The following is an 85584-nucleotide window of genomic DNA, read 5'->3' on the forward strand; positions in this document are numbered from 1 at the left end:
CAGCCGGAACCTGTCGCCCATGTCGGCCAGGCCCACCACGATGCCGGGCCCCGGCTCGGCGTCGAACACGAGCCGGACCGGGTCCTCCCTGCCGCCGATGCCCAGCGGGTGGATCTCGCACGACGGCGTGCCGGAGGCGATCGAGGGGCAGACCTCGAGCATGTGCGCGCCGAGGATGAGCTCCTGGCCGGGCGTCAGGTCGTAGGTGTAGTCCTCCATGAACGACGTGCCGCCCGGCGTCATGGCCTTCAGGGTGCGCAGGAGGACCGAGGTCTTCCAGTCGCCCTCGCCGCCGAAGCCGTACCCGTCGGCCATGAGCCGCTGCACGGCCAGGCCGGGGAGCTGGCGCAGGCCGCCGAGGTCCTCGAAGTTCGTGGTGAACGCCCTGAAGCCGCCCGCCTCGAGGAAGCCGCGCAGGCCCAGCTCGATCCTGGCCGCGTAACGCAGCGACTCGTTGCGCTCGCCGAGCAGCTCGGGCGCGACGGTGTACTGCTCCGCGTACTCCTTGACCAGCGCCGTCACGTCCGCGTCGGACGCCGCGTCCACGGCCTCGACCAGGTCGTTCACGCCGTACGTGTTCACCGAGACGCCGAAGCGCAGCTGCGCCTCGACCTTGTCGCCCTCGGTGACCGCCACGTCGCGCATGTTGTCGCCGAAGCGGGCCAGCTTCAGCGTGCGGACCTCGGCCAGGCCCTTGGCCGCGCGCACCCAGGCCTGGATGCGCTCGCCCACCGACGGGTCGCTGACGTGCCCGGCCACGGTCTTGCGCGGCACGCCCAGGCGGGTCTGCACGAACCCGAACTCGCGGTCGCCGTGCGCGGCCTGGTTGAGGTTCATGAAGTCCATGTCGATGGTGCTCCACGGGAGCTCCACGTTGGCCTGCGTGTGCAGGTGCAGCAGCGGCTTGCGCAGCGCGTCGAGCCCCGCGATCCACATCTTGGCCGGGGAGAACGTGTGCATCCACGCGATCACGCCGGCGCACTCGTCGTCGGCGTTGGCCTCCAGCATGACCCGCCTGATCGCCGCGGCGTCGGTGAGGACGGGCTTCCAGTCCACGGGCACGGGAAGCTGCTCGGCGATCCGCTGGGACTGCTCGGCCACCTGGCGCAACGTGTCCTCGCCGTACAGCCCCTGGCTGCCGGTCAGAAACCAGATCTTCAACGCGGGCTCCTCTGTCCGTAGACGTTCTGATAGCGGTCGTACAGGCGGTCGATGTCGTCCTGCGGGATGGGCAGCGGCTCGCCGAGCTGTCTGGCAACGTGGACGGTACGGGCCACGTCCTCGCACATCACGGCGGCCTTCACCGCGGCCTTCGCGTCCTTGCCGATGCTGAACACGCCGTGGTTCTGCATGAGGACGGCCTTGGACCGGTGGCCCTTGAGCGTCTCGACGATGCCCTGGCCGATCGAGTCGTCGCCGATCAGCGCGAACGGGCCGACCGGGATCTCGCCGCCGAACTCGTCGGCCATCGCGGTCAGCACGCAGGGGATGGCCTCACCGCGGGCGGCCCAGGCAGAGGCGTAGGTGGAGTGGGTGTGCACGACACCGCCGACGTCGGGCATGTTGCGGTAGACGTACGCGTGCGCGGCGGTGTCGCTGGACGGCGCGTGCTCGCCCTCCACGAGGTTGCCGTCGAGGTCGCACACGACCATGTTCTCCGGCGTCAGCTCGTCGTAGGAGACCCCGGACGGCTTGATCACGAACAGGTCCTCACCGGGGATCCGGCCCGAGACGTTGCCGGCCGTCCAGACCACCAGGTTGTAGCGCACGAGCTCGGCGTGCAGATCGGCGACGATCTTCCTGATGGTCATGCCTGGGCCTCGTTCCTGATCGCGCGGAGGGCGTGCAGCATCTTTCCGTCTCCGAAGAAGTCGTGGAGCCTGCGGTACTCGGCGTAGAGCCGGTCGTAGGCGTCGGCCCTGGCCTCGTCGGGCACGTACGCGGCCTCGGTGCGCTTGCCCATGGCCGCGGCGGCCTCCTCGATGCCGGGGTAGGCGCCGGCGGCGACGGCCGCGTGGATGGCCGAGCCGAGCGCGGGCCCCTGGTCGGAGCCGATGACCGACAGCGGGCGGCGCAGCACGTCGGCGTAGACCTGCATGAGGAAGCGGTTCTTCAGCAGGCCGCCGGCGACCACGAACTCCTCGACCGGCACGCCCGACTTCTCGAACGTCTCCACGATCATGCGGGCGCCGAACGCCGTGGACTCGATGAGCGCCCGGTAGACGTCCTCGGGCTTGGTGGCCAGGGTCTGGCCGATGATCACCCCGGAGAGGTTGTGGTCCACGAGCACCGAGCGGTTGCCGCCGAACCAGTCGAGCGCGACCAGGCCGTGCTCGCCGACGGCCTGCTTCTCGGCCAGCGCGGTGAGGCGTTCGTGGTCCAGGTCGCCGCCGAAGTTGTCCACGAACCAGGCGAAGATGTCGCCGACCGCCGACTGGCCGGCCTCATAGCCCCACAGGCCCGGGACGATGCCGTCGCGTACGACGCCGCACATGCCGGGCACCTCGGCGAGCCGGTCGCTGGGCATGATGTGGCAGGTGGAGGTGCCCATGATGGCCACCATCTGGCCGGGCCTGACGGCGTCGGCGGCGGCCGCGGTGACGTGGGCGTCCACGTTGCCGACCGCCACGGCGGCGCCCTCGGGGATGCCGGTCCACTCGGCCGCCTGCGCGGTCAGGCGTCCGGCGAGGCCGCCGAGCGGGGCCAGCGTGGTGCCGTTGACCTGCTCGCCGACCTGTCCGGTGGCGAGCTTACGCACGAAGCCGGCGAAGCCGGGGTTGAGCTCGCCGAGGTACTCCTCGGACGGGTAGCCGCCGTCCTGAAATATCCCCTTGTAGCCGACAGTGCAGATGTTGCGGCTCTCCACGCCGGTGAGCTGCCAGATGATCCAGTCGGCGGCCTCGATCCAGCGCTCGGCCCTGGCGTACACCTCGGGGGCCTCCTCCAGGACCTGCAGGCCCTTGGCGAACTCCCACTCCGAGGAGATCTTGCCGCCGTAGCGCGGCAGCCAGCTCTCGCCCCGGCGCGCGGCCAGCTCGTTGATCCGGTCGGCGTGCGGCTGCGCGGCGTGGTGCTTCCACAGCTTCGGCCAGGCGTGCGGCTCGTCCGGGGTCTCGAAGCACAGCGGCGTGCCGTCGGCCGTGGTGGGCAGCACGGTGCAGGCGGTGAAGTCGGTGCCGACGCCGATGACCTCTTCGGGTGCGACACCGGCGGCGGCGATCGCCTGGGGCACGGCGATCTTCAGCACGTCGATCCAGTCCTGCGGCGACTGCAGCGCCCAGTCCGGCCCCAGCCTCTTGCCGGAGCCAGGCAGGCTGTGCTCGATCACGCGGTGGGTGTACTCGTGGACGGCGCTGCCCAGCTCGGCGCCGTCGCTGACGCGGACGACGACGGCACGCCCTGAGAGCGTGCCGAAGTCCACTCCGACCACGTAACTGTTAGCGTTCACATTTTACTCCCGGGGGTTATTTCCATGCCAATCATCGCCTACCGAACCGGCGCCGTGCTCGACCGTACGACGAAGCTGGGCGGCACGACCAGGCGCTCGAACGCGGTCGGCCCCACGTCGATCTGCCGCAGCAGCACCTCGATGCAGTGCCGGCCCACCACGTCGAAGTCCTGCCTGACCGTGGTGAGCGGCGGCGAGAAGAACTCCGACTCTGGGATGTCGTCGAAGCCCACCACGCTGATCTGGCCGGGGACCCGCACGCCCGCCTCGCTGAGCGCCCGCAGCACGCCGAGCGCCATCTGGTCGTTGCCCGCGAACACGGCCGTGACGCCCTCCATCGCGGCCAGGCTCTTGCCCGCCTCGTAGCCGGCGCGGGGGCTCCAGTCGCCGGCCAGCGGCTCGGGCGCCGGCCGGCCCGCCTCTCTCAGGGCGGCGCGCCAGCCCTCCATCCGGCCCTCGGTCTCCAGCCAGTCTGGCGGGCCGCTGACGTGCCACACGGTCTCGTGGCCCAGCTCCAGCAGGTGGCGGGTGGCGAGCCTGGCGCCCTGGACCTGGTCGATGCAGACCACCGACACGTCGGCGGCGTGCGTGCCCTCGACCGCCACCGCCGGCATGCCGGGCGGCAGGTTCTCCAGGGCCCGCCCGGCCGAGCGCTGCGGCGCGACCACCACGACCCCGTCCACGCCCTGCTCGGCGAGGTAGTCGATGGCGTCGCGCACGCTCGCCGCGTCGATCGACTTCAGGCTGACGATGCTGACGAAATAGCCCGCCGTCCTGGCCGCCTGCTCGATGCCGTAGATCGTGCTGGCCGGGCCGTACAGGGTGGTGTCGAAGCTCACCACGCCGAGCGTCCGCGACCGCTTGGTGACCAGGGCGCGGGCGACCAGGTTACGTCGGTAGCCCAGCCGGGTGATCGCCTCCTCCACCCGGGCCCGGGTGTCGGGCCGGACGTTCGGGTGGTCGTTGAGCACCCGGGAGACCGTCTGGTGCGACACGCCCGCCTCCTTGGCCACGTCGGCCATGACCGGCAGGCGGCGCTTGGGGGTCGTCACGGTCTCTCCTTTCGCTGGGCTCAGGGGATCTTACTAACGCGAGGCACCCGCCCTACGCTTGGTCCACACATCGAACGCGACGGCCGCCAGGAGGACGGCGCCCTTGACGAGCATGACCCGCTCGCTGGGGGAGCCGATCAGGGACATGCCGTTGTTGATGACCGCCATGATCAGGCCGCCGGTGATCGCGCCGACCACCTTGCCGACGCCGCCCTGCACGGCCGCGCCGCCGATGAAGGCCGCCGCGATGGCGTCCAGCTCGAAGCTGTTGCCCGCGGTGGGACCCGCCTGGTTGAGTCGGCCGGCGAAGATGATTCCGGCGATGGCCGACAGCACGCCCATGTTGACGAAGATCCAGAAGACCACCGACTTGACCTTCACGCCGGACATGACCGCCGCCTGCAGGTTGCCGCCGATGGCGTAGATCTGCCGGCCGAAGACCGTGCGGTTGGCCATCAGCGAGTACCCCAGCACGAGCACCGCCAGCAGCACCAGAACCCACGGGAGGTTCTTGAAGCGGGCGAGCTGCACGACCAGGAAGAGGATCAGCGCGGCCCCGGCCGCCAGCTTCAGCACGAACAGCGCCATCGGCTCCACCGCCTGGCCGTAGCCGCGGCGGGCGTTGCGGGTGCGCCACTGGCTGGCCGCCATGCCGGCGATGGCGACGACGCCGATCAGCAGGCTGAACAGGTCGGCGCCGCCGAGCGGGCCGAGGCCGATGTTGCCGAGGTAGCCGTTGGTGAAGCCGTTGGCCAGCGTGCGGACCTGGTCGGGGAACGGGCCGATGCCCTGGTTGCCCAGCACGGTCAGGGTCAGCGCCCTGAACAGCAACATGCCCGCGAGCGTCACGATGAACGCCGGGATGCCGAAGTACGCGATCCAGTACCCCTGCCAGGCCCCGATGAGCGCCCCGGCCACCAGCGTGACCAGCAGGGCCAGCGGCCACGGCCAGCCCATGTTCACCATGAGCACGGCGGCCAAGGCTCCCGTGACCGCCACCACCGAGCCGACCGACAGGTCGATGTGCCCGGCGATGATGATCAGGATCATGCCGATCGCGAGGATCAGGACGTAGGAGTTCTGGACGATGATGTTGGAGATGTTCTGCGGCTGGAGCATCGCGCCGTCGGTCAGCACCGAGAACAGCACGACGATCAGCGCGAAGGCGATGTAGATGCCGCTGGATCGCAGGTTGAGCGACACTCCGCCGAGCGACACCCTGCCCGGCTGCCGTGGCGCTCCTCCGTCGCCCTTGGCGCCGACCTCCACGTCGGTGGGCGTGATGCTACTCATTTTTCCTGTCCCTTGGTCATCAAGTACATGAGGTGTTCCTGGGTGGCCTCCTGGCGCGGCACCTCGCCGGTGATGCGGCCCTCGGAGAGGGTGTAGATGCGGTCGCACAGGCCCAGCAGCTCGGGCAGCTCGGACGAGATCACGAGCACGGCCTTGCCCTGGTCGGCCAGGCGGTTGATGATCGTGTAGATCTCGTACTTGGCGCCGACGTCGATGCCCCTGGTGGGCTCGTCGAGGATGAGCACGTCAGGCTCGGTCAGGATCCACTTGGAGAGCACGACCTTCTGCTGGTTGCCGCCGCTCAGCTTGCCGACGACGCTGTTGACGCTGGGCGCCTTGATGTTCATGCTCTTGTGGAACTGCTCGGCGACCCGGTATTCCTCGTTCTCGTTGACCCAGCCGCGCTTGGACAGCCCGGTGAGCCCGGCCGCCGAGACGTTGCGCTTGATGTCCTCGATGAGGTTGAGGCCGTACCTCTTGCGGTCCTCGGTGGCGTAGGCGATGCCGTGGCCGATCGCGTCCTGCACGTTGCGGATCTCGATCGGCTTGCCGTCCTTGAAGATCTTGCCCGAGATGTGCACGCCGTACGTGCGCCCGAAGACGCTCATCGCGAGTTCGGTGCGCCCGGCGCCCATCAGCCCCGCGAGGCCGACGATCTCGCCCCGGCGCAGCGTCAGCGCGGCGCCGTCGACGACCTTCCTGCCGGGCTGGCTGGGACTGTAGACCGTCCAGTCCTCGATGCGCAGCACCTCCTCGCCGATCGTCGGCTCGTGCGGCGGGAAGCGGTTGTCGAGCGCGCGGCCGACCATGCCCGAGATGATGCGGTCCTCGGTGACGTGACCGGAGGCCATGTCCAGCGTCTCGATCGTCTGCCCGTCGCGGATGATCGTGACGGCGTCGGCGATGGAGATGACCTCGTTCAGCTTGTGGGAGATGATCACGCAGGTGATGCCCTCGTCCCGCAGGCCGCGAAGGAGGTCGAGCAGGTGGGCCGAGTCGTCGTCGTTGAGCGCGGCGGTCGGCTCGTCGAGGATGAGCAGCCTCACCTCCTTCGAGAGCGCCTTGGCGATCTCGACGAGCTGCTGCTTGCCCACGCCGATGTCGGAGATCGGGGTCGTCGGGTTCTCACGCAGGCCGACCCGCTTCATCAGCTCGCCGGCCTCGTAGTTGGTGCGGTTCCAGTCGATGAAGCCGCGCTTGGCTCGCTCGTTGCCGAGGAAGATGTTCTCCGCGATCGACAGCTGCGGACTGAGGGCCAGCTCCTGGTGGATGATGACGATTCCGGCGTGCTCGCTGTCGCGGATGCCGCCGAACTCGACCGTCTTCCCCTCGAAAGTGATCTCGCCCTCGTACTCGCCGTGCGGGTAGACCCCGGAGAGCACCTTCATCAACGTCGACTTGCCTGCGCCGTTCTCGCCACAGATGGCGTGGATCTCGCCCCGCCGGACGGAGAGGTTGACGTTCTGCAGCGCCTTGACGCCGGGGAACGTCTTGGTGATCCCGCTCATCCGCAAGATGTGCTCGGTCATGATGCCCCTCGCTCAGGGAAAGCCCGGGGACCTCGCGGTCCCCGGGCTCAGGCCCTTACTTGAGCTGGTCCTCGGTGTAGTAGTTGCCGCCGATGATGATTTCCTTGTAGTTGCTCTTGTCCACGATCACCGGGTCGAGCAGGTACGACGGGACGACCTTGTTGCCGTTGTCGTAGTCCTTCTCGTTGTTCACCTCGGGCTTCTGGCCCTTGAGCACGGCGTCGGCCATCTTCACGGTCTGCTCGGCGAGCTTGCGGGTGTCCTTGAAGATGGTGGAGTACTGCTCATCGGCGATGATCGACTTGACCGACTGGAGCTCGGCGTCCTGGCCGGTCACGATCGGGTACGGCTTGCTGTAGCCGGAGCTCTTCAGCGCCGACAGGATGCCGATGGACAGGCCGTCGTACGGGGAGAGCACGCCGTCGACCTTCTTGCCGCCGGTGTAGGTCTTGGTGAGGATGTCCTCCATGCGCTTCTGCGCCGTGGCCGGGTCCCACCGCAGGATGGCGGCCTGCTTGAAGTCGGTCTGGCCGCTCGCGACCTTCAGGGTGCCGTCGTCGATCTTCGGCTTGAGCACCGACATGGCGCCGTTCCAGAAGAACGTGGCGTTGTTGTCGTCGGGCGAGCCGCCGAACAGCTCGACGTTGAACGGGCCCTTCTTGCCGTCCTCGACGCCGAGGCCCTTGAGCAGCGAGGTCGCCTGCTGCACGCCGACCTTGAAGTTGTCGAACGTGGCGTAGTAGTCGACGTTCGGGCTGTTGCGGATGAGGCGGTCATAGGCGATGACCGGGATCTTGTTGTCGGCGGCCTGCTGCAGCTGCGAGGTGATCGCGGTGCCGTCGATCGAGGCGATGATCAGGAGCTTGGCGCCCTTGGTGATCTGGTTCTCGATCTGGTTGGCCTGAGTGGGGATGTCGTTCTCGGCGTACTGGAGGTCGACCTTGTAGCCCAGCTTCTCCAGCTGCTGCTTGACGTTGTCGCCGTCGTGGATCCAGCGCTCCGACGACTTCGTCGGCATCGTGACGCCGATCAGGGCGCCGGCGTTACCGGCGGCGGCCGAGGCGGAGGCCTGGGTGTCCACGGTCTTCGTGCTCGAGCCGCAGGCCGTCATCGTCGCGGCGAGCGCGATGACGGACACCACGCCCCCGATTCGTCCCAGTCTCATGTCATCTCCTTGCGATGGGGGTCGCGGCAGCGCTGGATGCGGCAGCTGCCGATAGAGCGAGAGATTCGATCACAGAGCGTGACGAATCAGAACAACATTCTCATTCGCTTTCCGCCGATTGTTATCGCTAACAACGGCGATGTCAACGGCCGGGCATAACCTACCGGAAACTTTCGGGTAACTTTCCCGCAGGTCAGCGGCGGGATCGGGCTGAGAACAGGCGCTGCAGCAAGATGAAGACGAAGAGCAACATTCCAATGAAGATCTTCGTCCACCAGGACGACAGGGTGCCCTCGAAACTGATGATTGTCTGGATCAGGCCCAGCACGAGCACGCCCAGCACGGCGCCGAACAGGAAACCGCTACCGCCGGTGAGCAGCGTACCGCCGATGACCACCGCCGCGATCGCGTCCAGCTCCATGCCCACGGCGTGCAGCCCGTATCCGGAGAGCATGTAGAACGACAGCAGCACGCCGCCGAGGGCCGAGCAGAACCCGCTGATCGTGTAGACCGCGATCTTCGTCCGTCCCACGGGCAGCCCCATCAGCAGCGCCGACTGCTCGCTTCCGCCCGTGGCGTACACCGCGCGGCCGAGCCGGGTGTAGTGCAGCACGTACGCGGCCACCAGCACGACCACCACGGCGACGATCACGCTCGGTGAGATCCACATGTCGGCGAACAGGTCGATCCTCGCCTGCGCGAACGCCGTGAACGTGGGATCCTCGATCGGGATCGAGTCCGTGCCGATCGTGTAGCAGAGCCCTCTGGCCAGAAACATGCCCGCCAGCGTCACGATGAACGGCTGGATGTCGAAGGCGTGCACGATGTAGCCCATCACCAGCCCCAGCCCCGCCCCGATGACCAGCACCAGCGGGATCACCAGGTACGGCGGCCACCCCGGCCCCTGCATGAGGCTGGCCGAGATCATCGTGGACAGCGCCACCACGGACCCCACCGACAGGTCGATGCCCCCGGTCAGGATCACGAACGTCATCCCGACCGCCACCACCAGCAGGAAGGCGTTGTCGATGAAGACGTTGAGTATCACCTGGCCGCTGGCGAAGCCCTCGTAGCGGATCCCCCCGGCCACGAACATGGCCAGGAACAGAAACCCGGTCACCAGGACCGGCAGGTACTTGGCGGGCACGCTCGCCCGGCCGACGGTCAACGTCGTCACGCGGTCACCCGCACTTTCTCCTTGGCCGCCGGGTTGTGCGGCGTCGTCCGGCCGCGTCTGCGGAACGCCTTCTCGCGGAAGGACGGGGACTGGATGAGGCAGACCGCCGTCACGACCAGCGCCTTGAACAGCAGCGTGGTCTCCGGCGGAACGCCGATCGAGTAGATCGTGGTGGTCAGGGTCTGGATGATCAGCGCGCCCAGCACGGTGCCGCCGAGCGAGAACCGGCCGCCGGACAACGACGTGCCGCCGATCACGACGGCCAGGATGGCGTCCAGCTCGATCCACAGGCCGGCGTTGTTGCCGTCGGCGCTGGAGACGTTCGAGCTGATCATCAGCCCGGCCACGCCCGCGCACAGGGCGGCGAAGGCGTACACCATGATGATGATCCCGCGCGCCCTGATGCCCGCGAGCCTGCTGGCCTCGGCGTTGCCGCCGACCGACTCGATCAGCATGCCCAGCGCCAGCCGCCGGGTGAGGAACGCGGTGATCGCCAGCACACCGATCACAATGAGGATGCCGAACGGCACGGTCAGCCAGTAGCCGCCGCCGATCACCTTGTACGCCGGACTGTTGACGGTGATGATCTGGCCGTCGGTGATGAGCTGGGCCAGGCCGCGCCCGGCCACCATGAGGATCAACGTGGCGATGATCGGCTGGATGCCGACGCCCGCGACCAGGAACCCGTTCCAGGCCCCGAGCACCAGGCAGAGCCCGAGGGCCACCGCCACGGCGGTGAACACGCTCGCGTCCTGGCTGATCTGCAGGCAGGCCAGCGCTCCCGAGATCGCCACCACCGAGCCGACCGACAGGTCGATCCCGCCGGTGGCGATGACCAGCGTCATCCCCAGCGACACCAGGATCAGCGGCGCGCCGAAGCGCAGGATGTCGATCAGGCTGCCGTACAGGTGGCCCTCTCTGAGCTGGATCGAGAAGAAGGTCGGCGTGAAGAGCACGTTCAGCACCAGCAGCAGTACGAGGACCACCACCGGCCACAGCAGCCGCCTCATGAGGTCCGGCCTCCGCTCGCGATCGTTTCCATGAGCACGTCCGTCGTCAGCTCGTCGTCGTTGGGCAGCTCGGCCACCAGCCGCCGGTCGCGCAGCACCTCGACCTTGTGGCTGAGCCGCAGCACCTCCTCCAGCTCGGCCGAGATGAACAGGACCGCCATGCCGCCGCCGGACAGCTCCGCGACCAGGCGCTGGATCTCGGTCTTCGCGCCGACGTCGATGCCCCGGGTGGGCTCGTCCAGGATGAGCAGACGGGGCTCGAGGATGAGCCACCTGGCCAGCAGGACCTTCTGCTGGTTGCCGCCGCTGAGGTTCCGTACGAGGTGCTCGGGGTTGGGCGGGCTGATCTTCAGCGCCTTGATGTACCTCCCGACCAGCTCGTCCTGCTGCTCGCGTGGCACCGGCCTGGTCCATCCCCTGGTGGCCTGGAGGGCGAGGATGATGTTCTCGCGCACGGTGAGGTCGGGGATGAGCCCGTCGGTCTTGCGGTTCTCGGAGCAGAACGCGATCTTGTGGCTCATGGCCGCGCGCGGTGTACGCAACGACGCCGGCGACCCGCCGATCGCGATCTCGCCCGTGCCCGCGTGGTCCGCGCCGAACAGCAGCCTCGCGATCTCCGTACGGCCGGAGCCGAGCAGCCCCGCCAGGCCCACGACCTCGCCCTCGTGGATCGTGAGCGTGAACGGCTCGATGGCGCCCGGCCTGCCCAGCTCGCGCGCCTCGACCAGCGGCCGGTCGAAGACCTTGGCCTCGCCGTGCAGCCGCTCCAGCGCGGCCAGCTCCTGGCCGATCATCTTGGCGACCAGCTCGACCTGCGGGAGCTGCCTGGTGAGGTACTCGCCGACGAGCCGTCCGTTCCTGAGGATCGTCATGCGGTCCGATATCTCGTAGATCTGGTCGAGGAAGTGGGAGACGAAGAGGATGGCGATGCCCTCCTCCTTCAGCCTCCTCATCACCCTGAAGAGCTGCTCGACCTCGTCCGCGTCCAGGCTGGACGTGGGCTCGTCCAGGATCAGCACCCTCGCCTCGATGTCGATCGCCCGCGCGATGGCCACCATCTGCTGGATGGCCAGCGAGTACGTCGACAGCGGCGCCGACACGTCCAGGCTCAGCTCCAGCCGGGCCAGCAGCTCGCCGGCCCTGGCCCGCATCCGCTTCCAGTCGATGCGGCCTCTGCGGCGGGGCTCGCGGCCGATGAAGATGTTCTCGGCCACCGACAGGTTCGTGCAGAGGTTGACCTCCTGGTAGACCGTGCTGATGCCGGCCTGCTGCGCCTCCAGCGGGCTGCCGAACGCCACGGGGGCGCCGCCCAGCTCGATGGTGCCCGCGTCGGCGGGGTGGACGCCGGTGAGCACCTTGATCAGGGTGGACTTGCCCGCGCCGTTCTCTCCCATGAGCGCGTGCACCTCCCCGGGCAGCAGTCTCAGGTCGACGCCGTCCAGGGCCTTCACGCCAGGGAACTGCTTGCCGATCCCGCTCATCGTCAGGACCGGCGCGGGTGCGGCCATTTCGCGCCTTTCTCTGTTGGGTGGGTTCCGTGCCCCGCACTCCGGCCGGTGAGGGCATCGCCCTTCGAGCGGCCCCGGCCGAAGTGCGGGGGTGACGACCCGGCCGGCGGATCAGTACTGACGGGAGGACAGGACCTGCTTGGCCTGCTCCTGCGTGAACGTGGTCTCCTCGGTCACCACGCGGGCAGGCACCTGCTCACCCTTGACGACCTTCTTGGCGAGGTCCATGAGCTGCGGGCCGAGCAGCGGCGAGCACTCGACGATGAAGCTGATCTTCCCGTCGGCCAGCGCCTGCATGCCGTCCTTGACCGCGTCCACGGTGACGATCTTGATGTCCTTGCCGGGCACCTTGCCCGCACCCTCGATGGCCTCGATCGCGCCCAGCCCCATGTCGTCATTGTGCGCGTAGAGCACGTCGATGTCCGGGTTGGACTTCAGGAAGGCCTCCATGACCTCCTTGCCCTTGGCCCTGGTGAAGTCGCCGGTCTGGGAGGCGATGATCTTGAACTTCGGATCGGCCCCGATGACCTCCTGGAACCCGGACTTGCGGTCGTTGGCCGGCGCCGAGCCCGTCGTGCCCTGCAGCTCGACGATGTTCACCGGGTCCTTGCCGTCCTTGTACTCGTTGACCAGCCACTGGCCGGCCTTCTTGCCCTCCTCCACGAAGTCGGAGCCGAGGAAGGTCTTGTACAGGGAGGTGTCCTTGGAGTCGACGGCGCGGTCGGTCAGGATGACCGGGATCTTCGCGTTCTTGGCCTCCTTGAGCACGGTGTCCCAGCCCGACTCCACGACCGGCGAGAAGGCGATGACGTCCACCTTCTGCTGGATGTAGGAGCGGATGGCCTTGATCTGGTTCTCCTGCTTCTGCTGGGCGTCGGAGAACTTGAGCGTGATGCCCGCGCTCTTGGCCGAGTCCTGCACCGACTTGGTGTTCGCGGTCCGCCACCCGCTCTCCGCACCCACTTGGGAGAAGCCCATGGTGATCGAGCTGCCGCCACCGCCACCGCCACTGCTGCCGCCACTGCTGCCGCCGCACGCGCTCACCGACATCGCCGTAAGCCCGGCGAGCACCAGCGCCGAGATCCTCTTCAACACGTTGGGGGATTCCCTTCTCATGTGAGCGCTAACATCACAAGAGCTACGCCAGCGCTCCTTAGCCTTCCTGTATTGCTTTCCGTACGGCATGCGCCCCCGACCGCGCCGTGCCGATCGCTGCGAGCCCCCGCGTAACGGGGTCGCTCTGCCGACTGTGAACGCTAACAACGTGCCGCGTCAAGAGGCCTCGAGATTACGGTCGGGTTACACGGACCCATGCCGACGGGGCGGGCCCAGGCCGGCGGCCCGCCCCGCTTCCTCACTGGACGACGCGGTAGTGGGTGGTCACCCGGCCCTCGTCGTCGAGGACGTGGAACGCGACCGACGGCGGAAGGTCGAAGTCCACGCAGTTGTCGAACGACGTGCCGCCCTCCCACGGCAGCTTCAGCGTGGACACGACGCCCGGGGCGGCCAGCAGCGGACGCCCGGCGAAGGTGGTGGCGGCGGGCGTGTGGGCGTGGCCGACCAGCACGGCGGGCACGTTCGGGTGCCGCCCGAGCAGCTCGGCCAGCGGCTCGGGCGCGTGCAGCCGGATCGAGTCCGCGGGCGGGCTGTGCAGGACGGCGGGCGGGTGGTGGAAGGCCACGAACACCGGCAGGTCCGCGCCGCCGAGCACATCCTCCAGCCAGGCGAGCGTCTTGTCGTCCAGGTGGCCCGCGTCCTCGCCGGGGATGGAGGAGTCGCACATGGCGTAAACGGCCCCGGAGGTGCGGAGCACCTGGTTGATCGGCCCGTCGTCGTCCGGCCGCTGCTCGCCGAGCAGGACGCGGCGGAACTGCTCCCGTACGTCGTGGTTGCCGGGGCCGACCAGGACCGGGTGGCGTGAGGCGAGCAGCTTGCGCGCCTCCTCGTACTCCTCGGCGAGCCCGTGGTCGGCGATGTCGCCGGTGACCAGCACGGCGTCGAGATCGTAAGGGAGCGCGTCGAGGTAGCGCATGACGGAGGTGGCGCGCCCGACGCTCTGGGGTGTCGCGCCGATGTGGATGTCGCTCAGGTGAGCGATCACGATCATGTGATGTGGTCCTTTCCTGTTCGGCCAGCTCACCCACCGTAGGCCGGGATACCGGACCATACGTAAGATCCGGTCCTGTGCCGAAAAGTTGGGCCGGTTCCGGGGTGGACCTGCATCTGGAGGTCTCCGCCGCGGGCGGGCGGCGGCGCGGGCTGGAGGAGGCGCTGCGGCAGGCGGTCAGGGACGGGCGGCTGCCGCGCGGCACGCGGCTGCCCTCGACGCGAGCGCTGGCGGCCGAACTGGGGCTCTCGCGCGGCACGGTGAGCGCGGCGTACGACCAGCTCGTCGCCGAGGGTTACCTGACCACCCGACCGGGCTCCGCCACCGAGGTCGCCGACGTGACGCGGAGAGCAGCGTCGCTTCCGCAGTCGTCCGGGCCCGCCCCGGCGCCGCCGCACGATCTGCGGCCCGGGCAGCCCGACGTGTCGGCCTTCCCCGCGCGCGCCTGGTTGCGGGCCACCCGGCACGTGCTCTCCACCGCGCCCGCCGAGGTCTTCGGCCCGTGCGACCCGCGCGGCCGGATCGAGCTGCGGGCGGCCCTGGCCGGCTATCTGGGCAGGACGCGCGGCGTGATCACCACGCCGGACCTGATCGTCGTCACGACGGGGTTCGTCCAGGCGCTCAACCTGCTCGCCCGCGTGATCGACGGGCCTTTCGCCATGGAGGAGCCGGGGCACGACTTCTACCGCGAGGTGGTGCGCCGGGCCGGGCGCGAGGCCGTACCGCTGCCCGTGGACGAGCTCGGCGCGCAGGTGGACACGCTCACCCCGGACACCGCGGCCGCGATCGTCACGCCCGCGCACCAGTACCCCATGGGCGTGCCCCTGCACCCGGCCCGCCGCCGGGCGCTGCGTGAGTGGGGCGGGGTGGTCGTCGAGGACGACTACGACGGGGAGTTCCGCTACGACCGGCAGCCGGTGGGCGCCTTCCAGGGCACCGCGCCCGAGCACGTCGTGTACGTCGGCACCACCTCCGAGTCCCTCTCCCCCGCACTCCGCCTGGCCTGGATGGCGGTGCCGTCCTCGCTGATCGGCCCGGTGACCGAGGCCAAGCTGTACGCCGACGCCCACACCGAGGTGCTCGGCCAGCTCGTCCTGGCCAGGATGATCGAGACCCACGACTACGACCGCCACATCCGCGCCGCCCGCCTCCGCTACCGCCGCCGCCGCGAGCTCCTGCGCGCCCGGCTCGGCCCCGGCCCGGACCAGCCACTCCCCGGTGTCACCCTGCCCGGCGTGGCCGCGGGGCTGCATGCCCTCCTCCTGCTCCCCGAGGGCGGGCCCACGGAGGAGGAGCTCCTCGCCGCGTGCGAACAGCGCGGCATCGCGCTGCGCGGCGCCTCCCCTCTCTGGCGGGGCGCAGGCCGCGAGGGCCTGCTCATCGGGTACGCCGCCCCGCCGGAACGCGCCTATCCCCACGCCCTCGAAGCCCTGGCGCAGGCGCTCGCCGGAACTGGAAGGCCGCGCCGGCCGTTGTCAAGGTGAGAGAAGGAGGGACATGGGCTGGCAGTACCGAAAGACCATCAAAGTCGGACCGTTCCGGATCAACCTGTCGCGACACGGCGTCAGTCACAGTTTCGGCAACCGGCGCTTCCACGTCACCACCACTCCCGACGGCCGCCGTCACGTCTCCGTACGCCTGCCCGGCGGCTTCCACGTCGGCAAGTCGTTCGGCGGCCGGCACTACCCGAGGCATTAGGCCGGTCACTGACCGTCTGACATAGCGCGGGCCGGACTGCGAAAGCCCCCGGCCCGTGCCCTTCCCTAGTCGCGGTAGCGCTCGACGAGCTCGGACCCGATCCTGGCCAGCTGGGACCGCACCTCATCCGGCTCCACGACCTCCACCCGCGAGCCCCACCCGGCCAGCTGCTCGGCGATCGTCAACGCCATCGGCGCCGCCACCCGCACCCTGACCCGCCCGTCCTGCTCGGCCGCCACGACCTCGCAGTGGCGGCCGAAGTGCGAGCGCAGCACCGGCAGGAACCGCTCGGCGATGAGCACGGTCGCGGTGAGCAACGAGCGCCGCCGCTCCATCTCGTCCACGACCTGCCCCCACGCCTGCGACAGTTCGAACCCTTCCGGCCGTTCGAAGGTGAGCTCCGTCACGGCGGCCCCGGCGATCCGGTCCACCCGGAACGTGCGCTGCCCGGCCTCCGTGCCGGCCACCAGGTACCAGACGTCGTCCTTGTCCACCAGGCCCCAGGGATCGACCAGGCGGTGGGTGCGTTCGCGGGAGCGGCCCTCGTACACGAGCCTGACCTTGCGGCGCCGTACGGTGGCGCTCTGCAGGACCTCCACCAGCTTGGGGCGGTCACGATCGCGCTCGCCCCAGGGGGCGGGGTCGACCACCACGGCGTCCGCGGCGGCCTCGGCGTCGGCCCTGAACGTCTGGGGCAGGGCACGCAGCAGCTTGCGCAGCGCGGACTTGACCTCGGGCGCGGCGGACGCGGCCGGCCCCGCCAGGAGGAACAGCGTCTGGGCCTCGTTCGCGGTGAGCCCGCTGAGGTCGGTCCTGGCGCCGCCCAGCAGCGACCAGCCGCCCCCGCGCCCGGCCTGCGGATATACCGGGATGCCGGCGGCGGACAGCGCTTCGAGGTCGCGGCGCGCGGTGGCCACGGACACTTCCAGCTCCGTGGCCAGCTCGGCCGCGGTCACCCGGCCACGGGCCTGCATGAGCAGCAGGGCGGCGACAAGTCGATCGGCTCGCATGGTCCGAAATTCTCCCCGGAAAAGTGCTCATTTGATGAGCACTTTGGCAGGAAGAATCAACGACATCACCGGCAAGAAAGGACCAGACAGATGATCCGCGGATTCGCCACCCTCAACTTCTACGCAGCCGACCTCGAGGCGGCCAAGGCCTGGTACACCGAGCTGCTCGGGCTCGAGCCGTACTACCAGGTCCCGGGCGGCTACATCGAGTGGCGCGTCGGCGACTACCAGCACGAGCTGGGCATCATCGACAGCCGCTACGCCCCGGCGGGCGCCACGGAGCGGCCCGGAGGCGCGATCATGCACTGGCACGTGGACGACATCGAGGCCGCTTTCGAGCGCCTGCTCGCCATGGGCGCCAAGGAGTACGAGCCGATCACGAAGCGGGGCGAGGGGTTCGTCACCGCGTCCGTGCTCGATCCGTTCGGCAACGTCCTCGGCATCATGTACAACCAGCACTACCTGGACGTGCTCGGCAAGTGACACTCTGCGATCCTGGACCTGTGTCCCGGCCGCATATCCTGCTCACCGCCCCGCCCCGCGCGGGCAAGACCACCGTCATCCGCCGCCTCGCCGCGCTGCTCGGGGCGGCGGGGGTGCCGGTGCGCGGGTTCCTCAGCGACGAGATACGCGAGCACGGGCGCCGGGTGGGGTTCATGGTGGCGGAGTTCGGCGGGGACAAGGCGGTGATGGCGCACGTCTCGTGGGCGTCGGGGCCGAGGATCGGGCGGTACGGCGTGAACGTGGCCGAGTTCGAACGCGTCGCGCTGCCGGCCCTGGACCGGGCGTTGGCCACGCGCGGCGCGGTCGCACTCGTCGACGAGATCGGCCCCATGGAGCTGCTGTCGCCCGCGTTCCTGCCGCGCTGCGCGGCGCTGTTCAAGGCCGACCTCCCGCTCGTGGCCACGGTCCACCAGCGCACCCGGCCCTCGCTGAAGGCCTGCATCGAGGCCGACCTGATCACCGTGACGCCGGAGAACCGCGACTCACTCCCGGAAACCCTCAGCCGCCTGCTGGCTCAGGGGTTGTGAACCCTCGTCCCGAAGGCGGACAGCCCCTGCTCGTGGTGCTCGATCAGGCCCATCCGCCGGTAGAAGGCGTGGTTGGCGGGCCCTTCAGGGGTGGATTCGTGGTCGGTGGTCAGCACGAAGTACCGGCAGTGCGCATACCGCTCGATCAGGTGCTCCATGAGCCGCCGCCCGATCCCCTGGCCGTGGTGCTCCTTGTCGACCAGCACCTCCTGCACGTAGCAGACGATCTCGTCATCGGACACCGTGCGCGCCAGGCCGAGCAGCTGCCCTGCCTCGTCCCTGGCGGCGATGACGAGGTGCGAGTTCGCCAGGCTCCGGCGCACCTTGGCGATGTCCTGCGTCCAGGGCTTCCAGCCCACCGAGTCGTACAGCCGGTAAAGCTCGGCCTCGTCGAACGTGGTCTCCTGAGAGATGATCACCAATTATGGGACTCCTCAGCATAGGTTGCTGCAATTGAGCTTATTGGGCCACGGGATTCGGGGGCGGACATGGGTGCGGGACGGTTGATCCTGCTGTGCGGCCTGCCCGGCTCGGGCAAGACGACGCACGCCAAGCGCCTTGCCGCCGAGATCCCGGCTGTCCGGCTGTGCCCCGACGAGTGGCTCGCGGGCCTCGGCGTCGACCCCTATGACGAGGGGGCACGCGCCCGGCTGGAGCGACTGCTCTGGGAGCACGCGCGGGAGCTGCTGAGGCTCGGCCAGACCGTCATCCTGGAGTACGGCTTCTGGTCGCGCGCCGAACGCGACGAGCTGCGACTGGCCGCCCGCGCCCTGGGCGCGGCCGTCGAGCTGCGCTATCTCGGTGCCCCGCTGGAGGAGCTGCATCGCCGGCTGGAAGCACGCAACGCGAGCGGCGGCTGGGGCACGGTGCCGGTGAGCCGGGCCATGCTCGAGGAGTGGGCCACCCTCTTCGAGCCGCCCGATCGCGCCGAGACAGCTCTGTACGACTCCGAGCGCTGACCCGAAACAGAAAGCCCGGGCATCAGGCCCGGGCGTTCATGTGGGGTGGAGCTATGGGGATTCGAACCCCAGACCTCCTCCATGCCATGGAGGCGCGCTACCAACTGCGCTATAGCCCCTTGCGATCACCAAGTGTATCGGAGTTCCGGAGCCCTCGTGTCACGCCGAGGCGCTGTGGTACGTCTATGGGACGCGCGGAGGCGGATCGCCGAGTGGTTCGTCAACGCCGCCGCCGGCGGCGACGTCGACGGGCTGATCGAGCTGTTCGCGAGCGAGGTCACGATGGTCAGCGACGGCGGCGGCAAGGCCAGCGCCGCGCTCCGGGCCATCACCGGCGTGGACAACGTCAGCCGGTGGCTGGTGTCGGTCCGCTCTCCTGCCAACATGGCGAGCTTCATGGCCTCGAGAAGATCTCCCACCTGCAGCCCGTCTGAGGCGTGTGAGGATGCGGGTCAGGCGGTGCGCCGGGCAGGCATGCGGGCTTCGCGCACCAGCGCGGAGAGATCCACCCCCGCGTCCCTGAGGATCGCGGCGGCGCCGTTCGTGTGGTCGGCGAGCAGGCCCCACAGCAGGCACTGCCCCGTGACGGGCCCGGGCCGCCACATGGCCACCTCGATCACCTTCCTGGCGTGCATGGCCAGCGGGAGCTCGCCCAGCGGCCCGTACAGGGTCACCCGCAACGGCCGCACCCGTGACCGCCGCAGGGTCCACAACCCGGGCGCGTCCAGACCCGCCCTGGTGCGGCGGTGCACGGCGTCGAGGTCGATCCCGAGCGTGGCCAGCAGCGAACGCGCGTCGCCCACGTCCACCCGCGCCCGCACGTCGGCGGCGGAGACGGTGAAGGACCGCAGCGAGAACGGCCGCATTTCGGCCACCCCCAGCAGCATCAGATCGGCGTCGAGCGCGGAGCGCCCCGCGTCGAGCGCGAGTATCCCCGCCTTGACCACGGCCCTGCGGGCATCCTCGGTGAACCTGGCGAACACGCGGCTACCTCCCCGTCCTGCGAGCATGCTTGCGATGAGCCGACTGCCGCCGGACCCCCAGCGCGTCGGCGATCTGCTCCCAGGACCACCCCTGGGCGCGGGCGTTCGACACGTGCGTCGCCTCCAGCTCCTCCAGCAAGGTTCTGAGCGCGGCCACGGCCGCCAGCCCCACCCCTGGATCGCGATCGGCGGCCGCCTCGGCCAGCTCGGTGACTTCCATGACGTCAGCATGCGCTGACAAGGATCCACTTGTCAACATATGCTGACAGAAATGATCAGATCCGCCGGTCCTGCGGGCCGCAGGTGGTGCGCATGGTCAGGGTCGCCTCTTCCAGCATGAGCGCGACCTCGACCCGGCCCAGCTCGGCCGTGCTCGCGACATGGGTGCCGCCGCACGCCATGGACGCCTCGCCGTCCGGCAGCGAGCAGTGCCACGTACGGCGATCCGTCAGCTCCGGCCCCGGAATGTCCAGCCAGACCGGCGCATCGGCGGCCACCCACGCCGCGAGCTGCTCGTTCGCCTGCCGGGCCACCTTCTCGAAGTCCACCCCGTCGGCGGAGAAGCCCTTCTTGCGCAGGGACTTGCCCAGGCGATAGACGTCCACGCTCCCGTGCGGGACGATCCGCGACGAGACGATCGCCGCGTGATCGAAGTCGGGGCGGCCGAGCGGGTCCGGCGCCGTCTCCTTGCGCCAACGGTCGGCCAGGGCGGAGTTCAGGGCGAGGGCGGCCAGGTGGCAGACGGTGTGACCGGCCGAGACCGCCGCCCGGAAGTCGGCGTCCACCTCGAGCTCCACTTCCGCCCCCACGGGCAGCGGCTCCTCGGTGACGTGGACCACCAGCCACTGCCAGCCCTCGGTGCCGCGCCGCACCGGGATGGACTCGCCGGCGAGGATCTCGCCGGTGCTCGACTGGGCCCCTGTCACACAGTCGACCACCGGCAGGCCCCCGATCGTGCCCCGGTCGGCGGGCTGGTCGGGCCAGGCGTGGTTGAGGGGGTGGAACGGCGTCTCGGCGACGACGAGACCGTGCCGGTCCCCCACCGGCACGGCCCCGACGATCTGGGAACGGCCTCTGGTCCGGCCGTCGGGGAAGGTGACGAGCGTTGTTTTCACCCGTGCGTCCTCGCAGGGGTGACGCGCTCGTCCTCCAGGTAGCGGTTGCGGCCCGCGTACAGGCCGGTGAGGAGCTGGGCGAGCAGCACCACGAAGAGCAGCGCGAACGGCAGCGCCCACCCGCCGGTCACGTCGTGCAGCACGCCGACGAGGAGCGGACCGGCGCCGGCGATCAGGTAGCCCGCGCTCTGCCCGAACGCCGACAGCGCGGCCGTGGCCTCGGGCGTACGGGTGCGCAGGGCCAGCATCACCAGCGCCAGCGGGAACGACCCCATGCCCACGGCGATGAGCACCACCCAGGCCAGCGCCAGGTCGGCGGGCCCGAGCCACAGCCCGAGGAACCCGGCCGCGTAGAACGCGACCAGCCCGGCCACGACCGGGCGCTGGTCGCCGAAGCGGGAGGCGATCATGGGGACGACGATCGAGACGGGGATGTTCAGCGCGGTGAACACGCCGAGGATCACCCCGGCCTGCGAGGTGCTGAACCCGCTGTCGGTGAGGATGGTGGCGAGCCAGCCGAACATGACGTACGCGATCAGCGACTGCGTGCCGAAGTAGATCGCGACCATCCACGCCAGCCTGCTCCTGAGGAGGCTGCGGATGCCCGCGTCCCGGCCGCCCGTGTCCCGCTCCGGCTCACTGCGCAGCAGCGCAAGCCACGGAATGGCGGCGACGGCGGCCAGGGCCGCCCACACGCCGAGCGCGATGTGCCAGTCGCCTGACGCGCGCTCGATGGGCACGGTCGCGGCGGCGGCCAGCATGGTGCCCGCCGCCAGGGCCGTGGTGTAGACGGTGGTCATGATCCCGGTACGGGCCGGGAAGTGGCGCTTGATCAGCGTGGGGATGAGCACGTTTCCGACCGCGCCACCGGAGAGCGCGACGGCGCTGCTCACCAGGAACACCGGGGCCGAGCCCACCAGCGACCTGACCAGCATGCCGGCGCCCAGAGTGACGAGGGCGAGCAGCAGCAGGCGGTGCTCGCCGACGCGCCTGGCCAGGGTGGGCGTGATCGCGCCGACGCTGGCGAAGGCGAGCACGGGGAGGGTGGTGAGCAGGCCGGTGCCGACGCTCGACATGCCCAGCGCGCCCGCCAGCTGGTCGAGGAGGGGTCCCACGCTGGTTACGGCGGTGCGGAGGTTGAGCGCGGCGAGGACGATCCCCAGCACGAGGAGCCAGGCGAGAGGTCCGGTGTTGCTGCGGCGAGCCTCCTGGGCGAGCACGCTCATGTGGGGCCGATCCTCCACTCATCAAGTCATAGGACGAATTGCCATGTTAACAGGACCGTAATAGCCGTTTATTCCTGGCCGTCCGGTCTGTTGGGGATTGATGTCCTATGGCGTGACGGAGGGGGAAGTGGCGCGGCCGGGGTGGCGGGGAACCGTCCCGGCCGGCCGTCGGGTCAGGTCACAGGACCGGGCCGGAGCCCTCCGGAGGCTCGGCGCGGGGCGGGACCGGGCCGGGCGGTGGGAGGGTGCCACCGGGCCGGTGGTTCCCGCCGCCCACGGTGCCGGGCGGCACGTCCTGGCCGCCGCCCGGCCCGCCGGGTGGAGTCGGCTGGGTGGAGTCGTCGTACGTCGAGCCGCGCTGGTGCGGGCCCGGGACGTCGCCGCGCCAGCCGCCGGTCTCGCGGCCGCGTGACTCGATGAACTGCTTGAAGCGTTCCACGTCGTTGACCACGCGCAGGCGGACGAGCTGCAGCCAGTCCCCCGCCGTCTCCACGAAGCCCTCCGGGTCGTACTCCATCTGCAGCGTGACGCGGGTCCTCGAGTCGTCGAGGCGATGGAATGTCACCACGCCCGCGTGATGCGGTTTGTCGAGGGAACGCCAGGCGACCCGCTCGTCCGGGTGCTGCTCCGTGATCTCGGCCTCGAACTCCCGCCTGACCCCGGCGATCTCCGCCACCCAGGCCGTACGCGTGTCCCCGATCTGCTTGACCGACTCCACGCCCTCCATGAATTCGGGGAAGCTCTCGAACTGCGTCCACTGGTTGTAGGCCACCCTGACGGGGACCTCGACGTCCACTGAATGTTCGATCGTACTCATGGCAGGTTCCACTGCCCGAGCACTCCGCGGGCTAACGCCTGCGCCGCAGGACCCAGTAGAGGCCCACTACGGGGAGCACGAGCGGGATGAAGGCGTAGCCCTTGCCGTACGCCGACCAGACCGTCTCGTCGGGGAAGGCGGCCGGGTCGAGCAGGCTCAGCGTGCCGATGACCAGCACGCCCACCAGCTCGATGACCAGCCCCACCAGGGCGAAGAGGCGGGCCCCGCGCCAGAGCGCCACGGTGAGCGCGATGTAGACGGCGGCCGCGAAGGCCGACAGCGAGTACGCCACGGGCGCCTCGTCGAACTTGCTCACGATCTGGACGGCCGCTCGGGACCCGGCGGCCAGCGAGAACAGCCCGTAGACCGCGATCAGGGCACGGCCGGGACCGGTGCTGATGGAGGCGGTCACGCGCCCCCCTGCCAGATCTGCAGCAGCCGGCCCGTCATCACCGCGATCGCGAACCCGGCCACGACCAGGATCGCCGACCCCCACCTGCTCCGCTCGGCCAGCGCCAGGAACACCCCGGCGGGCGGGATCACCACCTGCCCGGCGACATAGCCGAACAGCGTGACCTTCTCATCAGGCCCTTCGCCCCCGGCCACCGCCGCGATAAGGAAGCCCGCCTGGACGAGGATCGCCACCTCGAGCACGGCGAACCCGACCAGCAGGACCATGCCCATCGGCCGGTTGCGGATCGCGACGACCAGGCTCGCCAGCATGAGCAGCAGCGAGGCGACGATGACGATCGTGGAGACGACGGTGTTCATCGGGGCCAAGGCTATCCCCAGGGGGTGGCGGTCTACCTCCCGGGGAGCGCCCGCTCGATGCCGTCGAGGACCCAGTTGAGGCCGCGTCCGGCCGTTCGGCGTCGCGGTGCTCGCCGTGCTGCTGGAGGTGTTCGCGAGGACCGGCGTGGAGCGGCCCTTCGTGTACGCGTTCGGCGTCGCGATCGCGCTGGCGGCCGTCTCGCTGGTGCCGATAGCGCTCATAGGATCGAAAGCATGGAGAGGATCCTCGTCAGTGCCTGCCTGATGGGCCGCCGGGTGCGCTTCGACGGCCGCGCCAAGACCAGCGCGGACGCCCGGCTGGCCACGTGGCGCGAGGAGGGCCGGCTGGTGCCGCACTGCCCGGAGGTGGCGGGCGGGCTGCCGATCCCGCGCCCGGCCGCCGAGATCGAGGGCGGCGCGGGCGGCGCGGCCGTCCTGTCCGGCGCCACCCGCGTGCTGGCGAGCGACGGGTCGGACGTCACGGCCGAGTTCCTGGCGGGCGCCGAGTCGGCGCTCGCGGCGGCGCGGTCGTCCGGCATCCGGCTGGCGGTGCTGAAGGAGGGCAGCCCGTCGTGCGGCGCGCTGTCGGTCTACGACGGCACGTTCACGGGCCGGCGCAGCCCGGGGCAGGGCGTCACGACGGCCCTGCTGGAGCTGAACGGCATCCGCGTCTTCACCGAGGACCACATCGACGAGGCCGCCGACTACCTGCGGACCCTGGAGACGTAGAAGGATCCCGCCAGCCCGCCGGCGAGCACGGCCGCCATCGCGCTGTGATACCAGCTGAGCAGCGCGCTCGCCGGGCCCGCCCCGAGCGCCAGCGCCAGGATCCCCAGCAGCACCCCGGCCAGCGCGGCCGCGTGACTGTAGATCAGCCCGTCCCACGCCCAGGCCCGCCCGGTCAGCACGCCGTACGCCCCGGCGAGCATGGCCCCCGCGCACAGCGTCTCCACGATCGCGGCCGGCACGATCACCGGCTCGGCCACCGGGCCGAACGCGATCCCGGCGTGCATCAGCGCGAAACAGAAGAAGATCAGCGCGTAGAGCAGCGACAGCCAGCCCAGAGCCCTGCGGAGTGCGTCCATGGTGTCCACGTTCGCATCGGGCGGTAGCTGCGTAATCGTCCCCGGGGAGGTGGCGCGGATACCACGTCCGCAGTAGATCACCCTGAATCGGGAAATCCAACCGGTCCCTTTTGGGGAAACTTTCTCGCGTTCTCGCGAGTCGTACAGATGGGGCGCGTTTGAATATACGGGGGATTCACCGAGAAACATTCCCTCGTGCGGCGCGCCAGGGGGCCCGATTTCACATCGAAACGGGGAAAGGGACTCGGCAATGCCTGTCGACCTGAACAACGCACGACCTCTGGCCTGGGATTCGGCCACGCTCGACGCGGACACCAAGGCGATGCTCGACAATCTCCAGCCGAACATCCTGCGCGCACACGTGCGCGAGCACCTGTCCGTGCTGTTCGTCAGGTTCAACGACGTCAAGGAGGGGAGGGCGTTCCTGCGGCACGTCGCGACCACCAAGATGAAGTCGGCGCGCAAGCACCTGGAGGAGGTGCGCGACTTCGGCGTGAAGGGCCGCCGCGGCACGCCGTACGTGGGCATCGGCATCAGCAAGGCCGGATACCGCGACCTCGGCCACTCGGTCGAGGAGGTACGCAAGTTCGGCGACAAAGTCTTCCGCGACGGCATGAAGCGGCGCATCGCGGAGGTCAACGACCCGCCGGTGGAGGAGTGGGAGCGCACGTACCAGCGGGAGATCCACGCCGTCATCCTGATCGGCGACGCGGAGCCGGAGCCGGTGGCGGCGCTGCGCGAGGAGATCCTCGGCGCACTGCCGGAGAGCGCGCGGCTGCTCGGCGAGGAGACCGGGCAGGGCATGCGCAACCCCGCCGGCGACGGCATCGAGCACTTCGGGTACGTGGACGGCCGCAGCCAGCCGCTGTTCGTGAAGGACGAGGTGGACAAGGAGCCGAAGAAGCACTGGAACCCGGCGTTCCCGCTCGGCAACGTCCTCGTGCCCGACCCGTTCGCGCCGAACCCCATCCGGCACCACGGCAGCTATCTGGTGTTCAGGAAGCTGGAGCAGAACGTGCGGGCGTTCAAGGAGGTCGAGCGGGACCTGGCGGGCAGCCTCGGCCTGGCCGACGCCGATCGCGACCGGGCGGGCGCGATGCTCGTCGGCCGGTTCAGGGACGGCACCCCCGTGACCAGCAAGCCGAAGGCGGGCGGCGGGCCGGTCAGCAACGACTTCACCTTCGACGGCGACGACGAGGGCGCCAAGTGCCCGTTCAGCGGGCACATCAGGAAGACCAACCCGCGCTCGTTCGGGCGCGAGGTGCTCATGGCCCGGCGCGGGCAGACGTACGGGGAGCGCACCGACGAGCCGTGGGACGACTCCCCGCCGGAGACCCGGCCGAGCGGTGAGGTGGGGCTGCTGTTCATGGCGTTCAACGGGAGCCTGCTCAGCCAGTTCGAGTTCACCCAGCAGTCGTGGGCGAACAATCCCGACTTCCTCAACCCGGCGACCGGCCACGATCCGGTCATCGGGCAGGGCGAGCGGGACATCAAGGTGACGTTCCCCAAGGTCTGGGGCAAGCCGGAGATGTCCACCCCACAGGCTCAGGTGGTTCAGACGGTGACGATGAAGGGCGGCGAGTACTTCTTCGCGCCGTCCCTGGCGTACCTGCGCAACCTGTGACCTGAGCACGTGAAAGGCCGGGCCCCTTCGTGGCCCGGCCTCTTCGTTGCGTGCCTGCTAGTGCGGGATGACGCGGCGGTGTGCCGCCCGGCTGGCGGGCACCGCGGTCAGGCTGAGCACCACCGTGACGACGCCCACGATCCAGGACGTCCAGGACGCGCCGCGCTCCTGGGTGTAGGTCATGACCCAGGGGGCGGCGAACATGAGCACGCCCCATAGCGTGTTCAGCCACTCGGTCGCGACCAGGCCCGGCCTGGCGAGCGACGCGAGCGAGGTGAGCGCGATGAGGACACCCAGCACGATCAGGGACAGCCCGGCGCCCGAGGCGCTTGGGGTCCAGAACGGGGAGAGTGCCGCGTAGAGGCCGGCGACCAGGGTTACCCAGTCCTGCCAGCGTGACCATGCCTTCATGAGAACCTCCGCCAACGGCGTTTGCGAGGCTGGCCTGTTTGGTCAGTCAATCCCTTCTAACAACCCCAAACCACCTGCAAAGATTCCCGTCGTCCCATGCCGGGGTGCGAAGAAGTGTGTACGCCGGGTTCAGCCCGGCGGAGGAGGCGGGCACCGGCCCGCGGGCAGCATGATCGTGGCATGACGATCGGACTGCTGGCCACCCTCGCCGCCCTGGCGCTCGTCGACAGCACCAGCTTCGGCACTCTCGGCATCCCCATCTACCTGCTGCTGGCCCCCAAGACGGGCACAGAACGAGCGGGGCTGCCGATCTACCTCGCCACCCTGGCGGCGTTCTACTTCCTGGTGGGGGTCGCGCTCATGCTGGGGCTGTCCACGGCGATGGAGCGCTTCGGTGACGTGCTGCGCAGCGGTCCCGCGTACTGGGTGCAGCTCGTGCTCGGGGTCGGGCTGTTCGTGCTGAGCTTCCGGTTCGATCCCAAGCGGCGCGCGAAGCTGGGCAAGCCGGAGCGGCGCTTCGAGCCGCGGGTGGGCGGGCCCCGGGTGATGGTGCTGCTGGGGCTGACCGCCGGGGCGCTGGAAGTGGCCACGATGGTGCCCTACCTCGCCGCCATCGGCATCATGACCACCTCGGAGCTGCCCGCCGGGCAGTGGCTGCCGGTGCTGGCCGCGTACGTGCTCGTCATGATCCTGCCGCCGCTGGTGCTCATGGCGCTGCGCGGCGTCGCGGGAGCCTGGCTGGAGCCGAAGCTGGAGCGCCTGCGAGCCTGGATGAGCAAGCACGCGGCGTCGGCCCTGAGCTGGGGGCTGGCCATCGTCGGGTTCCTGCTTGCCCGGGATGCGGCGTTTTATCTGTTCTTCCGGAGCCCATAGGATCGGATGCCTCCGCTGGGTCTTCGGGGGGAGATCTGAGATGTTGCGGGCGTTCCTGAGGACCGAGGCAGGCAGCACGAGCGTGCTGCTGATCGCCACGGTCCTCGCCCTGCTCTGGGCCAACTCGCCGTGGGGCGGCACCTACGACGCGTTCTGGCACACGCGGATGGGGATCTCCTTCGGGGACGCCGCGTTCTCGCTGGACCTGCGGCACTGGGTCAACGACGGCCTCATGACCGTCTTCTTCTTCCTCATCGGGCTCGAGGTCTCGTACGAGGTGCGGCTCGGGCAGCTCAGGGACCGGCGGCTCATCGCCGTGCCCGCGGTCGCGGCGTTCGGCGGGATGCTGGTCCCGGCCGGCATCTACCTTCTGCTCAACGCCGGCGGCCCCGGCGCGGGCGGGTGGGGCGTGCCGATCGCCACCGACACGGCGTTCGTGCTGGGTGTGCTGGCCGTCGTGGGCGCCCGCTGCCCCGATCCGCTCCGGGCGTTCCTGCTGACGCTGGCCATCGTGGACGACGTGCTGGCGATCATGATCATCGCGATCTTCTACACGGCCAGCATCGCCGTCCCCGCGCTCATCACCGCCGCCCTGCTGCTCGCGGCCATCGTGACCCTGCGGTGGCTGAAGATCTGGCGGGCGCCCGCCTACATCGTGCTGGGGTTCGCGCTCTGGGTGGCCACCCTCGAAAGCGGGATCCACCCGACGCTGGTCGGCATCGCCCTGGGCATCCTGGTCTTCGTCTACGCGCCCACCGACCACAAGCTGCTGCTCGCCGGCGAGGCCGTGCAGGAGTTCACCAGCGAGCCGAGCGCGCAGGCCGCCAGGGAGGCCGCGCGGCGGGTCCAGCGCGCCGTCTCCGTCAACGAGCGGCTCCAGCTGCGGCTGCATCCGTGGAGCAGCTACGTGATCGTGCCGGTCTTCGCCCTGGCCAACGCCGGGGTGCCGCTCGACGGCGAGAGCCTGCGGGCCGCTGTCACCTCACCCGTCTCCATCGGCGTGGCGCTCGGCCTGGTGCTGGGCAAGTTCGCCGGGATCTCCCTCGGCACGTGGATACCGCTGCGGTTCAAGTGGGGGATCCTGCCGGGGAACCTGGTGTGGGGGCAGGTGCTGGGTGGCGCGGCCGTCTCCGGGATCGGGTTCACGGTGGCGCTGTTCATCGTGGACCTGGCCTTCGCCGACGATCCGGTCATCCGCACCCAGGCCAAGATCGGCATTCTGGCGGGCTCGCTGCTGTCCGCCGCGATGGGCTGGGTGATCTTCCGGCTGGCGTGGGACCGGGGCGGGGTGTGCGCGCCGCCCGAGGCCGAGCCCACCGAGGAGCTGCCCGACAGGCTCACCGTGCCGGTCGGGCCCAGGGATCATGTGCGGGGACCCGCGGACGCCGCGGTGACGATCGTGGAGTACGGGGACTTCGAGTGCCCGTACTGCGGGCGGCTCCACCCGATCCTGGAGGAGCTCCGTACGAAGAATCCCGATATGCGGCTGGTTTTCCGGCATTACCCGCTGCCGACGCTGCACCCGCGGGCCACGGCCGCCGCGATCGTGTCCGAGGCGGCCGCAGACCGGGGGAGGTTCTGGGAGATGCACGACATCCTCTTCGACAACCAGCGCTTCCTCACCGACGCCGACCTCGAGCACTACGCCGCCGAGCTGGACGTCAGCCCCTGGGCGGACGTGTCGGACCACACCGCGCGGATCGCCCGCCACCAGGAGTCCGGCAGGGACAGCGGGGTGCGCGGCACCCCCACACTCTTCCTGAACGGCGTGCGCTACCAGGGCCCGCTGGACCTGACTTCGATCAGCAGGGCAGTGGAAGACCTCCGCGAATCCCCGTAACGTCAACGAGTCCGCTTTTCTACCCCCGATCGGAGTTCCTTGATGATCCAGTCCGTGATCGGCGGCATCCTCAACTATGGCGTATGGGCCGTCCTGCTGCTCGCCGGCATCGCCGTGACCGCGATGGGCAGGCGCAATCACGGTTCTGCCGCCTTGATCGGCATGTTCGGGTGCATCCTGCTTCTGGTGGGAGTGGCGTTCAACGCCTTCACGGCCTACGTCCTGTTCCCGTCGATGATCAGTTCCCTCGGAAGCGGCCCGACCCTCTTGATCACGCCCCTGATCTCCCTGGTCCTCCACGCGAGCGGCACGGGCCTGCTGATCTGGGCCGTGGTCGCCCGCCGGAAGCCGAGCCAGCCCGCCCAGCCGCCGCAGGGGCCTCCGGGGCCTCAGGGGCCCGGCTGGCAGCAGCCCCCCGCGAACTGGCAGCAGCAGCCGTACCAGCAGCAGCCCGGCTGGCAGACGCCGCCGCAGCAGCCCTACGGCGGGGCCCAGGGCTGACGAGTCACGGGACGGATCCGCCGGCCAAGTGTGACAATGGCTGGGCAAGCTCCGAACCTCCGCAGCCGTTCCTGAGGAGACCGTCACACGCTCCCCGGCCTGAACTGAAGGCCGGGGCTTGCCCGTCGTAGGCGAGTGAGCCCCCACTTGTGTGACCAGCCCGAGCCATCACCACACAAGGAGGTGCATCCTTGATGGCTACGTTTCACGTAGGTGAGAAGACCCACCGTGCCGTGCTTCCTCAGCGGCACACACTGGAATCAGTGTCCGCAAACACCCCTGGGAGCAGGGACGAAACGGGACGCCGACGCTCTGGCGACGGAGCATCCGGCGTGGAACATGGGCGAGGGGAGACCCGCCGCAGCGCACCACGCGGCGGGCGTCACCCCAAGGCCCCCGCGAGGGCCGAGGGAGGCCGCGGCATTCCCGCCGCACACCACCATCAACCGCGCGTGTTCGTCCTGGACAAACACGGACAACCGCTTCAACCCACCCGGCCCGCGATGGCGCGCAAGCTGCTCGCCTGCGGGCGGGCGGTGATCCACCGGCATACCCCGCTGGTCATCCGGTTGAAGGATCGTGAAGCCACCATCTGCCGGGTGCCCGGCGTAGAGGCAGGGATCGACCCGGGTAGCAAACACACCGGCATCGCGGCCTTCGGCAACGACGACGGCACCCGCATGGGCATGTTCGCCCTCCAACTCGACCACCGAGGCGAGCAGATCCGCGACAGGATGGCAAAGCGCGCGAACTACCGGCGGCGGCGTCGCTCGGCGAATCTGCGCTACCGGGCACCCCGGTTCGCCAACCGGGCCCGGCCGAAAGGCTGGCTGGCCCCCTCGCTCCGGCACCGGGTCGAAATCACCATGTCGTGGGTGGGTCGGCTGGCCCGGTGGGCGCCGCTACGGGCCGTGCACATCGAGCGCGTCGCCTTCGACGTCCACGCCATGAGCGCGGGCCGCCCCTTGAGCGGGGTGGAATATCAGCAGGGCACCCTGGCCGGCTACGAGGTCCGCGAGTACCTGCTGGGCAAGTGGGGCCGCCGTTGCGTCTACTGTGGCGCCACCGGGGTGCCGCTGACCATCGACCACATCCATCCCCGGTCCCGAGGCGGCTCGGATCGGATCAGCAACCTGACGCTGGCGTGCATGCGCTGCAACCAGGACAAGAACAACCTTCCGGTGCAGGAGTTCCTCGTCGGCCGCCCCGCGGTCCTGGCCCGCATCCTCGCCGCCGCGAAGGCGCCCTTGCGTGATACGGCGGCGGTCAACGCCACCCGCTGGGCGCTGTGGCGCGAGCTCACCGCCACAGGCTTGCCCGTCCACACCGCCAGCGAACGCCGGGGTCCACACCGGCCGGGTCGCGGTCCGCGTCACCGGCCGATTCAACATCACCACCGCTCTCGGCACCATCCAGGGCATCGGCCACCGCCACGTCCGACTGCTGCAACGCAGCGACGGCTACGCCTACCGCCGAAGAGAAGAAGGGCAAACCGATGCGCCACGGTAACCGCTTGACGGCGTTCCGCCTGTCCTTGCCCTGCTCCGCAAGGGGTCCGTTTCCTCTCCGGCCTGAAGGCCGGAGTATCCACGGAGGTTCCGATGACTCGAGAGCAGCCTGACCCCCAGGGACAGGATCCCCTGGAGACGATCAGGCACCGCTACCCCCGCCCGACCCAGCCTCCCCGCCCGGGCACCCCGCCGCCTCAACGGCAGGGTCCCGCGCAGAGGCCACAGGAGCCGCCGTCCACGCGGCGGCTCCCGTACACGCCGGACATGCTGCCCGACGTGCCGCTCTACGAGGCCGAGCCGCCAAGGTCCGCCTGGTGGTGGGCGGTCGTGGCCGGCGCGCTCGTGCTGCTGATCGCGGCCGTCGCCGTGGCGTTCCTGTGGGGACGCGCCAGCGCCGACGCCGGCCCGCGCGCGCTCCAGACGGAGATCGGACTCACGCCCGGCTGAAGTCCATCGTCCAGTTCGTCTCCCACGTCTGCCCGCCGTCCGCCGAGAAAGCCTGCTCCCAGCGGGCCGCGTCCGGGCCGTTCACCGTCCAGATGAACCGGCACCGTACCGGCCCGCCCTCATGGGTCTCCTCGCCGTGGAACTCGCCCCGGTTGCCCTCGAACGCCCCCACCATGGGCCTGGTGTCGAGCACGCCCCTCGAACTGCTGGCCCAGTAGATGGACCACTGCCGCGTCTCGTGGTTGAACACGCGTACGGTCAGCCCGCTGAACCCCTTGGTCGGGAACGTGACCTCGTCGAAGCTGGCCGCCCCGTCGAAGTGCCGGCTGGCCACCGAGTAACCGGGGAACTCGTCCCATTCGTCGCTGCCGCTGAGCACCTTCACGAGCTTGCGGTTGGCGACGTTCCAGCTGCCGGCGAAGAAGTCGAAATCGTTCATGCCGCCGAACCTAAGGCGGGGTCACTGACAGGTAGTGTCAGTGAATGTGCGTGCTTCCCGCCTGGTCTCGGTCCTCCTGCTCCTGCAGACGCGCGGCCGGATGACCGCGCAGGAGCTGGCCGACCGGCTGGAGGTCTCCGTACGCACCATCTACCGCGACGTCGAGTCGCTCCACGCCGCCGGCATCCCCCTCTACGGCGACGCGGGCCCGAAGGGCGGCTACCAGCTGCTCGACGGCTACCGCACCAGGCTCACCGGGCTGACCCCCGACGAGGCCGAGTCCCTGTTCCTGGCCGGCCTGCCGGGTCCCGCGGCCGAGCTGGGGCTGGGTGCGGTGGTGACGGCCGCGCAGCTCAAGCTGATGGCCGCGCTGCCCGTCGAGCTCCGCGACCGCGCGGGCCACATCCAGGAGCGCTTCCACCTGGACGCGCCCGCCTGGTACCGCGATCAGGAGCCGGTGACCTACCTGCCCGCCGTGGCCGACGCCGTCTGGAACGAGCGCCGCGTCCAGGTCAGGTACCGCCGCTGGAAGGCGCCCCAGGAGGTGGAGCGGCGGCTCGACCCGTACGGGCTGGTCGTCAAGGCCGGACGGTGGTACCTCGTCGCGCGGGCGGGCGAGGACGTGCGTACCTACCGCGTCTCCCAGATCCTCGACCTGCACCCGCTCCCCGAGCGCTTCACCCGGCCCGGCGGCTTCGACCTCGCGGCCTACTGGCAGGGGTACCTGGCCGAGTTCGAGGCCCGGCTGCGGTGGGGCGAGGCGGTGGTGCGGCTGTCGCCGCGCGGCCTGGAGCGCCTGGCCGACCTTATGACCCGCGGCGTGGTGGCGGCGGCCGGCGAGAGTGCGGAGCCGCCGGACGAGGAGGGGTGGACGCGGGTCACCGTGCCGATCGAGTCGATCGAGCACGCGCTCGCCGAGTTCCTCCGGCTCGGCACGGACGTCGAGGTGCTGGCCCCCGCCGAGCTGCGCAAGCGCATGGCGGCCACCGCCACAGAGCTCGCCGCCCGCTACCGTCCCGCCTGAGCCGCGCCGGCGTGGGCCTGCCAGCAGTGGGTCCAGCGGCCCTCCCCCAGCTCGGTACGCCCGGGCGCCTCCGCCGAGCACACCGGCAGCGCCACCGGGCAGCGCGGATGGAACCGGCACCCGCCCGGCGGGGCGATCAGGCTGGGCGGCTCGCCGTGCCGCGTGGCCTCGGGCGGGGTCACCCGGTCGGGATCCGGCGCCGACTCCAGGAGCAGCTGCGTGTACGGGTGCCGCGCCGACTGCGTGAGCGCCTCGCTCGGCCCGCTCTCGATCAGCCGCCCGGCGTACATGACCGTGATGTCCTGCGCGAAGTACCGGGCACTGGCGATGTCGTGCGTGATGTACAGCAGCGCCAGCCCGCTCTCCTCGGCCAGCCCTTCCAGCAGCCGCAGCACGCCGAGCCTGATCGACACGTCCAGCATCGACACGGGCTCGTCGGCGATCAGCGCGACGGGCCGCACCGCCAGCGCCCGCGCGATGGCCACCCGCTGCCGCTGGCCGCCGGACAACTCGTGCGGCAGCTTGTCCATGAACTGCTCGACCGGCGTGAGGCTGACGCGTTCGAGCAGCTCGGCGACCTGCTCCTGTTCGTGCGCGGCCGAGCGGACGTGTCCGTGGATGCGCAGCGGCCTGGCCAGGTGGTAGCGCACCCGGTGGAAGGGGTTCAGCGAGGCGAACGGGTCCTGGAAGATGAGCTGCACCTGCCGCCGGTAGTCCCTGAACGCCGCCCCGCGATGGGCGCGTACCGGCTCGCCGCGCAGCAGCACCTCGCCCGACGTGGCCGGGTACACCTGCGCGAGCAGCCGCGCCACCGTGCTCTTGCCGCAGCCGCTCTCCCCCACCAGCGCCGACACCGTCCCGGCGCGCAGCGCGATCGACACGTCCTCCACGGCCCGAACCGGCGGCCGCCTGCCGAGGTGGCCGCGGGGGCCGCGGGCGGCGGTGAAGTGCTTGGTGAGGTTACGGCCCGCCAGAACGATCATGATGCATCCTCCAGACCACGGCCGCCGTTCAGCAGGCACGCGACTTCGCCCTCGAACGCGGGCAGGACCGAGGAGCACTCCGCCACGGCCTGCCCGCAACGCGGATGGAACGCGCATCCCGGCGGCAATGACCTAAGGTCGGGCGGGGTGCCGGGGATGCCCAGGAGCTGCTCGCGCGGCCCGTGCAGGCGCGGGAACGAGCGGAGCAGGCCCAGCGTGTACGGGTGGCGCGGCGACTTGTGCATGGCCTTGGCGGTGCCGGTCTCCACGACCCGGCCCGCGTACATGATGGCGATCCTGTCGGAGATCTCCATCAGCAACGACAGGTCGTGCGTGATGAAGAGCACCGCGAAGCCGTACTCCTCCCTGAGCGCCCTGATCTCGTGGAGGATGTCGCGCTGGACCACCACGTCGAGTGCGGTGGTCGGCTCGTCCATGATGATGATCTCGGGGTTGAGCGCGAGCGCGATGGCGATGGCCGCGCGCTGCCGCATGCCGCCGGACAGCTCGTGGGGGTACGAGCGCCGCCTGTCGGCGCTGATGCCGACGCGTTGCAGCAGCTCGACCGCCTTCTCGGTGCGGTCATTGCGGGACAGGCCGGGAGCGTGGATGCGCAGGACGTCGTCGATCTGGGCGCCGACGGTGCTGACCGGGTTGAGCGAGTTCATGGCGCTCTGGAAGACGACGGCCAGCTCCTTCCAGCGGAAGGCCCGCAGCTCCCTTTTGCCGAGGCCGAGCACGTCCACGGACGAGCCGTCCTGGCGGCGGTGGACGACCGAGCCCGAGGTGATCGCGGCGGGCGGCCGCAGTAGCCGGGCGACGGCGTTGGCCAGCGTGGACTTGCCGCTGCCGCTCTCGCCCGCCAGGCCGAGGATCTCGCCGCGCCGCAGGTCGAGCGAGACGCCGGCGACGGCGTGCACGGCGCCGCTGCCGGACAGGTAGTCGACACTCAGGTCGCGGATCTCCAGAACGTTCATGTGCGGGCCTTCACCTTGACCGTTTTGACCGTTCGCAGGCGGGGGTTGGCGATCTCGTCGATGCCGAAGTTCACCAGCGCGAGCCCAGTGCCGATGAGCGCGATGCACAGCCCGGGCGGGATGAACCACCACCATGCCCCGATGAGCAGCGCCTGCCCGTTCTGTGCGAAGTAGAGCATGCTGCCCCAGCTCACGGTGGACAGGTCGGCGAGGCCCAGGAACGACAGCCCGGCCTCGGCCAGGATCGCCGCGACCACGGTGGCCAGGAAGCTGGTGGCGATGACGGGCAGCAGCACGGGCAGGATCTCGAAGAAGATGATCCGGAACGCCCCCTCACCGCTCGCCCGCGCGGCCTGGACGAAGTCGCGGCGCCGTACGGACAGGGTCTGGGCCCGCAGCACCCGCGCGCCCCAGGCCCAGCCGGTGACCGCGATCACCACGGCCACGGACGCGACGCCGCGCTGCGGCAGGTAGCCGGCCAGCACGATGATCAGGGGCAGGGCGGGCAGCACGAGGAAGATGTTGGTGAGCACGGACAGCACCTCGTCCACGGCGCCGCCCAGGTAGCCGCCGACCAGGCCGACCGCGACCGCGAACACGTTGGCGATGACCGCCGACAGCAGGCCGACGCCCATCGAGACGCGGGCGCCGTACACGATCTGGGTGAGGATGTCCTGCCCGGTCTGCGTGGTGCCCAGCCAGTGCGCGGCCGACGGGCCCTGGAGCCCGTCGTCGCTGGTCGCGGCGGGGTCGGCGCCGATGAGCAGCGGGCCGAAGACGGCCATCAGCGTGAAGAAGACGAGGATCCCGGCACCGATCTTGATCTTCATTCGGACTCCTGCCTGGTACGCGGGTCGAGCACCACGTACGCCAGGTCGGCCAGGAAGTTGGCGACGAGCACGGCCAGCGAGATGACGAGGAAGATGCCCTGCATGAGCGGGAAGTCCTCGTTCTCGACCCCTTTGAGGAGCATCGACCCGATTCCCGGGTACGAGAAGACGATCTCGGTCAGGACGGATCCGCCGACGACGAAGCCGAGCGACAGGGCGAAGCTGGTGATGTTGGGCAGGATCGCGTTGCGGGCCGCGTACGCCCACATGACCCTCCTGGAGGTCAGCCCCTTGGCCTCGGCCATCACCACGTAGTCCTCGCCGAGCGTGGTCACCATGACGTTGCGCATGCCGAGGATCCGGTCCGCCATGGACGCGACCACGATCGTCACCGCCGGCAGCGCCGCGTGGTAGAGCACGCTGCCGGCGAACTCGCCGGTGAAGCCGGGCATCACCGCCAGCCCGTACGCCCTGGACACAGGGAACCACTGCAGCGTCACCCCGAACACGAACACGAGCGCCAGCGCCACCCAGAAGTACGGCACCGCGTGCATGAACGTGGCGGCGGGCAGCACCCCGTCGAGCCAGGTGCCCCGCTTCCACGCCATGAGCACGCCCAGCGAGGTGCCCACCAGGTAGCTGATCAGCGTGGCGACGCCGACGAGCCCGACCGTCCACGGCAGGCTGTCGGCGATGACCGTGGACACCTCGGTGGGAAAGAAGGTGATCGAGCGGCCCAGCTCCCCTTGTGCGAGATTGCCCAGATAGTCCAGGTACTGCTGCCACAGGTTGGCGTCGCTGATGCCGAACGCCCGCCGCATCGCGTCGATGGCGGCCGGGTCGACGTTGCCTTTCATGCGGGCCACCAGCAGCTCCACCGGGTCCCCCGGCATGAGCCGGGGGATCAGGAAGTTGAGCGTGACGGCGGCCCAGGCGGTCAGCAGGTAGAAGCCGAGCCGCCGGGCCAGGAACCTCACTTGGTGGCCGGCTTCAGGTGCAGCAGCACCACAGCCGCGTCGGGCGAGGTGTACGGCGACGGCATCGCGTACGGGTCCTGCTCGGACGGCCAGCCGACGTACTTGTCGGTCCGGTACTGCGCCCACGACGGGCTGTAGAACAGCGGCAGCGCGGGCTGCTTCTCGACCATGATCTTGGCGAGCCCCTGCGTGGCCTGCTGCTGCTCGGCCAGGTCCTCGGTGGCGGCGTACGCGTCGATCAGCCGGTCGGTCTCGGCGTCCTTCCACCGCTCGTAGTTGCCGGTCGCGGCCTCACCGACGGGCTTGGCCAGGCCGCCGAAGAGCATCTGGCGCATCTGGAAGAACGGGGTCGGGCCCGAGGGGGTGGCCCTGATCGACAGGTCGTAGTTTCCCTTGCCGACCTTCGACACCCAGTCCTGGAACGCCACGCCCCTGGTCTCGACCGTGATGCCGACCTTGGCCAGGTCCTCCCTGATGAGCTGGGCGGCGTTCACCCAGTCGGTGAACGGCGACGGCACCAGCAGCGTGAACTTCAGCTGGGCCGGATCGACGCCCTTGAGCAGTTCCTTGGCCTTCTCGACGTCCACCTTGAACGCGGCGTCCTTGTACTCCGGCGGCACGTACGCCTCGCCGCCCGGCATCGGCACGCCGGTCGGGTGCGCGACCTTGGTGTAGCCGCGCTCGGCCACCTTGACGATCTTGTCCCGGTCGACGGCGAGGCTGATGGCCTGCCGTACCTCCGGCTTGGCCAGGACGGGGTTGGTCAGGTTGGGCAGCAGCGTCACCACGCCCTCAGGCGGGAAGAAGAACTTGTTCTGCTCCGGCTTGCCCTGCACGAAGATCTTCTGAATGTCGGGCACGAACGCGCCCGCCCAGTCCACCTCGCCCTGCTGGAGCGCCGTCTGCAGGGCATTGGCCGTGTAAGCGGGGAAGCGCAGCAGCGGCACCTCCGGCTTGCCCGGCTGCCAGTAGGACGGGTTCTTCTCCATCTCGTAGAGCTGCGCCGAGAACTTCGACAACTTGTACGGCCCGGTGCCGACCGGCTTGGAGTTGGTGAACGTCACCGGGTCCTGCTGCTTCTCCCACAGGTGCTTGGGCACGATGGGCGAGCCGCCGGCGATGTTGTAGAGCTTGGCGTACGAGGTGCTCTTGAAGTCGACGCGCACCTTGTCCGGAGCCAGCGCCCGCGCCTCCTTGATCTCCAGCGCGGACGTGTTGAGCTGCGCGTGGTCCTTGAGCATCTGGAACGTGAAGGCCACGTCGTCGGCGGTGAACGGCTGCCCGTCGGTCCACTTCACCCCCTGGCGGAGCGTGAACGTGAGCGACTTGCCCTTGTCAGCCCATTCGTACTTCAGAGCCAGCCATGGGGTGATCTCTCCGGGCTTGAGCTTGTTGAAGTACATGAGGGTCTCGTGGATCATCCCGCTCGTGCCGAAGTTCACGCCTTCGAGGTGGTACGGGTTGAAGTCCTCCTGGAAGGTGCCCGCGTCGATGGCGTGGATCACCAGCGGCGGCGCACTCGTGCCGGTCTCGGCGGGAGAGCCGCCGCTCGAACAACCGGCGACAGTCAAGGCGGCGAGTACTGCGAGAATGCGTTTCATCGGGGGGTGGCCTTTCCGAAATACTTCGTCCGGAGGTCGCGCGAGCCCTTCGGGGCGGTGAAGGCCTGGGCACGGCCGAATCCGGCTGGTGCGCCGCGCACGATCGTCAGCGCGCGGTAGTAGTCGACGTACGGGAAGCCGTAGGTCTCGCCCCTGGCGTAGGCGTACCCGGTGATCGCCTGTGACCAGAGCTCGTACGCCTCCTCCGTCAGCTCGACGAACACGTCGGGGACGAACCCCTCCGCGTCCTCCCAGTTGTCGGCGTAGTAGAGCTCGCCCGCCCAGCAGGCGGGCAGCTCGCGTTCGAGCGTCTTGAGCCCGCCGTAGAAGCGGGCGTCCTCGACGATCCGGTGGGTACGGGCGTGATCCTTGTGGATGGACGCGCTCCAATGGGTCAGGATGACGTCCGGCCGCAGCTCCCTGATGAGGTCGCCGACCCGCATCTTGACCTCTTCGCCCTCGGGCAGCTGGCCGTCCTCGTAGTCCAGGAAGCGCACGCCCGCTCCGATCTTGCCGGCGAATATCTCGGCTTCCTCGCGCTTCTGCCTGGCGTAGTCGGCGACCGGCATGCGGGGGTGGCCGCGTTCGCCGAGGGTGAGGTGGAGGAGCGTGGCCTTGTCGCCGCGCAGGACGTGCTGGGCGAGCACCGCGCCCGCCGTCAGGTCGAGGTCGCCCGCGTGGGCGCCGATGGCCAGGACGTGCGTCATGCCGTTCGCCTCATCACGTGGAACCGCCTGGTGACCGCGTAGCCGGCCTTGGTGTAGAGGCGACCGGCCGGGCTGGCCTCGCCGGTCCAGAGGAACCACGACGAGTGGAGCCCTTCGGCTCGCATCATGGTCATGGTGAGATGGAGGAGGATCTTGCCGAGGCCGGTGCCGCGCTGGTCGGGGTCGACGCCGAAGGGGCCGAAGCGCTCGGGGATGCCGCGGTAGGCCGCGTACAGGGCGAACCCCACTATTCGGTCTGTTTTCGCAATGACGATGCGTTTGGGGTCGCGGTGCCGGCGGATCGCCTCACCCCAGTCGGGGTTGAAGGCGTCGGCCGCGAAGCGGATCAGCTCGGGCAGCTCTCCGTCGGCAGGGCTACGGAAGGCGTACCCATCCTGCTCGCGCTTGGCGCGCAGCTCGTGCACCTCGTCGGGGGTCACGTAGCCGACGAGCGTCCTGTCCATGGCGACCGGCGAGTAGAGCGTTCGGAAGCCGAGCCCGGTCAGCAGCCGGTAGCCGTCGGGGTAGAGCTCGGCGTCCGCGCCCGGAAGCACATAGTTCGGCGTGTACGACGAAAAATCCACCTTCGTCCGCCCGTGGCCCTCCAGGAACGCCAGCGCCTCTCCCGCCAGGCGCCTGCCGAGCCCATCGCCGCGCTGCTCGGGGGCGACGAAGAAGAACGGGATCCACCCGGTGTCCGGCTCCAGGTCGGTCCCCGGGGCCAGGGGCGTCAGCCTGCGGACGCCGTACGCGCAGCCGACCACCCGCCCATCGGAGACGGCCACCCGTAAGCCCTCGGGGTCGAAGTTCGGATCGAGCAGCACGCAGTCGCGGAACCAGCCGGGGGTCGTGGGGTCGGCCGGCATGCTGCGGTTCCAGGCCTCGACCAGGGAGGCCTCGTCACCGGACGCGAAGGCGCGGACTGTGACCATGAGGGTCCTTTCACCTTTGGCTCTCCTGCCACAGCTTTCCCATCGTCAACGGCCAAGGTCAAGACGATTCGGGAATTAATTTTCTCCCTAGCCGCATCATCAGAAAATTTCTTTTGCGTGGGGACTAGTCGAAACTTTCATGGATCATCGGCCTGCCATTGCGCTTAACCGCAGGTCATCCACCTCCTGCCAGGGCCATCGACCAGCCACGATTGCGCGGCTGAAAGTTTCGTCTCAAACTCGCAATGTTTCAGGCGAACGAGAGGAACCCGATGAACATCAGAGCTCGGATAGCGGGTGCCCTGATCACCGCCGTGACACTCGTCGTCGCGGGGCTGTTCATGGCGCCACCGGCCGCGTCGGCGCAGCTGACGGAGGTGACCGGTTTCGGTACGAACCCGACCAATCTGCGCATGCACCTGTACGTCCCGGACGGCGTCGGGTCCCGCCCGCCCCTCCTGGTGGCCGTGCACTACTGCACGGGATCGGGCCCGGCCTTCTACTCAGGCACGGAGTTCGCCTCGCTGGCCGACCGGCACAAGTTCATCGTGATCTATCCGTCGGCGACCAGGAGCGGCTCCTGCTTCGACGTCTCCTCGCCGCAGGCGCTGCGGCACGACGGCGGCAGCGACCCGGTGGGCATCGTCTCCATGGTCAGGTACGTGCAGCAGCGCTACTCCACCGACCCCGACCGCACCTTCGTGACCGGGGCCTCGTCAGGCGCCATGATGACGAACGTCCTGCTGGGTGACTATCCCGACGTCTTCAAGGCCGGAGCCGCGTTCGCGGGCGTGCCGTTCGCCTGCTTCGCCACCACGGACGGGTCGATGTGGAACAGCGCCTGCGCCAACGGCCAGGTCGCCAAGACGCCGCAGCAGTGGGGCGACCTGGTACGCGGCGCGTACCCCGGCTACACCGGCGCCCGGCCGCGCATGCAGGTGTGGCACGGCACGGAGGACGCCACGCTGCGTTACCCGAACTTCCAGGAGCAGATCAAGCAGTGGACGAACGTCCACGGCCTGAGCCAGACGCCGAGCAGCACCGACCAGCCGCAGTCCGGCTGGACCAGGACCAGGTACGGCGGCACCGGCACGATGGCGCCGGTCGAGGCCATCAGCCTGCAGGGCGTCGGCCACAACCTCCCGATGGGCGGGATGGCCGCCGCCGTGATCGCGTTCTTCGGCCTTGACCAGGGCGGCGGGACTCCGACGACGCCGCCGCAGACCCCGACGCCGCCGCCCGGCGGGGCGTGCGGCGTCACGTACACGACGAACACCTGGAACACCGGCTTCACGGCCGCCGTCACGGTCAAGAACACCAGCACCACCCAGCTCTCCTCCTGGGCGCTGACCTTCACGCTCCCCGCGGGCCAGACGGTCACCTCCGCGTGGAACGCCACGATCTCCCCTGCGAGCGGCCAGGTCACCGCCAGGAACGTGAGCTACAACGGCACGGTCGCGCCGGGCGCGTCCGCCTCGTTCGGCTTCCAGGCCACCCACAACGGGAACACCGCCAAGCCGGCGGCCTTCACCCTCAACGGCGCCACCTGCTCGTGACGGCTCGCCTCACCGGGCTCAGCACCCCTGAGCCCGGTGAAGTCCGCCTTGAAGACCACACTTTGATCATGTGATGGATACTGGCCCTCTCGGAGAGTTGGGAGCGCTCCCGAAAGCGCTCCTGTTATGACCGAAAGGGCATCCCTTGTCCAAATTTCGCACGCGGTTATCGGCGGTGTTATCGGGCTCGGCGCTCGTACTCACCGCCGTTGTCGTGCCGCCCCACCAGGCGGCGTCCGCGGCCACTGAGCCCGCTGAGACCCAGCCGGCACGTGTCACCCTCACCCTCATCACCGGCGACGTCGTCGAGTACGCGCCGTCGCAGGGCGGCGTCCCCTCCGTGGCCATCAAGCCGGCGCCCAGGCCCGACGGCGCCGGCGTCACGTTCGCCACGCTGCCCAGCAGGGACGGCGGCTATCTCGTGCTGCCCTCCGACGCGGCTTCCATGGTCGCCGCGGGGACTCTGGACGAGGAGCTGTTCGACGTCGAGACGCTGGCACAGGACCAGCGCGCCGAGGCGATCCCGCTGCTCGTCACCTACCAGGGCGACCCGGTCCCGTCCGCGCTCGCGAGTGCGGCCCGGGCCCTGCCGGCCGGCGAGAACGTGCGGGTGCTCGACAGCGTCAACGGCGCCGCGATCACGGTACGCGCCGAGCAGGCGGACGACTTCTGGGCCGGACTCCGTACCGGCGACAAGCTGAGCGGCGGCGGGATCGCCAAGATCTGGCTGGACCGCAAGACGAAGGCGTCGCTCGACAAGAGCGTGCCGCTCATCGGCGCGCCGGCCGGATGGGAGCGCGGGTTCGACGGCAAGGGGGTCAAGGTCGCCGTTCTCGACACCGGGATCGACGCGAATCACCCGGACTTCGCCGGACGCGTCATCGCCACCGAGAACTTCTCCGACTCCGCCGGCATCGCCGACAAGGTGGGGCACGGCACACATGTCGCCTCGACGATCGCGGGCGCGGGCTCGACGTACAAGGGCGTGGCACCCGCCGCGTCGCTGCTGGTCGGCAAGGTGCTCGCGGACAACGGCCGGGGTGACTGGTCGTGGGCCATCGCCGGCATGGAGTGGGCCGCCGGGCAGGGCGCCGACGTGGTGAACATGAGCCTGGGCTCCTGCTGCGGCAACGGCACCGATCCGATGAGCCGGGCGCTGAACGAGCTCACCAAGAAGTACGGGACGCTGTTCGTGACGGCGGCGGGCAACGAGTCGGACCCGCTCACGGTGAGCGTGCCCGCGGCCGCCGACGAGGCGCTGGCCGTGGGCGCGGTGGACAAGGAGACGGGCACGACGCTGGCTGGCTTCTCCAGCAAGGGCCCGCGGCTGGACGACGCCGCGGTCAAGCCGAACATCGTCGCCCCCGGCGTGGACATCGTCGCCGCCCGCTCGGCCGGCTCCTCGCTGCCCGGCATTCCCGGCGACGACAAGTACACGGCGTTCAGCGGCACCTCCATGGCGACCCCGCACGTGGCGGGAGCGGCGGCGATCCTGGCCCAGCAGCACCCCGGCTGGCAGGCCGGTGAGCTCCGTGACGCGCTGACCTCGACGGCGCAGCGCAACGACGGGCACAACTGGTTCGAACAGGGCAGCGGCCGGGTGGACGTGGCCCGCGCGGTCACCCAGAGCGTGTTCGCCAGCTCCGTGGTCGACTTCCGGCTCCTCGGCAAGCCCGCCACGAGGCAGGTCACATACCGGAACACCGGCACGCAGCCGGTCACGCTGGCTCTCTCGCTCGTCACGCGCGGCTGGAGCGGCAAGCCCGCCCCGGACAACGCGATCAAGCTGGGCGCGCAGAGCGTCACCGTGCCCGCGAACGGCACCGCCGCCGTCTCCCTCACCGTCGATCCCGCTGCCGGCCCGATCGGCTCCTACGGCGGCTGGGTGACGGCGAGCTCCGGTGACGTGCGACTGGTGACGCCGTTCAGCTATTACACCGGTCCCGCCACGCACCGGCTCGGGGTGTCGCTGGTCAACTCGTACGGGACCAAGGAGTTCTTCCCCGGTTACCAGGCCGAGCCGATCGTGTACGCGGTTCCGCTCAAGCGGGCGAACAGCCCTGAAGACCCGTTCAACCCGTACGGGTACTACTTCCTGCACACCGACTATTCGGGCAACGGCGAGTTCTACCTGCCCGCCGGTGACTACGAGGTGATCGGGGTCGCCAACGAGAGCCGGATCAGCAACCGGACGAGCTGGGTGATCGAGACGGTCCGGCTCGACGGGGACGAGACGGTCACTCTGGACGCGCGCAAGACGGCGCCGGTCAGGCCGGACACGCCGAAGGCGCTGGACGGGAACGGGAGCGCGTACTACGTGCGCACTTTCACCGACCGCGCCAAACCGGTCTCGCTGTGGGGCGGGGTGCTGGGCGGGCAACAGTTGTTCGTCACGCCGGTGTCCTCGGTGAAGGCGGGCAGGATGCGGCTGTCACACCAATGGAACCTTGAGCCTCCGGTGCTCGCCTCGGCCACCGCGGGCTCTCTGGCCTTGCATCCTGCGTACGACATGGAGGCGATGCGTCGGCTGACATCCACCACGACTTATCCCATTATTTCGGTCGGAAGGGGGAGACCTGAGGATTTTTCGGGTGTTGAGGTCTCCGGGAAGGTCGTCCTGGTCGGGATCCCGGTCGAGGGCGGCTACGTCAACGCGGGCGTCCAGATGGACGACGCCGGCCGTGAGGCTTCCATGCGCGGTGCGGCGGGCGTCATCGGCTTCCTCGACGTGGACGGCGGGCGGGCGCGGGTGCCACTGGGCCCGTCCCTGCGGCTGGGGCTGAGCGCCGCCGAGGGGCGTTCTCTGCGGTCCGCGCTGGCCGCGGGGCCGGTGTCGCTGCGGCTGGAGCCGTACACCGGGCCGGACTCGGTCTACCACCTCCGTTTCGACTGGCGCGGGCGGGTGCCTTCGCGGCCCGCGCGAGTCGGCATGAAGGACCTGGTACGGATCAATGCCGCGTACCATGCCGACACACCGGACACCAGCGGCTGGGAGTACGGCGAGTCGACGACCGGCGAGGAGCCGGGGCGCCTGACGTACGGCGGGTCGTTGCCGATGCCGGTCACCCGCACCGAGTACTTCGGGCCCGTCTCCGACGACGTGGTGTGGTCGCGCACGATCACGAACTCCGGGCTGATCCTGCACTCCGACGACCGGTTCACAAGGGACGACCGGCGGATTTCCGAGCAGTGGTTCAAGGCGCCGCTGGTCCCCGGGGCCGCCGACGTGCCCTCGGGGTACCCGGTGCCGGTGCCGTGCGCGTCGTGCCGGGACTCGGATCGTTTCGTGCCCTTCGAGCAGTGGCTGGACTCCGATCCCCGGCATTACACCGACCTGAGCCATGTCACGTCGAAGCCGCGGCTGTTCGCAGAGGGTCAGGAAGTGGCCGCGCAAGGGTGGCGGCCTCGGTACTTCACGGTGCCCGGGACTGCTGGAGCGTACCGGGCGGAGGCCGTGGACACTCCCGGGCGTTCCCTGTCCCGGACGGTGACGACGACCGCGCAGTTCACCTCCTCCCCGCCGCCCTCCTCCGGGGCGCCTCGGGGGTATTCGTGCTCGTTCGGGGCGGGGTGCGCGCTCCAGCCCACCATCCAGCTCAGGTACGACCTGCCCCTCGACCTGCTGAACCGGGCGCCGGCCGGGGAGTCGTTCGCGTTCGACCTGCGGGCGGGGGCGCACTCGGCGGTCCGGCGGGCGCCTGTCGTGGATCGGGTGCGGGTGGAGTACTCGGTCGATGACGGGACGACCTGGCAGGCCGCGGCTCGCGTCAAGAAGCGGGGCGACGGGCGGTTCCGGGTCGAGGTGGCGCATCCTGCGCTGGCACAGACCAGCGGGTTCGTGTCGCTGCGGGTCACGGCGTCGGACACGACGGGCGGCTCGACCACCCAGACCATCGACAGGGCTTATGCCCTGAGATAGCCGCGGGGGCGGCCGAGGAGTTCGTGCTCCTTGGCCGCCATCGCCTTCGAGCGGAGACTCCTGACCACCACCACCCTTGAGTGGGGACCCCTGACCACCACCACCCTTGAGTGGGGACTTCTGACCACCACCGCCTTCGGGCGCAGACGCCCAGCCACCACCACCCTCGAGCGCAGACCCCCGGCCCCCGCCTTTCCTCCGCGCGGCCGCGGGGAGGCCCGCAACCCGGTGTGACGGTGCGCCCGGTGTGACGGTGCGCTCGATGTGACGGTGCGCTCGATGTGCCCGGCGTGGACGTGACCCGGAACGTTGTCCACAGGCAGAGTCGGCCACCGCCCCTCCATCCCCAGAACCCCATTCCAACCCTCCACGTCCCCACCCCGCCAGGCATCCTCGTTCCCGCATCGCCCGATCCACCCATCCACCCACGCAGAAGGGAACCGCAGGATGCCCGGAGGCCCGCCCACACTCGGATTCAGCCTGATCATCTACGCCACGGTCGGCCTGGTGACACTGATCGCGCTCAAGCTGGGGAGGCGCAGGTGATCCAGAAGACCCTTACCGTCATCGTTCCTGCACACAACGAGGAAGACGGACTCCCCGCCACGCTCCGCTCCATCCAGGCCCAGTCGATCCCACCCGAAAAGATCATCGTGGTGGACGACGGCTCCACCGACCGCACCGGCGAGGTGGCCACGGCGCATGGTGTAACGGTCCTGCGCCCACCCCGCAACCTCGGCAGCAAGGCCAAGGCCCAGAACCACGCGCTCCCCCACTGCGACACGGACCTGGTCCTGGCCGTCGACGCCGACACAGTGCTGGCCCCCGACTACATCGAGCGCATCAAGCCCGTCTTCGACGACCCCGCCGTGGACGTGGCCGCCGGCAACGTGCAAACCCGCTTCGCCCGCACTCCATGGGAGCGTGGCAGATCGACCGAATACCTCTTCGGCTTCCACTGGCACCGCCCGATCCAGCAACTCGCCAACAGCCCCATGGTCTGCTCGGGCTGCTGCTCGGTGTTCCGGCGCACGACCCTGACCGCGTTCGGCGGCTTCCCCGAACGCACGATCGTCGAAGACATGGACTTCACCTGGAGCCGGCAGCTCGAAGGCCGCAAGGCGGTCTACGTACCCGACGCCATGGCCTGGGCCGCCGACCCCGAAACCCTCACCTACCTCCGCAAGCAGGTGTGGCGCTGGATGGCGGGCTTCATGCAGAACGTCCGCCTCCACCTCCCCCGCCTGCTCACCCGCAAGCCCATGCTGGCGACGTGGATCATCGTGGCCCTGCTGGAGATCCTCCTGGCCCCGTTGTGGTGGGCCGGCCCGCTGATCCTCACACTGGGCATGCACGCGCCGGTGACCGGCACGCTGGCGTGGTGGGCGGGCGGCGAGCTGCTCCTGACCGTCCCCGCCCTCCTGTACGCGGCCAGACGCCGCCGCCTACCTGTCCACCAGGTGCTCTTCAACCTCCCGTTCGTCTACCTGAACAAGGTGGTCAACCTGTACTACGCCTGGAAAGCCCTGGTGATCGAGCTCATCATGGTCCCGCTACACCTGTCACGTGGCCTGCTCGTCTATGAAAAGGGCCGCTAGCCGCATTCCTCGACCCACATCAGGGAAAGCGAACCCCACCCCCGCCCGCTCACACCCCACAAAGAGCGGCCACCAGGCCCAACTCGCCTTCAGCGCACCTACACCGAGCCAAACACTCCAAGAGGCGGAGGCGGAAAGGAAGGGCCACTCACAGGTCGCGATAGGCGGACCAGATCTCCGACCAGGGACGACGACGACCTTCGCATACCCACACCGTATGCGTGCCGCCGACTTTCCCAGCGGCGACGGCCAGTTGGCGGAGCGACGTGAAGTACGGACGAAGGGAAGCAGGATCTTGACCGACGAAGAGCACGGGCCCGGAGCGTTCCGGCGGCGGGCCGAAGTAGGCCCATCCCAGGTTCCCGCTGAAGACGGGCGGCAGTCCGCGTTCCTGCCCGAAGAAGTCAAGCGCACTCGCCTCCCAATACGTCTGGGCGACCAGCACGGCATCGCGACGCTGATCAGGCGGAAGAGACCGGTAGGAGGCAGCCACGGTGTCGGCAAGCTCCGACCACCCGTGACTGCCGACCGCGACAGGATCGATGGAGGTCGCCTGCCAGCTCGCCGGGATGATGGGCAGCGCGGTCAGGGCGAAGGCGACGGACAGGGTGTACACCGGCCAGGTGGGCACCCACCGCCACCACCGCCGCGGTCCGTGCCGCCGCAGCTCCACCGCCGCCACCGCCCACAGCAGCGGAAACAGCCCGGCCACATAGTACGGACGCCCGCCCGTGACGACGAAGACCGCCGCCACCAGCAGGCACGTCCACCCGAGAAAGCGATAATCCCGCAGCTCAGCCGACTTGAGCAGCCGGGACGGGCCCCGCCCGGGGCGAAGGCCAGCCGAGGGCTCGTGACGGCGAGCGCGATTTCCACCCCGCCGAGGTTCTGCGGCGTGACGGAGGTCGCACCGAGGTCCCCGGACGCACGGGAGATCCCGCCGACGTCCTGCGGCGTGACGGCGGTCGCGCCGACCTCCCCGGACGCACGGGAGATCCCGCCGACGTCCTCATATGCACGGGACGTCCCGCCGACGTCCCCGGACGTGACAGGCGTCCCATCAACGTCCCCGGACGTCCCCGTGATGTGCCCCGTTGCCGGTGAGGGACCGCCGGTGGTCTCCGGCCCGGTGGACGGCTCGCCCCTCCCGGGTGTCCCGGTCGCGGCGGGATTCGGCGCCCCAGGCGCGGGTGCGAAGTCGACGTCGTCGAAGAGGCGCCAGGGCTGCTCCGACGGCGACCACGTACGGCTGGCGATGCCGCCCGCCTCCGTCGACCCGAACACCTCCACGATCCCTACCTGCTCCGCCCCGGCCGCCGACACCAGCTGCCCCGCCGTCGCGGGCAGGAGCGCCGTGCTGTGCAGCACGACCAGGCCCTCGACCGCGCTCACCCACGGCAGCGCGCGCAGCAGGATCGAGAACGTCCACGGCACCGCCACCACCGCCCACCGGTCGAACGGCTCCGAAGGCAGCGCGCCGAAGTACCGGGGCCGGTACCAGACAGGCAGTCGCAGCAGCGCGGGCACCAGGACGCCGGCCAGCGCTCCGTACACGTGCTTGGGCGGCGCGAACGACAGGACGGCCTCGGGGCGGTCCTTCTCCAGCAGGCCGGCCAGGAGCCCGGCCTCGGCCCACATCTGCTCCCTGGTACGCCGCCAGGTCCGGCTCGCCCCCGTGCTCCCCGACGTGCCGAGGTCCACGGTGGCGGGCACCAGCGCTTCGACGTCGCCATCGAACCGGTCCCAGCGGACCAGCCACTGCTCTTCGGTGATGCGCGGCGCGGCGAATCGACCGGAGCAGCTCAGATGGCGACAACTCGGTATATGTCACGAAATCAGCTCCAGGAGATCCTGAACGGTCTTGACCCCTGCCAGTGCCTCTTCCGAGATGTCCACGCCGATCGTCTCTTCGAGCGTGAAGACGACGGCGACCATCGCCAGCGAATCGAGCCCGAGATCCTCGATGAATGACCGCTCCGGCCGAACCTCGCCGGCCGCGACGCCAGCCACTTTTTCGACGACTTCGGACAAGAGTGAAAGGCGTTCCAGTTCCGCGGTGGACATGGCTGCTGTTCCTCCGGCCGGTTACCACCACGCGCATGTCCGCCTCTTTTCTGCGAATTCAGCGACGGCGTAGAGGGTAACCCGGTCACATTCCGATATGCAGTTTTTCGGCCACCAGGGCGGGCGCGGGCAGCGCCGCCATTTCGGCGGCCAGTTCCGCCGCGCGTTTCCGGAAAACGGGCTCCGACAGCAGCCGTCGGGCGTGCGCGGCGACCATGTCAGGCGCGTCTTCCTCCGGAGTGAGACCCAGCGCGGCGCCCGAAGAGGCGAGGGTCTCGGCGGTGACGAACTGGTCGGTCGCCTGCGGAACGATGAGCTGCGGCACCCCGGACACCAGGGCGGCCATGGCGGTGCCCGAGCCGCCGTGGTGGATCACCAGGTCGCAGTGGGGCAGCGCGAGGTTGAGCGTCACCCAGCCGGCGTGCAGCACGTGCTCGGGCCACGGACGCAGGCTCGCCGCCAGCCCCTCGTCCAGCCCGAGCACCAGCTCGAAGCCCGCCTCGGTCAGGCTCTCCACCAGCTTGGTGACGAGTTTGCGGGGGTCGACGTGGGCGCGGTCGAGCAGCAGGCTCCCGAACGTGACCAGCGCCCTCGGCCTGCCCTGGCCCTTGCGGTGCCACTGCTGCAGCCGCGCCGGGCCGTTGTACGGGACGTAGCGCATCGCGATGGCCGCGGGGTCTTCGGTGAGGCTCGGCGGGCAGGGGTGGATGGTGGCGCTCGGGGCCGGCAGCGCCGCTCCCGCGGTGGCACCGCCGAGAGCGGTTCGGGCGGCGGCCGCGTAGGCGGGCAGGCCGGGAAGGGCCCAGCTGTGCTCGATCCAGGGAATGTCGCGCTCGTACGCCGCCAGGCGGCCCGCGTACTCGCACGGCTCGCTGATGACCAGGTCCGGCCGGAAGTCGTCGGCCAGCTCCCCCATCCCCGCCGAGATACGGGCCGAAAGGGCGCCCCAGGCCCGGCCGCTCTCCTCGATGGCCGTCGCCAGCTGCTCGCCCGCGCCTTCCACCGCGCTGGCCTTGGCGTACTCGTCGGGGCCTATGCCCGCGTCGATGAGCCCGACGGGGAGTCCGGTGGTGGTGACGGTGCTGCTGAACCTCTCGGTAGGGCAGGCGACCAGGACGTCGTCGCCCCGGCTCCGCAGTGCCCACGCCAGGGGGACCATCGGGAAGAGGTGCCCGACCAGGGGCACGGAGGTGAACAAGACGCGCATGGTTCCGCATCCTCTCAGCGGGATGGTGGTATCGGGCGAAGGCCACGCTCAGGCGGGGAGGGCGGAGAGGGTGGGGCCGAACAACGTGGGGTCGTTGGCCAGGATGGCCCACTGTAAGCGGCGCATCGCCGGCCCGGGTTCCACCCCCGCCGCCTCGATCAGCCACAGTCGCGCCCTGGCGTACGCCTCCAGCGCCTCCACCTGCCGGCCCGACCGGAACAGCCCCAGCATGAGCTGCTCCCAGAACCGCTCATGGAACGGGTAATCATGCACCACCCGCGAGGCCACCTCCACCACCTTCCCGTTCTGCCCGATGGCCAGCCACAGGTCCACGGCCCGCTCGATGGCCCCCGTGAAGCGCTCCTCCAGCCAGGCCGTCTCCGTCAGCAGCAGCGGCCCGCCCGACACGTCGTCCAGCGGCTTCCCCCGCCACAGCCCCAGCGCCTGCTCGTAGCGGTCGGCGGCACACGCCAGCCGCCCCCGCTCCACCAGCCCTTCGGCCTCCTGCGTCACCGAATCGAAGTCGTGCAGGTCGAGCCGCCCGCCCTCGATCGACAGCCGGTAGCCGCCCCGTACCGTCTCCAGCGCGCCCCGAGCCCGGGCAGGGCCCGGTCGAGGCGCATGCGCAGTGTGTACGCGTACGTACGCAAGTTCGCGGCGGCCGACAGCGGGGCCTCCGGCCAGACGGAGCGGCTGAGCCGATCGAGGGTCACCGTCTGCATCGACCAGAGCAGGAGAGATGCGAGAAATGTGCGCATTTTTGCACTTCCGAGCGCTATGTGCTTCCCGTCCACAATGACCTCAAGTGGCCCGAGAATCCGGAATTCGATCCCGACCGGAGCCGACAATGCCGGGCTCGACGTCATCACAGCCCCCTAGCACGTTTGTTACGAGAAGGTCGACTTCCCTTCATATGGTGATAGCGGGAGGCTGCGGGATGGTTGCCATTATGCTGACATCCTCAGCATGATGGTGGAGGCCGATGCACTTCCACGTTCTTGGGCCGTTAGAGGTCGAGTGCGACGGACGTGCGCTCCGATTCAGCCGGAGCCGCGAGCGCTGCCTGATCGTGGCCATCCTGCTCGAGCCGGGCATGAGCGTCTCCCTCGACCGGCTGACCGCGCTGTTGTGGGAGGACGAGCCGCCGGAGACCGCCAGACGCACCGTGCAGAGCCACGTGGCCCGGGTACGCGCGGTCCTGCGCGCGGCCGGAGCTCATGAGCACGGCGTGGACCTGGTCTCCACGGGCCGCGGCTACGCGTTCAAGCTGCCCCCCGACACCGTCGACGTGCAGCGGTTCCGCACCCTGCTGGCCAAGGCCGGCGCGACGGGCGACCGATGGAGCGGATGGCGCTGCTGAGGGAGGGGCTCGACCTGTGGCGGGGCCGCACGTTCGCGCGCCCGCACGCGGGCCTGGACGAGAACCACGAGGACGCCGTCGCCCGCCAGGCGCGGGAGCGGTGGGCGCTGGAGCGGCTCGCGGGCGTGGACGGGGTGCCTGCCCGGATCGATTTCGAACTGGCATTCGATATCACGGACGCGAAGTGGCGCCCCGGCTTGCGCGCCACCGGCTTCGGGCACCCGGCAAGCGCGGCCTCGACGCGCCGTCGAGCAGTTCACGCCGTGGGGCGGGGCGAGCTTCGCCTTCGGCGCGGCGGGCGTGCTGTGGGCACTCTCGGTGACCGGCCACGGGCGCTTTCCCGAGCACGAGCGCTGGCTGCTCGACGCGGTACGGCGCAGCCGCGCCGAGCGTCCCGGCTTCTACGACGGCATGGCAGGCGTGGCCTACGTGCTCGACCACCTGGGCCACACCGCCGAGGCCGCCGAACTGACCGGCCGGCTGCTCGACCGGGCGGCCGAGCCGTGGGCGATGTCGCTCTTCTCCGGTTTGTCCGGCATCGGCGCCACGCTGCTGCACTTCGGCCACCTCGAGGAGGCGCAGGCCGTCGCCGGCCGCCTGGCCGTCGCGGTCGAGCGGGGCGAACCGCAGGCGGGGAAGAGCGACGTGGAAGCCGGGCTCATGCGCGGCTGGTCCGGCGTGGCGCTGTTCCTCATCCGCCTGCACGAGCGCACCGGCGATCCGGCCTGGCTGGACCTGGCCGTCCGTGCCCTCCACCACGACCTCGACCACTGCGTCGTCACCGGCGACGGCGCGCTGATGGTCGAGGAGAAGGGCGTGCGCACCCTGCCGTACCTCGACGTCGGCAGCGGCGGCATCGCGCTCGTGATCGACGAGCTGCTCGCCTGCCGCGAGGACGAGCGGTGCGCGGACAGCCTGCCCGCGCTCCTGATCGGCCCGTCCAGGCGCTTCGCCATCCAGGCGGACCTCTTCCGCGGCCAGGCCAGCAAGATCGCCACCCTGGCCCGCCTGACCCACCGGGTGGATCGCCGCCAGACGCTCGAGAGCCACCTGCGCGACCTGTCCTGGCACGCCATCCCCTACCGGGGCGAGCTGGCCTTCCCCGGCAGCCTCGGCTTCCGGCTCTCCATGGACCTGGCCACCGGGGGCGCGGGCGTCCTGCTGGCCATGTCCACCGCCGCCGGCGGCCCGTTCCTGCCGTTCTTCTCCCGGGCGGCCTGATGTCCGTCACCACCAGGAAGGCTCCGCGCCGCCCGGCCACCCGTTACGGCCTGGCCTACGACCTCCGCACGATCAGGACCGTCTTCAGGCGCGAGGCGATCAGGTTCGCCAACGACCAGAAACGCGCCATGTCCGTCCTGCTGCAGTCGGTGCTCTGGCTGTTCGTCATGGGGGCGGGCCTCAGCGCGCTGACGCCGACGGTGACGGACACGGTGGACATGCGCACCTTCCTGTTCCCCGGCGTGATCGCCATGTCGGTGATCCAGACCTCGATGTCCTCCGCCGCCTCGGTGGTCTGGGACCGGGAGTTCGGCTTCCTGCGCGAGATGCTCGTCGCCCCCGTACGCCGCGGGTCGATCGTGATCGGCAAGGTCCTGGGCGGCGCCGTGCTGGCCACCGCCGAGGGAGTCGTGCTGCTGGCCATGGCGGGGCTGGTCGGGGTGCCTTACCACCCGCTTCTCCTGCTCGCCCTGCTGGGCGGGATGTTCCTGGCGGCGTTCCTGGTGACGGCGTTCGGGGTGATGGTGGCGGCCAGGATCGGCGGCATGGAGTCGTTCCTCGGTGTCATGCAACTGGCGATCATGCCGCTGATGTTCATGTCGGGGGCGCTGTTCCCGGTGGCGCGCCTTCCCGGGTGGCTGGCGGCGCTGACCACGGTCAACCCGCTGACGTATGCGGTGGACCCGCTGCGCAGGGCGGTGTTCGCCTTCGTGGACGCTCCCCCTGACCTGGCGGCGCTGTACAACCCCGGCATCTCGTGGGCGGGCTGGGCCGTTCCCGTGTGGGTGGAGCTGCTGCTGGTCGGGGGCGCGGCGACGGTGTTCCTCTGGCTGGCCGTCGTGCAGTTCAACCGCGTGGACTAGAGAACGGCTCGGGGCCGCGTACCCGGCTGCTGTCCATCTCGGGTCCTCCCGTTCGTCGTGTGGGTGTCACAGCACATCACGGAGCGCCCTCAGCGCGCGCTCAACGGGAGGGCTCGTCATGCCTGATCTGCTCGCCGCCACCTACGCTCTGCGTCCGCGCAACGAACTGGCCCGCTCCGCACTGCCCGGCGCCCCGGTCACGCCCGTCAAGCGGCGGTGGACCAGAACGCTCCGGCTGCCTTTCGCCCGCGCGCGCGTCCGGCGTACAGTCGCGTCGGTCAGCCCGGTCAGGTAGGAGGAACCGTGCGGTACGTCATGTTCGTCTGCGACAACGAATCCGTCGGGGTGTCCGAGGATGACGCCGACCCCGCCTCCTGGGTGCGGGAGATGGACGGCTGTGGAGTACGGCTGCAGGGTGCGCGCCTGCGGCCGGGCAGCGATGCCACGACCGTCCGGGTGCGTGACGGTGAGGTGCTGCTGTCCGACGGGCCGTTCGCCGAGACGAAGGAGCAGATCGGCGGCTTCGACCTGATCGAGTGCGACAACCTCGACGAGGCCATCGAGGTCGCGTCCAGGCATCCGTCCGCCAGGTTCGGCTGGGTCGAGGTGCGGCCGCTTTGGGAGGACTGACCGCCGAGGTCGAGGCGGCGGTCGCCGAGGCGTTCCGCCAGGAATGGGGGCGCGTCGTCGCGACCCTGATCCGGGTGACGGGCGACTGGGATCTGGCCGAGGAGTGCGCGCAGGAGGCCTTCGCGCTGGCGCTGGAGCGCTGGCCGCGCGACGGCCTCCCGCGCCGCCCCGGCGCCTGGCTCACCACGGCGGCGCGCAACCGCGCGGTGGACCGGTTGCGCCGCCGGTCGACGGAGGCGGCCAAGCTGCGGGAGGTGGCCACGATGGCCGCCGATGACGACACCTTCGGCTCCGGCGACGACAGTGGCGTCCCCGACGACCGGCTACGGTTGATCTTCACCTGCTGCCACCCGGCGCTGCCGCTGGAGGCCCGGGTGGCGCTGACGCTGCGCACCCTGACCGGCATGACGACCGCCGAGATCGCCCGGGCCTTCCTGGTCACCGAGGCGACGATGGCCAAGCGCCTGGTCCGGGCCAAGAGCAAGATCAGCAATGCGCGCATTCCGTACCGGGTGCCGCCCGCTCATCTGTTGCCGGAGCGGACCGGCTCGGTGCTCGCCGTGCTGTACCTGCTGTTCAACGAGGGCTATTCCGCCAGTGCGGGCGCCGACCTGGCGCGGTGGGACCTGTGCGCCGAGGCCATCCGTCTCGCCCGCCTGCTCACGCGGCTGATGCCGGCCGAGCCCGAGGCGTACGGCCTGCTCGCGCTCATGTTGCTCCACCACGCCCGCCGCGCGACCCGTGTCGACGCGGCCGGCGATCTGGTGACCCTGGAGCGCCAGGACCGTACCCGGTGGGACCGCGGCGAGATCGACGAGGGCGTCGCCGTCCTGGAGACGGCCCTTCGACATGACCGGCCCGGGCCCTACCGGCTGCAGGCCGCCGTCGCCGCCTGCCACGCGACCGCCGCCGACGCTGCCGACACCGACTGGGCGCAGATCGCCGAACTCTACGGACAACTGGTACAGGTCGTACCGTCCCCGGTGGTGAAGCTGAATCAGGCGGTCGCGGTGGCGATGGCCGACGGCCCCGCAGCCGGACTCGAGCTGGTGGAAGACCTGCACGCCGCGGGCGAGCTGAACGGCTACCACCTGCTCCCCGCCACCCGCGCCGACCTGCTCCGCCGCCTCAACCGCCGCGCCGAGGCCGCCGCCGCCTACCGCGAGGCGCTCGACCTGGCCCGTACCGAGGCCGAGCAGCGCTACTTGGCCGGCCGGCTCGCCGAGATCACCACCGGCGGCGAAAGCTGATCATTCTCTGGTCCCGGGGAGGAACGGATCGCCGTCGCGGCGGCGGTTCAAGCGCTCTTGCAGGCTCGTGACCAAGGCGAACGCCGCCAGACCGTTGAGGTAGGCCAGAGCGAACATGGCGACGAACATGGCGGCCTCGGCCCAGTCGATGCTCTGGAACTCGGTGAGCGCCAACCAGACAGCAGCGCCAAGGCCGATGAGGGCGAAGGGCTGGAGCGGCAGGATCAGCACGGCGACGAGGATGCGGTGGCGGCCGAGGAAGCTCCGGACCCGACGCAGCGCCATGAGCGCAAACCACATCAGCCCGACGATAAGCACCAACACCAACGACAAAACGCTCATCAGTGGCTCCTGAGGTTTCCACGTCGCTCGTCGCCTGATGAGGGCCGGCGCGGTCGCGTGAATCGCAGCCCGACGGTCACGGCGGTGACGACTACGAGCAGTGCCGTGAAGGGCCAGAAGACAGGTGTGCCCTGTGCGCCCGACTCGTCGGGACCAGTGCTGGCGAGCAGTGTGATCAGTGTCGCGACCCCCACGACGAACTGGGTGAAGCTGGCGGCTATGAAGGGCCGGGGGCGGTCCAGGCGTTGATCTCGTGGAGGCGTGGCAGGCACCACACCGGAGCGGCCTAAGCCGGCCGATTCACCGGTGAGGTGGCGCAGTACGTCAGCAGCGGTCGGGCGGTGCTCCGGCTGCTTGGCCAGACACGCGTCGAGGACGCCGGCGAGCTCTCGCGGAACCCCGGACAGATCAGGCCTCTCACTGAAGATGGCGTGCATCACGGCCGCGGGTGTGTCACCGCGGAAAGCGCGCCTCCCTGTCGCGGCGAGCACCATGGTGGCGGCCCAAGCGAAGACATCCGAGGCAGCGCTGGCGGGAACGCCGTTCAGCTGCTCCGGCGCCATGTAGGCCGGAGTGCCTATCAGTCCGGAACGGGTGGTGGACTGCTCAGCCATGCGCGCGATGCCGAAATCGATCACGACCGGGCCTTCCGGACCGAGGAGCACGTTGCCGGGCTTGAAATCGCGGTGCACGATGCCCGCGCGATGAATCGCGGAGAGCGCGGTCAGCGTCGTGACGGCCAGCCGGTCCAGGCTGCTCCCGCTGCGCGGCCCCTCGGTGCCGACCAGCGTCTCAAGCGAGACGCCTGACACGTATTCACTGACGATGTAGGCCCGGCCGTCGAGGACGCCGGCGTCCAGCACCCTGGCCGTGCAGAAGGGCGCCACTCGCTGCGCCAGCTCGGCTTCGCGCAGGAACCGGCGGCGTGACTGCTCGTCCAGGACCATGCCCGGATGAAGGACCTTGACGGCGACTCGTGCCCCTTGGGGAGCCTCGGCCAAGTAGACCTTGCCCTGACCGCCCTCGCCCAGCACCCGGATGAGCCGGTAGCGGCCCAACCACTCAGGCTCTGACAATGCGGATCACCCCGACAGCAAGAGCCGTGTCCGAGTAAACACCTGGGTGGAGCTATGGGGATTCGAACCCCAGACCTCCTCCATGCCATGGAGGCGCGCTACCAACTGCGCTATAGCCCCTGGTCACCGCTCCGAGTCCACCCGTTGCGGCGCTCCGAGAGCATATAGCCATCCGCACCGATTCGCCTAATCGCGCCCGTCCCCCCGCCAAGAGCGCGCGGCACCGGTCGTACGGCCCCCGAGCCGTACGAGCTTATGCCTCGGCGTCCGGCCGGTCGTCGCTGTGGACGGGCTCCGGCAGGGTCCCAGCGTTGTGCTCCAGCAGCCGCCACCCCTTGCGGCCCTCCTGCAGCACGGACCAGGAGCAGTTGCCCAGACCGCCCAGCGCCGGCCACAACGGCTCGGGCAGCCCGAGGAGCTCGCAGATCCCGAGCCGGAGCGCGGCCCCGTGGGAGGCCACGACCAGCAGCCCGTCGCCGTCGAGCTTGGCCGCCCAGCGCCGCATGGCGGCGGCCACTCTGGTGGCCACGTCGGTGACGGGCTCGCCGCCCGGCGCCTCCCAGGCCGCGTACTCCTCGGGCCAGCGCGCGGCGATCTCCTCGCGCGTCAGCCCTTCCCATTGACCGCCGCCACGCTCGCGGAGGTCCTTGTCCACCGCCACGTCGAGCCCCACGACCCGCCCGAGCGCCAGCGCGGTGTCGTTGGCGCGCTGCAGGTCGGAGGAGACGATCAGGGTGGGCCGCAGCGAGGCGAGCAGCGACGCGGCCCGCGCGGCCTGCGCCACGCCGGTCTCGTCGAGGGGGATGTCGGAATGCCCCTGGAATCGCTGCTCGACATTCCACAGGGTCTGCCCGTGCCGCAGACAGACGATCCGCTTACTCATGCGGTGTCCTCACGGGCGAACTCGGAAGCGAGATGAGAGATGCCAGTCCGGTCACGCGCGCGCCCGCTGGAGGTTGGCCTGCATGACGCTCTCCGGCAGCGAGATGGCCGGGCAGTCCTTCCAGAGGCGCTCGAGCGCGTAGAACGTACGGTCTTCCTCGTGCTGGACGTGCACGACGATGTCGATGAAGTCGAGCAGCACCCAGCGGCCCTCGCGCTCGCCCTCCCGGCGCACGGGCTTGACGTCTGCCTCGGTACGCAGCCGCTCCTCGATCTCGTCGACGATGGCGCGGACCTGACGGTCGTTGGTGGCGGAGCAGAGCAGGAAGGCGTCGGTGATGACGAGCTGATCGCTCACGTCGTATGCGAGGATGTCATCGGCCAGCTTGTCGGCCGCGGCCTCCGCGGCGATGCGCACGAGCTGGACGGATCTGTCAGATGCGGTCACGATGCGGGTCTGTCCTCCTGTGTCGGCAGCATGCCCTTATGTTGAGGGTACCCTTCCAGGCCGAAAGCCCTCACCTACGGCACGAGAGCTTCATCCCCCGCCGTGATACAGCCCCCGCTTGTTGATGTACTGGACGATGCCGTCGGGCACCAAGTACCAAATCGGCTCTCCCTTAGCCACGCGTTGCCGGCACTCGGACGACGAGATGGCCAGCGCGGGAATTTCCAGCAAAGTCACCCGGCCCGCCGGCACCCCGGGATCGTGCAGCGTGTGGCCCGGGCGGGTGCAGCCCACGAAGTGGGCCAGCTCGAACAGCTCGTCCGCGTTCTGCCAGCCCAGGATGGCGCCGAGGGCGTCGGCGCCGGTGATGAAGTACAGGTCAACCTCAGGACCGTAAATTTCCGAAATATCGCGCAAAGTGTCGATGGTGAAGGTCGGCCCGGGCCGATCCACGTCCACCCGGCTCACCGAGAAGCGCGGATTGGACGCGGTCGCGATGACCGTCATGAGATAGCGGTCCTCCGCCGCCGACACTTCGCGCTCCGACTTCTGGTACGGCCGCCCGGTCGGCACGAAGACGACTTCATCCAAGTCGAAATGGTGAGCCACCTCGCTGGCGGCGACCAGGTGGCCGTGGTGGATGGGGTCAAAGGTCCCACCCATCACGCCAACTCGCCGCTTCCCCTGCACACCAGGAGCATTCATCATGAAACGGACCTTACGCGGACGTCATACCACAACATGATGGCACCCCCCTTGGTGATGACCGCGCACCACTTCCGTTGCGGACGTAGCATGCCGGGCATGACGACCACCCCGGACCGCAACCGCGTCCAACTGCCCGGCATCTCGTCCCGAGCCTACGAACACCCCGCAGACCGGTCCGCCCTGGTCGCTCTGCGTAAGTTGAGTGGGTTCGACACGGTTCTCAAGCAGATGTCCGGCCTCATCAGCGAGCGCCGGTTGCGCCTGATGTACCTGGCGTCGGCTGTGCGCGTGAGCGAGACGCAGTTCCGCTCCATCTACGACATGGGCCGCGACGCCGCCTACACGCTCGACCTGCACCGGATCCCCGAGATCTACATCCAGCAGGATCCGCAGGTCCAGGCGAAGGCCATCGGCTTCGACGACCCGTTCATCGTCGTGACCACCGGTCTGCTCAACCTCATGAACGAGGAGGAGCAGCGCTTCGTCATCGGCCACGAGACCTCGCACATCCTGTCGGGGCACGCGGTCTACCGGACGATGCTCGACATCCTGACCCGCCTCGCCACCCGCGTCGCCTGGATCCCGCTCGGCTACATCGGCCTGCGCGCGATCGTCGCGGGCCTGGAGGAGTGGTACCGCAAGTCGGAGCTGTCCTCCGACCGTGGCGGCCTGCTCGTCGGCCAGGACCCCGAGGCGGCCAAGAGGGCGCTGATGAAGCTCGCCGGCGGCGACTACACCCACGAGATGAACATCGAGGCGTTCCTGGAGCAGTACCAGGAATACGACACCGCGGGCGACCTTCGCGACGGCTTCCTCAAGGTGCTCAACCTGCTCGGCACCACCCACCCGTTCGCGGTGGTGCGCGTGGCCGAGCTGGACAAGTGGCAGCGCAGCGGCGACTACGACCGCATCCTGGGCGGGGACTACCCGCGCAGGGAGGACGATCCCAACGCACGAGTGACCGACGAGATCAAGGCGGCGGCCGAGTCCTACCGCGCGTCCTGGTCGCAGTCGCAGGACCCGTTCATCGGCGTGCTGCGCGACGTGGCCGAGGGCGCCGTGAACGCGGGCGAGCGCATCTTCAACCGCTTCTCGCGCCGCGACGGCGGCCAGGGCTGACCTGCCGCACCGCCGTTCGCGGCCGATCAGCTTGATCGGCCGCGAAGACCCGCCGCAAAGACTCGCCGTGGCGAGGCGACGGGTCAGACCTGGTGGCCCGCCATGATCGGCGGCGGGTCAGAGCAGCAGGGCGATGGCGCGCACGGCGGCCGCGCACAGGGCGACGAACCCGCCCAGCACGGCCAGTGCGCGCAACCCTTCCCTGCGCAGATCGGGCAGCCGATGCCCGATCCGCTCGATCTCGCGCCCGGCGAAACCGCCGCACAGCATCCCGAACACCACGCCCGCCACCGTCACGGGCCCTACCTGCTGCCACCAGTCGGTGGCGATCACTCCTCCGCCGGTCACCCAGAGCGCGCCACCCGCGGCCAGCGCGACGGGCACACCCGGCCACACGGCGGCGGTCGCGGCGGATCCCACCACGGCGAACGGGAAGAGCAGCACGCGCAGCGTCACCCGCGTACGCCGTGAGCTGCGGTTCCTGACCATCCAGTGGCTCATCCAGAGCGTCCGGGTCAGCACCACGAACACCGTGGTGATGGCGATGGAGGCGATCGGCCAGATCACCGAGGTGACCACGCACGGCACGGCCAGCACGGCGAGCAGCAGCAGCGCGCCGTTGCCCGCGGGCAGCGTGGTGGCCGACTCGGCCCTGAGGCCGGTCTTGCCGCGCACCTGCGGCCTGCTCCTGACGGCCGCCGCCGTGCGCTGGCGTGCCGCGGGCATCTTGGAGCGCGTGACAGCGGCCTTCCCGTCCGTGCTCGCCCGGCCGCGCGGCGGCGGCACCTCGGCCCGGCTCCGGACCGCCGCGCCCTTCCCATCGCTTCCGGTACGGCCCCGGGCCGCGGCCCCGTCCGCCCCGGTACGGCTCCGCGCCCCGGCGGTCTTCCCGTCCGTGCCCGAGGTGCGAGCCGCCGCGCCCTTCCCGTCGGTGTTCGACCGGGAACGCGGCGCGGGAACCTTGCTGTCCGTGTTCGCCCTGCTCCGCGCGGACTTGCTCTCCTCGGTGACGGCACGGCCCGCCTTGCCCTCATCGGGTGCGGGCTCGGGATCGGCCGCGCTGGTGGCCCCGCTGGTGGCTCTGGCCAGCCGCGACAGCCGGTCGGCCAGCAACGCCGCCGTGGGCCGCTTGCCGGGCTCCCGGTTGAGCGCGGCGCGTACGAGCGGCAGCAGCTCCACGGGCACACCCTTGAGGTCGGCCTGCCCGTTCAGCACCGCGTACATCTGCGCCTCGGCCGTCCCCCGCCCGAACGTCGGCCGCCCCGTCGCCGCGAACGCCACCGTCGCCGCCCAGGCGTGCACGTCGGCGGGCGAGTCGACCTGCTCGTCGGCGAAGATCTCCGGCGCGGTGTAGCCGGGCGTGCCAAGGAAGGTCCCCGTCATGGTGAGCCGGGTCGCGTCGAGCACCTGCGCGATGCCGAAGTCGATGAGCACCGGCCCTTGGGTGCCCATGATGATGTTGCCCGGCTTGAGGTCGCGGTGCACGACCCCGGCCGCGTGGATGATCGCGAGGGCCGCGGCGATGCCCTGCGCCAGGTCCACGAGCTGGGAGACGTCGAGCGGCCCGCTCTGGCGTACGCGGTCGAGCAGCGTGACGCCCTCGATGTGCTCCATGACCAGGTAGGGGCGGGCGCAGTTGAGGTCGGCGTCGAGCACCTTGGCCACGTACGGGCTCTCGACCCTGCGCAGCGCTCGGACCTCCCGCTCCAGCCTGATGCGGGAGGTCTCATCTTCTGCCAGGTCGTGGAGGACCTTCAGCGCGACGCGCTCGCCGCGGCGAGTATGGGCGAGGTAGACCTCACCCATGCCGCCCCGGCCGAGCCGTTCGACCAGGGTGTACGGCCCGACCTTGCCGAGCTTAGTCACCGTCCCTCCCGCCCGGCGCGCCCATAAGGGACACAACCCTAGCGCTGGGACGCGAGTCGCCGCTTGAGGCACGCCGAAGGATTATCGGCGAGTGTGGTCCGAGAGCATGCTGTCGAGCCGGGCCGTGGGCTCTTCCGCCAGCTGCCTGCGCCCTTTTCTGCGCCAGTTGACGTGACCCCGGCTCTCCAGCCAGAGCAGCAACCGGTCGGCGCCGAGCAACACGGCCGCCGAGAAGACAAGGGCGACGACAATCTCCATGCCTCTCAGTCAACCCGCGCTCCACGGCGCCGGTCAGGCCGACACGCCGGCTAACCGGCCACCACCGTGCCCTCTGACGTGCGCAAATGCCCCTCACCGGTATAGACCCACTTGGTGGCGGTGAGCTCGGGGAGCCCCATCGGGCCGCGGGCGTGCAGCTTCTGCGTGGAGATGCCGATCTCGGCCCCGAACCCGAACTCCCCGCCGTCGGTGAACCTGGTCGAGGCGTTGACCGCCACGGCCGCCGAGTCGACCAGCGAGACGAACCTGCGCGCCGCCCGCTGCGACCTGGTGACGATCGCGTCGGTGTGGGCGGAGCCGTACTTCCTGATGTGGGCCACCGCCTCCTCCAGCGAGCCGACGACGGCGGCGGCGATGTCGAGCGAGAGGTATTCGGCGTAGAAGTCGTCCTCGGTGACGGGCACGACGCCGGAGCCGTGGCCGGCGATGCGCTCGTCGCCGTGCACGGTCACGCCCGCCTCCGCGAGCGCCGACAGCGCCCGCGGCACGAAGGCGTCGGCGATGTCCGCGTGCACGAGGAACGTCTCGGCCGCGTTGCACACCGACGGCCGCTGCGCCTTGGCGTTGACCAGGATCTGCACGGCCAGGTCGAGGTCGGCCTCGGCGTCGACGTACACGTGGCAGTTGCCGACGCCGGTCTCGATGACCGGCACCGTCGACTCCTCGACCACCGAGTTGATCAGCGACGCGCCGCCGCGCGGGATCAGGACGTCCACCAGGCCGCGGGCCCGCATGAGCTCCTTGACCGAGTCGCGGGTCTGCCCCGGCACGAGCTGGACGGCCCCCGCGGGCACCTCGGTGCCTTCCAGCGCGTCCTGCATGACCTTCACCAGGGCCGTGTTGGAGGAGTAGGCGCTGGAGGAGCCCCTGAGCAGCACCGCGTTGCCGCTCTTGAGACAGAGGGCGGCGGCGTCGACGGTGACGTTGGGCCGGCCCTCGTAGATGATGCCGATGACGCCGAGGGGCACCCTGAGCTGGCGCAGCTCGAGACCGTTGGGCAGGGTGGTGCCGCGTACGACCTCGCCGATCGGATCGGGCAGGTCGGCCACCTGGCGCACGGCCTCGGCGATGGCGGCGACCCTGGCCTCGTCGAGCCGCAGCCGGTCGATCATCGCCTCGGACGTGCCCTGCGCCCTGGCCTGCTCGACGTCCTTCGCGTTGGCCTCGACGATCTCCGCCGCGTGCGCGACCAGGGCGTCGGCGACGGCACGTAGCGCCCGGTCCTTCGGCGCCCGCGGCAGCGGGGCCAGCTCGGCGGCGGCCTCTCGTGCCGCGTGGGCGACCTTCAGGAACTCTGTGCTCATGGCTACGCTCCGTGCTTCCCTGCTAGTTGTGAGCTTCCAGTATGACGATGTCGTCACGGTGGATCAGCTCGCGTTCATATTCCGGGCCAAGCGCGCTCGCCAGCTCCCTCGTGGAGCGCCCGAGCAACTCGGGGATCTCGGCGGCGTCGAAGTTCACCAGTCCGCGAGCCACCACGAGCCCCTGAGGCCCGCACAGGTCCACCGGATCGCCCGCCGCGAACTCACCCTCCACCGACGTCACCCCGGCCGGCAGCAGGGACTTGCGCCGCCCCACGATGGCCTCCACCGCCCCCTGGTCGAGGTGGAGGCGGCCGCGCCCGGTGGCGGCGTGCGCGAGCCAGAGCAGGCGGGTGCCGGGATGACGGCCGCCGGGGTGGAAATAGGTGCCGATGTCGGCCCCGCTGAGCGCCTGGGCCGCGTGAGCGGCCGCGGTGAGCACCACAGGGACCCCCGCCCCCGTGGCGATCCTGGCGGCCTGGACCTTGGTCACCATGCCGCCGGTGCCGACCGCCGCGCCGTTCTTGCCCAGCTCGACGCCGACCAGGTCTTCCGGCCCGCGAATCTCCGCCAGGCGCCGGGTGCCGCTGCGGCTCGGCGGGCCGTCGTAGAGCGCGTCCACGTCCGACAGCAGCACGAGGGCGTCCGCGTGGATCAGGTGTGACACCAGCGCCGCGAGCCGGTCATTGTCGCCGAAGCGGATCTCGTCGGTGGCCACGGTGTCGTTCTCGTTGACGATCGGCACGATGCCCAGCTCGAGCAGCCGCGTGAGCGTGCGCTGGGCGTTGGCGTGGTGGGCGCGCCGCATCATGTCGTCGGCGGTCAGCAGCACCTGACCCACGCGCAGGGAGTAGCGGGCGAAGGAGGAGGTGTAGCGGGCGACGAGCACGCCCTGCCCGACGGACGCGGCCGCCTGCTGGGTGGCCAGATCACGCGGTCGCGTTGTCAGCCCGAGCGGGCCGAGGCCCGCCGCGATCGCCCCGGAGGAGACCAGGACGATCTGCGTCCCGGTACGGCGCCGCGCCGCCAGCACGTCCACGAGGGCGTCGACACGATCGACGTCGATCGTGCCCTGAGGGGTGGTGAGCGAGGAGGAGCCGACCTTGACAACGACCTTTGACGCTGAGCTGATCTGTTCCCGCACGTCTCGCAGCCTATCCGAGGCCCAAGGGCCCATTTGCCGCCAGGGCGGCGCTCGCGGCGGCCCCGCGCATGGCGGCGGCGACTTCCTCGGGTAGATCACCCGGTGGCTGCGCCGCGCCGCCGTCGGCCCCGGCTGGGCGGGCGCCGGTATCCCGCTCAACGCCGACGGAGGCGCCGAAGCGACCCTCCACCCGTTAAGCCTCAGCCGAGGCGGATGTCGGACCCTCTCGGGCCGCGCCGCATGGACTCGGCGTTGAGTGTGGGCTGCCAGTCGAAGACGTAGCCGCCCTCCATCGGCCCGATGACCACCTCGGCGCCCGCGGTGGCCCCGGCCTTGGCCAGTTCCTCCTCCACGCCGAGCCGTTCGAGCCGGTCGGCGAGGTAGCCCACGGCCTCGTCGTTGCTGAAGTCGGTCTGCCTGATCCACCGCTCCGGCTTCTCGCCGGTGATCTGGAACAGGTTCTCGTTGACCCGCCGCACCCGGAACCCGGCGTCGCCGAGCTGCTTGGGCCTGATGACCAGCCGGGTGGGCTCCTCGATCGGCTTGTTGGCCCGGGCCGCCGCGACCCACTCGCCCATCGCGTACGTGAGGTCCTTCAGCCCTTCATGTGTGGCGGCCGAGATCGTGAACACCCGCAGCCCCCTGGCCTCGAACTCGGGCGTGACCAGCTCGGCCAGCTCCCGCGCGTCGGGCACGTCGGCCTTGTTCAGCACGACCAGCCGGGGCCGGTCCTCGAGCTTCCCGTACGCGTGCAGCTCGGCCTCGATCGCCTCGTAGTCCGTGATCGGGTCCCGCCCCGGTTCCATGGTGGCGCAGTCGATGACGTGCACGAGCATGTCGCACCGCTCGACGTGCCGCAGGAACTCGTGCCCGAGGCCCTTGCCCTGCGAGGCCCCAGGAATCAACCCGGGCACGTCGGCGACGGTGAACACGATCTCCCCGGCGGTCGCCACCCCCAGGTTGGGGATCAGGGTGGTGAACGGGTAGTCCGCGATCTTGGGCTTGGCCGCGCTCAGCGCGGCGATCAACGAGGACTTCCCTGCGCTCGGAAACCCGACCAGCGCCACGTCCGCGACGCTCTTGAGCTCCAGCATGACGTCCAGCGCGTCCCCGGGCTCCCCGAGCAGCGCGAACCCGGGCGCCTTGCGCTTGGTCGTGGCCAGGGCGGCGTTGCCCAGGCCGCCGTGCCCGCCCTGGGCGATCACGTAGCGCGTACCGGCGCCGACGAGATCGACCAGCACCTCACCCGTGGCGGCGGCCTTGACCACCGTCCCGTTGGGCACGGGCAGGATCACATCCGCCCCGTTCGCCCCGTCCCGGTTCGAGCCCTGCCCCTGCTTGCCGTTGTCGGCCTTGCGATGCGGCCGGCGGTGGTACTCGAGCAGCGTCGCCGTGTTGGGGTCGACCTCGAGAACGACGTCACCGCCCCGCCCGCCGTTCCCGCCGTCGGGGCCGCCGAGCGGCTTGAACTTCTCCCGGTGGATGGAGGCGCACCCGTTCCCCCCGTCACCGGCACTGATATGAAGGACCACCTGGTCCACAAAGTCCGGCATTCCGCACTCCTCCACCCCCTTCGCAGGGGCCTCTCATCCCAATACATAGGCGGCCAGCCAAAAGCAAAGGGGCGGATCGACAGCGCGATCCACCCCTAAAGCAACAGACCCAAGGTCAACGGAGAGGAGAGAACCCTACTCCGCGACGGGAACGATGCTCACGGCCCGCCGGCCGCGCTTGACACCGAACTGCACGTGCCCGGCCGCCAGCGCGAACAGCGTGTCGTCGCCGCCACGCCCCACGTTGTCGCCGGGGTGGAAGTGGGTGCCCCGCTGGCGGACGATGATCTCGCCCGCGTTGACCAGCTGGCCGCCGAAGCGCTTGACGCCCAGGCGCTGGGCGTTGGAGTCACGGCCGTTCCGGGTGGACGACGCGCCCTTCTTGTGTGCCATCTCTCAAACTCCCGATCAGGCCTGGTCGATACCGGTGATCTTCACCTGGGTGTACCGCTGGCGGTGACCCTGGCGCTTCTTGTAACCGGTCTTGTTCTTGTACTTGAGAATGCGGATCTTCGGGCCCTTGGTCTCGCCGAGAATCTCGGCGCTGACCGTGAACTTGCCCGCCTCGGTGGTCACGTCGCCGTCGTTGACGACGAGCACCGTCGGCAGCGAAACCGAAGAGCCGACCTCGCCGGCGACCTTGTCCACCTCGAGGACGTCACCGACGGAGACCTTCTGCTGCCTGCCGCCGCAACGAACGATCGCGTACACCGCGGAACCCTTCTACTGACTCACTGTTGTCTCGTACATCAGCCACCTCGCCAAGAGGCGGCCGCCGAATGCTGCGCCTGTCATTCGGCCTGTCTCAAACCGACGAACCGAGTAAGCGCGCCAACAGGGCACGTCACCTGACGCACCGATTGTCTAGGGTACCGGATCAGTGGTCCCTAGGCGAACCGGACGGAACGTCGGAAGCCCGCCGAGGCTACTCGGCAGACTTGGCTCGGCGCGAGCGTCGCCGCCCTCTGCCGGAAGTCTGGCTGGCCTGGTCGTCCTCAGCAGGGACGTCTTCAAGCGCACCGGTCACGGTATCACGGCCGGAGGTGTCCTTGGCCGCGGACACCTTGTCGGAGACCGCCTTCTCGATGGCCATCTTCCCCTGCGTGCCGCGCGGCTCCGGCTTGGCCTCGACCGGCTCCGTGGAGACGAGCAGACCGCGGCCGTTGCAGCACTCGCACGGCGTCGAGAACGCCTCCAGCAGCCCCTGACCGACCCGCTTACGCGTCATCTGGACCAGGCCCAGCGAGGTCACCTCGGCCACCTGGTGCTTGGTCCTGTCGCGGGCCAGGCACTCCAGCAGCCGCCGAAGCACCAGGTCGCGGTTGGACTCCAGCACCATGTCGATGAAGTCGATGACGATGATGCCGCCGATGTCACGCAGCCTGAGCTGGCGCACGATCTCCTCGGCCGCCTCGAGGTTGTTCCTGGTGACGGTCTCCTCGAGGTTGCCGCCCTGGCCGGTGAACTTGCCGGTGTTGACGTCGACCACGGTCATGGCCTCCGTACGGTCGATCACCAGCGAGCCGCCGCTGGGCAGCCACACCTTGCGGTCGAGCGCCTTGCCGAGCTGCTCGTCGATCCGGTACGACTCGAACACGTCGCCCTGGTCGCCGCCGTCCCACTTCGACAGGCGCTCGGCCAGGTGCGGCGCGACGTACTTGACGTACTCGTCCACCGTGTCCCAGGCGTCGTCGCCCTGCACGACCAGCGAGGTGAAGTCCTCGTTGAAGACGTCGCGCACGACCCTGATCGTCAGGTCGGGCTCGGCGGACAACAGCTCGGGCGGGCTCGCCGACTTGGCCTTCTTCTGGATGTTCTCCCACTGCGCGGACAGCCGGGCCACGTCACGGGCCAGCTCGTCCTCGGAGGCGCCCTCGGCGGCGGTACGCACGATCACGCCCGCGTTCTCCGGCATGACCTTCTTCAGGATGCTCTTGAGCCGCGTGCGCTCCTTGTCGGGCAGCTTGCGGCTGATGCCGGTCATCGACCCGTCGGGCACGTAGACCAGGTAACGCCCGGGCAGGCTGATCTGCGACGTGAGCCGGGCGCCCTTGTGGCCGATCGGGTCCTTCGTGACCTGCACGAGCACCGACTGGCCCGACTTCAGCGCCGACTCGATGCGCTTGGGCTGGCCCTCCAGCCCGGCGGTGTCGAAGTTGACCTCGCCGGCGTACAGGACGGCGTTCCTGCCCTTGCCGATGTCCACGAACGCCGCCTCCATCGAGGGCAGCACGTTCTGGACCTTGCCGAGGTAGACGTTGCCGACGTAGGACTGGCTGGCCTCGCGGTTGACGTAGTGCTCGACGAGCACGCCGTCCTCGAGGACCGCGATCTGCGTGCGGTCGCCCTGGCGGCGCACGACCATCATCCGGTCGACGGACTCGCGGCGAGCCAGGAACTCCGACTCCGTGATGATCGGCGGGCGCCTGCGCCCCAGCTCGCGCCCCTCGCGGCGGCGCTGCTTCTTGGCCTCCAGCCGGGTGGACCCGCGCACGCTCTGCACGCCGTCCGTCGCGGTGTCGAGAGACGTCGCACGGCCGGCGCGCGGCGCGCGGATGCGAACCACCGTGTTCGGCGGGTCGTCGCTGGACGGCTCCGTGTCCGCGTCCGAACCCCGGCGGCGACGGCGACGGCGACGGCGCGAGGTCGAGGCCTCCTCGTCCTGGGCGCCCTCCTCTTCCGGCTCCTCGCCCTCCTCTTCCGGCTCCTCGCCGTCCTCGGCCTCGTCCCGCTCACGCGACTTGCCGCGGCCCCGGCCGCCACGCCTGCGGCGCCGGCGCCTGCCGGCGCCTTCCTCCTCCTGCTCGTCGGAGGTGTCGACGTCGGCCTCGTCCTCGGTCACGGACTCGTCGACCGGCTCCTCGATCTCCTCGGGCTCGGGAGCGGGCTGCGGCGGCTCGGCCCGCCGGGCGGCGGCGGGCTTGGCCTTGCTGGGATCGGGCGCCTGGAACAGCGGCGCGAAGATGGCCGCCGGCCGCTGGAACATGGTGCCGGGCTCATCCTGCGTGCGCGCGGTCAGCCCGAACGGGTCGGCGAGCAGGCTCGGGCGCACGGAGTCCTCGTCGAGGTCCTCGCCCGCGGGCTCGTCGTCGAGCGGCTCGTCCTCGGGCAGGGCCTCCAGGATGTCCTCATCCTCGCCACCCGGCTCGGCCTCGACGTCGCCGGCGCGCGCCGCCTCGGGCGCGGTCACGACCTCGGCGGCCCGGACCTCGGCGCTTTCCTGCGCGGCGCTCTCCTTGGCGGCCACGGCCTCCGCGGCGGCGGGCTCGCCGGCCGCGACGGGCGCCACGGCCTCTTCCGGCTCCACCTTCTTGCGAGTCCTGCGCCGCTTCACGGGCTCGGCGGGCTCGGCGGGCGTCTCGCCTTCCTGGGACGCTCCCGCGGCTTCCGCCTCGGCCTTCTTCGTCGTGGTACGGCGCCGCGTCGTCGTGGCGGTGGACCGGGTCCGCGTGGCTCGCTTGGGCTTGTCGGCAACCGCGTCGGCGGCCGCCTCCGCCACGGCCGTCTCGACCGGGCTCTCGGGGGCGGCAGGCAGACCGGCATCAACCGCACCGGAAACGACGCCACCATCGGCCTCTGCCGTTCCAGCATCGGCGATGGCGGCGGCGAGAAGCTCGGGCGCGGGCTCTCCCGCCGCACGTTGCACGGCCTTGGTCTGCACCGCTTGCACATCCGCCACGGACGGCGCGGTCTGCGCGGCGGTGACGGTGACCGGAACGGACGCCGGCTCCTCGGGCAGCTCCGGCGGGGGACCCGCGGGGCGGCTGGCGGAGCGGCGACGTGGGGTCACCTCGGGCTGTTCAGTTGTCTCCCCGTCAGGGCCAATGGCCCCGGCGTTGGGCTCGTTCTCGAGCATGCGGGCGCTCTCCCGTCAGCTCCCGGGCGCGTCGCCGCGCCGCGCAGGAGCCCTCGTGTCTCGTTGTCCGCCGGCACCCCCGATGAAGGGGCGCCGACGCCAAGTCCTGTCAGCGGTCGTGCCCCGCTCGCGCAGGGCACCTCCTTAACCGGCGACGTGCTCACCCGCCGGTCCCGCCTCGCCGCCGCGCGTCGTATCGCGGTCCAGGTCGAGCGGGTCGGCAAGCGCACCGGTGCTGACGTCGAGCGGCCCCTGCGCCAGCCTGGTCACCTCGGGGGAAACCGGCGGCGCGAAGTCGGCCACAAGGCGCAGCCCTGTGAGCACATCGTCGGGTCGAACGGCAGGCGTCATGTGCCGAACAACCATGCGCAGTATGACACACGGTCCTCCATGCACCTGAGCTGCGATTCTGTCTGTTCCCTCGGACACCGTGAGCCCCAGGACGGCCTCGCGCGCGTCGAAGCGGCGCAGACCCTTCTTGGTGAGGCGCTCGACCTCCACGGTGCCCTCCGCGAGGAACTTGTCCGCCGCCACCTCGGCGAGCTCGCGATCGGCACCGGGCAGCCGCACCTCCCACTCGGAGACCTCCAAGCGGTCGGCCAGCGCCCCCGGACCCGCCTCCACAACGTCGAGCACGTCGAGCCCAGGCGGCAGCGACCCATCAAGGCCCCGCTTGACCTGCTCGGGGTCGCATGGCGTCGTGACGCCGATCTCGAGGTATTCGGCTTCGCTGGCGACACCGGTCGGCGCCGCGCCCGCGTAGGAGATCTTCGGGTGGGGCGAGAAGCCCGCGCTGTAGGCCACCGGAATGCCGGCACGGCGGACCGCTCTCTCAACGGCCCGCGAGATGTCGCGGTGGCTGGTGAAGCGCAGGCGGCCGCGCTTGGCGTAGCGCACGCGAAGCCGCTGCACCGTGGGCGCGGGCGGAGGCCCTTCGGGAACAGGTTTCAGAGCTTGTCGTCCTTCCCTTGTAAGAGTTCTTTCGTCTCAGGATAAGCCGCCCCGGTGCGTGAACGTGTACGCCGAGGCACGGGCTGCCCACTGAGCGCGCTAGACCACCGTCAGAGGAAGGAGTTTCCGCCCTGTGGGACCGATTTGAATTTCCGTGCCCATGGTCGGGCAGACGCCGCAGTCGTAGCACGGAGTCCAGCGGCAGTCTTCGACCTCACCGCCGGAAACGGCCTCCTGCCAGTCCTGCCAGAGCCATTCGCGGTCGAGCCCGGCGTCGAGGTGGTCCCACGGGAGGACCTCGTTCTCTTCCCGCTCGCGCGTGGTGTACCAGTCGACGTCGACGCCGGCCTTCTCGGCCGCCGCCATCCAGCGCTCGTAGGAGAAGTGCTCGCTCCAGCCGTCGAACCTGCCGCCGTCCTCCCAGGCGGCGCGGATCACGGCGCCGACCCGGCGGTCGCCGCGCGAGAGCAGGCCCTCCACGATCGAGGGCTTGCCGTCGTGGTAGCGGTAGCCGATGGCCCTGCCGTACGCCTTGTCACCTCTGAGCGCCTCGCGCAGCGCCTTGAGCCGCCGGTCGACGGTCTCGTGGTCGGCCTGACCCGCCCATTGGAACGGCGTGTGCGGCTTCGGCACGAAACCGCCGATCGAGACCGTGCAGCGGATGTCGCGGCTGCCGGTCGCCTCGCGGCCCGCCTTGATGACCTTCTTGGCCAGGTCGGCGATGCCGAGCACGTCCTCGTCCATCTCGGTGGGCAGCCCGCACATGAAGTAGAGCTTGACCTGGCGCCACCCCTGCGAATATGCCGTGGTGACGGTGCGGATCAGGTCTTCCTCGGTGACCATCTTGTTGATCACCTTGCGCATGCGCTCGGAGCCGCCCTCGGGCGCGAACGTCAGGCCCGAACGCCTGCCGTTCCTGGAGAACTCGTTGGCCAGGTCGATGTTGAACGCGTCAACCCTGGTCGACGGCAGCGACAGCGAGGTGTTGGTGCCCTCGTAGCGGTCGGCCAGCCCCTTGGCGACATCGCCGATCTCGGAGTGGTCGGCCGACGACAGCGACAACAGGCCGACCTCGTTGAAGCCGGACTCCTTGATGCCGTTTTCGACCATGGCCCCGATCGTGGTGATCGAGCGCTCCCGCACCGGACGCGTGATCATGCCGGCCTGGCAGAACCGGCAGCCCCGGGTGCAGCCGCGGAAGATCTCCACGCTGAACCGCTCGTGCACCGTCTCGGCCAGCGGGACCAGCGGCTTCTTCGGGTAGGGCCACTCGTCGAGGTCCATCACGGTGTGCTTGTGCACCCGCCACGGCACGTCGGCCCTGTTGGGCGCGACGCGCTTGATGCGACCGTCCGGGTGGTAGTCGACATCGTAGAACTTCGGGATATAAACCCCGCCGGACTCGGCGAGCCGCATCAGCAGCTCGTCGCGGCCGCCCGGCCTGCCCTCGGCCTTCCACTCGCGGATGACCTCGCTGATCGCGATGGAGATCTGCTCGCCGTCGCCGAGCACGGCCGCGTCGAGGAAGTCGGCGATCGGCTCGGGGTTGAAGGCCGCGTGGCCGCCGGCGAGCACGATCGGGTCGTCCTCGCCCCGCTCCGCGGCGAGCAGCGGAATGCCCGCCAGGTCGAGCGCGGTCAGCATGTTGGTGTAGCCGAGCTCGGTCGAGAACGACACCCCGAGCACGTCGAAGGCGCGCACCGGCCGGTGCGCGTCAACGGTGAACTGCGGCACGCCCTCGGCCCGCATGAGCGCCTCAAGATCCGGCCAGACCGCGTAGGTGCGCTCGGCCAGCGTGCCGGGCAGCTCGTTGAGGATCTCGTAGAGGATCGCCACGCCCTGGTTGGGCAGCCCGACCTCGTAGGCGTCCGGGTACATCAGCGCCCACCGTACGTCGGCGGAGTCCCAGTCCTTGACGGTCGAGTTGAGCTCACCTCCGACGTACTGGATGGGCTTCTGCACCTTCGGCAGCAGCGCTTCCAGGCGGTGGAATATCGACTCGACAGGCATACCGTCCAGGGTAGCGGCGCTCGGACGGTGGCAGGTCCGGCGATCTCAGACGGCGGCGGGTCCGGGGATGTCGATGTCGTTTCCGCTGCGCACGCACTCATCGCAATAGGCCAGGAACATGTCTCTAATTAAACGACTGTCTTCGCACCCTGATGGCTTGTAGAAGCCCGATCGCAATCAGATTCGCGAACGTGGCGGTGCCGCCATACGAGACGAACGGCAGCGGCAGCCCCGTGATGGGCATGATCCCGATCGTCATTCCCACATTGATGAACGTCTGGAACGCGAACCAGCATACGATCATCCCCGCGACCAGCGTCCCGAACCTGTCATCGCACTGCCTGGCGATCTTCAGCCCGCGCAGCAGCACGACCCCGAGCAGCAGCACGACCGTCACGGACCCGAGGAACCCGAACTCCTCCCCCGCCACCGTGAAGATGAAGTCGGTGTGCTGTTCGGGCACGAACCTGCCGGTCGTCTGCCCGCCGCCCAGCAGGCCCTTGCCCAGGAGCTGCCCGGAGCCGATCGCGATCATCGACTGCGTGCTGTTGTACCCGACACCGCGCGGATCGACGCTCGGATCGACGAACGCCGTGAACCGCGCCACCTGGTAGGGCTCGAGCAGCTGGAAGTAGAACACCGAGAACACCCCGGCCGCCGCCACCACCGACAGCGCCGCGATCCACCGCTTGCGCACTCCTCCGATGATCAGCCCGGCGGCCGTGATCACGGCCAGCACCAGCGCCGTCCCGAGGTCGGGCTGGAGCATCACCAGCCCCATCGTCACCATCGAGGCGATGAGCGCCAGCCACACGTCCAACCCCCGTGGCCGATCGCTGCCCTCGGCGGGCTGCGCCAGCAGCATCGCGATGATCAGCAGCAGCCCGACCTTGGCGAACTCGGACGGCTGCACCGCGAACCCCCCGCCGAGCAGGATCCACGAGTGCGACCCGTTGATCGTCGCACCCAACGGCGTGATCACCAGGCCCAGCCCTATCAGCGACATCACGTACACCAGCGGCGCGTAGGCCCGCATCGCCCGATGATCGACCATCGCCACGACCGCGCACAGCACCACCCCGATGACCTCGTTGAACATGTGCTTCTTGACCAGGCCCGTGGATCCCGGCGCCCAGGTCCTGGTGGACGACCAGACCAGCAGCGTGCCGATCACGCAGAGCCCGGCCACCGCGACCAGCATCAGCCCGTCGAGCCTACGCACCGTCGAGTTGTCAGCGGTCACCCGCCGCAGCAGCGAGGGCCGCCGGACGGCCGCCATACGATCGATCACCCTTGGCCCCCTGTCCCCTCAGCCGTCCGGCCGACCAGCCAGCCGACCGCGCACCCGATCACCCATCCGGCCACGCACCCGGCCACCCACCGGCCAACTCCGGGCCCAGGCAACCGCCAGGCCACCCACCGGCCAACCCCACGCCCAGGCAACCGCCAGGCCACCCACCGGCCCACCATCCGCCGGCCACGATCGCCTGCGCCCGAGCACCCTTCACGGCCCGCAGCCACCGCTCGGCCACCGCTGGGCAGCCCCGTATCCAGAGCGGGGGCGCTCATTCCCCGGCCACCGTTCCATCGGGCGAGAACCGGGGCAGTCTCGTCGTGAGCTTCCCTCCGGGCACGGCCGGGGGCCGCTTGATGCCGTAAATCCCCTCATAGATCTCCCGCACGGCAGGCGCCGCCGTCTGCGAGCCCATCCCGCCCTGCGAGACCATGACCACGACCACGTACTGCGGGTTCTTCGTCGGCGCGAACGAGGCGAACCACGAGGTGTCCTTCTTGCCCCACACCTCCGCGGTGCCGGTCTTGCCGCCGATGCGCACCTTGTTCATCGGGAACCCGGCAAAGGCCCCCGCCGCGGTGCCGTCGGCGGGGACGTCGCTCAGCGCGTTCTTGATGTAGAGGCGCTCCTTCTCGGAGATCGGCAGCTTGCCCACCACCGGCACGGGGATGGTCTTGACCACCGTGCCGTCGGGCCGCACCTGCGCCCACCCGATGCGCGGGCTGCGCACCTTCCCGTCGCTCACCAGCGCCATGTACGCCCGCGCGAGCTGCATCGGCGTCACCAGCACGTCGCCCTGGCCGATGGAGAAGTTGGCCGAGTCACCCGGCCGCAGCAGGAACCCCTCGGTACAGTTCTCCAGCGCCAGCCGCTTGAGGAACTCGGCCCGCGCCCGGTCCTTGACCTCCGGATAGCCCTTGCGGGACCGCTCGCAGGTCACGGCGTTGGTCCGGTTCCACAGGTCCTTCTTCCACGCCCGGTCGGGGATGCGCCCCGAGGACTCGCCGGGCAGGTCCACCCCGGTCGGGCTGCCGAACCCGAACGCCCTGGCGGTGTTGGCGAACACCTCCTTCGTCGGCTTCTTCGGGCTGCGCCCGCCGTCCTTCAGGTACTGCTCGTACGAGGCCCGGTAGAAGATCGTGTCGCACGACTTGACCAGCGCGGTGTGCAGATTCATCGAGCCCAGCCCGATGCCGCGGAAGTTGTTGAAGGCGCGGTCGCCCACCATGTAGGAGCCGGGGCAGTCGTAGGTGCCCTTCAGCGGGTATCCGGCGCGCAGCATCGCCGCCACCGACGAGATCTTGAACGTCGAACCGGGCGCGAACTGGCCGTTGATCGCCCGCGACACGAGCGGTATGCCGGACTTGTCCGACAGCAGCCACTGGTATCCGCGCGTCGAGATCCCGCCCGCCCAGATCGCCGGGTCGTACCCGGGCGCGCTGGCCAGCGCCACCACCCGTCCCGTACGCGCGTCGAGCACCACCCCCGCGCCGCCGTCGGCCCCTGGTGCGGACTTCATCGCCTTGGCCAGCGCCTTCTCCACCACCTCCTGCACCCGCGAGTCGATGCTGGTCACCAGATGGTCGCCGGGAATCGGGGTGATCTGCTCCTCGACCCCGAGCGCCTTGCCCATCCTGTCGACCTGGACCCTGCGCAGCCCCGACTTGCCGCGCAGCGCGTCGTCGTAGACGTACTCGAGGCCGTCCCGCCCGGCCAGGTCCACCCCGGAGAAGCTGGCCTTCAGCCCTTCCCGCTTCTCCAGCTCGGCCTCGGTGACCGGCTGCAGGTAGCCGAGCATCTGCGCCCCGGCCCGCCCGCCGGGGTACTGCCTGACGGAGTGGATCTCCGCCGTCACCCCGGGAAACTCCTCCTGCCGCTCGAGGATCTGCAGCGCCTCCCGGGTGTCCACCTTCTCGTCCAGCGGGACCGGCTGGTACGGCGATCCCGTCCAGCACGGCTTGGACACCCCCGGCCCGCACGGCGTGATGCGCTGCTGCAGGTCCGAGACCGGCCTGCCGAGCACGGCCGACAGCTTGCGCAGCACCGTGAGGCCGCCGTCGGGCATTCTGGTCAGCCTGGTCCTGTCCACGGACACGACCAGCGCGGTCTTGTTGCGGACCAGCGGCCGCCCGTGCGCGTCGAGGATCTGCCCGCGCACCGCCGGCACGATCACGGCCCGCGTCCTGGTCTCCGTCGCCCGCGTCACGAACTCGCGCCCGCGTACGACCTGCACCTGCCAGAGCCGCACGGCCAGCACGATGAGCATCATCATCACGAGCACGTGCAACACCAGCAGCCTGGCCCGCATCCTGATCATGTCGAGAACCTCGCCTCCCTGCCCCGCGTGGTCAGCCAGATCACGATGGGGGAAACGAGCAGTGTGTAGACGACGGTGGTGGGCACCCCGTCGGTCAACGTCGACATCGTCACCCGGGGATCGGAGACGAGACCGACGACGAACGCCGCCAGCAGCGGCGCCATCAGGACGCACAACACGACGGTCGTCACCGGCCCGCCCGCGCCGCGCCCGGCGACGTAGCCGGTGACCGCCAGCACGAACGCGTACTGCCCCACGAGATGAGCGGTCGGCGGCATGATGTCGGCGAGCAACCCGGCGCAGAACCCGAGCACCGCTCCGTACTGCGCCCCCCGGCCCAGCGCCGCGCCGATCACCGCCAGCAGCACCAGATCGGGAGCGCCCCCGCCCGGCAAGGGCACCCGGTTGACCAGCATGACCTGAGCCAGCAAGGCCACCAACACGGACAACCCGCCGATCACCGCGCCCCCTCCAGGGAAGTCCTCACAATCCGACGCCCCGACGCGCACGACCGCTCACTACCGAGCCCGGCCGCCCAACCCCCTCCAGGCGCCGCCACAACCCCTCTCACGCAGCCGGCGTACGCCGGCCCGCTGGAACGCTCCACCCCACCCCTGCACACGCCCAGAGGGCCCCCACAGCTCCAGCAGGCGGCACCGCGAGCTTCCGGCGGCAGGCGCCGCGAGCCAGGCCGCCGCCAGATCATCGTGATCCCTCCTTGGTCGGCTGCACCGCGTCACGGGTGCCCCGCTTCGGCGCCTCCACCACCACGCCGACCACGTCGAGCGCCGTCAGGTCCGCGTACGGCCGGGCGTACGCGATGCGCGTCAGCTCCCCCGGCGTCAGCTCCACCCGCTCGATCACCCCGATCGGCACGCCGGGCACGTAGGGGCTGCCGTTCTGTGAGCCGAAGCTGACGATCCGCGAACCCCTGGTCAACGGGGCCGTCGAGTCGAGGAGCCGGAACTGGACGAGCCGCCCGTTCTCCCCCACCCCGTGCACCACGCCGATCTCCTTGCCGCCCTCCAGCCGCGCCCCGGCGGCCGAGGCGGGATCGCTCAGCAGCACCACCGTCGAGGTGTGCGGGGAGGCGCGGAGGACCCGCCCGACCAGCCCGTCGCCGTTGAGCACGGTCATCTCGGACCGGATCCCGTCACGCGTGCCCGCGTCGATCTGGACGGCGTCCTCGAAGCCCGGCAGCCCGCGCCTGGCGACCACGTTGGCCGGGACCACCTTGAACCCAGCCGTGCCCGCCAGACCGAGCAGCTGCTTGAGCTCCTTGGACCGGGTCGCGTCGAGCCTGCTGGCCACCAGTTCGGTCCGCAACCGGGCGTTCTCCGCCTTGAGGGCGTTGATGCGCTCCTGGGCGCCCGACGCGCCCGCGACGGCGCGTACGAACCCTCCGACGGGCCGCACCAGCCCGCCACCGAACTGCTCAGCCGTGCCGAACACCGAGGCCGCGGCGGCCTTCAGCGGCCTCAGCGGCGAGCTGTCGCCGGCGCGGTGGTCGACGGTCAGGATGATCAGGGCCGCCATCAGCAGCCCTCCGAGGATCAGCCGGGCACGGCGCGAGTCCCTCATCAGTGTCGCGACTCCGGCACCAAGACCTGCTGGAGCGCTTCGAACTCCTCAGCACACTTGCCGGAACCGATGGCGACCGAGTCGAGGGCGTTCTCGACGAGGTGCACAGGCATGCCCGTCTCGGCCTTGACCCGCTCGTCCAGCCCCTTGAGCAGGGCGCCCCCGCCGGTGAGCGCGATGCCGCGGTCCATGATGTCGCCGGACAGCTCGGGCGGGCACTTGTCGAGCGTGGTCTTGACGGCGTCGATGATCGCGTTTACCGGCTCCTCGATCGCCTTCCTGACCTCCTCGCTCGACACGACGATGGTCTTGGGCAGCCCGCTGACCAGGTCACGCCCGCGGATCTCCGCGTGCGACTCCTCACCGCCCGCGCAGGCCGAGCCAATGGCGATCTTGATCTCTTCGGCGGTGCGCTCGCCGAGCATCAGGGAGAACTCCTTCTTGGCGAACGTGATCACCGCCTGGTCGAGCTCGTCCCCGCCGATCCTGATGGACTGGCTGGTGACCACGCCGCCCATCGAGATGATCGCCACCTCGGTGGTGCCCCCGCCGACGTCGACCACCATGTTTCCGGTCGGCTCGTGCACCGGCAGACCGGCCCCGATGGCGGCCGCCATCGGCTCCTCGACGATGTAGACCTTCCTGGCGCCCGCCTGGTAGCCGGCCTCCTTGACCGCGCGCTGCTCGACGCTGGTGATGCCGCTGGGCACGGCGATGATGATGCGCGGCTTGGCGAGGTGCCGGCGCCGGTGCACCCGTTGAATGAAATATCGCAGCATCCGTTCGGTGACGTCGAAATCAGCGATCACGCCGTCCTTGAGCGGGCGGACGGCGACGATGTTGCCAGGCGTACGACCGATCATCCGCTTGGCCTCGATGCCAACTGCCACGATCTTGCCGGTGGCGGTGTTGATCGCTACGACTGACGGCTCGTTGAGGACGATGCCCCGGCCGCGCACGTAGACCAGCGTGTTGGCGGTGCCCAGATCGACCGCCATGTCACGGCCGAGAAACGCGAGCTTGCTGCCCATGGGGAACGGAGCCCTCCGTAACGTCGTCGCGAATGACTACGGATTGAATTCGAATCGTAACGTGACGTACCCACCGAGGGGCGCAATGAGCCTTCGCGCCCCACAAAAATCTCCAGCCGCTACCTCAACCGCAATTTTGCCCGGATTGCACCACAACACCCGATCGCCTGCTGGAACGCTCCAAAACGCCCACTCCCACGATCATCTCTGTTCCCACTTCACGTGCAGACTCTGCCAACCATACGGAGAACAGCCGACAAAACCGTGGCCCAGCTTTGCCCACGAATCAGCGCCCGCGCGCCAAGACAGCGCCAACATACGGCGGGCGGCCGACAAAAAACGCGCGCCCGCGCAGCGGGAAGCTGCACGGGCGCGAAAGCGGGGACCGAGGTCGCCTAGAACCGGTCAGGGAAGAAGATCTTGATCTCCCTGGCGGCCGACTCAGGCGAGTCGGAGCCGTGGACGACGTTTTCGCCGATCTCGAGTGCGTGGTCGCCGCGGATCGTGCCGGGCGCCGACTTGACCGGGTCGGTGGCGCCGGCCAGCGCGCGGAACGCCTCGACGGCGCGCGGACCCTCGAGCACCATGGCGACGAGCGGCCCAGAGGTGATGAACTCGACGAGCTCGCCGAAGAACGGCCGCTCGGAGTGCTCGGCGTAGTGCGCCTTGGCGGTGTCGGCGTCGAGGGTGCGCAGGTCCATCGCCACGACCTTGAGGCCCTTGCGCTCCACGCGCGAGATCACGTCACCGATGAGGCCGCGCTTAACCCCGTCGGGCTTGATCAGGACAAGAGTGCGCTCGGACACTTGGAGTTCTCCTTCGAACAGACTGAGGGTGGCGGTCACGAGCTCCCGGCCCGGCCGCGTGGATGCTTCGCGGGGGACGGGCCCACGCGCCGCCGTGGCTCGGGGCTCAGCTTACCGTCCCGCGCAGCCACCCTCGTTTCGCGCAGGAACTCAGGCAGCCACTCTCGTTCCGCTCCGGGACTCAGGAGGAGGCGGCGTCCTCGGGCGAATGGCCCTGCGGCGGCACGGCAGGCAGCGGCTCGGCCTCGCCGTCCTTCCGCCGCTCCGTCTCGTCGAAGGCGCCCCCTGGCGGCACCGGCGCCGGCTCCGGCGCACTCGCCTCGGCAGGCTGACCTTCATCGATCTCCTCAACGACCGGCACACCCGGACCGGCGCACGGCACGTGAGGAACATCCTTCGCACCCCGCCGAGCGGTCACCGCGGCCAGCACGATGACCACGACCACGAGGAAGCCGCCGACCAGGGCCCACGAATGCAGGGCGCCGACGAAGCTGTCGACCAGTTCCTGAGCCGAAGAGACCCCGCTCAGCATCGCCATCTGCACACCCGTACCGAGCAGGAAGCCCGCCAGCACTCCCGCGAGACCAAGCGACAGCCCGAACACGGCCGCCCCGACTCCCACCTCCTGCAGCGCCGACGTCAGCGCCACCGCCGCCCCCACAGCGAGCAGCGAGAACGGCACGACCAGCACCAGCCCGTCAGCGGACGGCACCATGAGCCGCACCGAGCACAGGCCCACGACCATCGCCAGCAGCCCCAGAGGCGCCAGCCACCGCCCGGGGGCCCGTGCCGGCCGCCGCACCGCTATGGAAGCGCCCACGGCGAGCACCCCTGCCACGCCGAAAGGAAGCCAGAGCCCCTTCAGCCCGGGCCCGCCGAGCCCGCCCATCTCCACCAGCGTCACCTGGGCCGCGCTGGGGAGCAGCACGACACCGACCGCCACCATCGAGTACGCCAGCGTGCGGCTCTCGGCCGTGCCGATCGAGGCCAGCGCCAGCAGCCCCGCGACCGCCAGCGCCGCCAGCAGGATCACCGGCAGGGCCCGCCATCCCTCTGTCGCGGTGCTGACGCCCAAGACCGCGATGCCCGCCGCAGGCACGGCGGCCAGCAGCAGCCGGGTCCGCTCCCCGTCGTCCAGCCCTGGTCCGTCAGGCCGCCCGAGCAGAATCCAGACGAGAACGTACGCGCCCGCCAGCGCCAGGGCCATCCCCGTCAGCATCGGATACGGCTGCAGCGTGACCTTCCAGCTGCTCGCCTTGTCGAGCGGCCAGAGCGCCAGCGCCTGGGCCGCGAGCAGGCTCAGGCTGAACACGCCCACCCACAACGCCCGCAGCATCGAACCGCGGGCCCAGACCGCGGCCAGCGTGGCGGGAACGACCAGTCCAGCACCGACGCCGCGCAGCACTCGCACCGCTCCGACGACGAGCTCCGAACCCGCGTAGCCACCGGCCGCGTCGGACATGGCCATCAGCACCAGCCCGCCGAGCAGCACGTGAACGACCGGCGCCCGCCGCAGCGCCACGGCCGCGAGCGGTACGGTCAGCATCAGAGCGGGCAGGGCGAGCCCGTGCGTGCGCATCAGGCCGACCTGGTCGATGTCGCCCGGCAGCAGCTTGGCGACGACGGAGAGCGTGTTGGGGATGGTGACGATGGCCAGCGGCAGCGCGGCCACGACGAGCAGCCCGAGCGTCACGTCGAGCAGCCACGGCGACCTGAGGCCGGCCGACCGCTGGATCGGGGGGACGGTCATGCGCCGACTTTAGCGGGAAGTAGCGCCCTCGACACGGCGAGCGACGATAATCGCTGTAATCCACAGCGCCGTGAAGATCGCGCCGAGGAAGAACATGATCGGAACGAGGAACCCCGTGCAGATCGCCAGCACCTGTACGACGCTGCCGAGAACGTAACCGAAAGGCCTCTTCAGCAGGCCCGCCGCGACCACGCACAGCACAGCGAGACCGATGCCGGCGGTCACGGCCAGCCCCGGCGCGACGCCGCCCACGGTGATCGCCACGGGCGTGATCAGCCCCGCCACGATCGCCTCCATGCCGAGCACACTGGCGCCCAATCTGCGCATGCCCGGAGTGACCTGGAAACTCATCGCGGACCATCCGCCTTGAGCAGCCGCCGCGCGTCACCCGCCGTGACGACGGACCCGGTGATGAGCACGCCCGTGCCGCTGAACTCGCCCTCGGCGTCGGCGATGCCGATGCCCTGGTCGATGGCGTCGTCGAGCCGGTCCACGACGTGTACGCGGTCCTCGCCGAACAGCGGCTCGGCCAGGGACGCCAGCTCCTCCGGCGACATCGACCTGGGCGAGGAGTTACACGTGACGACGATCTCGTCTAGAACGGGCTCGAGCAGCTCGAGCAGCGCGTCCACGTCCTTGTCACGCATGACGGCGACGATCCCGATGACCTTGGCGAAATCGAATGCCTCGTGCAGCCCTTCCAGGGTCGCCTGCATGCCGCCCGGGTTGTGTGCCGCGTCGATCACCACCGTCGGCGTGCGCCGCACGATCTCCATCCGCCCGGGCGAGGAGGCCTGCGCGAACGCCTGACGTACGAGATCCACGTCGAGCGGGTCGTCGCCGCCGGTCAGCGCCTCGACGGCGGCCAGCGCGCAGGCGGCGTTGCTCGCCTGATGCGCGCCGTAGAGCGGCAGGTAGACCTCGTCGTAGACGCCCTTGAGCCCGCGCAGCGTGAGCAGCTGCCCGCCGATCGCCACCTCACGACTGAGCACGCCGAACTCGAGGCCCTCACGGGCCACGACGGCCCCGACGTCCGCGGCGCGCCGCATGAGCACCTCCGCCGCGGCCAGCTCCTGCTGGGCGAGCACGGTGGTCGCGCCGGGCTTGATGATGCCCGCCTTCTCGGCGGCGATGCTGGGGATGTCCGGCCCGAGCCGGTCCGTGTGGTCCAGCGAGATGGGCGTGATCACGGACACGGTGCCGTCGGCCACGTTCGTCGCGTCCCATGAACCGCCCATGCCGGCCTCGATCACGGCCACGTCGACCGGCGTGTCGGCGAACGCGGCGAACGCCATGGCGGTCAGCAACTCGAAGAACTGGATGCGCCGCCGCCCCTGGCTGTCGGTCAGCTCGACGTACGGCACGATCTCTTCGTAGACCTCGGCGAACCGCTCCTCGCTCAGCGGCTCCCCGTCCACAGTGATCCGCTCGCGCACCGACACCAGATGAGGGCTGGTGAACCGCCCCACCCGCAGGTTGCGCTCCTTGAGCAGCGCCTCTGTGAGCCGCGCCGTGCTCGTCTTTCCGTTGGTGCCGGCGATGTGTATGACCGGGTACGCCCGCTGCGGCGAGCCGAGCAGGTCCAGAAGGGCCGCGATCCTGTCGAGCGTCGGCTCGAAATCCCACTCGACGCCGCGCTCCATGATTGCGCGTTCGACCGCACGATAATCCACCCCTCAACCCTACTGACTGCCGGTGGCGCTCCTGTCCCGGGCATCGTCGAACCTCGGCGGCCTCCGTCCCATCCAACTCCATGGGGAGGATGACATGAGGAGAGCAATCGCGATCTCCGTCCTGGCGGCCGGGGCCGTCACGATGCTGCTGATCGCCCTGATTCCACGAGACCCGGCCGGAACAGCGCAGCCCGCCGACCGCGATCGCCCTTCTCAGGGGCCGGCCGCGTACGCGTACCTCTGCCAGAGCGCGGCCACCGAAGGCCCACAGGAGGAGTGCGCCAACTGGCCGGTGGTGACCCGCGAGGGCAAGACCTGGGAGCTCACGGACGCCGATGGCGGCAACCCGGTCGACGTGAGCGCCGACGGCCGCCTCGTCGCCTACGAGCGGGCCTCCGACCATCAGATCGTCGTCCGCGACCTCGTCAACGGCACCGTGCGCCCCGTAGTCGAGAGCCTGCCCGCGCAGGCCATGGCGGATTTCACCGTTTCGCCGAGGCTGCTGGACAACGGCCGGTGGCTGTACGTCGAGTTCGAGGCCGACGACGGGGACGACGATGAGAACTCCATGCCGGCCCCCTTCATCGCGGCGGTGGCCGACGGACGGACGATCTGGCGCTTGCCGCGCGACGCCAGCCTGATCCGCCTCGACATGGCGGGTGAGCGGTTGATGGTCCAGGACGAGAAATCGTTTTCTCTCATGGAACGGTCAGGCGCCACCAAGATCCCCTTGCCGGGCCGGCTCCGTGTCATCCAGGCCACCGGCGTCCTGACCTTCGACGGGAAGCGGCAGGCCGCGGAAGTCGTGTCCAGGAACTTCCCCGCGGGCGGCGCCGACATCCGCCCCGCCTGGCTGGTCACCATCGACACCGCGAACGGGAAGGTCCGCCACGACGTACGCCTCTCCCTGCCGCTGCCCGACAAAGCCGGCATCTGCCAGGCGAGTCAATGGCTGAACGCCTCGGAAGTGCTCCTCAGATGCGGCACGGGCGATCCGCATCGTGAGCTCACCTTCCGGGTGAACACACAAACTGGCGATCACACGATGCTCCGGGAGATAAAGCCGCCGAAGCCAAAACTCTTCGAACTCGTATGGGCGGAGGACTGACCCTCGCCAACGCAAAAGAGGGCCACCCCGAAGGGTGGCCCTCTTCCATAAGAATTGTGCGGCGATGACCTACTCTCCCACACCCTCCCGAGTGCAGTACCATCGGCGCAGGGAAGCTTAACTTCCGGGTTCGGAATGTAACCGGGTGTTTCCTTCCCGC

Annotated in this window: 87 protein-coding genes, 2 tRNA genes and 1 rRNA gene (1 of these 90 cut by a window edge); 25 read left to right on the plus strand and 65 right to left on the minus strand. The window is 70.0% G+C overall.

Annotation, left to right across the window (positions count from 1 at the left end; genetic code table 11):
• The 12 genes from araA to ABN273_RS27195 form a co-directional block, all read right to left on the minus strand.
• A protein-coding gene (gene araA, locus ABN273_RS27140) for an L-arabinose isomerase (RefSeq protein WP_349451845.1) crosses the window boundary here: on the minus strand, nt 1-1161 show its 5' portion. It extends 294 nt beyond the left edge of the window; only the first 1161 of its 1455 coding nucleotides appear in the window; it begins with the start codon at nt 1159-1161; its stop codon lies off the left edge, out of view.
• The gene (locus ABN273_RS27145) at nt 1158-1811 is read right to left on the minus strand and encodes an L-ribulose-5-phosphate 4-epimerase (RefSeq protein ID WP_349451846.1); all 654 of its coding nucleotides are present in this window, start codon (nt 1809-1811) and stop codon (nt 1158-1160) included. The genes araA and ABN273_RS27145 overlap by 4 nt, the downstream gene beginning before the upstream one ends.
• Nucleotides 1808-3430 carry a ribulokinase gene (gene araB, locus ABN273_RS27150; protein ID WP_349451934.1) on the minus strand — a complete coding sequence of 541 codons (1623 nt, stop codon included), beginning with the start codon at nt 3428-3430 and terminating at the stop codon, nt 1808-1810. The genes ABN273_RS27145 and araB overlap by 4 nt, the downstream gene beginning before the upstream one ends.
• A 56-nt stretch (nt 3431-3486) precedes the next feature.
• Entirely contained in the window at nt 3487-4500 is a 1014-nt protein-coding gene (locus ABN273_RS27155; protein WP_502911141.1) for a LacI family DNA-binding transcriptional regulator, read from the minus strand.
• A 33-nt stretch (nt 4501-4533) separates the two neighbouring features.
• The gene (mmsB, locus tag ABN273_RS27160; protein WP_349451847.1) at nt 4534-5793 is read right to left on the minus strand and encodes a multiple monosaccharide ABC transporter permease; all 1260 of its coding nucleotides are present in this window, start codon (nt 5791-5793) and stop codon (nt 4534-4536) included.
• Entirely contained in the window at nt 5790-7322 is a 1533-nt protein-coding gene (mmsA, locus tag ABN273_RS27165; RefSeq protein ID WP_349451848.1) for a multiple monosaccharide ABC transporter ATP-binding protein, read from the minus strand. Before mmsA ends, mmsB begins: the two co-directional genes overlap by 4 nt.
• A 55-nt stretch (nt 7323-7377) precedes the next feature.
• Entirely contained in the window at nt 7378-8487 is a 1110-nt protein-coding gene (gene chvE / locus ABN273_RS27170) for a multiple monosaccharide ABC transporter substrate-binding protein (RefSeq protein ID WP_349451849.1), read from the minus strand.
• A gap of 193 nt (nt 8488-8680) precedes the next feature.
• Nucleotides 8681-9664 carry a galactofuranose ABC transporter, permease protein YjfF gene (yjfF, locus tag ABN273_RS27175; protein WP_349451850.1) on the minus strand — a complete coding sequence of 328 codons (984 nt, stop codon included), beginning with the start codon at nt 9662-9664 and terminating at the stop codon, nt 8681-8683.
• Nucleotides 9661-10674, minus strand: coding sequence for an ABC transporter permease (locus tag ABN273_RS27180; protein ID WP_349451851.1), 1014 nt, complete (start codon nt 10672-10674; stop codon nt 9661-9663). The genes yjfF and ABN273_RS27180 overlap by 4 nt, the downstream gene beginning before the upstream one ends.
• Nucleotides 10671-12182: a sugar ABC transporter ATP-binding protein gene (locus ABN273_RS27185; RefSeq protein ID WP_349451852.1), complete on the minus strand. Its 1512-nt coding sequence runs from the start codon at nt 12180-12182 to the stop codon at nt 10671-10673. The genes ABN273_RS27180 and ABN273_RS27185 overlap by 4 nt, the downstream gene beginning before the upstream one ends.
• A 111-nt stretch (nt 12183-12293) precedes the next feature.
• Nucleotides 12294-13277 carry an ABC transporter substrate-binding protein gene (locus tag ABN273_RS27190; protein WP_349451853.1) on the minus strand — a complete coding sequence of 328 codons (984 nt, stop codon included), beginning with the start codon at nt 13275-13277 and terminating at the stop codon, nt 12294-12296.
• Nucleotides 13278-13536: 259 nt separating this feature from the next.
• Complete coding sequence (locus ABN273_RS27195; protein WP_349451854.1) at nt 13537-14289, minus strand: metallophosphoesterase; 753 nt, start codon at nt 14287-14289, stop codon at nt 13537-13539.
• 77 nt (nt 14290-14366) lie between these two features.
• Between ABN273_RS27195 and pdxR the strand changes: the two genes are divergently transcribed.
• Nucleotides 14367-15773, plus strand: coding sequence for a MocR-like pyridoxine biosynthesis transcription factor PdxR (pdxR, locus tag ABN273_RS27200; protein WP_349451855.1), 1407 nt, complete (start codon nt 14367-14369; stop codon nt 15771-15773).
• Between the two features lie 13 nt (nt 15774-15786).
• The gene (locus tag ABN273_RS27205) at nt 15787-15987 is read left to right on the plus strand and encodes a DUF4236 domain-containing protein (protein ID WP_349451856.1); all 201 of its coding nucleotides are present in this window, start codon (nt 15787-15789) and stop codon (nt 15985-15987) included.
• A 65-nt stretch (nt 15988-16052) separates the two neighbouring features.
• Here the strand turns inward: ABN273_RS27205 and ABN273_RS27210 are convergent, their stop codons facing one another.
• On the minus strand, nt 16053-16997 hold the full coding sequence (locus ABN273_RS27210) for a helix-turn-helix transcriptional regulator (RefSeq protein WP_349451857.1): 945 nt from the start codon (nt 16995-16997) through the stop codon (nt 16053-16055).
• 90 nt (nt 16998-17087) lie between these two features.
• Between ABN273_RS27210 and ABN273_RS27215 the strand changes: the two genes are divergently transcribed.
• On the plus strand, nt 17088-17480 hold the full coding sequence (locus ABN273_RS27215; protein ID WP_349451858.1) for a VOC family protein: 393 nt from the start codon (nt 17088-17090) through the stop codon (nt 17478-17480).
• A 20-nt stretch (nt 17481-17500) separates the two neighbouring features.
• Nucleotides 17501-18028, plus strand: coding sequence for a nucleoside-triphosphatase (locus ABN273_RS27220; RefSeq protein WP_349451859.1), 528 nt, complete (start codon nt 17501-17503; stop codon nt 18026-18028).
• Here the strand turns inward: ABN273_RS27220 and ABN273_RS27225 are convergent.
• Nucleotides 18016-18447, minus strand: a complete 432-nt coding sequence (locus ABN273_RS27225) for a GNAT family N-acetyltransferase (RefSeq protein ID WP_349451860.1) — start codon at nt 18445-18447, stop codon at nt 18016-18018. The genes ABN273_RS27220 and ABN273_RS27225 overlap by 13 nt on opposite strands.
• Nucleotides 18448-18516: 69 nt before the next feature.
• Here ABN273_RS27225 and ABN273_RS27230 point away from each other — a divergent pair, with 69 nt between their 5' ends.
• Nucleotides 18517-18987, plus strand: a complete 471-nt coding sequence (locus ABN273_RS27230) for a P-loop nucleotide/nucleoside kinase family protein (protein ID WP_349451861.1) — start codon at nt 18517-18519, stop codon at nt 18985-18987.
• Between the two features lie 46 nt (nt 18988-19033).
• Here ABN273_RS27230 and ABN273_RS27235 read toward each other — a convergent pair.
• From ABN273_RS27235 to ABN273_RS27275, 9 genes are all read right to left on the minus strand, one after another.
• Nucleotides 19034-19106 (minus strand) — tRNA-Ala (locus tag ABN273_RS27235).
• 6 nt (nt 19107-19112) lie between these two features.
• Complete coding sequence (locus ABN273_RS27240; protein ID WP_349451862.1) at nt 19113-19385, minus strand: hypothetical protein; 273 nt, start codon at nt 19383-19385, stop codon at nt 19113-19115.
• A 54-nt stretch (nt 19386-19439) separates the two neighbouring features.
• Nucleotides 19440-19970, minus strand: a complete 531-nt coding sequence (locus ABN273_RS27245; RefSeq protein ID WP_349451863.1) for a Clp protease N-terminal domain-containing protein — start codon at nt 19968-19970, stop codon at nt 19440-19442.
• Nucleotides 19971-19974: 4 nt separating this feature from the next.
• On the minus strand, nt 19975-20190 hold the full coding sequence (locus ABN273_RS27250; protein WP_349451864.1) for a helix-turn-helix domain-containing protein: 216 nt from the start codon (nt 20188-20190) through the stop codon (nt 19975-19977).
• 55 nt (nt 20191-20245) lie between these two features.
• A complete protein-coding gene (locus tag ABN273_RS27255) occupies nt 20246-21085 on the minus strand; it encodes an alanyl-tRNA editing protein (protein WP_349451865.1) in 840 nt (279 codons plus the stop codon).
• The gene (locus tag ABN273_RS27260; RefSeq protein ID WP_349451866.1) at nt 21082-22311 is read right to left on the minus strand and encodes a CynX/NimT family MFS transporter; all 1230 of its coding nucleotides are present in this window, start codon (nt 22309-22311) and stop codon (nt 21082-21084) included. The genes ABN273_RS27255 and ABN273_RS27260 overlap by 4 nt, the downstream gene beginning before the upstream one ends.
• A gap of 178 nt (nt 22312-22489) precedes the next feature.
• A complete protein-coding gene (locus tag ABN273_RS27265) occupies nt 22490-23128 on the minus strand; it encodes an SRPBCC family protein (RefSeq protein WP_349451867.1) in 639 nt (212 codons plus the stop codon).
• Nucleotides 23129-23159: 31 nt separating this feature from the next.
• The gene (locus ABN273_RS27270; RefSeq protein ID WP_349451868.1) at nt 23160-23540 is read right to left on the minus strand and encodes a hypothetical protein; all 381 of its coding nucleotides are present in this window, start codon (nt 23538-23540) and stop codon (nt 23160-23162) included.
• The gene (locus ABN273_RS27275; RefSeq protein WP_349451869.1) at nt 23537-23899 is read right to left on the minus strand and encodes a hypothetical protein; all 363 of its coding nucleotides are present in this window, start codon (nt 23897-23899) and stop codon (nt 23537-23539) included. Before ABN273_RS27275 ends, ABN273_RS27270 begins: the two co-directional genes overlap by 4 nt.
• A gap of 234 nt (nt 23900-24133) precedes the next feature.
• Here ABN273_RS27275 and ABN273_RS27280 point away from each other — a divergent pair, with 234 nt between their 5' ends.
• A complete protein-coding gene (locus ABN273_RS27280; RefSeq protein ID WP_349451870.1) occupies nt 24134-24628 on the plus strand; it encodes a 2-thiouracil desulfurase family protein in 495 nt (164 codons plus the stop codon).
• Here the strand turns inward: ABN273_RS27280 and ABN273_RS27285 are convergent.
• Nucleotides 24604-24984, minus strand: a complete 381-nt coding sequence (locus ABN273_RS27285; protein ID WP_349451871.1) for a hypothetical protein — start codon at nt 24982-24984, stop codon at nt 24604-24606. The genes ABN273_RS27280 and ABN273_RS27285 overlap by 25 nt on opposite strands.
• Nucleotides 24985-25234: 250 nt before the next feature.
• Between ABN273_RS27285 and ABN273_RS27290 the strand changes: the two genes are divergently transcribed.
• Nucleotides 25235-26608, plus strand: coding sequence for a Dyp-type peroxidase (locus ABN273_RS27290; RefSeq protein ID WP_349451872.1), 1374 nt, complete (start codon nt 25235-25237; stop codon nt 26606-26608).
• 57 nt (nt 26609-26665) lie between these two features.
• Here ABN273_RS27290 and ABN273_RS27295 read toward each other — a convergent pair whose 3' ends face one another.
• Nucleotides 26666-27019, minus strand: a complete 354-nt coding sequence (locus ABN273_RS27295) for an SPW repeat protein (protein WP_349451873.1) — start codon at nt 27017-27019, stop codon at nt 26666-26668.
• A gap of 180 nt (nt 27020-27199) precedes the next feature.
• Here ABN273_RS27295 and ABN273_RS27300 point away from each other — a divergent pair, with 180 nt between their 5' ends.
• The 5 genes from ABN273_RS27300 (at nt 27200) to ABN273_RS27320 (ending at nt 32191) form a co-directional block, all read left to right on the plus strand.
• Nucleotides 27200-27892: a GAP family protein gene (locus ABN273_RS27300; RefSeq protein ID WP_349451874.1), complete on the plus strand. Its 693-nt coding sequence runs from the start codon at nt 27200-27202 to the stop codon at nt 27890-27892.
• Nucleotides 27893-27932: 40 nt separating this feature from the next.
• Entirely contained in the window at nt 27933-29732 is a 1800-nt protein-coding gene (nhaA, locus tag ABN273_RS27305) for a Na+/H+ antiporter NhaA (protein ID WP_349451875.1), read from the plus strand.
• A 42-nt stretch (nt 29733-29774) separates the two neighbouring features.
• Nucleotides 29775-30233: a hypothetical protein gene (locus ABN273_RS27310; RefSeq protein WP_349451876.1), complete on the plus strand. Its 459-nt coding sequence runs from the start codon at nt 29775-29777 to the stop codon at nt 30231-30233.
• Between the two features lie 503 nt (nt 30234-30736).
• Nucleotides 30737-31750: an RNA-guided endonuclease IscB gene (gene iscB / locus ABN273_RS27315; RefSeq protein ID WP_349451877.1), complete on the plus strand. Its 1014-nt coding sequence runs from the start codon at nt 30737-30739 to the stop codon at nt 31748-31750.
• Nucleotides 31751-31834: 84 nt separating this feature from the next.
• Complete coding sequence (locus ABN273_RS27320; RefSeq protein WP_349451878.1) at nt 31835-32191, plus strand: hypothetical protein; 357 nt, start codon at nt 31835-31837, stop codon at nt 32189-32191.
• On the opposite strand, the gene ABN273_RS27325 is transcribed toward ABN273_RS27320, so the two are convergent.
• Entirely contained in the window at nt 32178-32630 is a 453-nt protein-coding gene (locus ABN273_RS27325; RefSeq protein WP_349451879.1) for a hypothetical protein, read from the minus strand. The genes ABN273_RS27320 and ABN273_RS27325 overlap by 14 nt on opposite strands.
• 46 nt (nt 32631-32676) lie before the next feature.
• Between ABN273_RS27325 and ABN273_RS27330 the strand changes: the two genes are divergently transcribed.
• A complete protein-coding gene (locus ABN273_RS27330; RefSeq protein ID WP_349451880.1) occupies nt 32677-33654 on the plus strand; it encodes a helix-turn-helix transcriptional regulator in 978 nt (325 codons plus the stop codon).
• On the opposite strand, the gene ABN273_RS27335 is transcribed toward ABN273_RS27330, so the two are convergent.
• From ABN273_RS27335 to ABN273_RS27365, 7 genes are read right to left on the minus strand one after another with little or no spacing between them, the layout of a single operon-like run.
• On the minus strand, nt 33639-34637 hold the full coding sequence (locus ABN273_RS27335; RefSeq protein ID WP_349451881.1) for an ABC transporter ATP-binding protein: 999 nt from the start codon (nt 34635-34637) through the stop codon (nt 33639-33641). The two genes, ABN273_RS27330 and ABN273_RS27335, sit on opposite strands and share 16 nt — an antisense overlap.
• Entirely contained in the window at nt 34634-35614 is a 981-nt protein-coding gene (locus tag ABN273_RS27340) for an ABC transporter ATP-binding protein (RefSeq protein WP_349451882.1), read from the minus strand. Before ABN273_RS27340 ends, ABN273_RS27335 begins: the two co-directional genes overlap by 4 nt.
• The gene (locus ABN273_RS27345) at nt 35611-36444 is read right to left on the minus strand and encodes an ABC transporter permease (protein ID WP_349451883.1); all 834 of its coding nucleotides are present in this window, start codon (nt 36442-36444) and stop codon (nt 35611-35613) included. Before ABN273_RS27345 ends, ABN273_RS27340 begins: the two co-directional genes overlap by 4 nt.
• Entirely contained in the window at nt 36441-37421 is a 981-nt protein-coding gene (locus tag ABN273_RS27350; protein ID WP_349451884.1) for an ABC transporter permease, read from the minus strand. The genes ABN273_RS27345 and ABN273_RS27350 overlap by 4 nt, the downstream gene beginning before the upstream one ends.
• A complete protein-coding gene (locus ABN273_RS27355; RefSeq protein WP_349451885.1) occupies nt 37418-39022 on the minus strand; it encodes an ABC transporter substrate-binding protein in 1605 nt (534 codons plus the stop codon). Before ABN273_RS27355 ends, ABN273_RS27350 begins: the two co-directional genes overlap by 4 nt.
• On the minus strand, nt 39019-39729 hold the full coding sequence (locus tag ABN273_RS27360) for a PIG-L deacetylase family protein (RefSeq protein ID WP_349451886.1): 711 nt from the start codon (nt 39727-39729) through the stop codon (nt 39019-39021). The genes ABN273_RS27355 and ABN273_RS27360 overlap by 4 nt, the downstream gene beginning before the upstream one ends.
• Entirely contained in the window at nt 39726-40661 is a 936-nt protein-coding gene (locus tag ABN273_RS27365; protein ID WP_349451887.1) for a GNAT family N-acetyltransferase, read from the minus strand. Before ABN273_RS27365 ends, ABN273_RS27360 begins: the two co-directional genes overlap by 4 nt.
• A 272-nt stretch (nt 40662-40933) precedes the next feature.
• On the opposite strand from ABN273_RS27365, the gene ABN273_RS27370 reads away from it, so the two are divergent.
• The 4 genes from ABN273_RS27370 to ABN273_RS27385 all read left to right on the plus strand — a co-directional run bounded on the left by ABN273_RS27370 (nt 40934) and on the right by ABN273_RS27385 (nt 47734).
• Nucleotides 40934-42217, plus strand: coding sequence for an extracellular catalytic domain type 1 short-chain-length polyhydroxyalkanoate depolymerase (locus ABN273_RS27370; RefSeq protein WP_349451888.1), 1284 nt, complete (start codon nt 40934-40936; stop codon nt 42215-42217).
• A gap of 145 nt (nt 42218-42362) precedes the next feature.
• Nucleotides 42363-46136: a S8 family peptidase gene (locus tag ABN273_RS27375; RefSeq protein ID WP_349451889.1), complete on the plus strand. Its 3774-nt coding sequence runs from the start codon at nt 42363-42365 to the stop codon at nt 46134-46136.
• A 30-nt stretch (nt 46137-46166) separates the two neighbouring features.
• Nucleotides 46167-46370, plus strand: a complete 204-nt coding sequence (locus tag ABN273_RS27380) for a hypothetical protein (RefSeq protein ID WP_349451890.1) — start codon at nt 46167-46169, stop codon at nt 46368-46370.
• Nucleotides 46371-46678: 308 nt separating this feature from the next.
• Nucleotides 46679-47734, plus strand: a complete 1056-nt coding sequence (locus ABN273_RS27385; RefSeq protein ID WP_349451891.1) for a glycosyltransferase family 2 protein — start codon at nt 46679-46681, stop codon at nt 47732-47734.
• Between the two features lie 148 nt (nt 47735-47882).
• On the opposite strand, the gene ABN273_RS27390 is transcribed toward ABN273_RS27385, so the two are convergent.
• The 6 genes from ABN273_RS27390 to ABN273_RS27415 form a co-directional block, all read right to left on the minus strand.
• Nucleotides 47883-48365 (minus strand): hypothetical protein, encoded by a 483-nt coding sequence (locus ABN273_RS27390; RefSeq protein ID WP_349451892.1) that lies wholly within the window; start codon nt 48363-48365, stop codon nt 47883-47885.
• Nucleotides 48320-49447, minus strand: a complete 1128-nt coding sequence (locus ABN273_RS27395) for a class I adenylate-forming enzyme family protein (protein WP_349451893.1) — start codon at nt 49445-49447, stop codon at nt 48320-48322. Before ABN273_RS27395 ends, ABN273_RS27390 begins: the two co-directional genes overlap by 46 nt.
• 114 nt (nt 49448-49561) lie before the next feature.
• Nucleotides 49562-49798 (minus strand): acyl carrier protein, encoded by a 237-nt coding sequence (locus ABN273_RS27400; protein WP_349451894.1) that lies wholly within the window; start codon nt 49796-49798, stop codon nt 49562-49564.
• Nucleotides 49799-49883: 85 nt separating this feature from the next.
• Nucleotides 49884-51005: a glycosyltransferase gene (locus ABN273_RS27405; RefSeq protein ID WP_349451895.1), complete on the minus strand. Its 1122-nt coding sequence runs from the start codon at nt 51003-51005 to the stop codon at nt 49884-49886.
• Between the two features lie 48 nt (nt 51006-51053).
• The gene (locus ABN273_RS27410; RefSeq protein WP_349451896.1) at nt 51054-51518 is read right to left on the minus strand and encodes an AfsR/SARP family transcriptional regulator; all 465 of its coding nucleotides are present in this window, start codon (nt 51516-51518) and stop codon (nt 51054-51056) included.
• Nucleotides 51515-51763 (minus strand): AfsR/SARP family transcriptional regulator, encoded by a 249-nt coding sequence (locus tag ABN273_RS27415; protein WP_349451897.1) that lies wholly within the window; start codon nt 51761-51763, stop codon nt 51515-51517. Before ABN273_RS27415 ends, ABN273_RS27410 begins: the two co-directional genes overlap by 4 nt.
• Before the next feature lie 224 nt (nt 51764-51987).
• On the opposite strand from ABN273_RS27415, the gene ABN273_RS27420 reads away from it, so the two are divergent.
• The 6 genes from ABN273_RS27420 to ABN273_RS27445 all read left to right on the plus strand — a co-directional run bounded on the left by ABN273_RS27420 (nt 51988) and on the right by ABN273_RS27445 (nt 56329).
• A complete protein-coding gene (locus ABN273_RS27420; protein ID WP_349451898.1) occupies nt 51988-52365 on the plus strand; it encodes an AfsR/SARP family transcriptional regulator in 378 nt (125 codons plus the stop codon).
• Nucleotides 52366-52665: 300 nt separating this feature from the next.
• Entirely contained in the window at nt 52666-53586 is a 921-nt protein-coding gene (locus ABN273_RS27425) for a hypothetical protein (RefSeq protein WP_349451899.1), read from the plus strand.
• Nucleotides 53586-54449, plus strand: coding sequence for an ABC transporter permease (locus ABN273_RS27430; protein ID WP_349451900.1), 864 nt, complete (start codon nt 53586-53588; stop codon nt 54447-54449). The genes ABN273_RS27425 and ABN273_RS27430 overlap by 1 nt, the downstream gene beginning before the upstream one ends.
• A 118-nt stretch (nt 54450-54567) precedes the next feature.
• Entirely contained in the window at nt 54568-54744 is a 177-nt protein-coding gene (locus tag ABN273_RS27435; protein ID WP_349451901.1) for a hypothetical protein, read from the plus strand.
• A gap of 8 nt (nt 54745-54752) precedes the next feature.
• Entirely contained in the window at nt 54753-55079 is a 327-nt protein-coding gene (locus ABN273_RS27440; RefSeq protein ID WP_349451902.1) for a YciI family protein, read from the plus strand.
• Nucleotides 55067-56329, plus strand: a complete 1263-nt coding sequence (locus ABN273_RS27445) for an RNA polymerase sigma factor (RefSeq protein WP_349451903.1) — start codon at nt 55067-55069, stop codon at nt 56327-56329. Before ABN273_RS27440 ends, ABN273_RS27445 begins: the two co-directional genes overlap by 13 nt.
• On the opposite strand, the gene ABN273_RS27450 is transcribed toward ABN273_RS27445, so the two are convergent.
• From ABN273_RS27450 to nadD, 6 genes are all read right to left on the minus strand, one after another.
• Entirely contained in the window at nt 56330-56671 is a 342-nt protein-coding gene (locus tag ABN273_RS27450) for a hypothetical protein (RefSeq protein WP_349451904.1), read from the minus strand.
• Nucleotides 56671-57747, minus strand: a complete 1077-nt coding sequence (locus ABN273_RS27455; protein ID WP_349451905.1) for a serine/threonine-protein kinase — start codon at nt 57745-57747, stop codon at nt 56671-56673. The genes ABN273_RS27450 and ABN273_RS27455 overlap by 1 nt, the downstream gene beginning before the upstream one ends.
• Before the next feature lie 47 nt (nt 57748-57794).
• Nucleotides 57795-57867 (minus strand) — tRNA-Ala (locus tag ABN273_RS27460).
• Between the two features lie 133 nt (nt 57868-58000).
• Entirely contained in the window at nt 58001-58630 is a 630-nt protein-coding gene (locus tag ABN273_RS27465; protein WP_349451906.1) for a histidine phosphatase family protein, read from the minus strand.
• Nucleotides 58631-58681: 51 nt separating this feature from the next.
• Nucleotides 58682-59077 (minus strand): ribosome silencing factor, encoded by a 396-nt coding sequence (gene rsfS, locus ABN273_RS27470; protein ID WP_349451907.1) that lies wholly within the window; start codon nt 59075-59077, stop codon nt 58682-58684.
• Nucleotides 59078-59167: 90 nt separating this feature from the next.
• On the minus strand, nt 59168-59785 hold the full coding sequence (nadD, locus tag ABN273_RS27475; protein WP_349451908.1) for a nicotinate-nucleotide adenylyltransferase: 618 nt from the start codon (nt 59783-59785) through the stop codon (nt 59168-59170).
• An 87-nt stretch (nt 59786-59872) separates the two neighbouring features.
• On the opposite strand from nadD, the gene ABN273_RS27480 reads away from it, so the two are divergent.
• Nucleotides 59873-60904: a M48 family metallopeptidase gene (locus tag ABN273_RS27480; RefSeq protein WP_502911142.1), complete on the plus strand. Its 1032-nt coding sequence runs from the start codon at nt 59873-59875 to the stop codon at nt 60902-60904.
• A 117-nt stretch (nt 60905-61021) separates the two neighbouring features.
• Here ABN273_RS27480 and ABN273_RS27485 read toward each other — a convergent pair whose 3' ends face one another.
• The 19 genes from ABN273_RS27485 to ABN273_RS27575 all read right to left on the minus strand — a co-directional run bounded on the left by ABN273_RS27485 (nt 61022) and on the right by ABN273_RS27575 (nt 84286).
• Complete coding sequence (locus ABN273_RS27485; RefSeq protein WP_349451910.1) at nt 61022-62770, minus strand: serine/threonine-protein kinase; 1749 nt, start codon at nt 62768-62770, stop codon at nt 61022-61024.
• An 81-nt stretch (nt 62771-62851) separates the two neighbouring features.
• On the minus strand, nt 62852-63028 hold the full coding sequence (locus tag ABN273_RS27490; RefSeq protein ID WP_349451911.1) for a hypothetical protein: 177 nt from the start codon (nt 63026-63028) through the stop codon (nt 62852-62854).
• 50 nt (nt 63029-63078) lie between these two features.
• The gene (locus tag ABN273_RS27495; protein ID WP_349451912.1) at nt 63079-64353 is read right to left on the minus strand and encodes a glutamate-5-semialdehyde dehydrogenase; all 1275 of its coding nucleotides are present in this window, start codon (nt 64351-64353) and stop codon (nt 63079-63081) included.
• 22 nt (nt 64354-64375) lie between these two features.
• Nucleotides 64376-65494: a glutamate 5-kinase gene (gene proB / locus ABN273_RS27500; protein ID WP_502911143.1), complete on the minus strand. Its 1119-nt coding sequence runs from the start codon at nt 65492-65494 to the stop codon at nt 64376-64378.
• Nucleotides 65495-65694: 200 nt separating this feature from the next.
• Nucleotides 65695-67047: a GTPase ObgE gene (obgE, locus tag ABN273_RS27505; RefSeq protein WP_349451914.1), complete on the minus strand. Its 1353-nt coding sequence runs from the start codon at nt 67045-67047 to the stop codon at nt 65695-65697.
• 135 nt (nt 67048-67182) lie between these two features.
• Entirely contained in the window at nt 67183-67440 is a 258-nt protein-coding gene (gene rpmA, locus ABN273_RS27510; RefSeq protein WP_012893687.1) for a 50S ribosomal protein L27, read from the minus strand.
• Nucleotides 67441-67455: 15 nt separating this feature from the next.
• Complete coding sequence (rplU, locus tag ABN273_RS27515) at nt 67456-67758, minus strand: 50S ribosomal protein L21 (RefSeq protein ID WP_049575732.1); 303 nt, start codon at nt 67756-67758, stop codon at nt 67456-67458.
• Nucleotides 67759-67972: 214 nt separating this feature from the next.
• Nucleotides 67973-70903, minus strand: a complete 2931-nt coding sequence (locus ABN273_RS27520) for an Rne/Rng family ribonuclease (RefSeq protein ID WP_349451915.1) — start codon at nt 70901-70903, stop codon at nt 67973-67975.
• A 144-nt stretch (nt 70904-71047) separates the two neighbouring features.
• Nucleotides 71048-71800: a TIGR03936 family radical SAM-associated protein gene (locus ABN273_RS27525; protein WP_349451916.1), complete on the minus strand. Its 753-nt coding sequence runs from the start codon at nt 71798-71800 to the stop codon at nt 71048-71050.
• A gap of 153 nt (nt 71801-71953) precedes the next feature.
• The gene (locus ABN273_RS27530; RefSeq protein WP_349451917.1) at nt 71954-73864 is read right to left on the minus strand and encodes a TIGR03960 family B12-binding radical SAM protein; all 1911 of its coding nucleotides are present in this window, start codon (nt 73862-73864) and stop codon (nt 71954-71956) included.
• Between the two features lie 124 nt (nt 73865-73988).
• Entirely contained in the window at nt 73989-75155 is a 1167-nt protein-coding gene (gene rodA, locus ABN273_RS27535) for a rod shape-determining protein RodA (protein ID WP_349451918.1), read from the minus strand.
• Between the two features lie 274 nt (nt 75156-75429).
• A complete protein-coding gene (gene mrdA, locus ABN273_RS27540; RefSeq protein ID WP_349451919.1) occupies nt 75430-77475 on the minus strand; it encodes a penicillin-binding protein 2 in 2046 nt (681 codons plus the stop codon).
• A complete protein-coding gene (mreD, locus tag ABN273_RS27545) occupies nt 77472-77936 on the minus strand; it encodes a rod shape-determining protein MreD (protein WP_349451920.1) in 465 nt (154 codons plus the stop codon). The genes mrdA and mreD overlap by 4 nt, the downstream gene beginning before the upstream one ends.
• Before the next feature lie 241 nt (nt 77937-78177).
• On the minus strand, nt 78178-79056 hold the full coding sequence (gene mreC / locus ABN273_RS27550) for a rod shape-determining protein MreC (protein ID WP_349451921.1): 879 nt from the start codon (nt 79054-79056) through the stop codon (nt 78178-78180).
• Nucleotides 79056-80087, minus strand: a complete 1032-nt coding sequence (locus tag ABN273_RS27555; protein ID WP_349451922.1) for a rod shape-determining protein — start codon at nt 80085-80087, stop codon at nt 79056-79058. The genes mreC and ABN273_RS27555 overlap by 1 nt, the downstream gene beginning before the upstream one ends.
• Nucleotides 80088-80482: 395 nt before the next feature.
• Nucleotides 80483-80893 carry a nucleoside-diphosphate kinase gene (gene ndk / locus ABN273_RS27560; RefSeq protein ID WP_349451923.1) on the minus strand — a complete coding sequence of 137 codons (411 nt, stop codon included), beginning with the start codon at nt 80891-80893 and terminating at the stop codon, nt 80483-80485.
• A gap of 181 nt (nt 80894-81074) precedes the next feature.
• Nucleotides 81075-82643, minus strand: coding sequence for a hypothetical protein (locus ABN273_RS27565; protein ID WP_349451924.1), 1569 nt, complete (start codon nt 82641-82643; stop codon nt 81075-81077).
• A 9-nt stretch (nt 82644-82652) separates the two neighbouring features.
• Nucleotides 82653-82994: a DUF4233 domain-containing protein gene (locus ABN273_RS27570; RefSeq protein ID WP_349451925.1), complete on the minus strand. Its 342-nt coding sequence runs from the start codon at nt 82992-82994 to the stop codon at nt 82653-82655.
• A complete protein-coding gene (locus tag ABN273_RS27575; protein WP_349451936.1) occupies nt 82991-84286 on the minus strand; it encodes a bifunctional folylpolyglutamate synthase/dihydrofolate synthase in 1296 nt (431 codons plus the stop codon). The genes ABN273_RS27570 and ABN273_RS27575 overlap by 4 nt, the downstream gene beginning before the upstream one ends.
• A 124-nt stretch (nt 84287-84410) precedes the next feature.
• Here ABN273_RS27575 and ABN273_RS27580 point away from each other — a divergent pair, with 124 nt between their 5' ends.
• A complete protein-coding gene (locus tag ABN273_RS27580) occupies nt 84411-85424 on the plus strand; it encodes a TolB-like translocation protein (protein ID WP_349451926.1) in 1014 nt (337 codons plus the stop codon).
• Nucleotides 85425-85480: 56 nt separating this feature from the next.
• Here the strand turns inward: ABN273_RS27580 and rrf are convergent.
• Nucleotides 85481-85584, minus strand: a 5S ribosomal RNA gene (rrf, locus tag ABN273_RS27585); the annotation flags it as partial.

Source organism: Nonomuraea sp. B19D2, from assembly GCF_040137845.1.
Lineage (GTDB): Bacteria > Actinomycetota > Actinomycetes > Streptosporangiales > Streptosporangiaceae > Nonomuraea.

Coding starts and splice junctions, on each gene's coding strand:
- ABN273_RS27145 (WP_349451846.1), bottom strand. CDS start 1,811: ATGACCATCAGGAAGATCGTCGCCGATCTGCACGCCGAGCTCGTGCGC.
- mmsB (WP_349451847.1), bottom strand. CDS start 5,793: ATGAGTAGCATCACGCCCACCGACGTGGAGGTCGGCGCCAAGGGCGAC.
- mmsA (WP_349451848.1), bottom strand. CDS start 7,322: ATGACCGAGCACATCTTGCGGATGAGCGGGATCACCAAGACGTTCCCC.
- chvE (WP_349451849.1), bottom strand. CDS start 8,487: ATGAGACTGGGACGAATCGGGGGCGTGGTGTCCGTCATCGCGCTCGCC.
- ABN273_RS27180 (WP_349451851.1), bottom strand. CDS start 10,674: ATGAGGCGGCTGCTGTGGCCGGTGGTGGTCCTCGTACTGCTGCTGGTG.
- ABN273_RS27185 (WP_349451852.1), bottom strand. CDS start 12,182: ATGGCCGCACCCGCGCCGGTCCTGACGATGAGCGGGATCGGCAAGCAG.
- ABN273_RS27195 (WP_349451854.1), bottom strand. CDS start 14,289: ATGATCGTGATCGCTCACCTGAGCGACATCCACATCGGCGCGACACCC.
- ABN273_RS27205 (WP_349451856.1), top strand. CDS start 15,787: ATGGGCTGGCAGTACCGAAAGACCATCAAAGTCGGACCGTTCCGGATC.
- ABN273_RS27210 (WP_349451857.1), bottom strand. CDS start 16,997: ATGCGAGCCGATCGACTTGTCGCCGCCCTGCTGCTCATGCAGGCCCGT.
- ABN273_RS27215 (WP_349451858.1), top strand. CDS start 17,088: ATGATCCGCGGATTCGCCACCCTCAACTTCTACGCAGCCGACCTCGAG.
- ABN273_RS27230 (WP_349451861.1), top strand. CDS start 18,517: ATGGGTGCGGGACGGTTGATCCTGCTGTGCGGCCTGCCCGGCTCGGGC.
- ABN273_RS27240 (WP_349451862.1), bottom strand. CDS start 19,385: ATGAAGCTCGCCATGTTGGCAGGAGAGCGGACCGACACCAGCCACCGG.
- ABN273_RS27250 (WP_349451864.1), bottom strand. CDS start 20,190: ATGGAAGTCACCGAGCTGGCCGAGGCGGCCGCCGATCGCGATCCAGGG.
- ABN273_RS27260 (WP_349451866.1), bottom strand. CDS start 22,311: ATGAGCGTGCTCGCCCAGGAGGCTCGCCGCAGCAACACCGGACCTCTC.
- ABN273_RS27265 (WP_349451867.1), bottom strand. CDS start 23,128: ATGAGTACGATCGAACATTCAGTGGACGTCGAGGTCCCCGTCAGGGTG.
- ABN273_RS27275 (WP_349451869.1), bottom strand. CDS start 23,899: ATGAACACCGTCGTCTCCACGATCGTCATCGTCGCCTCGCTGCTGCTC.
- ABN273_RS27280 (WP_349451870.1), top strand. CDS start 24,134: ATGGAGAGGATCCTCGTCAGTGCCTGCCTGATGGGCCGCCGGGTGCGC.
- ABN273_RS27285 (WP_349451871.1), bottom strand. CDS start 24,984: ATGGACGCACTCCGCAGGGCTCTGGGCTGGCTGTCGCTGCTCTACGCG.
- ABN273_RS27290 (WP_349451872.1), top strand. CDS start 25,235: ATGCCTGTCGACCTGAACAACGCACGACCTCTGGCCTGGGATTCGGCC.
- ABN273_RS27295 (WP_349451873.1), bottom strand. CDS start 27,019: ATGAAGGCATGGTCACGCTGGCAGGACTGGGTAACCCTGGTCGCCGGC.
- ABN273_RS27300 (WP_349451874.1), top strand. CDS start 27,200: ATGACGATCGGACTGCTGGCCACCCTCGCCGCCCTGGCGCTCGTCGAC.
- nhaA (WP_349451875.1), top strand. CDS start 27,933: ATGTTGCGGGCGTTCCTGAGGACCGAGGCAGGCAGCACGAGCGTGCTG.
- ABN273_RS27310 (WP_349451876.1), top strand. CDS start 29,775: ATGATCCAGTCCGTGATCGGCGGCATCCTCAACTATGGCGTATGGGCC.
- iscB (WP_349451877.1), top strand. CDS start 30,737: ATGGCGCGCAAGCTGCTCGCCTGCGGGCGGGCGGTGATCCACCGGCAT.
- ABN273_RS27320 (WP_349451878.1), top strand. CDS start 31,835: ATGACTCGAGAGCAGCCTGACCCCCAGGGACAGGATCCCCTGGAGACG.
- ABN273_RS27325 (WP_349451879.1), bottom strand. CDS start 32,630: ATGAACGATTTCGACTTCTTCGCCGGCAGCTGGAACGTCGCCAACCGC.
- ABN273_RS27335 (WP_349451881.1), bottom strand. CDS start 34,637: ATGATCGTTCTGGCGGGCCGTAACCTCACCAAGCACTTCACCGCCGCC.
- ABN273_RS27340 (WP_349451882.1), bottom strand. CDS start 35,614: ATGAACGTTCTGGAGATCCGCGACCTGAGTGTCGACTACCTGTCCGGC.
- ABN273_RS27345 (WP_349451883.1), bottom strand. CDS start 36,444: ATGAAGATCAAGATCGGTGCCGGGATCCTCGTCTTCTTCACGCTGATG.
- ABN273_RS27355 (WP_349451885.1), bottom strand. CDS start 39,022: ATGAAACGCATTCTCGCAGTACTCGCCGCCTTGACTGTCGCCGGTTGT.
- ABN273_RS27360 (WP_349451886.1), bottom strand. CDS start 39,729: ATGACGCACGTCCTGGCCATCGGCGCCCACGCGGGCGACCTCGACCTG.
- ABN273_RS27365 (WP_349451887.1), bottom strand. CDS start 40,661: ATGGTCACAGTCCGCGCCTTCGCGTCCGGTGACGAGGCCTCCCTGGTC.
- ABN273_RS27370 (WP_349451888.1), top strand. CDS start 40,934: ATGAACATCAGAGCTCGGATAGCGGGTGCCCTGATCACCGCCGTGACA.
- ABN273_RS27400 (WP_349451894.1), bottom strand. CDS start 49,798: ATGTCCACCGCGGAACTGGAACGCCTTTCACTCTTGTCCGAAGTCGTC.
- ABN273_RS27405 (WP_349451895.1), bottom strand. CDS start 51,005: ATGCGCGTCTTGTTCACCTCCGTGCCCCTGGTCGGGCACCTCTTCCCG.
- ABN273_RS27415 (WP_349451897.1), bottom strand. CDS start 51,763: ATGCGCACATTTCTCGCATCTCTCCTGCTCTGGTCGATGCAGACGGTG.
- ABN273_RS27420 (WP_349451898.1), top strand. CDS start 51,988: ATGCACTTCCACGTTCTTGGGCCGTTAGAGGTCGAGTGCGACGGACGT.
- ABN273_RS27430 (WP_349451900.1), top strand. CDS start 53,586: ATGTCCGTCACCACCAGGAAGGCTCCGCGCCGCCCGGCCACCCGTTAC.
- ABN273_RS27435 (WP_349451901.1), top strand. CDS start 54,568: ATGCCTGATCTGCTCGCCGCCACCTACGCTCTGCGTCCGCGCAACGAA.
- ABN273_RS27450 (WP_349451904.1), bottom strand. CDS start 56,671: ATGAGCGTTTTGTCGTTGGTGTTGGTGCTTATCGTCGGGCTGATGTGG.
- ABN273_RS27465 (WP_349451906.1), bottom strand. CDS start 58,630: ATGAGTAAGCGGATCGTCTGTCTGCGGCACGGGCAGACCCTGTGGAAT.
- nadD (WP_349451908.1), bottom strand. CDS start 59,785: ATGATGAATGCTCCTGGTGTGCAGGGGAAGCGGCGAGTTGGCGTGATG.
- ABN273_RS27480 (WP_502911142.1), top strand. CDS start 59,873: ATGCCGGGCATGACGACCACCCCGGACCGCAACCGCGTCCAACTGCCC.
- ABN273_RS27490 (WP_349451911.1), bottom strand. CDS start 63,028: ATGGAGATTGTCGTCGCCCTTGTCTTCTCGGCGGCCGTGTTGCTCGGC.
- ABN273_RS27495 (WP_349451912.1), bottom strand. CDS start 64,353: ATGAGCACAGAGTTCCTGAAGGTCGCCCACGCGGCACGAGAGGCCGCC.
- obgE (WP_349451914.1), bottom strand. CDS start 67,047: ATGCCGGACTTTGTGGACCAGGTGGTCCTTCATATCAGTGCCGGTGAC.
- rpmA (WP_012893687.1), bottom strand. CDS start 67,440: ATGGCACACAAGAAGGGCGCGTCGTCCACCCGGAACGGCCGTGACTCC.
- ABN273_RS27520 (WP_349451915.1), bottom strand. CDS start 70,903: ATGCTCGAGAACGAGCCCAACGCCGGGGCCATTGGCCCTGACGGGGAG.
- ABN273_RS27530 (WP_349451917.1), bottom strand. CDS start 73,864: ATGCCTGTCGAGTCGATATTCCACCGCCTGGAAGCGCTGCTGCCGAAG.
- mrdA (WP_349451919.1), bottom strand. CDS start 77,475: ATGATCAGGATGCGGGCCAGGCTGCTGGTGTTGCACGTGCTCGTGATG.
- mreC (WP_349451921.1), bottom strand. CDS start 79,056: ATGAGGGACTCGCGCCGTGCCCGGCTGATCCTCGGAGGGCTGCTGATG.
- ABN273_RS27555 (WP_349451922.1), bottom strand. CDS start 80,087: ATGGGCAGCAAGCTCGCGTTTCTCGGCCGTGACATGGCGGTCGATCTG.
- ABN273_RS27565 (WP_349451924.1), bottom strand. CDS start 82,643: ATGACCGTCCCCCCGATCCAGCGGTCGGCCGGCCTCAGGTCGCCGTGG.
- ABN273_RS27570 (WP_349451925.1), bottom strand. CDS start 82,994: ATGAGTTTCCAGGTCACTCCGGGCATGCGCAGATTGGGCGCCAGTGTG.
- ABN273_RS27575 (WP_349451936.1), bottom strand. CDS start 84,286: ATGGAGCGCGGCGTCGAGTGGGATTTCGAGCCGACGCTCGACAGGATC.
- ABN273_RS27580 (WP_349451926.1), top strand. CDS start 84,411: ATGAGGAGAGCAATCGCGATCTCCGTCCTGGCGGCCGGGGCCGTCACG.